Source organism: Spiroplasma endosymbiont of Tiphia femorata, from assembly GCF_964020225.1.
GTDB lineage: Bacteria > Bacillota_I > Bacilli_A > Mycoplasmatales > VBWQ01 > Spiroplasma_E.
In genome coordinates, this window is record NZ_OZ026544.1 from 173,014 (window position 1) to 288,356 (window position 115,343).

149 protein-coding genes (2 of these 149 only partly in view) are annotated in these 115,343 nt (G+C 22.7%); 43 read left to right on the forward strand and 106 right to left on the reverse strand.

Annotation, left to right across the window (positions count from 1 at the left end; genetic code table 4):
- The 16 genes from AACK83_RS01025 to AACK83_RS01100 form a co-directional block, all read left to right on the forward strand.
- A protein-coding gene (locus AACK83_RS01025; protein ID WP_338957566.1) for a hypothetical protein crosses the window boundary here: on the forward strand, positions 1-36 show its 3' end. It extends 129 nt beyond the left edge of the window; 36 of the gene's 165 nt are visible here — the last part of the coding sequence; its start codon lies beyond the left edge, outside the window; its stop codon occupies positions 34-36.
- A 2-nt stretch (positions 37-38) separates the two neighbouring features.
- Complete coding sequence (locus AACK83_RS01030; protein ID WP_338958816.1) at positions 39-434, forward strand: hypothetical protein; 396 nt, start codon at positions 39-41, stop codon at positions 432-434.
- Positions 435-466: 32 nt separating this feature from the next.
- On the forward strand, positions 467-760 hold the full coding sequence (locus AACK83_RS01035) for a hypothetical protein (RefSeq protein WP_338958818.1): 294 nt from the start codon (positions 467-469) through the stop codon (positions 758-760).
- Positions 761-763: 3 nt separating this feature from the next.
- Positions 764-925, forward strand: a complete 162-nt coding sequence (locus AACK83_RS01040; RefSeq protein ID WP_338957563.1) for a hypothetical protein — start codon at positions 764-766, stop codon at positions 923-925.
- A complete protein-coding gene (locus AACK83_RS01045; protein ID WP_338957562.1) occupies positions 925-1,149 on the forward strand; it encodes a hypothetical protein in 225 nt (74 codons plus the stop codon). The genes AACK83_RS01040 and AACK83_RS01045 overlap by 1 nt, the downstream gene beginning before the upstream one ends.
- Positions 1,149-1,292 (forward strand): hypothetical protein, encoded by a 144-nt coding sequence (locus AACK83_RS01050; RefSeq protein ID WP_338957559.1) that lies wholly within the window; start codon positions 1,149-1,151, stop codon positions 1,290-1,292. The genes AACK83_RS01045 and AACK83_RS01050 overlap by 1 nt, the downstream gene beginning before the upstream one ends.
- Positions 1,285-1,560 (forward strand): hypothetical protein, encoded by a 276-nt coding sequence (locus AACK83_RS01055; RefSeq protein WP_338958820.1) that lies wholly within the window; start codon positions 1,285-1,287, stop codon positions 1,558-1,560. The genes AACK83_RS01050 and AACK83_RS01055 overlap by 8 nt, the downstream gene beginning before the upstream one ends.
- Entirely contained in the window at positions 1,529-2,299 is a 771-nt protein-coding gene (locus tag AACK83_RS01060) for a hypothetical protein (protein ID WP_338958822.1), read from the forward strand. The genes AACK83_RS01055 and AACK83_RS01060 overlap by 32 nt, the downstream gene beginning before the upstream one ends.
- Before the next feature lie 15 nt (positions 2,300-2,314).
- Entirely contained in the window at positions 2,315-2,473 is a 159-nt protein-coding gene (locus AACK83_RS01065; protein ID WP_338958824.1) for a hypothetical protein, read from the forward strand.
- 242 nt (positions 2,474-2,715) lie between these two features.
- The gene (locus tag AACK83_RS01070) at positions 2,716-3,093 is read left to right on the forward strand and encodes a hypothetical protein (RefSeq protein ID WP_338957549.1); all 378 of its coding nucleotides are present in this window, start codon (positions 2,716-2,718) and stop codon (positions 3,091-3,093) included.
- A gap of 18 nt (positions 3,094-3,111) precedes the next feature.
- Positions 3,112-4,296 carry a hypothetical protein gene (locus AACK83_RS01075; protein ID WP_338958826.1) on the forward strand — a complete coding sequence of 395 codons (1,185 nt, stop codon included), beginning with the start codon at positions 3,112-3,114 and terminating at the stop codon, positions 4,294-4,296.
- Positions 4,297-4,307: 11 nt separating this feature from the next.
- Positions 4,308-6,005, forward strand: coding sequence for a hypothetical protein (locus AACK83_RS01080; RefSeq protein WP_338958828.1), 1,698 nt, complete (start codon positions 4,308-4,310; stop codon positions 6,003-6,005).
- 3 nt (positions 6,006-6,008) lie between these two features.
- Positions 6,009-7,895, forward strand: a complete 1,887-nt coding sequence (locus tag AACK83_RS01085) for a hypothetical protein (RefSeq protein ID WP_338958830.1) — start codon at positions 6,009-6,011, stop codon at positions 7,893-7,895.
- Positions 7,896-7,899: 4 nt separating this feature from the next.
- Positions 7,900-8,022 carry a hypothetical protein gene (locus AACK83_RS01090; protein ID WP_338957828.1) on the forward strand — a complete coding sequence of 41 codons (123 nt, stop codon included), beginning with the start codon at positions 7,900-7,902 and terminating at the stop codon, positions 8,020-8,022.
- 13 nt (positions 8,023-8,035) lie between these two features.
- Complete coding sequence (locus AACK83_RS01095; protein WP_338958832.1) at positions 8,036-9,274, forward strand: hypothetical protein; 1,239 nt, start codon at positions 8,036-8,038, stop codon at positions 9,272-9,274.
- The gene (locus AACK83_RS01100; protein WP_338958834.1) at positions 9,225-11,192 is read left to right on the forward strand and encodes a hypothetical protein; all 1,968 of its coding nucleotides are present in this window, start codon (positions 9,225-9,227) and stop codon (positions 11,190-11,192) included. The genes AACK83_RS01095 and AACK83_RS01100 overlap by 50 nt, the downstream gene beginning before the upstream one ends.
- A gap of 495 nt (positions 11,193-11,687) precedes the next feature.
- Here the strand turns inward: AACK83_RS01100 and AACK83_RS01105 are convergent, their stop codons facing one another.
- Positions 11,688-13,394: a hypothetical protein gene (locus AACK83_RS01105; RefSeq protein WP_338958836.1), complete on the reverse strand. Its 1,707-nt coding sequence runs from the start codon at positions 13,392-13,394 to the stop codon at positions 11,688-11,690.
- A 73-nt stretch (positions 13,395-13,467) separates the two neighbouring features.
- On the opposite strand from AACK83_RS01105, the gene AACK83_RS01110 reads away from it, so the two are divergent.
- A complete protein-coding gene (locus AACK83_RS01110; protein WP_338957526.1) occupies positions 13,468-14,628 on the forward strand; it encodes an Mbov_0401 family ICE element transposase-like protein in 1,161 nt (386 codons plus the stop codon).
- 507 nt (positions 14,629-15,135) lie between these two features.
- On the opposite strand, the gene AACK83_RS01115 is transcribed toward AACK83_RS01110, so the two are convergent.
- Positions 15,136-15,768: a hypothetical protein gene (locus AACK83_RS01115; protein WP_338958838.1), complete on the reverse strand. Its 633-nt coding sequence runs from the start codon at positions 15,766-15,768 to the stop codon at positions 15,136-15,138.
- A 140-nt stretch (positions 15,769-15,908) separates the two neighbouring features.
- On the opposite strand from AACK83_RS01115, the gene AACK83_RS01120 reads away from it, so the two are divergent.
- Positions 15,909-16,076, forward strand: coding sequence for a hypothetical protein (locus tag AACK83_RS01120; RefSeq protein ID WP_252319837.1), 168 nt, complete (start codon positions 15,909-15,911; stop codon positions 16,074-16,076).
- 62 nt (positions 16,077-16,138) lie between these two features.
- On the opposite strand, the gene AACK83_RS01125 is transcribed toward AACK83_RS01120, so the two are convergent.
- From AACK83_RS01125 to rsmG, 3 genes are all read right to left on the reverse strand, one after another.
- Entirely contained in the window at positions 16,139-16,954 is an 816-nt protein-coding gene (locus AACK83_RS01125; protein ID WP_338958841.1) for a ParB/RepB/Spo0J family partition protein, read from the reverse strand.
- Between the two features lie 63 nt (positions 16,955-17,017).
- Positions 17,018-17,782, reverse strand: a complete 765-nt coding sequence (locus AACK83_RS01130) for a ParA family protein (RefSeq protein ID WP_174480209.1) — start codon at positions 17,780-17,782, stop codon at positions 17,018-17,020.
- Between the two features lie 78 nt (positions 17,783-17,860).
- Positions 17,861-18,556, reverse strand: coding sequence for a 16S rRNA (guanine(527)-N(7))-methyltransferase RsmG (gene rsmG, locus AACK83_RS01135; RefSeq protein WP_338958846.1), 696 nt, complete (start codon positions 18,554-18,556; stop codon positions 17,861-17,863).
- A 356-nt stretch (positions 18,557-18,912) separates the two neighbouring features.
- Here rsmG and AACK83_RS01140 point away from each other — a divergent pair, with 356 nt between their 5' ends.
- A complete protein-coding gene (locus AACK83_RS01140; RefSeq protein ID WP_338958848.1) occupies positions 18,913-19,389 on the forward strand; it encodes a hypothetical protein in 477 nt (158 codons plus the stop codon).
- Positions 19,308-21,146 carry a hypothetical protein gene (locus tag AACK83_RS01145; RefSeq protein WP_338958850.1) on the forward strand — a complete coding sequence of 613 codons (1,839 nt, stop codon included), beginning with the start codon at positions 19,308-19,310 and terminating at the stop codon, positions 21,144-21,146. Before AACK83_RS01140 ends, AACK83_RS01145 begins: the two co-directional genes overlap by 82 nt.
- A gap of 181 nt (positions 21,147-21,327) precedes the next feature.
- Here the strand turns inward: AACK83_RS01145 and AACK83_RS01150 are convergent, their stop codons facing one another.
- From AACK83_RS01150 to AACK83_RS01170, 5 genes are all read right to left on the reverse strand, one after another.
- Complete coding sequence (locus AACK83_RS01150; RefSeq protein WP_338958852.1) at positions 21,328-21,531, reverse strand: hypothetical protein; 204 nt, start codon at positions 21,529-21,531, stop codon at positions 21,328-21,330.
- 139 nt (positions 21,532-21,670) lie between these two features.
- Entirely contained in the window at positions 21,671-22,585 is a 915-nt protein-coding gene (locus AACK83_RS01155; protein WP_338958854.1) for an ABC transporter permease subunit, read from the reverse strand.
- 2 nt (positions 22,586-22,587) lie between these two features.
- Complete coding sequence (locus tag AACK83_RS01160; RefSeq protein WP_338958857.1) at positions 22,588-23,706, reverse strand: ABC transporter permease subunit; 1,119 nt, start codon at positions 23,704-23,706, stop codon at positions 22,588-22,590.
- A gap of 87 nt (positions 23,707-23,793) precedes the next feature.
- The gene (locus tag AACK83_RS01165) at positions 23,794-25,488 is read right to left on the reverse strand and encodes an ATP-binding cassette domain-containing protein (RefSeq protein WP_338958860.1); all 1,695 of its coding nucleotides are present in this window, start codon (positions 25,486-25,488) and stop codon (positions 23,794-23,796) included.
- 2 nt (positions 25,489-25,490) lie between these two features.
- Positions 25,491-26,609, reverse strand: a complete 1,119-nt coding sequence (locus AACK83_RS01170) for a hypothetical protein (protein WP_338958863.1) — start codon at positions 26,607-26,609, stop codon at positions 25,491-25,493.
- A gap of 521 nt (positions 26,610-27,130) precedes the next feature.
- Between AACK83_RS01170 and AACK83_RS01175 the strand changes: the two genes are divergently transcribed.
- On the forward strand, positions 27,131-28,195 hold the full coding sequence (locus AACK83_RS01175) for a hypothetical protein (protein ID WP_338958865.1): 1,065 nt from the start codon (positions 27,131-27,133) through the stop codon (positions 28,193-28,195).
- 223 nt (positions 28,196-28,418) lie between these two features.
- On the opposite strand, the gene AACK83_RS01180 is transcribed toward AACK83_RS01175, so the two are convergent.
- The gene (locus AACK83_RS01180) at positions 28,419-29,540 is read right to left on the reverse strand and encodes an Mbov_0401 family ICE element transposase-like protein (protein ID WP_338956840.1); all 1,122 of its coding nucleotides are present in this window, start codon (positions 29,538-29,540) and stop codon (positions 28,419-28,421) included.
- Between the two features lie 298 nt (positions 29,541-29,838).
- Between AACK83_RS01180 and AACK83_RS01185 the strand changes: the two genes are divergently transcribed.
- Positions 29,839-30,138, forward strand: a complete 300-nt coding sequence (locus AACK83_RS01185) for a hypothetical protein (protein ID WP_338956837.1) — start codon at positions 29,839-29,841, stop codon at positions 30,136-30,138.
- A 59-nt stretch (positions 30,139-30,197) separates the two neighbouring features.
- Entirely contained in the window at positions 30,198-30,539 is a 342-nt protein-coding gene (locus AACK83_RS01190; protein ID WP_338956834.1) for a hypothetical protein, read from the forward strand.
- 130 nt (positions 30,540-30,669) lie between these two features.
- Here AACK83_RS01190 and AACK83_RS01195 read toward each other — a convergent pair whose 3' ends face one another.
- The 20 genes from AACK83_RS01195 to AACK83_RS01290 form a co-directional block, all read right to left on the reverse strand.
- On the reverse strand, positions 30,670-32,697 hold the full coding sequence (locus AACK83_RS01195; RefSeq protein ID WP_338958867.1) for a hypothetical protein: 2,028 nt from the start codon (positions 32,695-32,697) through the stop codon (positions 30,670-30,672).
- A gap of 113 nt (positions 32,698-32,810) precedes the next feature.
- Positions 32,811-33,281, reverse strand: coding sequence for a hypothetical protein (locus AACK83_RS01200; RefSeq protein WP_338958869.1), 471 nt, complete (start codon positions 33,279-33,281; stop codon positions 32,811-32,813).
- Positions 33,257-33,889, reverse strand: a complete 633-nt coding sequence (locus AACK83_RS01205) for a hypothetical protein (protein WP_338958872.1) — start codon at positions 33,887-33,889, stop codon at positions 33,257-33,259. The genes AACK83_RS01200 and AACK83_RS01205 overlap by 25 nt, the downstream gene beginning before the upstream one ends.
- A gap of 144 nt (positions 33,890-34,033) precedes the next feature.
- Entirely contained in the window at positions 34,034-36,622 is a 2,589-nt protein-coding gene (locus AACK83_RS01210; protein ID WP_338958874.1) for a hypothetical protein, read from the reverse strand.
- A gap of 3 nt (positions 36,623-36,625) precedes the next feature.
- Complete coding sequence (locus tag AACK83_RS01215; protein ID WP_338958876.1) at positions 36,626-38,323, reverse strand: hypothetical protein; 1,698 nt, start codon at positions 38,321-38,323, stop codon at positions 36,626-36,628.
- Between the two features lie 15 nt (positions 38,324-38,338).
- Positions 38,339-39,523, reverse strand: a complete 1,185-nt coding sequence (locus AACK83_RS01220; RefSeq protein WP_338958877.1) for a hypothetical protein — start codon at positions 39,521-39,523, stop codon at positions 38,339-38,341.
- An 18-nt stretch (positions 39,524-39,541) separates the two neighbouring features.
- Positions 39,542-39,919, reverse strand: a complete 378-nt coding sequence (locus AACK83_RS01225; protein WP_338958878.1) for a hypothetical protein — start codon at positions 39,917-39,919, stop codon at positions 39,542-39,544.
- A 16-nt stretch (positions 39,920-39,935) separates the two neighbouring features.
- Positions 39,936-40,127, reverse strand: a complete 192-nt coding sequence (locus AACK83_RS01230) for a hypothetical protein (RefSeq protein WP_338956818.1) — start codon at positions 40,125-40,127, stop codon at positions 39,936-39,938.
- 34 nt (positions 40,128-40,161) lie between these two features.
- On the reverse strand, positions 40,162-40,320 hold the full coding sequence (locus tag AACK83_RS01235) for a hypothetical protein (protein ID WP_281747961.1): 159 nt from the start codon (positions 40,318-40,320) through the stop codon (positions 40,162-40,164).
- A gap of 16 nt (positions 40,321-40,336) precedes the next feature.
- On the reverse strand, positions 40,337-41,158 hold the full coding sequence (locus tag AACK83_RS01240) for a hypothetical protein (protein ID WP_338958881.1): 822 nt from the start codon (positions 41,156-41,158) through the stop codon (positions 40,337-40,339).
- An 11-nt stretch (positions 41,159-41,169) separates the two neighbouring features.
- A complete protein-coding gene (locus AACK83_RS01245) occupies positions 41,170-41,406 on the reverse strand; it encodes a hypothetical protein (protein ID WP_338958883.1) in 237 nt (78 codons plus the stop codon).
- On the reverse strand, positions 41,406-41,540 hold the full coding sequence (locus AACK83_RS01250; RefSeq protein WP_338956809.1) for a hypothetical protein: 135 nt from the start codon (positions 41,538-41,540) through the stop codon (positions 41,406-41,408). Before AACK83_RS01250 ends, AACK83_RS01245 begins: the two co-directional genes overlap by 1 nt.
- Positions 41,541-41,684: 144 nt before the next feature.
- A complete protein-coding gene (locus tag AACK83_RS01255) occupies positions 41,685-41,840 on the reverse strand; it encodes a hypothetical protein (protein ID WP_338956806.1) in 156 nt (51 codons plus the stop codon).
- Positions 41,840-42,001, reverse strand: a complete 162-nt coding sequence (locus AACK83_RS01260) for a hypothetical protein (protein ID WP_338958885.1) — start codon at positions 41,999-42,001, stop codon at positions 41,840-41,842. Before AACK83_RS01260 ends, AACK83_RS01255 begins: the two co-directional genes overlap by 1 nt.
- Positions 42,002-42,004: 3 nt before the next feature.
- Positions 42,005-42,298, reverse strand: a complete 294-nt coding sequence (locus tag AACK83_RS01265) for a hypothetical protein (protein WP_338956800.1) — start codon at positions 42,296-42,298, stop codon at positions 42,005-42,007.
- A complete protein-coding gene (locus AACK83_RS01270; RefSeq protein WP_338958886.1) occupies positions 42,288-42,491 on the reverse strand; it encodes a hypothetical protein in 204 nt (67 codons plus the stop codon). Before AACK83_RS01270 ends, AACK83_RS01265 begins: the two co-directional genes overlap by 11 nt.
- An 80-nt stretch (positions 42,492-42,571) precedes the next feature.
- A complete protein-coding gene (locus AACK83_RS01275) occupies positions 42,572-42,763 on the reverse strand; it encodes a hypothetical protein (RefSeq protein ID WP_338958888.1) in 192 nt (63 codons plus the stop codon).
- Between the two features lie 8 nt (positions 42,764-42,771).
- Entirely contained in the window at positions 42,772-42,975 is a 204-nt protein-coding gene (locus tag AACK83_RS01280) for a hypothetical protein (protein ID WP_338956796.1), read from the reverse strand.
- A 134-nt stretch (positions 42,976-43,109) separates the two neighbouring features.
- On the reverse strand, positions 43,110-43,628 hold the full coding sequence (locus AACK83_RS01285; protein ID WP_338956794.1) for a hypothetical protein: 519 nt from the start codon (positions 43,626-43,628) through the stop codon (positions 43,110-43,112).
- Between the two features lie 12 nt (positions 43,629-43,640).
- Positions 43,641-43,772: a hypothetical protein gene (locus AACK83_RS01290; RefSeq protein ID WP_338956793.1), complete on the reverse strand. Its 132-nt coding sequence runs from the start codon at positions 43,770-43,772 to the stop codon at positions 43,641-43,643.
- A 1,001-nt stretch (positions 43,773-44,773) separates the two neighbouring features.
- On the opposite strand from AACK83_RS01290, the gene AACK83_RS01295 reads away from it, so the two are divergent.
- Positions 44,774-45,130: a hypothetical protein gene (locus AACK83_RS01295; protein WP_338958890.1), complete on the forward strand. Its 357-nt coding sequence runs from the start codon at positions 44,774-44,776 to the stop codon at positions 45,128-45,130.
- 406 nt (positions 45,131-45,536) lie between these two features.
- On the opposite strand, the gene AACK83_RS01300 is transcribed toward AACK83_RS01295, so the two are convergent.
- A complete protein-coding gene (locus AACK83_RS01300) occupies positions 45,537-46,697 on the reverse strand; it encodes an Mbov_0401 family ICE element transposase-like protein (RefSeq protein ID WP_338957526.1) in 1,161 nt (386 codons plus the stop codon).
- Between the two features lie 73 nt (positions 46,698-46,770).
- On the opposite strand from AACK83_RS01300, the gene AACK83_RS01305 reads away from it, so the two are divergent.
- The 3 genes from AACK83_RS01305 to AACK83_RS01315 all read left to right on the forward strand — a co-directional run bounded on the left by AACK83_RS01305 (position 46,771) and on the right by AACK83_RS01315 (position 48,907).
- Positions 46,771-48,477: a hypothetical protein gene (locus AACK83_RS01305; protein ID WP_338958892.1), complete on the forward strand. Its 1,707-nt coding sequence runs from the start codon at positions 46,771-46,773 to the stop codon at positions 48,475-48,477.
- Positions 48,478-48,627: 150 nt separating this feature from the next.
- Positions 48,628-48,810 (forward strand): hypothetical protein, encoded by a 183-nt coding sequence (locus AACK83_RS01310; protein WP_338957532.1) that lies wholly within the window; start codon positions 48,628-48,630, stop codon positions 48,808-48,810.
- Positions 48,764-48,907, forward strand: a complete 144-nt coding sequence (locus AACK83_RS01315; RefSeq protein ID WP_338957535.1) for a hypothetical protein — start codon at positions 48,764-48,766, stop codon at positions 48,905-48,907. The genes AACK83_RS01310 and AACK83_RS01315 overlap by 47 nt, the downstream gene beginning before the upstream one ends.
- Here the strand turns inward: AACK83_RS01315 and AACK83_RS01320 are convergent.
- The 23 genes from AACK83_RS01320 to AACK83_RS01430 form a co-directional block, all read right to left on the reverse strand.
- Positions 48,904-50,928 carry a hypothetical protein gene (locus AACK83_RS01320; RefSeq protein ID WP_338958895.1) on the reverse strand — a complete coding sequence of 675 codons (2,025 nt, stop codon included), beginning with the start codon at positions 50,926-50,928 and terminating at the stop codon, positions 48,904-48,906. The genes AACK83_RS01315 and AACK83_RS01320 overlap by 4 nt on opposite strands.
- A complete protein-coding gene (locus AACK83_RS01325) occupies positions 50,879-51,925 on the reverse strand; it encodes a hypothetical protein (RefSeq protein ID WP_338958898.1) in 1,047 nt (348 codons plus the stop codon). Before AACK83_RS01325 ends, AACK83_RS01320 begins: the two co-directional genes overlap by 50 nt.
- 125 nt (positions 51,926-52,050) lie before the next feature.
- Positions 52,051-53,337 (reverse strand): hypothetical protein, encoded by a 1,287-nt coding sequence (locus tag AACK83_RS01330; RefSeq protein WP_338958901.1) that lies wholly within the window; start codon positions 53,335-53,337, stop codon positions 52,051-52,053.
- Between the two features lie 3 nt (positions 53,338-53,340).
- Positions 53,341-55,038: a hypothetical protein gene (locus AACK83_RS01335; protein ID WP_338958904.1), complete on the reverse strand. Its 1,698-nt coding sequence runs from the start codon at positions 55,036-55,038 to the stop codon at positions 53,341-53,343.
- A gap of 11 nt (positions 55,039-55,049) precedes the next feature.
- The gene (locus tag AACK83_RS01340; protein WP_338958609.1) at positions 55,050-56,234 is read right to left on the reverse strand and encodes a hypothetical protein; all 1,185 of its coding nucleotides are present in this window, start codon (positions 56,232-56,234) and stop codon (positions 55,050-55,052) included.
- An 18-nt stretch (positions 56,235-56,252) separates the two neighbouring features.
- A complete protein-coding gene (locus AACK83_RS01345) occupies positions 56,253-56,630 on the reverse strand; it encodes a hypothetical protein (protein WP_338957549.1) in 378 nt (125 codons plus the stop codon).
- A 16-nt stretch (positions 56,631-56,646) separates the two neighbouring features.
- A complete protein-coding gene (locus AACK83_RS01350; protein WP_338957816.1) occupies positions 56,647-56,838 on the reverse strand; it encodes a hypothetical protein in 192 nt (63 codons plus the stop codon).
- Between the two features lie 34 nt (positions 56,839-56,872).
- Positions 56,873-57,031 (reverse strand): hypothetical protein, encoded by a 159-nt coding sequence (locus AACK83_RS01355; RefSeq protein WP_338957552.1) that lies wholly within the window; start codon positions 57,029-57,031, stop codon positions 56,873-56,875.
- 15 nt (positions 57,032-57,046) lie between these two features.
- Entirely contained in the window at positions 57,047-57,817 is a 771-nt protein-coding gene (locus AACK83_RS01360) for a hypothetical protein (protein WP_338958822.1), read from the reverse strand.
- Positions 57,786-58,061, reverse strand: coding sequence for a hypothetical protein (locus AACK83_RS01365; protein ID WP_338957557.1), 276 nt, complete (start codon positions 58,059-58,061; stop codon positions 57,786-57,788). Before AACK83_RS01365 ends, AACK83_RS01360 begins: the two co-directional genes overlap by 32 nt.
- Positions 58,054-58,197 (reverse strand): hypothetical protein, encoded by a 144-nt coding sequence (locus tag AACK83_RS01370; RefSeq protein WP_338957559.1) that lies wholly within the window; start codon positions 58,195-58,197, stop codon positions 58,054-58,056. Before AACK83_RS01370 ends, AACK83_RS01365 begins: the two co-directional genes overlap by 8 nt.
- Positions 58,197-58,709: a hypothetical protein gene (locus AACK83_RS01375; protein ID WP_338957560.1), complete on the reverse strand. Its 513-nt coding sequence runs from the start codon at positions 58,707-58,709 to the stop codon at positions 58,197-58,199. Before AACK83_RS01375 ends, AACK83_RS01370 begins: the two co-directional genes overlap by 1 nt.
- Positions 58,702-58,989 carry a hypothetical protein gene (locus AACK83_RS01380; RefSeq protein WP_338957561.1) on the reverse strand — a complete coding sequence of 96 codons (288 nt, stop codon included), beginning with the start codon at positions 58,987-58,989 and terminating at the stop codon, positions 58,702-58,704. The genes AACK83_RS01375 and AACK83_RS01380 overlap by 8 nt, the downstream gene beginning before the upstream one ends.
- Positions 58,989-59,213: a hypothetical protein gene (locus AACK83_RS01385; protein WP_338957562.1), complete on the reverse strand. Its 225-nt coding sequence runs from the start codon at positions 59,211-59,213 to the stop codon at positions 58,989-58,991. Before AACK83_RS01385 ends, AACK83_RS01380 begins: the two co-directional genes overlap by 1 nt.
- Complete coding sequence (locus AACK83_RS01390; RefSeq protein ID WP_338957563.1) at positions 59,213-59,374, reverse strand: hypothetical protein; 162 nt, start codon at positions 59,372-59,374, stop codon at positions 59,213-59,215. The genes AACK83_RS01385 and AACK83_RS01390 overlap by 1 nt, the downstream gene beginning before the upstream one ends.
- 3 nt (positions 59,375-59,377) lie before the next feature.
- Positions 59,378-59,671 carry a hypothetical protein gene (locus tag AACK83_RS01395; RefSeq protein WP_338957564.1) on the reverse strand — a complete coding sequence of 98 codons (294 nt, stop codon included), beginning with the start codon at positions 59,669-59,671 and terminating at the stop codon, positions 59,378-59,380.
- Positions 59,661-60,098, reverse strand: a complete 438-nt coding sequence (locus AACK83_RS01400) for a hypothetical protein (protein WP_338957565.1) — start codon at positions 60,096-60,098, stop codon at positions 59,661-59,663. The genes AACK83_RS01395 and AACK83_RS01400 overlap by 11 nt, the downstream gene beginning before the upstream one ends.
- Before the next feature lie 2 nt (positions 60,099-60,100).
- Entirely contained in the window at positions 60,101-60,265 is a 165-nt protein-coding gene (locus tag AACK83_RS01405) for a hypothetical protein (protein WP_338957566.1), read from the reverse strand.
- Positions 60,266-60,399: 134 nt separating this feature from the next.
- Positions 60,400-60,918 carry a hypothetical protein gene (locus tag AACK83_RS01410; protein ID WP_338958907.1) on the reverse strand — a complete coding sequence of 173 codons (519 nt, stop codon included), beginning with the start codon at positions 60,916-60,918 and terminating at the stop codon, positions 60,400-60,402.
- A 12-nt stretch (positions 60,919-60,930) separates the two neighbouring features.
- Positions 60,931-61,062, reverse strand: a complete 132-nt coding sequence (locus AACK83_RS01415; RefSeq protein WP_338958910.1) for a hypothetical protein — start codon at positions 61,060-61,062, stop codon at positions 60,931-60,933.
- Between the two features lie 508 nt (positions 61,063-61,570).
- Positions 61,571-62,011, reverse strand: coding sequence for a hypothetical protein (locus AACK83_RS01420; protein ID WP_338958912.1), 441 nt, complete (start codon positions 62,009-62,011; stop codon positions 61,571-61,573).
- A gap of 396 nt (positions 62,012-62,407) precedes the next feature.
- A complete protein-coding gene (locus tag AACK83_RS01425) occupies positions 62,408-64,015 on the reverse strand; it encodes a lipoprotein (protein WP_338958914.1) in 1,608 nt (535 codons plus the stop codon).
- A gap of 713 nt (positions 64,016-64,728) precedes the next feature.
- The gene (locus AACK83_RS01430; protein ID WP_338958915.1) at positions 64,729-64,950 is read right to left on the reverse strand and encodes a hypothetical protein; all 222 of its coding nucleotides are present in this window, start codon (positions 64,948-64,950) and stop codon (positions 64,729-64,731) included.
- A 175-nt stretch (positions 64,951-65,125) separates the two neighbouring features.
- Between AACK83_RS01430 and AACK83_RS01435 the strand changes: the two genes are divergently transcribed.
- Together AACK83_RS01435 and AACK83_RS01440 are read left to right on the forward strand one after the other, a co-directional pair.
- On the forward strand, positions 65,126-66,241 hold the full coding sequence (locus tag AACK83_RS01435) for a hypothetical protein (RefSeq protein WP_338958916.1): 1,116 nt from the start codon (positions 65,126-65,128) through the stop codon (positions 66,239-66,241).
- A gap of 19 nt (positions 66,242-66,260) precedes the next feature.
- The gene (locus AACK83_RS01440) at positions 66,261-67,175 is read left to right on the forward strand and encodes an ABC transporter ATP-binding protein (protein ID WP_252319855.1); all 915 of its coding nucleotides are present in this window, start codon (positions 66,261-66,263) and stop codon (positions 67,173-67,175) included.
- A 12-nt stretch (positions 67,176-67,187) separates the two neighbouring features.
- Here AACK83_RS01440 and AACK83_RS01445 read toward each other — a convergent pair whose 3' ends face one another.
- The 7 genes from AACK83_RS01445 to AACK83_RS01475 form a co-directional block, all read right to left on the reverse strand.
- Complete coding sequence (locus AACK83_RS01445) at positions 67,188-67,937, reverse strand: hypothetical protein (protein WP_338958919.1); 750 nt, start codon at positions 67,935-67,937, stop codon at positions 67,188-67,190.
- A 256-nt stretch (positions 67,938-68,193) separates the two neighbouring features.
- Complete coding sequence (gene mnmG / locus AACK83_RS01450) at positions 68,194-70,077, reverse strand: tRNA uridine-5-carboxymethylaminomethyl(34) synthesis enzyme MnmG (protein WP_338958921.1); 1,884 nt, start codon at positions 70,075-70,077, stop codon at positions 68,194-68,196.
- A gap of 285 nt (positions 70,078-70,362) precedes the next feature.
- Entirely contained in the window at positions 70,363-70,491 is a 129-nt protein-coding gene (locus tag AACK83_RS01455) for a hypothetical protein (protein WP_255495891.1), read from the reverse strand.
- A 160-nt stretch (positions 70,492-70,651) separates the two neighbouring features.
- Positions 70,652-71,440, reverse strand: coding sequence for an exonuclease domain-containing protein (locus AACK83_RS01460; protein WP_338958926.1), 789 nt, complete (start codon positions 71,438-71,440; stop codon positions 70,652-70,654).
- A 259-nt stretch (positions 71,441-71,699) separates the two neighbouring features.
- On the reverse strand, positions 71,700-72,479 hold the full coding sequence (locus AACK83_RS01465; RefSeq protein WP_338958929.1) for a hypothetical protein: 780 nt from the start codon (positions 72,477-72,479) through the stop codon (positions 71,700-71,702).
- 17 nt (positions 72,480-72,496) lie between these two features.
- The gene (locus AACK83_RS01470; RefSeq protein ID WP_338958931.1) at positions 72,497-73,117 is read right to left on the reverse strand and encodes a hypothetical protein; all 621 of its coding nucleotides are present in this window, start codon (positions 73,115-73,117) and stop codon (positions 72,497-72,499) included.
- A 256-nt stretch (positions 73,118-73,373) separates the two neighbouring features.
- The gene (locus AACK83_RS01475) at positions 73,374-74,534 is read right to left on the reverse strand and encodes an Mbov_0401 family ICE element transposase-like protein (protein ID WP_338958625.1); all 1,161 of its coding nucleotides are present in this window, start codon (positions 74,532-74,534) and stop codon (positions 73,374-73,376) included.
- 73 nt (positions 74,535-74,607) lie between these two features.
- Between AACK83_RS01475 and AACK83_RS01480 the strand changes: the two genes are divergently transcribed.
- From AACK83_RS01480 to AACK83_RS01490, 3 genes are all read left to right on the forward strand, one after another.
- Positions 74,608-76,314, forward strand: coding sequence for a hypothetical protein (locus tag AACK83_RS01480; protein ID WP_338958622.1), 1,707 nt, complete (start codon positions 74,608-74,610; stop codon positions 76,312-76,314).
- A 150-nt stretch (positions 76,315-76,464) separates the two neighbouring features.
- Entirely contained in the window at positions 76,465-76,647 is a 183-nt protein-coding gene (locus tag AACK83_RS01485; protein WP_338957532.1) for a hypothetical protein, read from the forward strand.
- Positions 76,601-76,744 carry a hypothetical protein gene (locus AACK83_RS01490; protein ID WP_338957535.1) on the forward strand — a complete coding sequence of 48 codons (144 nt, stop codon included), beginning with the start codon at positions 76,601-76,603 and terminating at the stop codon, positions 76,742-76,744. Before AACK83_RS01485 ends, AACK83_RS01490 begins: the two co-directional genes overlap by 47 nt.
- Here AACK83_RS01490 and AACK83_RS01495 read toward each other — a convergent pair.
- The 6 genes from AACK83_RS01495 to AACK83_RS01520 form a co-directional block, all read right to left on the reverse strand.
- Positions 76,741-78,765 (reverse strand): hypothetical protein, encoded by a 2,025-nt coding sequence (locus AACK83_RS01495; RefSeq protein WP_338958620.1) that lies wholly within the window; start codon positions 78,763-78,765, stop codon positions 76,741-76,743. The two genes, AACK83_RS01490 and AACK83_RS01495, sit on opposite strands and share 4 nt — an antisense overlap.
- Positions 78,716-79,954, reverse strand: a complete 1,239-nt coding sequence (locus AACK83_RS01500; RefSeq protein ID WP_338958617.1) for a hypothetical protein — start codon at positions 79,952-79,954, stop codon at positions 78,716-78,718. Before AACK83_RS01500 ends, AACK83_RS01495 begins: the two co-directional genes overlap by 50 nt.
- 13 nt (positions 79,955-79,967) lie before the next feature.
- Positions 79,968-80,090 (reverse strand): hypothetical protein, encoded by a 123-nt coding sequence (locus AACK83_RS01505; RefSeq protein WP_338957828.1) that lies wholly within the window; start codon positions 80,088-80,090, stop codon positions 79,968-79,970.
- 4 nt (positions 80,091-80,094) lie between these two features.
- A complete protein-coding gene (locus AACK83_RS01510; protein WP_338958614.1) occupies positions 80,095-81,987 on the reverse strand; it encodes a hypothetical protein in 1,893 nt (630 codons plus the stop codon).
- 3 nt (positions 81,988-81,990) lie between these two features.
- Positions 81,991-83,121 carry a hypothetical protein gene (locus AACK83_RS01515; protein ID WP_338958934.1) on the reverse strand — a complete coding sequence of 377 codons (1,131 nt, stop codon included), beginning with the start codon at positions 83,119-83,121 and terminating at the stop codon, positions 81,991-81,993.
- Positions 83,122-83,349: 228 nt separating this feature from the next.
- Positions 83,350-84,468 carry an Mbov_0401 family ICE element transposase-like protein gene (locus tag AACK83_RS01520; protein WP_338956980.1) on the reverse strand — a complete coding sequence of 373 codons (1,119 nt, stop codon included), beginning with the start codon at positions 84,466-84,468 and terminating at the stop codon, positions 83,350-83,352.
- A gap of 296 nt (positions 84,469-84,764) precedes the next feature.
- Between AACK83_RS01520 and AACK83_RS01525 the strand changes: the two genes are divergently transcribed.
- Positions 84,765-84,998, forward strand: a complete 234-nt coding sequence (locus AACK83_RS01525) for a hypothetical protein (RefSeq protein WP_338956981.1) — start codon at positions 84,765-84,767, stop codon at positions 84,996-84,998.
- An 87-nt stretch (positions 84,999-85,085) separates the two neighbouring features.
- Here AACK83_RS01525 and AACK83_RS01530 read toward each other — a convergent pair whose 3' ends face one another.
- The 37 genes from AACK83_RS01530 to AACK83_RS01710 all read right to left on the reverse strand — a co-directional run bounded on the left by AACK83_RS01530 (position 85,086) and on the right by AACK83_RS01710 (position 105,553).
- Positions 85,086-87,212, reverse strand: coding sequence for a hypothetical protein (locus AACK83_RS01530; protein ID WP_338957151.1), 2,127 nt, complete (start codon positions 87,210-87,212; stop codon positions 85,086-85,088).
- Positions 87,157-88,404, reverse strand: coding sequence for a hypothetical protein (locus AACK83_RS01535; RefSeq protein WP_338957148.1), 1,248 nt, complete (start codon positions 88,402-88,404; stop codon positions 87,157-87,159). The genes AACK83_RS01530 and AACK83_RS01535 overlap by 56 nt, the downstream gene beginning before the upstream one ends.
- Positions 88,405-88,422: 18 nt before the next feature.
- Positions 88,423-88,545 (reverse strand): hypothetical protein, encoded by a 123-nt coding sequence (locus AACK83_RS01540; protein WP_255495924.1) that lies wholly within the window; start codon positions 88,543-88,545, stop codon positions 88,423-88,425.
- Positions 88,546-88,814: 269 nt separating this feature from the next.
- Positions 88,815-90,902, reverse strand: coding sequence for a hypothetical protein (locus tag AACK83_RS01545; protein WP_338958937.1), 2,088 nt, complete (start codon positions 90,900-90,902; stop codon positions 88,815-88,817).
- A 3-nt stretch (positions 90,903-90,905) separates the two neighbouring features.
- The gene (locus AACK83_RS01550; RefSeq protein WP_338957146.1) at positions 90,906-92,603 is read right to left on the reverse strand and encodes a hypothetical protein; all 1,698 of its coding nucleotides are present in this window, start codon (positions 92,601-92,603) and stop codon (positions 90,906-90,908) included.
- 14 nt (positions 92,604-92,617) lie between these two features.
- Positions 92,618-93,799 carry a hypothetical protein gene (locus AACK83_RS01555; protein WP_338957176.1) on the reverse strand — a complete coding sequence of 394 codons (1,182 nt, stop codon included), beginning with the start codon at positions 93,797-93,799 and terminating at the stop codon, positions 92,618-92,620.
- A gap of 18 nt (positions 93,800-93,817) precedes the next feature.
- Positions 93,818-94,192 carry a hypothetical protein gene (locus AACK83_RS01560; protein WP_338957002.1) on the reverse strand — a complete coding sequence of 125 codons (375 nt, stop codon included), beginning with the start codon at positions 94,190-94,192 and terminating at the stop codon, positions 93,818-93,820.
- A gap of 17 nt (positions 94,193-94,209) precedes the next feature.
- On the reverse strand, positions 94,210-94,395 hold the full coding sequence (locus AACK83_RS01565) for a hypothetical protein (RefSeq protein WP_174480219.1): 186 nt from the start codon (positions 94,393-94,395) through the stop codon (positions 94,210-94,212).
- Positions 94,396-94,412: 17 nt separating this feature from the next.
- Entirely contained in the window at positions 94,413-94,601 is a 189-nt protein-coding gene (locus tag AACK83_RS01570; protein ID WP_338957011.1) for a hypothetical protein, read from the reverse strand.
- A 41-nt stretch (positions 94,602-94,642) separates the two neighbouring features.
- Positions 94,643-94,801, reverse strand: coding sequence for a hypothetical protein (locus AACK83_RS01575; RefSeq protein ID WP_338957013.1), 159 nt, complete (start codon positions 94,799-94,801; stop codon positions 94,643-94,645).
- Between the two features lie 15 nt (positions 94,802-94,816).
- Positions 94,817-95,626, reverse strand: coding sequence for a hypothetical protein (locus AACK83_RS01580; protein ID WP_338957014.1), 810 nt, complete (start codon positions 95,624-95,626; stop codon positions 94,817-94,819).
- Positions 95,613-95,813, reverse strand: coding sequence for a hypothetical protein (locus AACK83_RS01585; protein ID WP_338957016.1), 201 nt, complete (start codon positions 95,811-95,813; stop codon positions 95,613-95,615). The genes AACK83_RS01580 and AACK83_RS01585 overlap by 14 nt, the downstream gene beginning before the upstream one ends.
- 121 nt (positions 95,814-95,934) lie before the next feature.
- Positions 95,935-96,180, reverse strand: a complete 246-nt coding sequence (locus AACK83_RS01590) for a hypothetical protein (RefSeq protein ID WP_286640816.1) — start codon at positions 96,178-96,180, stop codon at positions 95,935-95,937.
- Positions 96,180-96,434: a hypothetical protein gene (locus AACK83_RS01595; protein ID WP_338956667.1), complete on the reverse strand. Its 255-nt coding sequence runs from the start codon at positions 96,432-96,434 to the stop codon at positions 96,180-96,182. Before AACK83_RS01595 ends, AACK83_RS01590 begins: the two co-directional genes overlap by 1 nt.
- Positions 96,435-96,655: 221 nt before the next feature.
- On the reverse strand, positions 96,656-96,799 hold the full coding sequence (locus AACK83_RS01600; protein ID WP_338957025.1) for a hypothetical protein: 144 nt from the start codon (positions 96,797-96,799) through the stop codon (positions 96,656-96,658).
- A 3-nt stretch (positions 96,800-96,802) separates the two neighbouring features.
- Positions 96,803-97,096, reverse strand: coding sequence for a hypothetical protein (locus tag AACK83_RS01605; RefSeq protein ID WP_338956663.1), 294 nt, complete (start codon positions 97,094-97,096; stop codon positions 96,803-96,805).
- Positions 97,086-97,523 carry a hypothetical protein gene (locus tag AACK83_RS01610; RefSeq protein ID WP_338957028.1) on the reverse strand — a complete coding sequence of 146 codons (438 nt, stop codon included), beginning with the start codon at positions 97,521-97,523 and terminating at the stop codon, positions 97,086-97,088. The genes AACK83_RS01605 and AACK83_RS01610 overlap by 11 nt, the downstream gene beginning before the upstream one ends.
- Before the next feature lie 3 nt (positions 97,524-97,526).
- On the reverse strand, positions 97,527-97,934 hold the full coding sequence (locus tag AACK83_RS01615) for a hypothetical protein (protein WP_338957031.1): 408 nt from the start codon (positions 97,932-97,934) through the stop codon (positions 97,527-97,529).
- A 16-nt stretch (positions 97,935-97,950) separates the two neighbouring features.
- Positions 97,951-98,103: a hypothetical protein gene (locus tag AACK83_RS01620; RefSeq protein WP_338957033.1), complete on the reverse strand. Its 153-nt coding sequence runs from the start codon at positions 98,101-98,103 to the stop codon at positions 97,951-97,953.
- A gap of 14 nt (positions 98,104-98,117) precedes the next feature.
- On the reverse strand, positions 98,118-98,261 hold the full coding sequence (locus AACK83_RS01625; protein ID WP_338957035.1) for a hypothetical protein: 144 nt from the start codon (positions 98,259-98,261) through the stop codon (positions 98,118-98,120).
- Positions 98,262-98,944: 683 nt separating this feature from the next.
- On the reverse strand, positions 98,945-99,529 hold the full coding sequence (locus tag AACK83_RS01630; RefSeq protein ID WP_338958939.1) for a hypothetical protein: 585 nt from the start codon (positions 99,527-99,529) through the stop codon (positions 98,945-98,947).
- Between the two features lie 11 nt (positions 99,530-99,540).
- A complete protein-coding gene (locus AACK83_RS01635; RefSeq protein ID WP_338958609.1) occupies positions 99,541-100,725 on the reverse strand; it encodes a hypothetical protein in 1,185 nt (394 codons plus the stop codon).
- Positions 100,726-100,743: 18 nt separating this feature from the next.
- Positions 100,744-101,121 carry a hypothetical protein gene (locus AACK83_RS01640; RefSeq protein ID WP_338957549.1) on the reverse strand — a complete coding sequence of 126 codons (378 nt, stop codon included), beginning with the start codon at positions 101,119-101,121 and terminating at the stop codon, positions 100,744-100,746.
- A 16-nt stretch (positions 101,122-101,137) separates the two neighbouring features.
- Complete coding sequence (locus AACK83_RS01645) at positions 101,138-101,329, reverse strand: hypothetical protein (protein ID WP_338957816.1); 192 nt, start codon at positions 101,327-101,329, stop codon at positions 101,138-101,140.
- Between the two features lie 34 nt (positions 101,330-101,363).
- Positions 101,364-101,522 carry a hypothetical protein gene (locus AACK83_RS01650; protein WP_338957552.1) on the reverse strand — a complete coding sequence of 53 codons (159 nt, stop codon included), beginning with the start codon at positions 101,520-101,522 and terminating at the stop codon, positions 101,364-101,366.
- Positions 101,523-101,537: 15 nt separating this feature from the next.
- On the reverse strand, positions 101,538-102,308 hold the full coding sequence (locus AACK83_RS01655) for a hypothetical protein (RefSeq protein WP_338958606.1): 771 nt from the start codon (positions 102,306-102,308) through the stop codon (positions 101,538-101,540).
- Positions 102,277-102,552, reverse strand: coding sequence for a hypothetical protein (locus AACK83_RS01660; protein WP_338958604.1), 276 nt, complete (start codon positions 102,550-102,552; stop codon positions 102,277-102,279). The genes AACK83_RS01655 and AACK83_RS01660 overlap by 32 nt, the downstream gene beginning before the upstream one ends.
- The gene (locus tag AACK83_RS01665; RefSeq protein ID WP_338957559.1) at positions 102,545-102,688 is read right to left on the reverse strand and encodes a hypothetical protein; all 144 of its coding nucleotides are present in this window, start codon (positions 102,686-102,688) and stop codon (positions 102,545-102,547) included. The genes AACK83_RS01660 and AACK83_RS01665 overlap by 8 nt, the downstream gene beginning before the upstream one ends.
- Complete coding sequence (locus AACK83_RS01670) at positions 102,688-103,200, reverse strand: hypothetical protein (RefSeq protein WP_338958942.1); 513 nt, start codon at positions 103,198-103,200, stop codon at positions 102,688-102,690. Before AACK83_RS01670 ends, AACK83_RS01665 begins: the two co-directional genes overlap by 1 nt.
- Positions 103,193-103,480 carry a hypothetical protein gene (locus AACK83_RS01675; RefSeq protein WP_338957561.1) on the reverse strand — a complete coding sequence of 96 codons (288 nt, stop codon included), beginning with the start codon at positions 103,478-103,480 and terminating at the stop codon, positions 103,193-103,195. Before AACK83_RS01675 ends, AACK83_RS01670 begins: the two co-directional genes overlap by 8 nt.
- A complete protein-coding gene (locus tag AACK83_RS01680; protein WP_338957562.1) occupies positions 103,480-103,704 on the reverse strand; it encodes a hypothetical protein in 225 nt (74 codons plus the stop codon). The genes AACK83_RS01675 and AACK83_RS01680 overlap by 1 nt, the downstream gene beginning before the upstream one ends.
- The gene (locus AACK83_RS01685) at positions 103,704-103,865 is read right to left on the reverse strand and encodes a hypothetical protein (protein ID WP_338957563.1); all 162 of its coding nucleotides are present in this window, start codon (positions 103,863-103,865) and stop codon (positions 103,704-103,706) included. The genes AACK83_RS01680 and AACK83_RS01685 overlap by 1 nt, the downstream gene beginning before the upstream one ends.
- A gap of 3 nt (positions 103,866-103,868) precedes the next feature.
- Positions 103,869-104,162: a hypothetical protein gene (locus tag AACK83_RS01690; protein WP_338958601.1), complete on the reverse strand. Its 294-nt coding sequence runs from the start codon at positions 104,160-104,162 to the stop codon at positions 103,869-103,871.
- Positions 104,152-104,589 carry a hypothetical protein gene (locus AACK83_RS01695; protein ID WP_338957565.1) on the reverse strand — a complete coding sequence of 146 codons (438 nt, stop codon included), beginning with the start codon at positions 104,587-104,589 and terminating at the stop codon, positions 104,152-104,154. The genes AACK83_RS01690 and AACK83_RS01695 overlap by 11 nt, the downstream gene beginning before the upstream one ends.
- A gap of 2 nt (positions 104,590-104,591) precedes the next feature.
- A complete protein-coding gene (locus AACK83_RS01700; protein ID WP_338957566.1) occupies positions 104,592-104,756 on the reverse strand; it encodes a hypothetical protein in 165 nt (54 codons plus the stop codon).
- A 134-nt stretch (positions 104,757-104,890) separates the two neighbouring features.
- On the reverse strand, positions 104,891-105,409 hold the full coding sequence (locus AACK83_RS01705) for a hypothetical protein (RefSeq protein WP_338958598.1): 519 nt from the start codon (positions 105,407-105,409) through the stop codon (positions 104,891-104,893).
- Positions 105,410-105,421: 12 nt separating this feature from the next.
- Positions 105,422-105,553: a hypothetical protein gene (locus AACK83_RS01710; RefSeq protein ID WP_338958596.1), complete on the reverse strand. Its 132-nt coding sequence runs from the start codon at positions 105,551-105,553 to the stop codon at positions 105,422-105,424.
- Between the two features lie 796 nt (positions 105,554-106,349).
- Here AACK83_RS01710 and AACK83_RS01715 point away from each other — a divergent pair.
- The 3 genes from AACK83_RS01715 (at position 106,350) to AACK83_RS01725 (ending at position 108,536) form a co-directional block, all read left to right on the forward strand.
- A complete protein-coding gene (locus AACK83_RS01715; protein WP_338958945.1) occupies positions 106,350-107,306 on the forward strand; it encodes an SGNH/GDSL hydrolase family protein in 957 nt (318 codons plus the stop codon).
- Between the two features lie 55 nt (positions 107,307-107,361).
- A complete protein-coding gene (locus AACK83_RS01720; protein WP_338958947.1) occupies positions 107,362-107,625 on the forward strand; it encodes a hypothetical protein in 264 nt (87 codons plus the stop codon).
- A gap of 98 nt (positions 107,626-107,723) precedes the next feature.
- A complete protein-coding gene (locus tag AACK83_RS01725) occupies positions 107,724-108,536 on the forward strand; it encodes a hypothetical protein (RefSeq protein ID WP_338958949.1) in 813 nt (270 codons plus the stop codon).
- 10 nt (positions 108,537-108,546) lie between these two features.
- Here AACK83_RS01725 and AACK83_RS01730 read toward each other — a convergent pair whose 3' ends face one another.
- The gene (locus AACK83_RS01730) at positions 108,547-108,777 is read right to left on the reverse strand and encodes a hypothetical protein (RefSeq protein ID WP_338958951.1); all 231 of its coding nucleotides are present in this window, start codon (positions 108,775-108,777) and stop codon (positions 108,547-108,549) included.
- Positions 108,778-109,025: 248 nt separating this feature from the next.
- On the opposite strand from AACK83_RS01730, the gene hprK reads away from it, so the two are divergent.
- From hprK to tyrS, 7 genes are all read left to right on the forward strand, one after another.
- A complete protein-coding gene (hprK, locus tag AACK83_RS01735; protein ID WP_338958953.1) occupies positions 109,026-109,973 on the forward strand; it encodes an HPr(Ser) kinase/phosphatase in 948 nt (315 codons plus the stop codon).
- Between the two features lie 32 nt (positions 109,974-110,005).
- Positions 110,006-111,217 (forward strand): prolipoprotein diacylglyceryl transferase, encoded by a 1,212-nt coding sequence (locus AACK83_RS01740; protein WP_338958956.1) that lies wholly within the window; start codon positions 110,006-110,008, stop codon positions 111,215-111,217.
- On the forward strand, positions 111,201-112,166 hold the full coding sequence (gene trxB, locus AACK83_RS01745; RefSeq protein WP_252319900.1) for a thioredoxin-disulfide reductase: 966 nt from the start codon (positions 111,201-111,203) through the stop codon (positions 112,164-112,166). Before AACK83_RS01740 ends, trxB begins: the two co-directional genes overlap by 17 nt.
- Positions 112,167-112,189: 23 nt before the next feature.
- Positions 112,190-113,137: a DNA-binding protein WhiA gene (gene whiA / locus AACK83_RS01750; protein WP_338958958.1), complete on the forward strand. Its 948-nt coding sequence runs from the start codon at positions 112,190-112,192 to the stop codon at positions 113,135-113,137.
- Positions 113,138-113,171: 34 nt separating this feature from the next.
- Positions 113,172-113,468 (forward strand): helix-turn-helix domain-containing protein, encoded by a 297-nt coding sequence (locus AACK83_RS01755; protein WP_252319896.1) that lies wholly within the window; start codon positions 113,172-113,174, stop codon positions 113,466-113,468.
- A 236-nt stretch (positions 113,469-113,704) separates the two neighbouring features.
- The gene (locus tag AACK83_RS01760) at positions 113,705-114,163 is read left to right on the forward strand and encodes a hypothetical protein (protein ID WP_338958961.1); all 459 of its coding nucleotides are present in this window, start codon (positions 113,705-113,707) and stop codon (positions 114,161-114,163) included.
- A gap of 8 nt (positions 114,164-114,171) precedes the next feature.
- Positions 114,172-115,343, forward strand: the 5' portion of a protein-coding gene (tyrS, locus tag AACK83_RS01765; protein ID WP_338958964.1) for a tyrosine--tRNA ligase. It continues 445 nt past the right edge of the window; only the first 1,172 of its 1,617 coding nucleotides appear in the window; the start codon lies at positions 114,172-114,174; its stop codon lies beyond the right edge, outside the window.

A 115,343-nucleotide genomic window follows, 5' to 3' on the forward strand; every position in this document is an offset into this window, starting at 1 on the left:
TTAAATCAAAAAATTAAAAATGGTGAATTTGATTAATAATGCAATATGACTTAATTATTGGGATTGACCCCGCTGGTATTGGTAATAATGGAATTGTTATATATTCAAATGAAACTAATAATATTGTTTTTAATGAAACATTTAATACATTAACTGTTTTATGAACTAAAAATATGTATAAAGAAAAATTTCAATTAATTAAAGAAAAATTTATTGATAAAAAAATATTAGTTATTGTAGAAAATTTCTTTTTAAGTTCAAAACAATTATTAACTAATCCATTAGCAACACCTAAAATTATTGGTGCATTAATGGTATTAGTAGAAGATATTATGAACTGAGATTATTTAGAAAATCATCCTAAAAATAAAACTAAAATAGAAAATTATAAAAGGAAATATAAAATTAACAAAACATGAACAAGATGCTTATAAGCATATTCAATATTATTTAAGGAATTATAAAAATGAAAGAGAAAGCAAATTATGTCAAATTAACAGTAAAACTAAGTAACACTATTGAAGCAAAATATTACGAAAAAGGTAATAAAGAATTATATTATAGTGTTCGTGGTCAATGAAATGGTTTAAACTATGTTACTTTAATTTTTAATAACCCAAAACTTTATAGATGCTGTATTTTATTAAACAAAAACGATGAAATTATTGTAACTGGTCAAATTTTTAATACTTTAAACATTCCTAAAAATCGTGTATTTTGTTCAATTAATGTTAAATGATTTAAAAAATGAAAAGAGTAAAAAATGATATGATGAGAAATTTTATTAATAGCACCAATATTAATAACAAGTATAACACTAATAATATTTTTAATATTTATTATTAAAGAATTAAAAAATGAATATAAAGTATTAAAAATATTAAGTGAAATTGCTAATCAAATTGAAAATAAGGAGAATAAATAATGAAATGTTTTCTTTGCATGCATGGAGAAATATATTCTCCAAAAACCTTGTATAAAATAAAAAAATTGAAAAAAATAATTTACCAAGATAGAGATATTGATAGTGAAGATTTTAAGAAAAGATATGAATATCTTTTAAAAAAATTAGGTGATGGTGATAATCAAATTATTTGAATAAATTTATTAATAAAGCAAGAAAGAAATAATAGAAAGGAGAATAAATAATGAATAAAGAAAAATTACTTAAATATATGAAAGATATAATTAAATGAACTAAAAAAATTAATTATACAAACTCTGATTTGGACAAAAATATTTTAAATTTATTAATTGAAAAAATAGAAAAAGGTGAATTTGATAATGATTAAATTAAAAGATTTATTTGGTCAAGATAAAATAGAAATATTTTCACCAAATCCCAAAGATTTAACAGATAGTAATGATATAAAAGCAATTATTTTATGAAAATATCCTAATGTTATTGCTGAATATTTAGTTGTTTCTCAACCACATGCAAATACTACTATTTTAGTTGGTGATAACGTTCACTATACAGGTTGAGTTGAAGTGTTTATTAAACCAAAAAATGAAGGAGTAAATGAAAATGCCAAATGACACGAATGTACAATCAAATAACTATACTTTATTAAAAATAATAAGAATTGGAATAAGTCCATTATCAGCAATGATTGGTACAAGTGCTTATTATGGTCAAATTATTGGTAATCCAGTATTAGGAAGTATTAATGCTTTATTATTTAGTAAAAAGTTAGGAATTGATATATGAAACTTAAATCAAATGCCAAGTACTAAAAAGAAAATATTAAATTCAAGTAAAAAAATATTATTAGGTTTAGGAACTATTGGTTTAATTAATTATGCAAAATTTACAAAAATCAATCCTAATCCTGAACCACCACCTTGATTAACAACTACTACCACAGAAACACCACCATGACCATTATTATTAACTAATGATAATAAACAACAAATGGATTGAGATACATATATTAGTTTAAGTACTTATGGTATATCAAATTTAATTGGTGGGTTAAGTGAATTAATACCTAATAGATTTGAAGTAATAAGAAAAATATGTAATATGGCAACTAGTGGATGTCTAATTTCAAGTGGTGTAGCTATGGGTATAAATAATGATTTTAATAATGCTTATGCAGTACCAACAATAGTTGCTGGTGCAAGTGAAATTATACATAATTTATTACCTATGGAAACTACAAATCATAATCAAGAAATGCAAGAAACATCATTTACAAATGAAACAAGAAGATTAATTAATAGTGATGCTATTAGTAATAATAGTGGAAGTAGTGATGTTTTATATGAAAGACCAACTACATATGATAGTTTATAAAGGAGATGATAACTAATGAATAAAGAAAAAATGATTGAATATTATAACAATGAAATTCAGACATATAAAGAAAGAATGGAACAATTAAATAAAGATATTTCTTTATTGGTAACTATTATAAGTAATTCAAAATCAATGATTGAAAGAATTAATAATGGTCAATTTGACGAATAATTAAAAATAAATAATTGAAAGGAAATAATTGAAAATGAAAGAATTTTTACATGAATTAATTATTATTGGAACAAGTGTAGGAACATTAATTTGTAGAGAATTAATTGTTTAATTTAAAAGATTTATTACAACTCCAAAACATATTAGAAGAAATAATAAAGTGATGAAACATCAAAAAAAATTAGCAAAACTTAATGAAAAAATTAATGGAAAAGAAAATAAATAATAAAGGTGTGATTTAAATGTTAGAAAATGAAACTAATGTTGAACAAAATACTGAACCTTTAACTGAAAATAATAATTTACAACAAGAGCAAGAAATTAAGATTGTTGAATTAGAAAATAAGTTAAATAAACTTAATCAAGAAATTAAAGAAAAAGAAATAATTAATATATTTAAAAAATATCAAGTTAAAAAAGAATTTTATGAATTTTTAAAATTTAAAACAAGTAATATAGAAAATTCAAAAATTGAAGAAACTATTAAAAAAATGATTAAAGAACAACCACTATTTAAAGAACCAATTAATACAGGTGGTAAACAAGAAACAATATTAACAAATCAAGAAACTTCAATAAAAAGTAGTTTATTAGATTATAAAAAGAAAAATAATTTATAAAAGAAAGGAAAATTTAAAATGCCAAATCCAGTGCCATTTAAACAAAATTTAGATAATACTACAAAATTAGTAGAAACACCTGAATTTATAGAATTTTATAAACAATCAAATAGTCCATGAGCAAGTTTTTTTCCAATTGAAATGGTTAATTCTACAAAAATTGAATTTATAGTTAAAAAACCAAAAGACCCAACATTCAAAATACTTCATTGAAATGATAAAAGTAAAGGATTAGAAGTTGGTTATGTTGATACTGATAAAATTATTAAAGAAATTACAAAAGAAGCTAGTACAGGAGAAATGATTGGTGAAGTTGATTTATTTGCAGATAATGGGCAAAATTTACTAGAAAGTATGCAATATGAAGTTGCTAATGATTTAGCAGATTATTTAGCAAATAATGATACAAATACAATTGCTAAATCTGCCAAAAAAGTAATCATTACTGATACAACACCAGTAGGATATTTAAAATCAATGTTATCAGCATGAAATACTTTATTTCAATTAAGAAATAGTAATAATTGTAAATTTTTTATAACAAATAGTCTTTATGATACTTTAGTTTATTTAGCAGATAATAAAGGTTTAATTACTGCTAATCAACTAGCACAACAATTAAGATTAAATGGAACAAATTTATATATTAAAGGTGTATTATGTCAAATTGTTATGGATGATTATATGACATTTAAAAATACTGAAAATAAAAATCAAATTATGAATTTTGTTTTAGCAACACCAAAAGCAATGAAAAGATATATGTTACAACAAACTAGTATATATGTTGAAGATATTAAAGATGGTAAAGTTCCAAAAAGATATTTAGTTGGTGGACAAGTAACAGGAGAATCTATTCCTTATATGTCAAACTCAGAAACAGAATCAAGATGAATGTTATGTGGTATTGTTAATAAAAAATATTTAAGTGAAGAAATTACAACATTAACAACTAATATTACTGCTGATACTACTAAAAAGAATAAATTATTAGATACAACAATTAAAAATACAACTGAACTAAATAATTTAAATCCAAATTTAACAACTCCAATTATTAATTATTTTAGTGATGCCCAAGGTCAAGTTGATGTAAGTAATCAAAACCAAAAAGCAGGAGATTTATATGTAGTAATCACTACTAATGACACTGATAAAAATTATCAAGGTTCAACAAATCCTATAAAAATAACTCTTAAATAAGGATAATTATTATGCCAATTGGTACAACTAGTACAGCAATACTTTTAAACATAAATAAACCAAAACATACTAGAACAAGTCAACAACAAGAACATAAAAGTTGATGATGAGAAATTTTAGAAATGATTGGTGTACAAGTAATAGCAGTAGCACTTGCTCCTTTTACTGGTGGATTAAGTGAAAGTTTAGCACTTGGTTTAGGTGCAAGTGATTTACTTGCTAGTATTAGTGCTGTTGGTGTAGAGTTTTTAACTGATTTTACTATTAATCAAGTTTATGATTATTTAAAAGGAAATGTTACACCATTAAATGCTTTTTTTAATATATTACCTGCATTTGCTGGACTTAATAGAATTAGTCGTGGTTATCGTACAACTAAATTTATTAGTTTAGCAGAAAAAACTAAAACATTAGAACAAATTGGTATTAAAAAAGCAAAAAATTTACAAGAAATCATTAGTCAAGTAAGTGAAAAACAATTTTTAACAGATAAAATTATTGGAAATAAACGTTATTTATTTAATTATAACCATGCTCCAAATCGCGAAACAATAATACAAAATTTAGGTTTTGTTGCTGAAAGACAATATAAAAATAATTTTGCAAAATTAGAAGTACAAGAATTAAAAAATTATTTATTATTACAAAATGAATTAATAAAGTTAAGTCCACAGTTAACTCCTAAATTTAAAATTAAAGATATTGATAAAGCAAACAATTTTTTACAAAAATATAATACTGATTTAAAAGAAGTATTAAAAATGAACCAACATGACTGATTAAATTTAGTTCATACAATACATGCAGAAAATAGATATAGAAAATCTTTAATTTTAGATTTACAAAAAATTCGTGCTAATGCAATTAAATTTAATTTTAAAAATAGTTCAATTCATAAATTAGTATTAAAAGCAAATCAAACTTTTAAATATTTTGATATTAAATTTTATTTTAAAAAAGGTTTAAATAAATTTTGAAAAGATACTTCATATTTTGAAAAAATAAGAATAAATATTTATAAATTACAAGAGAAATTCGAAAAATTAGAAAAACAAGCATTTGAAAAAATTAATAAATTAAAAGAAAAAACAATTGATGTATTTACAAGTGCTGAAAAGAAAGCAATTAAACATGCACAATTAATTCCATTAAATTCACCAGTATTTATGGCTTGTAAAATTCAACCTTTATCATTAGATAAATGTGGAATTACTATTTATCATCGTAATCCTAAATATAAACCAATTGTAGTTATTGATAGTATTATCAAAGCAGAAACTTTTGTTATTCAAATACATCCATTTCATTGATATAGATGATATAGCGGTTGATATATTGGATATGGAGTTAGTCAAAATAAATGATTAAAAAGTATTGCTTTTGCTCCACCAGTTGTACAACAAATGATTAAAGATAGTTTTAAAATTTATAGGCAAATATTAAGGACAATTAGAACTTATCATAAAGTAGTTAATGTTATTAATAATCCTATTGATAATGTCAATAAATCATTTAAAAGGGTGGGTTTAAAATTCTCAGTTAATACTGTATTTGGTACTGGATTGTTAAGACATTTAGAAAAATTTGCATATAATCAAGTTGTAAAAAAAGGAAAGAAAAAATTACAAAAAGAAATTATACATATATCACATAGAAAAACTAAATCAAAAACCAAACGTTATAAAAAAGCATTTTTTAAGGAATGATAAAATATGATTAATAAACTTTGAACTGGTGTCAGTTTAGAAAATTATAATAACTGATATCCATTAACTGGAACAATTACAGAAACACCACGACAATATATAAATACATGACCAAATGTTGATGATTGATTTAAAACATTTGCTATTCGTGCTCAAAATGATATTAATGCTTATCTTGATTTTATTTTATCTAAATTTCCTTTTGATAGTTTTAAAGATGAATTAATTAAAGAAACTTTAAGAGATATGGTTTATGTTATGGTTGAACATTGAGTATTTAATCGTACACCAATTGAATTTAATGTTGATGCTACTATTCAATTTAATAATGGTAATCAATTTAGTGCAAGTAGTACTCCTACGATTAATATTTGAGATTTAGCACCTAGTAGAATGAAAATATGAGCAAGATTAACAGAATTAAAACAAATATTTTCAAATTATAATAATGATGAAATAGATGTTGAAAAAATTGACTTAAAAGCATTTTATACTAGAAACCAAGTTAATGAATTAATTCAAGAACAAAAAGAATTTACATTATCAAAACAAATTAAATTATATGATGATACCATTAATGGTAATAAAAATGAAACATATAGGGGACCAGTTACAAATTTAATAAATAAAGGTTATGTTGCAACAGAATATGACTCAAAAACTGAAACTATGATTTTAGATTGACCTAATGAAATTGGAACATTACCACCTGATGTTTTACAAAACAATCCACAAATTGGTGATTATACACATGCACCAACTTGTGATTTTTCTGCTAAACAACAAAAACGAATTACTACAAATGAAAATGAAATTACCAAATTAAATAGTGAATTAATTAAAACAAACGAAAATATTAATGATGTTAAAAATAATTGATTTAATATTGAAACTAGTCCCTTATGAAAAAAAGTTGAAAATAATAATATAGAAATATTTAAATGATATTTTATTAAAATCAGTTATCAATATTCAACAGAAAATAACTTTATGAAATTTTATAAAGTAATTAAAATTTATTTAAATAATGTTTTTAACGAATTTGAATTGTTAAATGTTGATTCCATGACTTATGGAGAACAAATACAAAATAAAAATATTTTAAATATTGGAACTATTTACTATAACAATAAAAAGAAACAATTTAGTGGTGGTGGTAATTCTTATCCTGAACTTGGAAAAATTAATTTAATTGGTGATATAGAAGAAATATATCAATATCAAGGAATAGATACACCAACTGAATTTATAGCAGAAGAAAATACTGAACATGATTATTATACAAAACTAGAAACAAATCAATTATTAGATAAAAAACAAGATAAGTTAATTGCTGGTGAAAATATTAAAATTGATGAAAATAATAAAATTAGTGCTACTTGCGGGAAAACTGATTTAACTGATTATTATAAAAAAGAAGAAGTAGATAAAAAATTAGACAATAAAATGGATAAAGACCAATTCAAATATGCTTTTTCTATAAATACTATTGGTACTGAAATTCCTAATTTAGAAACTACTGATAAAACTGTTGCTGGTGCTATTAATGAAATTATCAAAAAACAACCACAACCAATTCCTCCAAGTAGTTCAATTTGAAAAGAAGTAGGAATAAGAGAAAAAAATAAATGAGATAATTGACAAATTACTTATGATTTTATAGTTAATAAAAGATATAAAGTTTATTATTCTTGAAATATATATAATAATGTTTTTGCAATTAAAGAATTTATTATAACTAATACAAAAATAGCAGGTGTACCAATAGAAGTTTTTAACAATAATACTAATGTCTTAGTTTTATCAGTACAACACTCAAAATTTATTACTATTTATTCTTTAAAAGGTAGCGATAAAGGTAATACATGAAAATTAGAAGAATTACAGGAATAAAATTATGATTTGAAAAATTATAAAAATTATTTTAAGTTTAATTGGAGTTTTATTATCTTCTGCTGTTGCTGGTTTAATTATATTTATTATAGTAAAAATTGTCTTAAAAATTAATCAAATATTTTAGAAAGGAGAAAAAAATGAAACCTTTTTGACCAAGAAAAGATAAAACAAATATTAATAATAATGAAGAAAAATCTAAATTAATTTTTTTAGAAAATAAAAGTACACACACTTCTATTTTAAGTTATTTTGGTTTTAATGATTTTAATCATGAGACTTATTTTACTGATTTTGTTGCTGAAAATAATGCTAATTTATATAATGCTCCATTGGATATTAATAATGAAACTATTAAACAATATTTAATTAAACAAGAATTTTATAGAAAGAATTGAAATTCTATTTTTAAATTAAGCAAATTAGGAATTAGTGGTTATTTAATTTATATTGCTAATGATGATTTATATTTTCAAGTAGTAGATATACAGCAAAGAATTTATGATATTACTGGTAAATTAATTCAATGTACTATTTTTTATGATAGTTATCAACAAAATGCACAAACAGTAAGATTATTTGAAGTTTATAAATTAAATAATGAACAAGTAACTATTAATCGTGCAATTTATAGTATTAGTGATAATAAAAAACAATTTCCTTTACCTTTTAAACAATATAGTAATAATCCTAATTTACAACAAGAACAAACATTAAATATCAATTATATTCCAATAGCAATTATGAGAAATAAAGCAAATGAGTTAGCAGATTGTAATAAAGTAATGGATAAAATTAAAGCATTAGATGTTATTTATGAACAAATTGTTTTAGATACTATTTTAAACTCACCAAAATTTATTTTTGACCAAACTTATGGTAATGCTAAATCTACAATGGATGAAGCCGTAAGAATATTAGTTACTAACAATTATATTTGAAAAACTACTGGTGATAATAATGAAAAAAGTGAAAATATCAATATGACAAGTAGTAATTTTAAAGGTAAAAATTTAACTGATATATACGATTGAAATGTTAATGAAATATTTAAACGTTGTGGTATTCATATACCAAGTCAAAAAAAATCTGCACAACAATCAGTTCCCGAAAGTACAGCAGTAAATATTTCAACTATTAATTATATTGAACAAAAATTATGACAATTTAATATTGATATTCTTAAATTTATTCAAATATTAGTACGTTTAGATAAAGATTTATTAAATAGTAAAACATTTAATATTAATGATGAACAAGAAATTAATAACTTAACAGTTAAATTAAAATTATTTAATCCCGAAAATAACCAATTAATAGGAGAAAACAATGGAAAACAACAACAAAGCACAAACGAAGTTTCCACAGAAACAAACTAAACTTAATCAAGCAGAAGTAGAAAATGATTATTTAATTGATAATATTCCTTATGATTTTACAAATATGATGGGTGCTACTAGTGACCCTGATATTAATAGAGCATATGATGAATTTAAAAAAAGAACAATTTATATTTATGAAATTGAACGTTTATTTAAAAATAATGAAAATAATAGTTTAAAATTTTCAGCAAATACTATTAAAATAGGTTTTATTGATATTGATAAAGTATTAACAACTACTGCTGTTGAAACATCTGATTTTACTATGCAATTAAATCAAAGAGCAAGTACTAATATTAATGATAATACTATTGAATATAGTATGACTGATATTAAAAACTTAATATTCCAAGAAATAAATTTATTAAATCAATTTAAATTATATGCTGTATCTATTAATGAACCTTTAACTGAAAATAATATTGATAATTTATATATCATTAATAATTATTCACAACCTTATCAAAATCCAAAAACAAGAAGTACTAAAAGTATTACTATTATTAAAATTAAAGATTTTAAAACAAGAGATGGTTATCCAATCATTATTAAATTACAAAAACCATTAGATAAAGACACAAAAGTAATTGGTTTAAAAATTAAATCACCCAGAAGCATGATTTTTGGCAATATAAAGGTACTTGGTGAAGTTGATAATATGGAAGTATACCCAAAGTTATTTGTCAAAGATAAGATAGCATTTCCGCTATTATCAATGCCTATTGAAACTCAACCAAAAGTTAGAATATTACAACAATGATTTAGTGAACAAATTTTACCTTGAAAATTAGCAAAACAATTTATAGGGCAAGAAAAATCAGTTTTAGATTTAATTGCTATTGGTGGTGGTAGAGAAACAAGAAAAGAAATTATTAATAATGCCAGAGTAACTAATGCTTGATTAGGTTATTTTATAAGTTCTCATGATTTTGGACAATGACCATTAAAAGAAAAACGAGAACTGAAAGATAAAGAAGTATGAAAAATTCATGATGCATTAGGTACAACATATACAAGTATTGCTACAAATGATGAATTTAAAGATGTTGAATTAGAAATAAAAGATAAACCACCAGTTGATAGTTTACAAAAAGTATTATTAGATATGCTAACTTATACATATAATTATAATAGAAACTTTGATGGTGCTATATATGAAAATGGAAATCCTAAAAATAAAATAGCAGAATTAAGACAAAAATTTGAAGGACAAAAACCCGATGATGTTATTACTAATTTATTCAAACAATGAAAATTAGATTATCCAAATTATATTAACTTAGAGCAAGTAAAAATATTTAAACAATTGATAATTATGTTATCACATAATATTTATTCAAATATGTCAATTAATAAAGGTTTAAATGATGATAATAAAATTTTATTACCATATTATTTCGAATTAAAATCAAATCCTATACATACAGATAGTGGTGAAGTTTGAAATTTTAAAGATGCAAAAGTAACATTAAAATCTGCATATTTTGATTTTATAGATATCAATAATATTAAATTAAAAAATATTGATATTAGTCAAAATGAATTATTTAAATTAGATGATAATCAATTTAATTGATTATCTATTACAAATGAATTAGAAACTAATAATATACCGTCACTAATCCCAGCAGATTGAACATTAGGTAATGGTGAATATGGAAAATATTTTACAAGAGTAGTTATTGATAAAAGTAAAATTGAAAATTCTTTAAATTTATATGGTTCAAATAAATTTCAGTTATTTTCAAAATTAGAATTTTATAAAGAAATTTCACAAATTGATAATAATAACGAATTTGAATTGCAAATTGAAAATCCGATTAATAACTTAAATCGAATTGAAATTAGTGGAATATTTGGTGCTGGTAATTATGATTTAATTTTAATTACTGATAAACAAGAAATAAACTTATAAAATATTAATTTATTTGATAAATATAATGAAAATATTTCTTATATAAATCTAGAAATTTAATTACTAAAATATCCAGTAGTATAATTTCCATCTCATTTTACGTCTTCTTTATTAGTAGGTTTTCATGCAAAATATAATTCTGTTTTATTGGGGCTTATTGCTTTATTTCATCATATAATACTTGTTCCATATATTGCTTTTCCATCTGGTGTTAAATAATATTTAAGTTTAGATTTTCATGGGTAAGCACCCTCCCATGATTAATCCTATTGTTCCGGTTGTAGCACCAGTTAGTGCTAATGCTAATGTTATTTTACTTAAATTTGTTTTTATTCATGTTTTCATATTAAATTACTCCTTTTTTCCTTGATTTTACTTTTAAATTGTACTATTTTTGATTATTTTTACAAGTATGCTTTTAAAAGCAAAATAACGCCTAAATTAAAGGTGTTTATTTTTTGATACCTATACTATTAATTGTATTGCGCTTATTTATTATATTGCAAATGTGAAGATACTTTTTTTTACAGTAGCATTATTTTTACCCCTAATTACATTTTTATATGGATACAGTGAATAAAACAAAGCATCATATGGGTCTTGATACATATTTTTGTCAGGAATATTAGTTTTTGTTTCATCATAACGTAATTCTTCTAAACATTGAGTTGTTTTTGGTAAATCATCTTTATTTGCATAAAAATTTCCATAACTCATAATATTTCTCATTCAAACCACTCTATTAGTTAATCATGCTTCTTGATTTAAATTTGAAGCATGTTTAATAGCAGTTTGTGTTATTAGAATAGTATTATGTTCATCGATTAATTTTTGATTTAATCAATCAATGGCAGTTCGTGCTTTATCATCATAAAAATAAATTGCTTGTTCAAAATTTTCAAAATTATCCATTAATCCTAAAATTTCATTAACATAAGCATTAATTTTTTCATTTTCATTTATAAAGTCATTTGGTGTAACTACTAATTCACAAATAATATAAGCATCATAATAACCAGTATTATTATATTCTTTAAAACCAACTACCATAAATACAGTATGGTCTTTTGGTCCCGTAGCTCAATCAATACCAACACTATAAAAATCAAATTTATACATTTCTTTTTCTTGATTATAAAATTGTTTTAAATCATATGATTGTCAATATTTTACTGTTTTTTGAAATGGGAAAATTGTTGCATCGCTATCTAAAAATTCAAAACCATAATAAACAGTATTATATTCATCTGGATTACTTTTTTCCATTTCTAATAATGTTCTTTGTTGAATGTCAGGTAATTTATTTCAAAATGGTTGAATAGTAAATCTTAAAACAAATAAACCTAAACCACTAAACATATCTTTATTTTCATAATAAACTTTACCAACTTTTTTAAGATTTTTCATGACTTCATCATTTAATGGTAAAAATGGTGTACAGTATTTTAAATAAAATGGATGATATTTATCATAAGGATTACATGTAAAAGTAATGAAAAAACTTTTATAAAAATAACGAGTAATCTTTTGTCCAAAGGTAGAACTATATATATTTTTATCAATAAATGTTCAACTTCACTCTTTAATAGGTTTATTTGATACTTTAATACGATTACTTCTAAACATAGAGTTTTGTAAACGTTCATATCGATATGTTAATTGTTTTTCAGTTAATGTTTCTTTTTCTTCTGCCATAATAATTTCATCTGTTCTTGAACCTAAAAAACTTGACCCACCTGCTTCTTTTCCAAAAATCTTATTACCATTAGCATAACCAATAAAGTCAATTTGTTGATTACTTGGAAAGATAATACATCCCCCATCCTTAGTAATTTTTCATTTAATGCCATGTGGATTATTAGGTAATAAATTAATATTATATGTATCTAATAAAACTTGACAAACATTCATTAAAGCACCAATTGTAGTTTTACTATGAGTATTTTCATATCTTCTTACTTCTTGAACATTACTATCTCTAAAATTACAACATATAAATAAATCAAATGCTAAACAGTTTCAAGTTTTTCTTGTTCCACGTGCTGTTGGAACAAAACGATAAAAACAATTAGTAGTAAAATATTCTGCTCATTCATCACCAACAAATTCTTTAAAAATATCTCAACTAAAACCATAATTATTATCACTAAAATTAAGATTATATTTTTTATTTAATTGTCCATAACTACTAATAAAAGCCATATTTACTCCTTATTTTTTAAAAAAAATTAAACTTAAATTATTAACAAACAAAAATTAGAAAGGAACATTAAAAATGTTTATATTACCATTCGCAAATCATTTTGATTGAGACAAACATGATTTTAATCAAGATGAATTAAGTTTAAAACAAACAGAAGAATTATTTGCAAAAATAGATGATTATTTATGAAGTATATGTGATAAATCTGAATATAAATCATATAGATTTAGACAACGAAAATTAAAAGCAAAAAAAGGTTTATTAACTTATAAACGACGTATTTGTACACATTATAACACAAAAACACAAAAAATGGAGTACGTATCATTATTAGATAATTATCTTGGTGTTAAAAAATATAGTAAACTTGCACCTAACGTTATTAAACAAATTTTAAAATATTTTGCTGATGGTAAAAAGTATCGTGATGTTTGTGATACTTTTATTGAAGATTTAATAAGTAATAGTACAGTTTGTAGAACATATCAAAAATTTGAATTACCAAAAGCAAATATTCCCAAAATACCATTACAACCAAATCAAAATTTATATGTAAATATTGATGATGGTCATCGAAAATTTAAGTTTAATGAAAAACACAATACTAAAAATTGTAAAAAATGTTCGATGAGATTAATAGTAATGTGTACTGGTAAAAAGAAAAATGGAAAATTAATTAATAAAAGAGCTGTATGTAAAATAAGAGTTTCAAAAACAGAAATTGGTGCTGAAAAAACCGCAAAATTAATAGAAAAATATGGTAATTTATTTTTTGAAAACTTTGACCAAGCAAATTTAATAGTTTGTGGAGATAGTGCAAAATGAATTAGAAAAACTGCTACAATTTTAAATGCTAAATTTATTTTAGATAAATTTCATGCTTTTCATGTTTTATTTCTTGGTATAATGGCAGGAAGAAGAAAAAATCAAATTGCTAAATTACACTATCAAAATGCAATAAATTTATTTGCCAAAGGTCAATATTATGAATTAATTGATTTTTTACAATCATTAACTTTACAATATAAAAAATTAAAAGTTGGTTATTTTATTAATGCAAAAGATGGTGTATTAAACCAAGCATTAGTTGAAAATATTGGTTGCTTTACTGAAACTAATATTAAACAAATTTTAAAGCATATGATTGGTGATAGAACTTATAACATTGATATGTATACAAAAATGGTTAATTTTAAATGTTATCAAATAAATACAATTATCCAGTTATTATAAATTAAAACTTAAATTTAAAAAATAAATAAAAATAAAATAAAACTTATTAAAGAAAACTTTAATAAGAATTTTTGAGTTATAAAAGTAAGTATTATTGTTGACTAATATTTTTGAAGTGTTAAGATTAACTTACAATTGCATATTGAAGTCTAAATTATTCTCGTCTAAACTTATAATTTAAAGACAAATTTGAATATTATTGACAACATCGGTATGCTCCCTTATTTTTTATTAAATTTAATATTAATATAATAATTTCATTATTGTTATTTCAAATATTTAAAACAAAAAATACCAACTTGATCTGAAAATCAAGGTGGTATGTTATAACCTTTTAAATTTTAAAATTAAATAATATTAAAAGAAATTAACTTTTAATATTTAGGATTATACATATTTTTAAAAAAAATACAATTAAAAACTATTTCAATATCTTTAATATTTAATTTGATTACTAATTTTAGTATAATTAGTTTTTTTAATTTATTTATATTAATGCTATTACAATTAAATAGCAGTAAATGATCTCAATAATTCAGAAGTAGATAAACTAGTATCTAAGCATATACCACTATCGATAATATCTTGTTTAGAAAATGCTTTTTGACTATTGGAAATAGATACAGTTTCTTCTTTATTTAAACAGCTATTTTCTGAAGTCATTATTTTACTTTCATTTTCAATATCTTCTTCATCAGTATCTTCTCAGTTATCAACAAGAAAATAACGTGGAGGAAGTTCATCTAATATTTCATGTATACTATTTAAATCTTCTGCCTTTTTAAGTAACTTAGCAATTTCAATAACTTTAGTAGTTTCATCATTTATATTCATTTTTTCATTAAACAAATCAGTTAAATCCAATACATTGTCTTCAGAAATTTGTTCTTTTTCTAATCAATTATTAATTTTTTGATTAAATAATTTAGTTAAAATTACTGCATCTTCCTCAGAAATATTAAACTTTTTTAATCAATCATTATTTTTTTCATTAAATAACTCGGTTAAAATTGCTACATCTTCTTCAAAAATTTTTCTTTTTTTAAACAAACAATTAATCATTTTTACTCAATCAATTTCATCTTTATATTTTCTAAAAATAATACGTTTAAATAACGTATTCTTATCTTTTTCTGGCATATTTAATTTTCCTTTCAATGTTAAAATAAATTATTTTAAATAACATTATAACATCAAATATAATGATAAAAACTTTTACAATAGTATATAATTATAAATAAGTAAGGCTTAAAAATAAATATAACTTTTAGGAGGAAAATATGGAAAAGAAACTTTTAACTTATCCTCATGATATATCAAAAAAGTTATTAATCATACTAGGTATAAGTAAAATTGCAATTGGTTTGTCTATCTTATTTGTTTTTATTACAAACTTAATTATCTATACTAATTCAGGATTAATATTTCCTTTTAGAGAAATATCATAAAATAAATTTACAAGATAAAAAATGAGTATAAATGTTTTAAAACATTTATACTCATTTTAAATTTATATTAATTTTAAAAATTCTAAAATTCGATTTAATTCTTTATGATTACTATAATTGATGATTAGTTGTTTTTTATTGATTTTTACTTTAGTATATAAAGTTCTTGATAAAGTATTTTCTAATGCTACTAAATGAAGATCTGACTTTTTATTAACATTTTGTTTTTGATTTAAACTTAATTGTTGCATCTTAATAACATCTTCAACCTTACGAACACTCCATTGTTCACTATATGCCCTTTTAGCAATAGTTACCATTAAATTAAGATTAGTGCCTAAACTTAATAACGGTTTAACATGACCCATTGTTAATTCATTGCGTTGAAGCATTTGTAAAATCTCTACTGGCAATTGCAAAATTCGTAAAGTATTAGCAATGTGACTACGTGATTTATTAACTTTTTGTGAGAGTTGTTCTTGAGTTCATTTCATTTTACTAATTAAAGTTTGATATGCCTGTGCTTCTTCAAAAGCATTCAAATCAACACGTTGAATATTTTCAATCAAAGCAAATTCCATTAATTGTTGATCTGTTACTTCAATAGTTACTGCAGAGATCTCTGTTAGACCTGCTAATTTTGCAGCTTTAGTTCTACGCTCACCAGCAACTAATTGAAAAACACCATCTGTTATCGTTTTTTTAACAATAATTGGTTGAATTAAACCGTGAATTTTAATTGAATCACTTAGTTCTTTAATTTCTTGTTCATTAAATACTACACGCGGTTGATATGGATTAGGAATAATTTTTGCAAGAGAAATAGTTTGTGAAAAAGTTTTAGCAATTTCTGGTGAACTTTCAATGTTAGTTATCAAATCATTTAAACCTTCACCAAAAATTGATGCTAAGCCTTTAGCAGAAATACGATTTTTTTATCATTAGACATTATTTAACACCTCATTCACTAAACTTTGATAAGCAATAGCACCACTGCAACGTGGCCGATAACTAAAAATATTTTTACCATGACTTGGTGCTTCACTTAGAGTTACATTTCTTGGAATATAATTTTTATAAACTTTTTCTCTAAAATTTTTTTGAATTTCTTTGATAACTTCAACAGAAGAAGTTGTTCTAATATTAACCATAGTTAATAAAATCCCTTCAATTTCTAAATTGGGATTAAATAATTGTTGTACTAAACGAATAGTAGATAATAATTGTACCAAACCACCTAATGCATAAAACTCAGCTTGCAATGGAATAATAACTGAATTAGCTGAAGCTAAAGCATTACGATTAACTAATCCTAAACTAGGTGGACAGTCAATAATAATAAAATCATATACTTCCTTTACGGGTTCTAATTTTTCTAATAAAATATTTCTTTTATTACGAGATTGCTCTAATAAAAATATTTCGGCTCCCGCCAAAGAAATGGTTGATGGTAATAAATCTACTCCTTGACAAACTTCAGTTTTAATTACTTTTTCCAATGGAACATCATGTACTAAAACATCATATATATCTTGTTCAACTTTATCAGCAGCAAAACCCATTGAAATAGTAGCACTACCTTGTGGATCCAAATCAATAAGTAACACTTTTTTATTTTTTATACCTAAACCTGCAGCAAGATTAGTAGCAGTAGTTGTTTTTCCAACTCCACCTTTTTGATTAGCAATTGCAATAATTTTGCCCATAATAATTACCTTTCTAAATTAATAGACTAATATTTTATCCTACTAATTAAGTTTAACACTAATTTTAATTAATATTATTTACAAAGGTTTACTTTTAATTTGTTGATAAGGTCTTGGATATTTTAAAGCACATAATTTATATTTTTGAAAATGAAGGATTGTTCTTTGACCATAGTTGTTTGGTAATTGAACAGTAAATTGATTAATTAACTTTGCACCCATTGTGTTAATACTATTTTGTGCCAACGCAAGTTCTTCTTCAACTTTAAGACCCTTATAAGCAATAAATAATCCTTCAACTTTAACTAATCCTAAACATAATTCACTTAAAATATTTAGCGGTGCTAATGCTCTTGCTGTTACAATATCAAATGTTTCACGATATTGATGAGCAAATGTTTCTGCTCTTTGATTAATTATATAAACGTTTTCTAAGTTTAGTTCAGTAATTACTGTTTTTAGAAATTGACATTTCTTTGTATTTGATTCAATAATAGTTAATTGTAATTTGGGAAAACAAATTTTTAAAATTATTCCTGGTATACCAGCACCACTACCAACATCACAAATATTTTGATCCTCCAAAATGATATTATTACTAATTAAAAGAGAATCATAGAAATGTTTATAATAAACTTCCATTTCTTCAATGATCGTTGTTAAGTTATATTTTTTATTTTTAGCAATTAAAATTTTATAATACTGACTTAATTGTTGTTCCATTATTGGGGTTAAAGTTAAATTAGTTAAACCTATAGCTCAATTTTTATTCATTGTTTACTCCTAAATCAATCATTTAATAAAATACTTTATTTAAAGTAGACTATAAATATAATGCTTTAAATAATTAAATTATATTTAATTATATTTTTATATTTAATTATAATGTTTTTTTAGTATATGTTTGAAATTTTATCACATAACTACTATCCTTCAAAATTAAATATTACTAAAAATAATTTAAAACCTTTAAAATATCATTTTCGTTGTATTTTCTTTAAACTCAAATATAATTAACACATATAATAAGAATTATTAAAAAATTATAAAAGTTTTTTAACTCATTGCTTAATTTAAAGTAAATGAGTTTTTATGTTTTAATTTATATCATTGAAAGGAAAAATAAAAAAATGAAAATTTTACTTAATTTTTCAAACGAACTAACAAAATCTATTAATAATAATTCATTAAACCTAATCAGTATACAAATTAATAATTGAACAAATCCTATCCAAGAACATAAAAACAAACTTGAAGAAATATATCAAAATTTTCTAAAATCACAAGAATTATCAAAGGTTTTATTTAATAAATCAATAAATACATATAAACCACATTTCATAAATAAAATGAAAAGAGAAGTACTATTTATTAAAATAAATGAAGAAAAAAAAGATATAAATCTACAAAATATAAATAAATTAACTACACATGAAATTGAAATACTCACAAAAAAAGAATTACAGAGATTGACAACTGAAGAAATAGTAATTTTAACACCAAGACAAATACAAGCATTTACAGAATGACAAATTACTTGATTCACCATTGAACAAATCCAAATATTGACAAAATTACAAATTCAATCATTGACAAAAAACAAATAGAATCATTTACTACTTTACAAATTTCTTGATTCACCAAAAAACAAATATCATGATTCACAAACTTACAAATTACTTGACTTAGAAAAAAACAAATAGCATCATTTACAGAAATACAAATAAAAGCATTAACCAAAAAACAAATACCAGCACTCACAAGCGAACAAGCAGCAGCACTTACTGTTTGACAAATCACTTGATTTACTAAAAAACAAATACCACAATTTACAGAAACGCATATAGCAGTATTCACAAAAGATAAGATTTCTTGATTTACTAAAAAACAAATACAAGCATTCACAATCAAACAAATTGAAATATTTACTAAAGAACAAATACAAGCACTAACACCAAAGCAAATACCCTCATTAACTATTTTACAAATTAGTTGATTTACAATTGAACAAATACAAGCACTAACACCAAGACAAAATAGAGTATTTACAGAAAAACAAATCCAAGCACTCACAAAAGAACAAATACAATCATTTGCACCAGAACAAATACAAGAGTTTCCAATTAAATACATAAATGGAATAATTTCAAAACAAATACAATGATTCATAATTGAACAAATACAATCATTTACCAAAAAACAAATACAAGTTTTTACAGAAAAACAAATTCAATCCTTTACCAAAGAACAAATACCAGCATTTACAGTCTCGCAAATACAATCTTTTACAGAAAATCAAATAGCGTCATTTAAAACTTCACAAACTATTATCTTAACATCAAGACAAATCCAAGCTTTCACAACACAACAAATCCAATGATTTACAAATTCACAAATTTATTATTTAAAAATCTCACAAGTACAAGCTTTGACAACCAAACAAATAAGTTCACTTAACTACAATAAAATTATAATGTTTACATCACAATGAACTAAGAAATTCAAAGTTTCACAAATCCAAGCTTTCACAACACAACAAATTCAATGAATTGATTATGAACAAATACCAGAATTTACCAAAGAACAAATACAAATATTTACAAATCAACAAATACAAGCACTAACACCAAAGCAAATACCCTCATTAACTATTTTACAAATTAGTTGATTTACAATTGAACAAATACAAGCACTAACACCAAGACAAAATAGAGTATTTACAGAAAAACAAATCCAAGCACTCACAAAAGAACAAATACAATCATTTGCACCAGAACAAATACAAGAGTTTCCAATTAAATACATAAATGGAATAATTTCAAAACAAATACAATGATTCATAATTGAACAAATACAATCATTTACCAAAAAACAAATACAAGTTTTTACAGAAAAACAAATTCAATCCTTTACCAAAGAACAAATACCAGCATTTACAATTGAACAAATACCATATTTCACAACAAAACAAATCTCAGCACTAATTATTTCAAAAAAAATATATGCACTTACAATTGAACAAATACAAGCACTCACAAAAGAACAAATACAAGCACTAACATCAGAACAAATAGAAGGATTGACAAGAGAACAAATTAGTTGACTTACAAATCAACAAATAGAAGCACTCACAAAAGAACAAATACCCGCATTAAGTCCAAGAAAAATGGAAGCATTAAGTCCAGAAAAAAGAAAAATATTAAAATTATTAATTAATAAATATCAAAATCAAGAACAAAAAACCAAATCTAAAAAAGATTTAACAAAAAAAATTTACCAACAAGAAGCACAAAAAAACAAAGTCTTAGTGGTGGAAATCAAGAATATAAAGAATCTATATTATTACAAAATGTGAAACCATTAAATTCACACCTTAAATGATCAAAATCTTTGCATGAAGAAATAACAAAATATGAAACCCAAGTTCCAAATATAACAACTAATAAATTTATTAATAAATACTAGTAATTAACAATCTTTTTTTAAAAAATTATTATACAAATTATAAAAAATATTTTCTTAAAAAATAAATGCTTTAATCTAATTTACATTACTATACATTTATTTTTTTTAGATTTAAAACTTATTACTTCATCATCATTAATTTTTTGATAGTTAATATTAGAAATTTTATTAATTATTTTTTTCTCATTATTTTTAAATGTTTTTCTTTTTTTTAATATTTTTTCTAAACTGTCATTGTTCTGTTCAATCAATTTCTCAAAACTGTCATTTAAGTTTTTTACCATAATTTAAAATTCCCCTTTTTCATTGCTTAATAAATTTATTATACAGAATAAAAATAAAAACTGAATTTATTAAAAAACATTTAAAACATTATATTTATTAAACCTGATAAAGGTTTTAAAATATTGCTAGCATATAATTTTATTGTCATTTTCTACCTGCTTTAACATAAGGTTGCGCTCAACTTTTTACCAATTCTGTATTAGGACGAAAAATCATTAATGATACTAATGCTATTAAATATGGAAACATTCCTCATAATCAACTTGGAATATTATTACTAATAACTATAAATGTTTGTGAAGCATTAATATACTGATATAAAAAAGAAAAAATAAAACAAATAATAGAAGTTAAAAAAAATCTACTATGTGCCATCATTCATAAAGCAATTGCTAAAAATCCAATACCAGCAAAATTATTACTATAAATAAAAGTACTTGGAAGTACATAAACAAATAAAGCACCCGAAAAACAAGCTAAAGAACTAGAAAATAGCGAAATATAAAATCGAGAACGACGAACATGAATATAATTTAAAGCCACTGCAGTTGGATTCTCACCAATTCCTCTAATGTATAATCCAAGCTTAGTTAAAAACAAAATAGCTGCAAAAATATAAATTGCTAAAAAGGTTACCAAAATTGCAATTCAAGAAAATTGATAAATATAAATACTTGCTAATGAATAATTTATTTCTCCAGTAAATGTTAATGGTAAAATTACTGCTAATCCATAACCAAAGTAATTAATAACCATTGATACTAAAAATTGATTTGTTCTAAACAATAAGGTTGCTAAACTATGAATTAAACCAAATACAATTCCGATGATAATAGTTATAAAAAATGCCAAAATTGCAACTCCACCACCAAAATTATTTTTTAATTGTGAAACAATTATACAATATGTAGCAGCACCAGTACACATAATACCATCAAAACCAAAATTAACAATTCCTGCTCTAGTATTTAAAATTCCACCTGTACATAACAATAATAATGGACAAGCAAATAATAATGTATTAACTAAAATTGTTGAAAATGAGAGTAACATAATTATTTTTTTCTCCTTTTCCTTTTAAATATTTTCTTTTTTTTAAAAATTTTTGAAGATTTTGATTCAACATTAACAATTTTAACATTTTGTTGTTCATCCTTAATTAATTCTTTTTTTCATATTAGCTTCTTTTTTAGTCTTATTAAATATTCTTTAATAGCAATAGAATGAGTTAAGTAATGCCAAATAAAAGGATAAATACCAATAATGTAAATGGTTATTGATAATACTATTATTGCAATTTCTGGATTTTTCAAATACATAAAAGCATTATTTTCAATAGGACTAATAAATAAACTCATAAAAAATGATGAAAATAAAATAACTCCTGGTGTATATCCCGCTAAAGCAGCTACTACTATCCCATAAAATCCTTCTTGAATTGGAGCAGAAAGCGAAGGTAAATTATTATTAACTCCTAAAAAATAAAGATAACCAGCAATTCCTGCTATCGCTCCTGAAATTGGTAAAATTATTAAACCCTGATATTGAGGATTTAATCTGGCATATTTTGCAGCAACGGGATTTTTAGCAATTGCGTTTAATTTAAAACCAAGAGTGCGATTATTAAAAATAATAATTGCGATTAATAAGACAATAATAGCAATAATAATACCAGCAGAAAATAAATTACTAATGCTAAAAGGTCCACTAATTAATGAAAATCTAATATTAGTAATTTGCGTTGGAATGTTTAAGTTATGATAAACATTACTGGCTATTAAACCTTTATATCCTTCTCAAGCAATAAAATTAAATAAAATAGTGCTAATAATTTCATGAATTTTAAAATAAGTTTTTAAAATTGCAATAATTAAACCGGCTAAACCACCAATTAAAACTGCAATTAATAAAAGAAAAGGAGTAATTCATTGACTATGACCACCACTCTTATAAATAGCTACTGCCAATACATATGTTACCATAGCACTAAATAACATTTGACCACTAACTCCAAAGTTATAAATACGATACTTAAAAGTAATAGCTACTGCTAATCCTGTTAATATTAATATACTATATGTTTCAATTAAATTACTAAAACTTACTAAATTAGTTAAAGGATTAATAAAAATAGTTTTCCAAAATGATAATGGATTAACTTGTAAACATAGCATTAATAAACTAACAAAAAATAGAGTTATTAGTAATAATAATGTACCCACTAATCAAAAATTTCATTTTTTAATATTTTCCAACATCTTTTAACCCAACCTTGACCTAATATTTTCCATTTTTTTATTAATTCAACTAGTAATTTTGACAAATGGTCTTTTCAAATAATTAATTGTTCTAATTATTTTTTTCTTTTTCAAACTTCACTTTGTTTGTGGTAATTGATACATTTTATCAGTTTTAACAATTATTTCATTTGTAATAGGATAATCATGTCATAGTGCTGGATTGTTCATTATTTCAACTTTAACATCTTTATTTTCCAATTTACAAACAAATTGTTTGTGATAAATAACTGCTACTCGTTGACACAATAATTGTAATAAGTACGGATCAGTATCAATAATTAAAATGCTTGAGCCACTTTCGCGTAACTCTATTATCTTTTTAATAATTAATAATGAAGAATTTTCATCTAAATCAGAAAATGGATTAGATAAAATTAATAATTGTGGTTGCTCTTCAATACTTCTTGCTAATACAAATTTCTGCATTTCTCCTTTTGATAATTTATTAATTTTAATAAAAATATTATTATCGTTAAATATTTGATATTTTTTAATAATTTCTCGTACCTTTTTATTAACAACGGCTGTTTTGACAACTCCGGATTTAGTTACATATTTTTCTTTATTATAATTTCAAAAGGTAAAATTTTCAAATAAAGTGGCATCAGGAATTATAGCAGTATTACTATAATGTCCAGATATTCAATCAATTCCTAAATTACTAATTTCTTGCGGTTTAAAATAAGTTATTTCTTGTTCTTGAAAAAAAATGCGTCCTGTTTGCGTTTTAATCATACGTACTATACTTTCAAGTAAAACCTCGCTATAAAGGTTTTCATAATCATAAATACCATATATTTCACCAGGGCGAATTGCAAATTCAATTTTATGAAAATTTGAAATATTAGGTTTATTCAAAGAAAGATTATCAATATAAAGCATTGGTACTGAATTTATCGATTTTGGCTTTTTATAATTAAAAATCTTACCTCAATAATTAGTTGTAAATAATTTAGTATTTTCTTCTAATTTCATTACTTTTGTTTTACCAATATTTAAGTTTTCAATTCAAGATACTCGGTTAGCAACCATTTTAGCAAATTCTTCATCTCTAGTTGTGAAAAGGACCGTTATTTCTTCATTACGAAATGTTTTAAAAATCATTCAAAACTCTACTTTTTGACTATCAGATAAACCAACAGTTGGTTCATCTAACAATAATATTTTAGGTTCTTTGAATAAAGCACGAAGCAAAGATAATTTTTTTAATTCTTCAATCGCAAGTGTTGATACTCTCTTATTTAAATTAAGCTTAATTTTATATTTTTCCATTAAATTATTAATTTTAAATTCAGCTTCTTTTCAATTAGGAAAAATTTTGGCAATAGTTGGTTCATTACCAAGTATAATATTTTGTTTAACAGTAAGATTGTCTAAGAAAAAATCTTCTTGACCAGCATAAGCCATTCTAAAATAAAGCATTTCACTAGGATCACGAGGAAAATAACATCCTTTTCTTAAACTATTAATAACAATTTTTCCTTTAGAAGGTTGTTCAAAACCAGCAAGCATTCTAATTAACGTTGATTTACCAACGCTATTATTACCAACAATGGCATGAATTTCTTGTGTTATTTCTAAATTAACATTTTCAAATATAACACGAGTATCATAATATTTACTAATTTTTTGTAACTTCAATATTGTTTTTTCCATAATTATATATCTCCATACTGATTAGTAAAATCAATGTTATTAACACCATAAGTTTGGATTTTACTTTCTGAAGCACTAGGTATAATTTTAAAATTAGGATTAATTTCTTCGTTAAATGTCTCATCAAAAATTTCCAAACCAGGCATAAAACCAAAAGCTAAATAATTAATATCATCATAAACATAATCATTATTATTAATGACATTAGATCCAATAAAACTAATAGTTTTACTATAAGTTGGACGGGAAGATATTAACCTAGCAGTATAAGCAATAATACTGTTATATCAATAATTAGTATTAATAATAAAATTAACACCATGTGTTTCATATAATGATTGGGCAATCTGACCAACACCGGCAACACTATCAGCACTATAAATATTACTTGTTACAAAACTATCATGAGGATTAGCATAAATAATTTTATATGTAATTTTTGGATTATCAATACCATTAATTATCTCAGCAAATTGATTCAAAATAGTTTGATCATAATCAATACCAATATTATTAATAATACCAATTCTAACTATCAATTTACCGTTGTCATCAACATCAAAGTTATATTTTTTATTTATTATTCCATCCTGAACATTTTGTTGAAAATGTTCAGCAATTTTACTGCCATAATTTAAATGGCTACTAGTTACGTTATCAGTATTATATCTAATATCATAAATATTATTAGTGACTTTAACCGTATCAGCAATAATATTATTAAAAAAATAAAATTTAACATTCTGAAATTGTTGTAATACTCTAATTAAGTTTTTAGTAGAATAACTACTAGTTTCACTATGATGTGGAATATACTTTTGAAAACTAGGATTTAAAATATAAACTTTTTTGATATTATATGTAGATAAAAAGTTCCTCAACATTAATGCATAATAATTATCATCTTGAGAACTAAACAATGTTACTACATGATCTTTACCATAAAAAGTTTGTAACTTTTGATAAACAAGTCGGTCATAAATGTTTTGATTTTGTGCTTGTTGATAACTTGTTATTAATAAAACTGTTGGTTGTAAATTCCAAGTACAAGCATAAATACTACTACTAATAGTAGTTATTGTTGGCAAAATTATAGTGAATAATAGAAAACGTCGAAACATAAAAACCACCTACTAATAATACTTATTTATAATTATACAAGAAATCTTAGTTTAATATCAAACAATCAATTTATTGCAAATTAATTAAACGGTTTATTAAAAAAATAATAAAGAATATAGATAAAAAGGATTTATGACAATTAATTTTATTAATAGTAATATTTGGTTTGTTATTATTTTCAAAGTTATTTTCTTTTGTTATTCCTAAAATGTAATGATGAGGAATTTTAATTTTATTTTTAGTCGCATTTACGTTCTTATTTATATCTTTTGCTAGATCATTTATTTGAAATTCTAATTTTTGAATGATTTTAAAAAACAAAAAAAATAAATTATTTACTATTAACTTTGACTTATTTATATAAATTTTACATACTTTATATTTATTTTTAATAATAAATTAATTAATTGTAAAATACATAAAATTTGATAATATACAATTATTATTAGTATACATAAGTTTTAACCAATTACTTTTATAGGAAAGTAAATGGATTTTTTTGTTAAAAGGAGGTATTAAAATGGCAAACAAAAATAAATCAGAAATATTTCAAAAAATAACAGCACAAAAAGAAATGAAAGATATTTTAAACCAATCAAATTCTACATTTAAAAATAAAAAAGGAAGAAAAAAAGAAAGACATGGTGGGTTAACATTTAAATTTAATAAAATTAATAACACTAATAATCAATTAACAGATGTAATAATTAATGATAACCCATCAAAAAGTCATATAGAAAATCCAGAGACAGTTTCTATTATTTTAACAGAGAGTGAAAATATGCAAGAAACAGCTAATGAATTAGAAGAAATAAGTAGTCTTTATGCAAAATCAGTAAAAGAATCATTAGATAAATCAAAAAAAATTAAAGAACTAACAAAAGAAAATCAGCAACTTAAAAATAAAATTGAGTCATTAGAACAAGAAAAACAAAAAAATATTAACTTCGACAATTTTAAATATAATGCTGTAACAATCTTAGATGAATATAAAGATATTTTAGATTTAAAAAATCAGTTGCAAGATCAAAAAAAAGAATTACAAGAACTTAAACAACAACAAAAAAATATAAAAAAAGAAATTTTAGAAAAAAGAAAAATAATTGAAGAAAACGAAAAATTAAAAAATAATAGTCCAAAAGAAAATAAAAATATTACAAGAAAACAAATTAGAGAACAAAATATTTGAAAAAGAGAAAAGATTAAATTAGAAGCAGAAATAGATGAAAAAGAAAAAATTTTAGAACAAGAATCTATACCACTAAATTCATTAAGTAAGGGATTGCCTGTTTCTTATACAGTCGGATTAAATGAAGATATTAAAAATAAAAATATAGAAATTAATAAAAAAGAAAAAGAAATTGAAAAATTAAATGATAAAATAAATAAAACTACATCTTTAAATGAAAAAAGAAAATTTGATGATCAAATTTTAACACTCGAAGAAGAAATAAAAAATATTAAAAATAAAGACTTAAAAAAAATAAAAAACATCCATGAAGAAATTTTACCAATCAATAATAAAATTTATTTTATAACAACTTTTTTTTCTTCGGGAGATTATCAAAAATCCGGAATAAATTAAATCGTTGTAGTCTTATTATAAATTTAGACAAGAAATAATTTGGATTTTTATGAAATTGTAAATTTATCTTACTACTAATTTAAAAATATTACAATTAAAATACTCAATTTTATAAATTATAAAAACATTTTAATAATTTAATTAACATAAATATATAACAAAAATTCTTATTAACTTTTAATTTAATAAGTTTTTTTAATTTTTTATTTTAAAATAAGTAAAATTATGTTTTTAAATTTATTTGATTACATTTAAAAATAACCATTTTTATATAAATAAAAATACTATATGTTCTATTAACAATCATTTCTTTTAAAACATGTCAAATATTTGTTTCAGTAAAACAACCAATATTTCATTTTGCACCTTGATTAACAATACCTTTTTTATTATTTTTAAAATATTGTTTTTTTAACTTTTTATGATTATCTAATTCTTTATATAAATAATCAATTAATTGTTCATATTGACCATTATTAATGAAATCTTTACAATTATTATATTCACTTCAATATTTTCCTTTATTTCCCGCCATTATACCAAGATATAATGTTCTAATTAAATGGAATTTATCTAAAACAAACTCAGCACCAAGATAATCTGCTACATCTTTAATTCATCCAGCACTATCTCCACAAATAATTATTTTTGCTTGTTCAACATTTTCATAAAATTTTTGACAATGTTCTTTAACAAATTCAGCAGTTTTTTTAACTCCAATTGCTGTTCTTGTTGGTCTAATAATTGCTTTTACTCTTTTATTTTGTACTTTATGATTAATATTATCTGTATATGTTGTTATTAATCTCATAGAGTGTTTTATACCTTTACGTTTAAAATCTCAAAACTTTCGATGTCCATCATCAATTGCTACAAAAATAGGTTGATTTTTTTCTAATTTTACTTTTACTGGATTTGCTTCAATTACTTCTAAATTTTTAAAAACTCTATGAACAGTACTAACACTAATACCTGCTTTTTTACAAATAGCACAAATATCATGATATCTTTTTCCATCAGCAAAATATTCAATAATAGTTTGTTCAACATCTTCACCAATTCTTTTATATTTAGGTAATTCTAGTCATTCATCAACTAAACAAACACGAACTCATTTTTGTAATTTTTCATCAAAATATTCATAAATTCTTCTTTTATAAGTTACTAATCCATACATTATTTTTCTTGTTCGATATTGATAATCAACAATTTTATATTTCTTTTTATCTCTTGTATTTTTTATTCTTCAATCTCATTTTTCTCATTTTTTTGTTATATGTTCTAAAACTAATTTATCAATTTTTGCACTTTGTTCTCTAAAATTTCATTTATAATTAAAATTCACATTTACTTCTCCTAACTATTTTAAAAAAATCTAAATTTATTGTAAATATATTTAAAAAATTAATTTACTTAATTATTATATAAATATATAAGTGTAATTTTAAATAAAATAAAAATTATTTAAAAAACCACTTTCATATTTAAAATATAACAAACAATTTCAATATAATTAATAGTATAGGTATCACAAAATAAACACCTTTAATTTAGGCATTATTTTGAGTTTAAAAGCATACTTGTAAAAATAATCAAAAATAGTACAATTTATAAGTAAAATCAAGGAAAAAAGGAGTAATTAAATGAGCAAAATAAATAAATGTTTAATAATAAATTGTAATAAAAGAAAAGAATTTTTTAATAAAAAATATGATATTTTTTGTAATGAGCATAATATTAAATTTACAGATTTTATTGGTAATCAATGAATTCCAAATGCAACAATAGAAAAATGAAGAAAATATCCAAAATTACATACAGAATTTGTTAATTTAAAAGCAGCAGAGTTTATTCACCAAGAAAATAAAAAAATAAATCCCAAAGTTAGTTTTAGTCAAACAGGAAAAGAAATTTTAAAAAGGGAGAATTTAAATGCAAAATAGTAAAGGAAAATCATTAAAAGTTGTAACTAATTTAAAATCTTTAAAAAAGATTTTGAAAAATGAATGTTGTTTGTCAAAGTAAAAATTGTAATAACAAATGAAGTAATATTGTTTTATTAGAATTAAAATCAACAACATTTAGTCTTTTTCTTTGTGAAAATCATGCAATTAATTTAGAACATGAATTATTACCAAAATGATTAAAAACTTCTGAAAAATTAAGAAAAAATAAAAAGGAGAAATTTATTATGAAAACATGAATAAAAGCAAATTTAAGTAAAATAACATTAGCATTAGCACTAACTGGTGCTACAACTGGAACAATAGGATTAATCATGGGGGGCTGCTTACCCATGAAAATAACAAATTTAATTCTTATGAAAAACCAGACCATACAGTAGTATTATGTAATGCTCCAATATGAGTTAATATGTATAATGGTTCTTATTATTCTTTATACTGCTCAAATAAAAAGTTACATGATGTAGATATTAAATGAAATGGAAAATATTGAAAAGGTTACTTTGATAATTAAACTTCTAAATTTATATAAGAAATATTTTCGTTATATTTATCAAATAAATTAATATTTTTTAAGTCTATTTCTTCTTTATCTGTTATTAAAATTAAATTATAATTACCAGCACCAAATATCCCACTAATTTCAATCCGATTTAAATTATTAATCGGATTTTCAATTTGTAATTCAAATTCATTATTATTATCAATTTTTATAATTTCTTTATAAAATTCTAATTTAGAAAATAATTGAGATTTATTTGAACCATATAAATTTAAAGCATTTTTAATTTTATTTTTATCAATAATTGCTCTTGTAAAATATTTACCATATTCTCCATTACCTAGTGTTCAATCTGCTGGAATTAATGATGGAATATTATTACTTTCTAATTCATTTGTAATAGATAATCAATTAAATTGATTATCATCTAGTTTAAATAATTCATTTTGACTAATATCATTATTTTTTAGTTTAATGTTATTTATATCTGTAAAATCAAAATATGCTGATTTTAAAATCACTTTTGCATTTTTAAATTGTCAAATATCTTCCTTAGTAGGATGTATTGGATTTGATTTTAATTCAAAATAATAAGGTAACAATATTTTATTATCATCATTTAAACCTTTATTAATTGACATACTTGAATAAATATTATTTGATAACATAATAATTAGTTGTTTAAATATTTTCACTTGCTCTAAATTAATATAATTAGGATAATCTAATTTTCATTGCTTAAATAAATTAGTTATTACTTCATCGGGTTTTTGATTTTCAAACTTTCCTCTTAACATGTCCATTTTATTTGGTGATTTTGTTGGGTCTAATGATGCTCCATCAAAATTACGATTATAATTATATGTGTAACTTAACATGTCTAATAATAGTTGTTGTAAACTATCAATTGGTGGTTTATCATTTATTTCTAGTTCAACATCATGAAATTTATTAGTTGTAGAAATAAATAAATTATAGTTACCTGCTAAAAATCATGACTCTAATTTTGTATCTTTTAATTCTAGTTCATCAGATAATGGTCATACTTTTGAATTTTTAGTAACATCATAACCAATTTTAGCATTAGTTACTCTTGCATTATTAATAATTTCTTTTCTTGTTTCACTTCCACCACCAATAGTAATTAAATCTAAAACTGATTTTTCTTGTTCTATAAATTGTTTTGCTAAATGTCAAGGTAATATTTGTTCACTAAATCATTGTTGTAATATTCTAACTTTTGGTTGAGTTTCAATAGGCATTGATAATAGGGGAAATGCTATCTTATCTTTAACAAATAATTTTGGGTATACTTCCATATTGTCAACTTCACCAAGTACCTTTATATTATCGAAAATCATGCTTCTAGGGGCTTTAATTTTTAAACCGATAACTTTTGTATCTTTATCTAATGGTTTTTGTAATTTAATAATAATGGGATAACCATCTCTTGTTTTAAAATCTTTAATTTTAATAATAGTAATACTTTTAGTACTTCTTGTTTTTGGATTTTGATAAGGTTGTGAATAATTATTAATTATATATAAGTTATCAATATTATTTTCAGTTAATGGTTCATTAATAGATACTGCATATAACTTAAATTGATTTAATAAATTTATTTCTTGAAATATTAAATTTTTAATATCAGTCATACTATATTCAATAGTATTATCATTAATATTTGTGCTAGCTCTTTGATTTAATTGCATAGTAAAGTCTGATGTTTCAACTGCAATAGTTTTTAATACTTTATCAATATCAATAAAACCTATTTTAATAGTATTTGCTGAAAATCTTAAACTATTATTTTCATTATTTTTAAATAAACGTTCAATTTCATAAATATATATAGTTCTTTTTTTAAATTCATCGTATGCTCTATTAATATCTGGGTCACTAGTAGCACTCATCATATTAGTAAAATCATAAGGAATATTATCAATTAAATAATCATTTTCTACTTCTGCCTGATTAAGTTTAGTTTGTTTCTGTTTCTGTGGAAACTTCGTTTGTGGTTTGTTGTTGTTTTCCATTGTTCTCTCCTATTAATTGGTTATTTTCGGGATTAAATAATTTTAATTTAACTGTTAAGTTATTAATTTCTTGTTCATCATTAATATTAAAGGTTTTACTATTTAATAAGTCTTTATCAACACACTAATATTTGAATAAATTTAAGAATATCAATATTAAATTGTCATAATTTTTGTTCAATATAATTAATAGTTGAAATATTTACAGCTGTACTTTCGGGAACTGATTGTTGTGCAGATTTCTTTTGACTTGGTATATGAATACCACAACGTTTAAATATTTCATTAACATTTCAATCGTATATATCAGTTAAATTTTTACCTTTAAAATTACTATTTGTCATATTGATATTTTCGTTTTGTTCATTATTATCTCCACCACTTTTAAATATATAGTTTTTAGTAACTAATGTTCTTACTGCTTCTTCTAATGTTGATTGAACATTACCATAAGTTTGACTAAATATAAATTTAGGTGAATTTAAAATGGTATCTAAAACAATTTGTTCATAAATAACATCTAATGCTTTAATTTTATCCATTACTTTATCACAATCTGCTAACTCATTTGCTTTATTTCGCATAATTGATATTGTGGTATATAATTAATATTTAATGTTTGTTCTTGTAATAGATTAGGATTATTAATAAATGATTTAAAATCTAATGGAAATTGTTTTTTATTATCACTAATACTATAAATTGAGCGATTAATTATTACTTGTTCATTATTTAATGTATAAATTTCAAATAATCTTACAGTTTGTGCATTTTGTTGATAACTATCATAAAAAATAGTACATTGAATTAATTTACCACCAATATCATAAACTCTTTGTTGTATATCTACTACTTGAAAATATAAATCATCATTAGCAATATAAATTAAATAACCACTAATTCCTAATTTGCTTAATTTAAAAATAGAATTTCAATTTTTTCTATAAAATTCTTGCTGAATTAAGTATTTTTTAATAGTTTCATTATTAATATCTAATGGAGCATTATATAAATTAGCATTATTTTCTGCTACAAAATCAGTGAAATAAGTTTCATGATTAAAATCATTAAAACCAAAATAATTTAAAATTGAAGCATGAGTACTTTTATTTTTATTATTTAAAAATTTTACTTTTTCATTTTGATTATCACTAATATTACTTTTATCTTTTCTAAAAAATTTACCTAACATAATATTCACCACCTTTCTTAAAATATTTGATTAATTTTTAATATGATTTTTACAATGATAAATATAATTAAACCTGCTGTTGCTGATGATAAAATTACTCCTATTAAACCTAAAATAATTTTTATAATTTTAAAAAAAATAATATTACTCCTGTAATTCTTCTAATTTTCATACATTACCTTTTAAATTACCTTTTCCAGTATAAATAGTAATCCATTTTGCATGTTGAACTGATAAAATTACTATATTAGCACTATCATTAAAGGTTTGTATTTGTACACCAGCAATTTTTTTATCAGTTATAATAAATTCTTGAATAGTATAAACTGGATTATATATACTTCAAGAATAATAAACTCTATAATGTTTATTCTCTTGAAAATCATAAGTAATTTGTCAATTATCTCATTTATTTTTTTCTCTTGTTCCTACTTCTTTTCATTGTGGAATATTTGGTGTTGGATTATTTTTTAATTCAATATCTCATTCATTTTCTCTAATTTCATTAGTTTCTAAACTATATGAATTAATTTTAATAGGTTTTTCTATATCAATTTTTTCAGGTGAAATAATATTTAATGTTTTACTATTAATTTGATAAACATTATCATCTGCTTGTTCTAATACTTCAAAATTAATAATTGCTCCACCATTACCACCATTTAAAGTTAAAGTTCAATTTGTATTATCAAAATTAATATTTAATGTAGCATCACTATTACCAATTTTTCCCGAAGCAATTCTTCAATTACCAGTACCCGTTACTCTTGGTGATTTAAAAAATATAACTTGTTGATAACCTTGGTCTAATGGTTTTTCATTTGCAACTTCTCATGTTACAAATATTCGATAAATATATTGATATAATGGTGCATATGTAATTTTTCATGTTTTATCATCAATTCTATTACCTATTACTTTTCATTTAATAATTTTAAAATCTGCTAATTTTTTATCTATCTCAGTTTTATTATAATAATCAGATAAATTAGGTATTTTTTCTTTTAATTCATTAATAGCACCACCAATAGTTTTATTAGTAGTTTCTAAATTAGGAATTTTTTGACTTACAGCATTTATTTGAAATGCTACTGGAAACTTTTTTTCTGTATCTTCTAATTTTTTATCTACTTCTGTTTTTATGTAATAATTATCTAAATTAGGTATTTTATCATCTATATATTTCTTATTTGGAATATCTAAATCATCAGTTATAACTGGATTATTTCTATAAATTAAAGTTTTACCACCAACATTAGTTTTAATAACTTCATTAACTAATCTTGTAGTATTCTCTTTATCATCTTTATTATTAAATATTCTATTTTCAGCAACTGAACTACCACCAGAAGCACTAATTTTATTATTTTCATCAATAGTTATATTAGTACCAGCAATTAATTTATTTTGTTTTTTATCTAATAAATTATTAGTTTCTAGTTTTGTATAATAATCACGTTCAGTACCTTCTTCTGTTATAAATTCAGTTGGTATTCCAGTTCCTTGATATTGATATACTTCAATTTGATTAATTACATTTGTATTAAATTCTATTGTTGGAGGAGTAGGAGAAACTTCGAATAAAATTTTTTTTGTACTATAATCATAAAATAAAGTTACGCTTCTAGTAGCATCTGCTACTGTTGTCATTTCTTCTCATGATATTATTTGAATGATTGATTTTGTATTATAACTTTCATTGTTATTTAATAAAAATTTTATTTCTTTTTTAAGAGTATTAACTATTTTTTTATCATTTTTATCTTGTAAATCAATTACTCAAAGAATTATAGTTCATTTATCTAAATAAAAATCATCATTATTAATTTTCTTTCATAATGGACTAGTTTCAATATTAAATCAATTATTTTTAATATCATCAATACTTTCATTAGTTTTAGTTAATTCATCATTCAATTTAGTTATATTATTTTCATTTGTAGTAATTCGTTTTTGTTGTTTAGCAGAAAAATCACAAGTTGGTGCATGTGTATAATCACCAATTTGTGGATTATTTTGTAATGCTTCTGGTGGTAATGTTCCAATTTCATCTGGTCAATCTAAAATCATTGTTTCAGTTTCTTTATCATAATCTGTTGCAACATAACCTTTATTAACAAATTTACTAACAGGACCTCTATATATTTCATTTTCATTATCATCAACTAAATCATCATATAATTTAATTTGTTTTGATAATGTAAATTCTTTTTGTTGTTCAATTAATTCATCAACTTGATTTCTAGTATAAAATGCTTTTAAGTCAATTTTTTCAATATCTATTTCATCATCATTATAACTTGAAAATATTTGTTTTAATTCTGTTAATCTTGCTCATATTTTCATTCTACTAGGTGCTAAATCTCAAACATTAATCGTAGGAGTACTACTTGCACTAAATTGACTACCATTATTAAATTGAATAGTAGCATCAACATTAAATTCAATTGGTGTACGATTAAATACTCAATGTTCAACCATTACATAAACCATATCTCTTAATGTTTCTTTAATTAATTCATCTTTAAAACTATCAAAAGGAAATTTAGATAAAATAAAATCAAGATAAGCATTAATATCATTTTGAGCACGAATAGCAAAAGTTTTAAATCAATCATTAACATTAGGTCATGTTTGTATGTATTGCTGTGGCGTTTCTGTAATTTTTCCAGTTAATGGATATCAGTTATTATAATTTTCAAGACTGACATCAGTTCAAAGTTTATTAATCATAATTTATCATTCCTTAAAAAATGCTTGTTTATAATGATGAGTATGTTTTTTTGTTTTTTTATGTGTTATATGCTCAATTTCTTTTTGCAACTTTTTCTTACCCTTTTCTACAACTTGACTATATGCAAATTTTTTTAAATGATGTAATAGTCCAGTGCCAAATAAAGTATTAACTGAAAATTTTAAACCAACACTTTTAAATGATTTATTAATATTTTCAATAGGGTTATTAATAACATTTACTACTTTATGATAAGTTCTTATTATTCTAAATATTTCTCTATATACTTTAAAACTATCTCTAATTACTTGTTGTACCACTGGTGGAGCAAATGCTATTGCTTTTAATCATTTATTACGATTAATACCATAACCAATGTATCAACCACTATATCAACGATATCAATGAAATGGATGTATTTGAGTAACAAAAGTTTTTGCTTTAAGAATACTATCAACAACTGTAATTGGTTTATATTTAGGATTGCGATGATAAATAGTAATTGCACATTTATCTAATGACAAAGGTTGAATTTTACAACCCATAAATACTGGTGAATTTAATGGAATTAATTGTGCATGTTTAATTGCTCTTTTTTCTGCACTAGTAAATAAATCAGTTGCTTTTTCTTTTAATTTATTAATTTTTTCAAATGCTTGTTTTTCTAACTTTTCAAATTTTTCTTGTAATTTATATATACTTTCTCTTATTTTTTCAAAATATGGTGTATCTTTTCAAAATTTATTTAAACCTTTTTTTAAATAAAATCTAATATCAAAATATTTAAAACTTTGATTTGCTTTTAAAACAAGTTGATGAATAACATTATTTTTAAAATTAAATTTAATAGAATTAGCACGAATTTTTTGTAAATCTAAAATTAAAGTTTTTCCATATCTATTTTCTGAATGTATTGTATGAACTAAATTTAATCAATCATGTTGGTTCATAGATAGTACTTTTTTTAAATCAGTATTAAATTTTTTTAAAAAGTTATTTGCTTTTTCAATATCTTTAATTTTAAATTTAGGAGTTAATTGTGGACTTAATTTTATTAATGTATTTTGTAATAATAAATAATCTTTTAATTCTTGTGCTTCTAATTTTTGAAAATTATTTTTATATTGTCTTTCAGCAACATAACCTAAATCTCGTAATACTGTTTCACGATTAGGAGTAAAACTATAATTCATTAAATAACGTTTATTACCAATAATTTTATCTGTTAAAATTTCTTTTCCACTTACTTGACTAATAACTTCTTGTAAATTTTTGGCTTCTTTAATACCAACTTGTTTTAATGTTTTAGTTTCTTGTGCTAGTTTAATAAATTTAGTAGTACGATAACCACGACTAATTTTATTAAGTCCAGCAAATGCAGGTAATAAATTTAAGAAAGTATTTAATTTTGTTACATTTCCTTTTAAATAATCATAAACTTGATTAATAGTAAAATCAGTTGTAGCATAAATACCAAAATTAATAGTACTTGCAATAAAATCACTTGCACCTAATCCAAGGGCTACACTTTCACTTAATCCACCAGTAAAAGGAGCAAGTGCTACTGCAATTACTTGTACACCAATCATTTCTAAAATTTCTCATCAAAAACTTTTATTTTCTTGTTGGTTACTTGTTCTAGTATGTTTTGGTTTATTTATGTTTAAAAGTATTGCTGTACTAGTTGTACCAATTGGCATGGCATTTAATTTCCTTTATTTAAGAGTTATTTTAATTGGATTTGTTGTTCCTTTATAATTTAAATCATTAACATTTGCAGTAATAGTTATATATAAATCACCTGCTTTTTGTTTTTGATTACTTACATTAGTTTTACCTTGTGCATCACTAAAATATTTAATAGTTGGATTTGTTAAATTAGGATTTAATGATTTAAGTTCATTAGTACTTTTTATTTGTGTATTTAATTCACTATTATTGTTATTAACATTTGCAGTAATATCAGTTGTTAAATTTGTAATTTTAGTTTTTAAATCAGTTTTCTCTGCTTTAATAATTCCGCATAACATTCATCTTGATGTTGTTTCATTATTGGAAATATAAGGTATTGATTCTCCAACAACTTCACCAGCAACTTTATATGCTCTTCCTGCTTTATCATCTTTAATAAAGTCTACATAAATAATTGTTCTTTCTAACATGTATCTTTTCATTGCTCTTGGTGTTGCTAAAACAAAAGTCATTAGTTGTTGTTCATTTTTATCATTAGTAAAAATCATATAGTCATCAAGAACGATTTCACATAATACACCTTTTACATATAAATTATTTCCATTTAAACGTAATTGTTGCGCTAACTGATTATCGGTGATTAAACCTTTATTATCTGCTAAATAAACTAAACTATCATAAAGACCATTAGTAATAAAAAATTTACTATTTGCAATGTTTCTAAATTGAAACAAAGTATTTCAAGCAGATAACATTGATTTTAAATATCCTATTGGCGTTGTATCTTCAATATCTATTTTAGTAGCAGATTTTGCAATTGCTTGTGTATCATCAATTGCTAATTTATCTGCTAAATCATTTGCAACTTCATATTGCATGCTATCTAATAAATTTTGTCCATTATTTGCATTTAAATCTACATCTGCAATAATTTCTCCTGCAAGATATTTTTTAGTTATTTTTTTACTAATTTTATCTGTATCAACATATGGTAATTCATATCTTTTACTTTTATCATCTCAAGCAATAATTTTTATTTCCGGTTTTTTTGGTTTTTTAACAATAAACTCAATATTTACTGAATCAACAATTTCAGTAGGGAAAAAGTTTGCCCATGGACTATTTGAAATTTTAAAAAACTCTATAAATTCTGGTGCTTCTACTAATCTCTCTGTATTATCTAAATTTTGATTAAATGGTACTGACATTTTATTTCTTCCTTTCGTTTATAAATAATTTTTCTTTTTATAATTAATTAAAAAATTTTCTTTATCATTTGTTTTATTATTAATAATTATTTGTTTATTGCCACCTGTATTAATTGTTTCTTTAAATACTGGTTGTTCTTTAATTATTTTTTTAATAGTTTCTTCAATTTTTGAATTTTCTAAATTATTAGTTTTAAATTTTAAAAATTCATAAAATTCTTTTTTAACTTGATATTTTTTAAATATATTAATTATTTCTTTTTCTTTAATTTCTTGATTAAGTTTATTTAACTTATTTTCTAATTCAACAATCTTAATTTCTTGCTCTTGTTGTAAATTATTATTTTCAGTTAAAGGTTCAGTATTTTGTTCAACATTAGTTTCATTTTCTAACATTTAAATCACACCTTTATTATTTATTTTCTTTTCCATTAATTTTTTCATTAAGTTTTGCTAATTTTTTTTGATGTTTCATCACTTTATTATTTCTTCTAATATGTTTTGGAGTTGTGATAAATCTTTTTAATAAAACAATAATTTCTCTGCAAATTAATGTTCCAACACTTGTTCCAATAATTATTAATTCATGTAAAAATTCTTTCATTTCAATATTTTCCTTTCAATTATTTATTTTTTAATTATTCATCAAATTGACCACCATTAATTCTTTCAATCATAGATTTTGAATTACTTATAATGCTTACTAATAAGGCAATTTCTTTATTTAATTGTTCCATTCTCTCTTTATATGTCTGAATTTCATTATTATAATATTCAAGTAATTTTTCTTTATTCATAAATTATTCACCTCCTTTATAAACTCATGTGATTATAATCTCAATTTAGTGAAGCATTATCATGATTTAATGGAACTTCGCTCATATTATCACTACCATATTGACTAGTTGTTTCACTATTAATTGTGAATCTATTATCATTAATAAGATTTGCAGTTTCATTTGTAAATGAAGTTTCTTGCATTTCAGTATCATGATTAATTTCAATAGGTAATAAATTATGGATTATTTCACTTGCACCAGCAATTATGGTAGGTACTGCATAAGCATTATTAAAATCATTATTTATACCCATTGCTACACCACTTGAAATCAAACATCCACCAGTTGCCATATTACAAATCTTTCTTATTGTTTCAAATTTATTAGGTATTAACTCAGTTAATCCACTAATAAGATTTGATATACCATAAGCATTTAAACTAATATATGTATCTCAATCCATTAATGACTGATTTTCTTGTTTATTTAATAGTAATCATGGAGGACTCTCAGTTGTAGTTGTAGTAGTTATTGGCATTGGTGTTGTTGGAATAATTGGAGTAATATTATTCTTTGTTCATTTACTATAATTTGCTAATCCAATTGTTCCTAAACCTAATAATATTTTTTTACTACTATTAATTAATTTAGTTTTAGTATTTGGTCTTTGATTTAAATTTCAAATATCTAAACCTAATTTTTTACCAAATAATAAACTATTAATTGAACCTAATACTGGATTTGCAATCACTTGACCATAATAAGCACTTGTACCAATCATTGCACAAATTGGACTTATTCCAATTCTAATTAATTTAGTTAAAGTATAATTTGATTGATTTTCTATACTTGGCATTTTATTTTCCTTTAATTTTCTAATTTTTTAATTGTTACTTTAATTCAACCTTGATAAAAATCATTATCACCAACTATTAATGCAACATTACTTTCTGGGTCAGAAACAATTATGTGTTTTGATTTAACATTTGGATATTGTCTTAAAATAATTGCTCTAATATCATTACTTGTATGAATTGCTTTTGGAAATGGTGATAATATTTCAATTTCATCTTTATTTTCAAACAAAGTAGGTAATATTATCATTAGTCAAATTCACCTCTTTCAAGTCTTATAATTCAGTTTTCTAACTCATAAAGTTTGGATGAATATTCTATTAATGAATTATTTAATAAATCTATTCTTTCTTTCATAGAAATAATTAATTTTTCTTTATTCATAATTTAACTTTTCTTTTCTAACTCTTTTATTTTGTTTTTGTTTACAAAAGTTATTACATTTATGTGCATAAAATCTACCATAACCACATTTATTATTCTTTATTACTTTTAATAAAATTAGGAATTTTTAATTCATTTTTATTATTACTCATTATCAAATTCTCCATTTCTTATTAATTCAAGTAATTTCATAATTCTTTCTGGTTTATCATTTTCATAAGAATAATCACAACAATCACAATGATGTACATTAATATTTCATTCCTCTTCAATATAATCAATTAATTTTTGTTTAATCATTATTTTTTCTCCTTATTTTTAATTTGATTAGCAATTTCACTTAATATTTTTAATACTTTATATTCATTTTTTAATTCTTTAATAATAAATATTAAAATTATTATTAGTGTTATAGATGTTATTAATATTGGTATTATCAATAAAATTTTTCATAATATCATTTTTTACTCTTTTCATTTTTTAAATCATTTAACATTGATTGAACAAAATGCACGATTTTTAGGAATGTTTAAAGTGTTAAAGATTTGACCAGTTACTAAAATTTCATCATTTTTGTTTAATAAAATACAGCGTCTATAAAGTTTTGGGTTATTAAAAATTAAAGTAACATAATTTAATCCATTTCATTGACCACGAACACTATAATATAATTCCTTATTACCTTTTTCGTAATATTTTGCTTCAATAGTGTTACTCAGTTTTACTTTTAATTTGACATAATTTTCTTTATCTTTCATTTTTAGAATTCCTTAAATAATTATCAAAAATCAATATTTTCTTATGATTTTTTAAATAATATTGAATATGCTTATAAGCATCTTGTTCATGTTTTGTTAATTTTATATTTCCTTTATAATCTGTTATTTTATTTTTATTTTTTGGGTGATTTTCGAAATAATCTCAGTTAAAAACATCTTGAACTAATACCATTAATGCACCAATAATTTTAGGTGTTGATAATGGATTAGTTAATAATTGTTTTGAACTTAAAAAGAAATTTTCTACAATAACTAATATTTTTTATCAATAAATTTTTCTTTAATTAATTGCAATTTTTCTTTATACATATTTTTAGTTCATAAAACAGTTAATGTATTAAATGTTTCATTAAAAACAATATTATTAGTTTCACTTGAATATATAACCATTCCATTATTACCAATTCCAGCAGGGTCAATTCCAATAATTAAGTCATATTGCATTAATTAAGTTAACCTCTAATAACCGTTTTAATAATTTCTAAATCACAATTACATCAACAATATTTACATTCTTCAATAAATTCTTTATGACCACAAACTAAATTATCTTTTTTTAAATCATCAATCAGTTTAATTAGCCCTATTTTAAATTCAATATCATCACTGTCTGGTATGCAAATCGTTTCTCTTTTAGTTAAATATTCTTTATCCATATTTATACCTCCTAATTAACTTAATATTTAAAATACAGTCATAACAAATTGCTTTACTATTTTTATCTCTTAAAAAATATTTTCTTGTTTTTATATCATTAGTATTAAAGAATAAATAATCTAATTTATTTTGTTTACATGTTCAACAAAAATACTTTTTCATTATGATTTGAAATTTCCTTATAAGAAGTAACTATATAATTAATTGCTAAATCATTATGCTTATATGGATTATTTATTTTAAAACCTTTTCTGTTTTCTTCTCACGTAATGTTATATTTAAAACAAGGATTAGTAATTTTAGTTTTGTTATCAGTTATTTCACCCATAAATCAACTATTATGCTGTTCATAAAATGTTAATGGTTCAAGTTTTATATCATTAAGATAATATTCTTTTGGAGTAATTGGTTTATTAACAGTTATTTTTTGGTCTTTAATATATGGTTCTAATAATTTTATTAATTCATTACCACTTAATTCTCTTTTAATATTTTCTAAATTAAAAACTCAATATGTGTAACTGTTATCAACAATAAAAGAATTATTTTTAATCATTCATTTTGGAAGTGATAATTTATATTCAACATAATCAATAAGAATAGATTGTGGTTTATCTTTAACAATTTGTTCTTTTTTAAATTCTATTTGCATAATAATCCTTTCCTAATATGTTCTGTTGCTTCTAGCATAAAGAACATATATTTTGATATTTAGATTATTAATACTACTACTATTCGTTTTATTCATTCCATGAAAACTGGGCTCAAAAATAAATTGTGAAATTTTAAAAAACATTGAGGCATTCGATTCAATATTTATTTAATTTGTGTTTAGCAAATTAATATTTTAATTGAACCGGTCCCGCTCAATTTTTTTTACAAGTTTGAAATTTATTTTCTCGCCCAAAAAAATTTTTTAAAAAAAATAAAAAATAAAACCAACACTTGCTCACTGGGGAGTGGCAAGGTTGGTTAAATAAAGAATAGAATTAATACAATGGGTCCCTACAACAGGTCTATATATACTAGTTTCCAATTCGCTCCCACCCCAAGAATTACCATTAATGGTTAGTATATTTTATTAGGTATCACTCCACTTTTTATTTATCCATGCAAGTCCACATGCTAGCTACTATTTTTAACAACTGTGTTGTAGTTCACTTTTTTAGTTCCCTAACACGTGTTGATAATAGTGCTAAAGATTGTTATTAAAAATTTTAAAATTTTACAATTACAAAAAAAGACAAGATTATTTCTTGTCTTTTTCCTTGTTGATAATTTTAATTTAACTTACAAAATGTATATTTTATTTTTTTTAAATACGTCGAATATAAAATATAAATTTAATGTTTTAAGAAAAGAGAGTAATTTTGTCTAATTTTCATTATTTTTCAAATAATTCATTTTTGGAAATAAGTTACTAATATGATAATAAATTATTTCGTAACTTCAACATATTGATAATTCTATTACTGAAAAAATAATGCATTTCCAAGAACTTACAAATGGTGATATACAAGTTATTAATCAAATAAAAAACTATGAAAATATTAATAAATATAAAAAAGATACAGTAATAATTGAGAACATTTCACCAATAAATAATAATACTAATTGTCAATTTATATCAATTAAAGATTTTCTAAACAATCAAAAAAATGTAAAAATAAAGCCATCTTTAATATCAAGATGTACATGACTTGTCTTCAAATTAATTTCTACGATTGTTTCGGAAATACCAATTATAAATCGTATTTTTGGATTGATATTTAAGCCTTTTTCATGAATATTTTCAAATTGAACAAAAAAAATGAATCATGATTTTCTAACCAAATATGTGAAAATGAGCAAGAAAAAGAAAAAAACAAAAAAGAACGTGAAACAATAATTAAAAAATTAAAAAGTGATAAATTGGAAACTAGATTAGAAACACAATATGAATTATTCAAACAAGAATTAAATAATAAAAAAAATAAAAAAGCAAATGACTTAATAAATGATGAAATATTAAATCAAAACTCAAATAACATTTCTGAAAATCAAAATATTAAAAACTTTGATTCATCTACTAAAATTTCAATAAATTACCAAAACCAACAATCTTCAATCAATGCAAATCACAATTGAAATAAAGTAAAATCTGTATTAATATAATCAATTAGTGAACTAACAATTTTTTAATAATATAAATTTAATTAAGGAATAAAATCTTAATAATATTTTTTTAAAAAAAGAAATTTTTTATTATTTTTTATACATTTTTATTTTAAAAATATATACTTTTATTGGATATTTTTATAATAAAAAAAATATTCAAAAACAAATAAAGGAGATTATAAGGGAGCGTACCGATGTTGTCAATAATATTCAAATTTGTCTTTAAATTATAAGTTTAGACGAGAATAATTTAGACTTCAATATGCAATTGTAAGTTAATCTTAACACTTCAAAAATATTAGTCAACAATAATACTTACTTTTATAACTCAAAAATTCTTATTAAAGTTTTCTTTAATAAGTTTTATTTTATTTTTATTTATTTTTTAAATTTAAGTTTTAATTTATAATAACTGGATAATTGTATTTATTTGATAACATTTAAAATTAACCATTTTTGTATACATATCAATGTTATAAGTTCTATCACCAATCATATGCTTTAAAATTTGTTTAATATTAGTTTCAGTAAAGCAACCAATATTTTCAACTAATGCTTGGTTTAATACACCATCTTTTGCATTAATAAAATAACCAACTTTTAATTTTTTATATTGTAAAGTTAATGATTGTAAAAAATCAATTAATTCATAATATTGACCTTTGGCAAATAAATTTATTGCATTTTGATAGTGTAATTTAGCAATTTGATTTTTTCTTCTTCCTGCCATTATACCAAGAAATAAAACATGAAAAGCATGAAATTTATCTAAAATAAATTTAGCATTTAAAATTGTAGCAGTTTTTCTAATTCATTTTGCACTATCTCCACAAACTATTAAATTTGCTTGGTCAAAGTTTTCAAAAAATAAATTACCATATTTTTCTATTAATTTTGCGGTTTTTTCAGCACCAATTTCTGTTTTTGAAACTCTTATTTTACATACAGCTCTTTTATTAATTAATTTTCCATTTTTCTTTTTACCAGTACACATTACTATTAATCTCATCGAACATTTTTTACAATTTTTAGTATTGTGTTTTTCATTAAACTTAAATTTTCGATGACCATCATCAATATTTACATATAAATTTTGATTTGGTTGTAATGGTATTTTGGGAATATTTGCTTTTGGTAATTCAAATTTTTGATATGTTCTACAAACTGTACTATTACTTATTAAATCTTCAATAAAAGTATCACAAACATCACGATACTTTTTACCATCAGCAAAATATTTTAAAATTTGTTTAATAACGTTAGGTGCAAGTTTACTATATTTTTTAACACCAAGATAATTATCTAATAATGATACGTACTCCATTTTTTGTGTTTTTGTGTTATAATGTGTACAAATACGTCGTTTATAAGTTAATAAACCTTTTTTTGCTTTTAATTTTCGTTGTCTAAATCTATATGATTTATATTCAGATTTATCACATATACTTCATAAATAATCATCTATTTTTGCAAATAATTCTTCTGTTTGTTTTAAACTTAATTCATCTTGATTAAAATCATGTTTGTCTCAATCAAAATGATTTGCGAATGGTAATATAAACATTTTTAATGTTCCTTTCTAATTTTTGTTTGTTAATAATTTAAGTTTAATTTTTTTTAAAAAATAAGGAGTAAATATGGCTTTTATTAGTAGTTATGGACAATTAAATAAAAAATATAATCTTAATTTTAGTGATAATAATTATGGTTTTAGTTGAGATATTTTTAAAGAATTTGTTGGTGATGAATGAGCAGAATATTTTACTACTAATTGTTTTTATCGTTTTGTTCCAACAGCACGTGGAACAAGAAAAACTTGAAACTGTTTAGCATTTGATTTATTTATATGTTGTAATTTTAGAGATAGTAGTGTTCAAGAAGTAAGAAGATATGAAAATACTCATAGTGAAACTACAATTGGTGCTTTAATGAATGTTTGTCAAGTTTTATTAGATACATATAATATTAATTTATTACCTAATAATCCACATGGCATTAAATGAAAAATTACTAAGGATGGGGGATGTATTATCTTTCCAAGTAATCAACAAATTGACTTTATTGGTTATGCTAATGGTAATAAGATTTTTGGAAAAGAAGCAGGTGGGTCAAGTTTTTTAGGTTCAAGAACAGATGAAATTATTATGGCAGAAGAAAAAGAAACATTAACTGAAAAACAATTAACATATCGATATGAACGTTTACAAAACTCTATGTTTAGAAGTAATCGTATTAAAGTATCAAATAAACCTATTAAAGAGTGAAGTTGAACATTTATTGATAAAAATATATATAGTTCTACCTTTGGACAAAAGATTACTCGTTATTTTTATAAAAGTTTTTTCATTACTTTTACATGTAATCCTTATGATAAATATCATCCATTTTATTTAAAATACTGTACACCATTTTTACCATTAAATGATGAAGTCATGAAAAATCTTAAAAAAGTTGGTAAAGTTTATTATGAAAATAAAGATATGTTTAGTGGTTTAGGTTTATTTGTTTTAAGATTTACTATTCAACCATTTTGAAATAAATTACCTGACATTCAACAAAGAACATTATTAGAAATGGAAAAAAGTAATCCAGATGAATATAATACTGTTTATTATGGTTTTGAATTTTTAGATAGCGATGCAACAATTTTCCCATTTCAAAAAACAGTAAAATATTGACAATCATATGATTTAAAACAATTTTATAATCAAAAAAAAGAAATGTATAAATTTGATTTTTATAGTGTTGGTATTGATTGAGCTACGGGACCAAAAGACCATACTGTATTTATGGTAGTTGGTTTTAAAGAATATAATAATACTGGTTATTATGATGCTTATATTATTTGTGAATTAGTAGTTACTCCAAATGATTTTATAAATGAAAATGAAAAAATTAATGCTTATGTTAATGAAATTTTAGGATTAATGGATAATTTTGAAAATTTTGAACAAGCAATTTATTTTTATGATGATAAAGCAAGAACAGCAATGGATTGATTAAATCAAAAATTAATTGATGAACACAATACTATTTTAATAACACAAACCGCTATTAAACATGCTTCAAATTTAAATCAAGAAGCCGGATTAACTAATAGAGTAGTTTGAATGAGAAATATTATGAGTTATGGAAACTTTTATGCAAATAAAGATGATTTACCAAAAACAACTCAATGTTTAGAAGAATTACGTTATGACCAAACCAAAACTAACATTCCTGACAAAAATATGTATCAAGACCCTTATGATGCATTATTTTATGCATTATATCCATATAAAAATGTAATTAGGGGTAAAAATAATGCTACTGTAAAAAAAAGTATCTTCACATTTGCAATATAATAAATAAGCGCAATACAATTAATAGTATAGGTATCAAAAAATAAACACCTTTAATTTAGGCGTTATTTTGCTTTTAAAAGCATACTTGTAAAAATAATCAAAAATAGTACAATTTAAAAGTAAAATCAAGGAAAAAAGGAGATATTTATTATGAAAACATGAATAAAAACAAATTTTCAAAAAATATCATTATCATTTGCTGTAATAACTGGTGTTACCGGTTTAATCTTAGGAATAGTTTCATATAATAAAAATAATCAATTAACATATTTTTATGATTACGACCATGAAGCACACTGGGGGGGCAACTATTTGAGCAAGACCAGTAAGTAATAAACATAAAATTACTCTTTACTGAGCATCAAATAAATTAACTGATGATGCAGTAAAATGAGATGGTATTTATCCAGATGGATATTTTGATAATTAAATTTCTAAATTTATATAAGAAATATTTTCATTATATTTATCAAATAAATTAATATTATTTAAATTTATTTCTTGTTTATTTGTTACTAAAATTAAATCATAATTACCAGCACCAAATAGTCCGCTAACTTCAATTCGATTTAAGTTATTAATTGGATTTTCAATTTGTAATTCAAATTCACTATTATTGTCAATTTGTAAAACTTCTTTATAAAATTCTAATTTAGAAAATAATTGTGATTTATTTGAACCATATAAATTTAAAGCATTTTCGGTTTTATTTTTATTAATAATTAATCTTGTAAAATATTTTCCATATTCACCATTACCTAATGTTCAATCTGCCGGAATTAATGATGGTATATTATTGCTTTCTAATTCATTAGTTATGGATAGTCAGTTAAATTGATTATCATCTAATTTCAATAATTCATTTTGACTAATGTCATTGTTTTTTAGTTTAATGTTATTGATATCTGTAAAATCAAAATATGCAGATTTTAATACTACTTTTATATCTTTAAATTCTCAAATCTTATCAGGTGTAGAATGTATAGGATTTGATTTTAATTCAAAATAATAAGGTAATAATAATTTATAGTCATCATTTAAACCGTTATTAATAGACATGGTTGAATAAATATTTTTTGATAGCATTATAACTATTTGTTTTAATATTTTAACTTGTGGTAAATTTGTATAGTTAGGATAATCTAATTCTCATTGTTTAAATAAATTAGTAATAATTTCATTTGGTTTTTGTCCTTCAAACTTAGCACGAATTTTATCTAAATCATTCATTTCTTTTAAAACATTACTTAATGATGCACCATCAAAGTTTCTATTATAAGTATATGTATAAGTTAACATATCTAATAATACTTTTTGTAAACTATCAATTGGTGGTCTATCTTTTATTTCTAGTTCAACATCATGAAATTTATTTGTTGTAGAAATAAATAAATTATAGTCACTTACTAAAAATCATGACTCTAATTTTTTATCTTTTAATTCTAGTTCATCAGATAATGGTCATACTTTTGAATTTTTAGAAACATCATAACCAATTTTAGCATTAGTTACTCTTGCATTATTAATAATTTCTTTTCTTGTTTCTCTACCACCACCAATAGCAATTAAATCTAAAACTGATTTTTCTTGTCCTATAAATTGTTTTGCTAAATTTCAAGGTAATATTTGTTCACTAAATCATTGTTGTAATATTCTAACTTTTGGTTGAGTTTCAATAGGCATTGATAATAGCGGAAATGCTATCTTATCTTTGACAAATAACTTTGGGTATACCTCCATATTGTCGACTTCACCAAGTACCTTTATATTGCCAAAAATCATGCTTCTAGGTGCTTTAATTTTTAAACCAATAACTTTGGTGTCTTTATCTAGTGGTTTTTGTAATTTAATAATAATTGGATAACCATCTCTTGTTTTAAAGTCTTTAATTTTAATAATAGTAATACTTTTAGTACTTCTAGTTTTTGGATTTTGATAAGGTTCTGAATAATTATTAATAATATATAAATTATCAATATTATTTTCAGTTAATGGTTCATTTATACTAACTGCATATAACTTAAATTGATTTAATAAATTTATTTCTTGAAATATTAAATTTTTAATATCAGTCATACTATATTCAATTGTATTGTCATTAATATTAGTACTTGCTCTTTGATTTAATTGCATAGTAAAATCAGATGTTTCAACAGCAGTAGTTTTTAATACTTTATCAATATCAATAAAACCTATTTTAATAGTATTTGCTGAAAATCTTAAACTATTATTTTCATTATTTTTAAATAAACGTTCAATTTCATAAATATAAATTTTTCTTTTTTTAAATTCATCGTATGCTCTATTAATATCAGGGTCACTAGTAGCACTCATCATATTAGTAAAATCATAAGGAATATTATCAATTAAATAATCATTTTCTATTTCTGCTTGATTAAGTTTAGTTTGTTTCTGTGGAAACTTCGTTTGTGGTTTGTTGTTGTTTTCCATTGTTTTCTCCTATTAATTGGTTATTTTCTGGATTAAATAATTTTAATTTAACTGTTAAGTTATTAATTTCTTGTTCATCATTAATATTAAATGTTTTACTATTTAATAAATCTTTATCTAAACGTACTAATATTTGAATAAATTTAAGAATATCAATATTAAATTGTCATAATTTTTGTTCAATATAATTAATAGTTGAAATATTTACCGCTGTACTTTCGGGAACCGATTGTTGTGCTGATTTCTTTTGACTTGGTATATGAATACCACAACGTTTAAATATTTCATTAATATTTCAATCATATATATCAGTTAAATTTTTACCTTTAAAATTACTACTTGTCATATTAATATTTTCACTTTTTTCATTATTATCACCAGTAGTTTTTCAAATATAGTTGTTAGTAACTAATGTTCTTACGGCTTCATCCATTGTAGATTTAGCATTACCATAAGTTTGGTCAAAAATAAACTTTGGTGAATTTAAAATAGTATCTAAAACAATTTGTTCATAAATAACATCTAATGCTTTAATTTTATCCATTACTTTATTACAATCTGCTAACTCATTTGCTTTATTTCTCATAATTGCTATTGGAATATAATTAATATTTAATGTTTGTTCTTGTTCTAAATTAGGATTATTACTATATTCTTTAAAAGGTAAAGGAAATTGTTTTTTATTATCACTAATACTATAAATTGCACGATTAATAGTTACTTGTTCATTATTTAATTTATAAACTTCAAATAATCTTACTGTTTGTGCATTTTGTTGATAACTATCATAAAAAATAGTACATTGAATTAATTTACCAGTAATATCATAAATTCTTTGCTGTATATCTACTACTTGAAAATATAAATCATCATTAGCAATATAAATTAAATAACCACTAATTCCTAATTTGCTTAATTTAAAAATAGAATTTCAATTCTTTCTATAAAATTCTTGTTTAATTAAATATTGTTTAATAGTTTCATTATTAATATCCAATGGAGCATTATATAAATTAGCATTATTTTCAGCAACAAAATCAGTAAAATAAGTCTCATGATTAAAATCATTAAAACCAAAATAACTTAAAATAGAAGTGTGTGTACTTTTATTTTCTAAAAAAATTAATTTAGATTTTTCTTCATTATTATTATATTTTCTTCTGCTATAAATTCAGTTGGTGTATCTATTCCTTGATATTGATATATTTCTTCTATATCACCAATTAAATTAATTTTTCCAAGTTCAGGATAAGAATTACCACCACCACTAAATTGTTTCTTTTTATTGTTATAGTAAATAGTTCCAATATTTAAAATATTTTTATTTTGTATTTGTTCTCCATAAGTCATGGAATCAACATTTAACAATTCAAATTCGTTAAAAACATTATTTAAATAAATTTTAATTACTTTATAAAATTTCATAAAGTTATTTTCTGTTGAATATTGATAACTGATTTTAATAAAATATCATTTAAATATTTCTATATTATTATTTTCAACTTTTTTTCATAAGGGACTAGTTTCAATATTAAATCAATTATTTTTAACATCATTAATATTTTCGTTTGTTTTAATTAATTTACTATTTAATTTGGTAATTTCATTTTCATTTGTAGTAATTCGTTTTTGTTGTTTAGCAGAAAAATCACAAGTTGGTGCATGTGTATAATCACCAATTTGTGGATTGTTTTGTAAAACATCAGGTGGTAATGTTCCAATTTCATTAGGTCAATCTAAAATCATAGTTTCAGTTTTTGAGTCATATTCTGTTGCAACATAACCTTTATTTATTAAATTTGTAACTGGTCCCCTATATGTTTCATTTTTATTACCATTAATGGTATCATCATATAATTTTATTTGCTTTGATAATGTAAATTCTTTTTGTTCTTGAATTAATTCATTAACTTGGTTTCTAGTATAAAATGCTTTTAAGTCAATTTTTTCAACATCTATTTCATCATTATTATAATTTGAAAATATTTGTTTTAATTCTGTTAATCTTGCTCATATTTTCATTCTACTAGGTGCTAAATCTCAAATATTAATCGTAGGAGTACTACTTGCACTAAATTGATTACCATTATTAAATTGAATAGTAGCATCAACATTAAATTCAATTGGTGTACGATTAAATACTCAATGTTCAACCATAACATAAACCATATCTCTTAAAGTTTCTTTAATTAATTCATCTTTAAAACTATCAAAAGGAAATTTAGATAAAATAAAATCAAGATAAGCATTAATATCATTTTGAGCACGAATAGCAAATGTTTTAAATCAATCATCAACATTTGGTCATGTATTTATATATTGTCGTGGTGTTTCTGTAATTGTTCCAGTTAATGGATATCAGTTATTATAATTTTCTAAACTGACACCAGTTCAAAGTTTATTAATCATATTTTATCATTCCTTAAAAAATGCTTTTTTATAACGTTTGGTTTTTGATTTAGTTTTTCTATGTGATATATGTATAATTTCTTTTTGTAATTTTTTCTTTCCTTTTTTTACAACTTGATTATATGCAAATTTTTCTAAATGTCTTAACAATCCAGTACCAAATACAGTATTAACTGAGAATTTTAAACCCACCCTTTTAAATGATTTATTGACATTATCAATAGGATTATTAATAACATTAACTACTTTATGATAAGTTCTAATTGTCCTTAATATTTGCCTATAAATTTTAAAACTATCTTTAATCATTTGTTGTACAACTGGTGGAGCAAAAGCAATACTTTTTAATCATTTATTTTGACTAACTCCATATCCAATATATCAACCGCTATATCATCTATATCAATGAAATGGATGTATTTGAATAACAAAAGTTTCTGCTTTGATAATACTATCAATAACTACAATTGGTTTATATTTAGGATTACGATGATAAATAGTAATTCCACATTTATCTAATGATAAAGGTTGAATTTTACAAGCCATAAATACTGGTGAATTTAATGGAATTAATTGTGCATGTTTAATTGCTTTCTTTTCAGCACTTGTAAATACATCAATTGTTTTTTCTTTTAATTTATTAATTTTTTCAAATGCTTGTTTTTCTAATTTTTCGAATTTCTCTTGTAATTTATAAATATTTATTCTTATTTTTTCAAAATATGAAGTATCTTTTCAAAATTTATTTAAACCTTTTTTAAAATAAAATTTAATATCAAAATATTTAAAAGTTTGATTTGCTTTTAATACTAATTTATGAATTGAACTATTTTTAAAATTAAATTTAATTGCATTAGCACGAATTTTTTGTAAATCTAAAATTAAAGATTTTCCATATCTATTTTCTGCATGTATTGTATGAACTAAATTTAATCAGTCATGTTGGTTCATTTTTAATACTTCTTTTAAATCAGTATTATATTTTTGTAAAAAATTGTTTGCTTTATCAATATCTTTAATTTTAAATTTAGGAGTTAACTGTGGACTTAACTTTATTAATTCATTTTGTAATAATAAATAATTTTTTAATTCTTGTACTTCTAATTTTGCAAAATTATTTTTATATTGTCTTTCAGCAACAAAACCTAAATTTTGTATTATTGTTTCGCGATTTGGAGCATGGTTATAATTAAATAAATAACGTTTATTTCCAATAATTTTATCTGTTAAAAATTGTTTTTCACTTACTTGACTAATGATTTCTTGTAAATTTTTTGCTTTTTTAATACCAATTTGTTCTAATGTTTTAGTTTTTTCTGCTAAACTAATAAATTTAGTTGTACGATAACCACGACTAATTCTATTAAGTCCAGCAAATGCAGGTAATATATTAAAAAAAGTATTTAATGGTGTAACATTTCCTTTTAAATAATCATAAACTTGATTAATAGTAAAATCAGTTAAAAACTCTACACCAACAGCACTAATACTAGCAAGTAAATCACTTGCACCTAAACCAAGTGCTAAACTTTCACTTAATCCACCAGTAAAAGGAGCAAGTGCTACTGCTATTACTTGTACACCAATCATTTTTAAAATTTCTCATCATCAACTTTTATGTTCTTGTTGTTGACTTGTTCTAGTATGTTTTGGTTTATTTATGTTTAAAAGTATTGCTGTACTAGTTGTACCAATTGGCATAATAATTATCCTTATTTAAGAGTTATTTTTATAGGATTTGTTGAACCTTGATAATTTTTATCAGTGTCATTAGTAGTGATTACTACATATAAATCTCCTGCTTTTTGGTTTTGATTACTTACATCAACTTGACCTTGGGCATCACTAAAATAATTAATAATTGGAGTTGTTAAATTTGGATTTAAATTATTTAGTTCAGTTGTATTTTTAATTGTTGTATCTAATAATTTATTCTTTTTAGTAGTATCAGCAGTAATATTAGTTGTTAATGTTGTAATTTCTTCACTTAAATATTTTTTATTAACAATACCACATAACATTCATCTTGATTCTGTTTCTGAGTTTGACATATAAGGAATAGATTCTCCTGTTACTTGTCCACCAACTAAATATCTTTTTGGAACTTTACCATCTTTAATATCTTCAACATATATACTAGTTTGTTGTAACATATATCTTTTCATTGCTTTTGGTGTTGCTAAAACAAAATTCATAATTTGATTTTTATTTTCAGTATTTTTAAATGTCATATAATCATCCATAACAATTTGACATAATACACCTTTAATATATAAATTTGTTCCATTTAATCTTAATTGTTGTGCTAGTTGATTATCAGTAATTAAACCTTTATTATCTGCTAAATAAACTAAAGTATCATAAAGACTATTTGTTATAAAAAATTTACAATTATTACTATTTCTTAATTGAAATAAAGTATTTCATGCTGATAACATTGATTTTAAATATCCTACTGGTGTTGTATCAGTAATGATTACTTTTTTGGCAGATTTAGCAATTGTATTTGTATCATTATTTGCTAAATAATCTGCTAAATCATTAGCAACTTCATATTGCATACTTTCTAGTAAATTTTGCCCATTATCTGCAAATAAATCAACTTCACCAATCATTTCTCCTGTACTAGCTTCTTTTGTAATTTCTTTAATAATTTTATCAGTATCAACATAACCAACTTCTAATCCTTTACTTTTATCATTTCAATGAAGTATTTTGAATGTTGGGTCTTTTGGTTTTTTAACTATAAATTCAATTTTTGTAGAATTAACCATTTCAATTGGAAAAAAACTTGCTCATGGACTATTTGATTGTTTATAAAATTCTATAAATTCAGGTGTTTCTACTAATTTTGTAGTATTATCTAAATTTTGTTTAAATGGCACTGGATTTGGCATTTTAAATTTTCCTTTCTTTTATAAATTATTTTTCTTTTTATAATCTAATAAACTACTTTTTATTGAAGTTTCTTGATTTGTTAATATTGTTTCTTGTTTACCACCTGTATTAATTGGTTCTTTAAATAGTGGTTGTTCTTTAATCATTTTTTTAATAGTTTCTTCAATTTTTGAATTTTCTATATTACTTGTTTTAAATTTTAAAAATTCATAAAATTCTTTTTTAACTTGATATTTTTTAAATATATTAATTATTTCTTTTTCTTTAATTTCTTGATTAAGTTTATTTAACTTATTTTCTAATTCAACAATCTTAATTTCTTGCTCTTGTTGTAAATTATTATTTTCAGTTAAAGGTTCAGTATTTTGTTCAACATTAGTTTCATTTTCTAACATTTAAATCACACCTTTATTATTTATTTTCTTTTCCATTAATTTTTTCATTAAGTTTTGCTAATTTTTTTTGATGTTTCATCACTTTATTATTTCTTCTAATATGTTTTGGAGTTGTAATAAATCTTTTAAATCAAACAATTAATTCTCTACAAATTAATGTTCCTACACTTGTTCCAATAATAATTAATTCATGTAAAAATTCTTTCATTTTCAATTATTTCCTTTCAATTATTTATTTTTAATTATTCGTCAAATTGACCATTATTAATTCTTTCAATCATTGATTTTGAATTACTTATAATAGTTACCAATAAAGATATTTCTTTATTTAATTGTTCCATTCTTTCTTTATATGTCTGAATTTCATTGTTATAATATTCAATCAATTTTTCTTTATTCATTAGTTATCATCTCCTTTATAAACTATCATATGTAGTTGGTCTTTCATATAAAACATCACTACTTCCACTATTATTACTAATAGCATCACTATTAATTAATCTTCTTGTTTCATTTGTAAATGATGTTTCTTGCATTTCTTGATTATGGTTTGTAGTTTCCATAGGTAATAAATTATGTATAATTTCACTTGCACCAGCAACTATTGTTGGTACTGCATAAGCATTATTAAAATCATTATTTATACCCATAGCTACACCACTTGAAATTAGACATCCACTAGTTGCCATATTACATATTTTTCTTATTACTTCAAATCTATTAGGTATTAATTCACTTAACCCACCAATTAGATTTGATATACCATAAGTACTTAAACTAATATATGTATCTCAATCCATTTGTTGTTTATTATCATTAGTTAATAATAATGGTCATGGTGGTGTTTCTGTGGTAGTAGTTGTTAATCAAGGTGGTGGTTCAGGATTAGGATTGATTTTTGTAAATTTTGCATAATTAATTAAACCAATAGTTCCTAAACCTAATAATATTTTTTTACTTGAATTTAATATTTTCTTTTTAGTACTTGGCATTTGATTTAAGTTTCATATATCAATTCCTAACTTTTTACTAAATAATAAAGCATTAATACTTCCTAATACTGGATTACCAATAATTTGACCATAATAAGCACTTGTACCAATCATTGCTGATAATGGACTTATTCCAATTCTTATTATTTTTAATAAAGTATAGTTATTTGATTGTACATTCGTGTCATTTGGCATTTTCATTTACTCCTTCATTTTTTGGTTTAATAAACACTTCAACTCAACCTGTATAGTGAACGTTATCACCAACTAAAATAGCAGTATTTGCATGTGGTTGAGAAACAACTAAATATTCAGCAATAACATTAGGATATTTTCATAAAATAATTGCTTTTATATCATTACTATCTGTTAAATCTTTGGGATTTGGTGAAAATATTTCTATTTTATCTTGACCAAATAAATCTGTTAATTTAGTCATTATCAAATTCACCTTTTTCTATTTTTTCAATTAATAAATTTAAAATATTTTTGTCCAAATCAGAGTTTGTATAATTAATTTTTTTAGTTCATTTAATTATATCTTTCATATATTTAAGTAATTTTTCTTTATTCATTATTTATTCTCCTTATTTAAATAATATCAACCAATTAATAAACTATCTGCTTCATCATGATTTGATATTTTTATATTTCAATTATTTTCTTTAATAATTTCTTCAGCAACATATATACTTAGTTCTTTATCTCAAGGTCTTAATCAAAAAATAGGTGGGTCATAACGTTCATATCATTTCTTTCATTCACTTGGACTTATTAACATATCTTTTGTTAATAATTTATTAAATTGTCCTGCAATAAAACCACGTAAATGTTCTTGAGTTTCATAACCAATACCATTTTTTGAATTAAAAGTACCACGTTCAATAATTAAATCCAATTCATTATCATTAACTTTTATATCTCAATAAAATTTTCTTTGTCCATCATATTCTTTTAAATTATAACTTTTAACAAATATTGGTTTTCAATTTCAAAAATCATATTTATCATGTAAATAAACTTTTTTTCATAAAGTAAATCCAGTATTTTTAATACTTGGGTCAATTGAAAGTAAATAATTAGTCATTATCAAATCACCGGTCTTTAATTCTGGTTTTAATTGGTTTATAAACTTCTTCATAATATCCGTTTAAGCGATATGTGTTTTTAAGATATTGCATAAATCTTTCTTTATTAATACAATTTTTATGTCTTGATTTATTAATTTCATCAACTTTATTTCTATGTTCTTTATCACCTTGATAACAATGTTCACATACATTTTCTCAGCAGTTTTTTTCACAAGTAAATAAATCATGTTTTTTATCACATACACAACAATCTTCACAACATACTTCTTTATTCATTATTTATTCTCCTTTCTATTATTTCTTTCTTGCTTTATTAATAAATTTATTCAAATAATTTGATTATCACCATCACCTAATTTTTTTAAAAGATATTCATATCTTTTCTTAAAATCTTCACTATCAATATCTCTATCTTGGTAAATTATTTTTTTCAATTTTTTTATTTTATACAAGGTTTTTGGAGAATATATTTCTCCATGCATGCAAAGAAAACATTTCATTATTTATTCTCCTTATTTTCAATTTGATTAGCAATTTCACTTAATATTTTTAATACTTTATATTCATTTTTTAATTCTTTAATAATAAATATTAAAAATATTATTAGTGTTATACTTGTTATTAATATTGGTGCTATTAATAAAATTTCTCATCATATCATTTTTTACTCTTTTCATTTTTTAAATCATTTAACATTAATTGAACAAAATACACGATTTTTAGGAATGTTTAAAGTATTAAAAATTTGACCAGTTACAATAATTTCATCGTTTTTGTTTAATAAAATACATCGGTTATAAAATTTTGGATTATTAAAAATTAAAGTAACATAGTTTAAACCATTTCATTGACCACGAACACTATAATATAATTCTTTATTACCTTTTTCGTAATATTTTGCTTCAATAGTGTTACTTAGTTTTACTGTTAATTTGACATAATTGGCTTTATCTTTCATTTTTATAATTCCTTAAATAGTATTGAATGTGTTTATATGCATCTTGTTCATGTTTTGTTAATTTTATATTTCCTTTATAATTTGTTATTTTATTTTTATTTTTTGGTTGGTTTTCTAGATAATCTCAGTTGAAAACATCTTGTACTAATACCATTAATGAACCAATAATTTTAGGAGTTGCTAATGGATTAGTTAATAATTGTTTTGAACTTAAAAAGAAATTTTCTACAATAACTAATATTTTGTTTTCAAAAAATTGTTCTTTGATTATTGATAATATTCTTTTATAACGATTTTTACTTTCAAAAACATGTGTTGTGTTGAATGTTTCTGTATAAATAATCCTATTTGTTTCATTTGAATATATAACAATTCCATTATTACCAATACCAGCGGGGTCAATCCCAATAATTAAGTCATATTGCATTATTAATCAAATTCACCATTTTTAATTTTTTGATTTAATTGAGATATAAGATTTAATCTTCCATTAAAACAACTTTTTCAAAGTTTAGTTACTTTTTCATCGTCTCTCATTTCTTTATTTCATTCTCATTCATCTTTAAGATATTCAAGTATTTTTTCTTTATTCATATTTATACCTCCTACTTAACCTAATATTTAAAATACAGTCATAACAAATTGCTTTACTATTTTTATCTCTTAAAAAATATTTTCTTGTTTTTATATCATTAGTATTAAAGAATAAATAATCTAATTTATTTTGTTTACATGTTCAACAAAAATACTTTTTCATTATGAGTTGAAATTTCCTTATAAGAAGTAACTATATAATTAATTGGTAAATCATCATGTTTATATGGATTATTTATTTTAAAACCTTTTCTGTTTTCTTCTCACGTAATGTTATATTTAAAACAAGGATTAGTAATTTTAGTTTTGTTATCTGTTATTTCACCCATAAATCAACTATTATGCTGTTCATAAAATGTTAATTGTTCAAGTTTTATATCATTAAGATAATATTCTTTTGGAGCAGTTGGTTTATTAACAGTTATTTTTTGGTCTTTAATATATGGTTCTAATAACTTTATTAATTCATTACCACTTAATTCTTTTTTAATATTTTCTAAATTAAAAACTCAATATGTGTAACTGTTATCAACAATAAAAGAATTATTTTTAATCATTCATTTTGGAAGAGATAATTTATATTCAACATAATCAATAAGAATAGATTGTGATTTATCTTTAACAATTTGTTCTTTTTTAAATTCTATTTGCATAATAATCCTTTCCTAATATGTTCTGTTGCTTCTAGCATAAAGAACATATATTTTTATTCTTAGATTATTAATAATACTACTATTTGTTTTATTCATTCCAGCAATTCTGGGCTCAAAAATAAATTGTGAAATTTTAAAAAACATTAAGGCATTCGATTCAATATTTATTTAATTTGCGTTTAGCAAATTAATATTTTAATTGAACCGGTCCCGCTCAATTTTTTTTACAAGTTTGAAATTTATTTTCTCGCCCAAAAATTTTTCAAAAAAAATAAAAAATAAAACCAACACTTGCTCACTTGGTAGTGGCAAGGTTGGTTAAATAAAGAATAATAGTTGGTCCCCACTCCGGGTCTATATATACTAGTTTCCAATTCGCTCCCACCCCAAGAATTACCATTTCTGGTTAGTATATTTTATTAGGTATCACTCCACTTTTTATTTATCCATGCAAGTCCACATGCTAGCTACTATTTTTAACAACTGTGTTGTAGTTCACTTTTTTAGTTCCCTAACACGTGTTGATAATAGTGCTAAAGACGGTTATTAAAAATTTTAAAATTTTACAATTACAAAAAAAGACAAGAATTTTATTCTCGTCTTTTGTCATTTATTTTTTAATTTAATAGTTTAAAAAAGAAAGGAGTTATTTTTAAAAATTTTTATTTATCGACATCTTCGGTACGCTCCCGAAAATTGAAGAAATTATTAATGGTCTAGCATCTTTATCTATTATAGTAACTTCCTGTAAAAATCCCTCATTATCATAACCACTGTTGAAATTATTTTGATGCTCATTATTATTTCTTTTTATTAACCAGTCATTAATTGCAACTCCACATCTAAGTCCTGTTATAGCTCCTAATAAGAAAAGTCCTATACCGACACTATTGACATTACTAGCATCATTGTTTTTTAATAAACCATATATTGCACCAACACCGAAGCCCATTGTTGAAAGTAATGATGATGATAACATTGTAATACAACAACAACCAAATTCTTTTTGTCAACAACTTGTACTTGTGCTTGTCATATTTTCTTCTAATAAATGTGTTGGTTCATTTCTTGATTGTTCTGTTGAATTATTCATAAATCTTACTACTCCTTTTATTTTACTTAGTCAATTTTATTTGATAATTAATTGTTTTTAAATTTAAAAAATTAATAAATGTGTTGTGTTACCAACATATTAATTATAGTTAATATAGTTAATACTTTTTATATAATTTTTATTTTATAAATAAGATTTTCAATTTTTTTGATTTTCATTATTGATAATTTATCATCCCTTAAATTTGAACATATTTACGATTTTTATTTTTGTTCATCATAAATGCAATCTATTCTAAATTTTAAAAATTAAAATCAAAAAAGATTTCATTTTAAAAAAATATTTAATATATAAAATTAGTAATTTTTCAATTAAAAAACTACTAATTTTTGTATTATCTATCTTTAAGGTTTAATAATTTTTTTAAATTATATATTAATTTCAAACATTATTATCATCACCTTCTATTACCGCATAAGTTGGAGCAAAAGAATACGCTAAAGATAAAACATAACCATTAAAATACATTCAAATATCAACGGTACCTAAAGACAAATTATCTATAATATATTTATTATTTTTTAATTTAGATTTTAATTGCGTGTTTTGTCATCTAAGACCTTTTTGCCCTAATTCATGACAATTAATTAATTCTAGTGAATCATTATTTTGAAAAAAACCATTCTTTTTTGCTAAATCAGTAGTTTTATCTTGTAAATATCTTAAAGTATCACTAAAATTATTATTTTCGTAAGCTTTAAAATCATTTTTATTCATTTTCATTGTAAAGTTACCTTCAAACTTACTGATAGTAAGGCGATTGTTTCAAATACCATCTTTAGAACAAAATTTGGCTAATTTATCAGCAGTACTATTAATTCGATTTTGTGTTGACATAGTATCACGGATGACAACAGGAATTTTAATAGGGTTTAATGTTAAATTATGATATGTTCAACTATTAATTTCAAATTCTCCGAACAAACTTACTTTATCTAGATCTGAAGTAATTTTGCTTCTATATTTTCAACTTTCAAATTTGTTTTCAAAGGTTTGTGCATATGAATTAGCTTTATTAGTAAAAATTGATTTAACATCAGAACCTGATTGATTTAAAAATACTTTTTGTGCCATACTTTGAAAATCATTTTGTTTTTCTTTAGTAACACTTCAATTATTATTATTATTATTTGGCAATTGATAATTATGAAATTTCGTTTGATCACGAGCAATAAATTTAGCTCCCAATTTTGTTTTTATCTTTTCTAAAATGTTTTCTTTTAACTCATTACTATTTCATCATTTTGAAATATTTCATTTTAAATCTAAAGTAGTTTCAACAGTATAATCTTTTAAATTATCTTCAATTTTGCTTGCTACTTTTTCAATTACGCCTTCAGTATTAGCATTTTGATTAATAAAGTTTATATCAAAAAAATCTATACTTAATTCACGATCTAATGTATTACCATCAAAATCCTTTCATTTTAAATCAAATTTTAAACTTGATTTTAAAAGATTTCAAGATTCAATGTGATACTTTTCTTTATTATAATCATCCATCCCAAAAGCATTATTATTTTTTCATTCATTAAATTCAACTTTAGTAATTTTTGATTTATCAGTATTTAACTTTAAAATTTCATTAATATTAATACCAGAAAATAATGACTTTAAGTTAGAATCCTTACGTAGTTCAGCACCAAAATTACTAATGTTTTCTTTAATTATGTCATAAAAATGTTTAGTTAAATCTTGATTAGTAATTTCTTGGTTATCAATAATTTTATTAATTTCAGTTAATAGTTCTTGTCCAGAACTACCAAAGTTATCTGGTCTTAAAATATTTTTTTTGTCTTTTATTAGTTCACCAAATAAACTATTAATTTTTTCTTCTGCTATTTTTAATAAATTAGTATCACTTTGTTCTTTACCATGCTCTTCTGGTATTGGTTCATCATTATTTCCACCACAAGCAATAATATTTGTAGTAGCAGTAGTACTTAAAATTATTGCCCCCAAAATACTTAATAATTTTTTCATAATTTATACCCCCTTAAATAAATCTTTTTATATATTTAAATATATTCAATACAACTATTATTGAAATTAGTAATAAAAAATGATTATTTTTTGTTTTAAAACATAATATTATTAAAATCAAACTTGGATAAAATATGTTTTTAATTTAATAAATTAAAGACATATTTAAATTGTTGAATTGAATATATTTACTTCATTTTATATTATTCTAAAATTGTTTTTTATATTATGTTTTAAAATTTTATAATAAACACCAATAGTATAATATTTAGTGATTTTTTATAAGTTTTTTTATGTTTTTACTTATTTTATTTTTAAAATAATAACTAGTTTTAAAATTTAACATTTACTGTATTTAATACTATTAAAACAAGATTTATTATATAAAACATAGTAAAATTCTACTAAGAAATGTTTCATATTATGCTTAATATTGATTATATAATTGCTAGTATATATTGTTGTTTCTAAATTAATAAAATTGTTTTTTTAAATAAAAATATTATAAACTAATACATTGAGAGGTTATTTAAGAGAGGTATGGTTGAAAAAGCAAATTTAGGTAAATTATTAGAGTTTATTTTTATTAAGGTTTATTATTCTTTTATTACAGTTTTTTTATTTATTTTATCAATATTTATATCTTTAACAATAGTGATTGTTTTTTTTACTTTGAAATTAAGTTCAAATACTTTTTTCATTATTTTTCAATATTATATTATGATTTTGTATAGCATTTTTCTTTTTATTTTTGCTTTAATGAATTCTATTAAGTTATTTGGTACACAATTTGAAGATAATTCTTTTCTTCTAATACTAACAAGGCCATATTCAAGAAAAGTAATTATCCTTTCACAATATTTCGTGTTATTTTTATCTTCATTATTTTTTATAGTATCTAATATTATTACTTTATTAGTTTTTGGAGGCATCATAGGGGTAATTCTAAAAATAATATATATTAAATTTTATATTTTAATTATTTTAAAATTATTTCTTTTTTTACTTTTTTTCTCAATTTTAGTAACTAATGGATCGGTAGCTATGTTAGCGTTTTTTTCATCAGAAAAGGTTTTTTTAATATTTGTTATTTTTTGTAGTTTATTCCTTTTGGGTGGTTTACCTTCTTCTTTGATATTAAATAAAACAGAAAATTTACCAATTTCTTTTAAAGAAGGTGTTGGACCTTATTTGGTTAAACAAATTAAAGAAGCAATGTTATTTAATAAATATTATAAAATGGAATTAATTCGTTATCCTAATTTAACTAAAGATATTGCTGATTTTTATAATAGTTTAACAATTGATGAATTACAAGATATTAATAAAAAAGAAGTTATTAGTAAAAGACAAGATTTTTATAAAAAAGAAGGATTTCTTTTAAATAGTTCATTTAATAGTGGTGAAATGGAAGGTAAAATTGATGTTTGAAATGGACATAATGATTTTAATGGCAAAACAGTTAAAATAGTTTTAGTTTTTAATAAATACTTTATTAATTTAAAAGAATTAAAACAAAAGATTCAAGAATCTAATAAAGATACTCAAAAAGATTTATTTCAATTATATGAAGATTATAATAATGAATTTGAAATTAATAATTTTTGTTATTTACAAAAATCAAAAATACCTGATTTGTTAGAATATGATCTTGCTAAATCTTATGTTGAGGAAGGTAGTAATAAAAAAACATTAACTAGTGATGATTGAACAAGAGCTTTTAAAGATGGTGGATATTATGTTAAATTTAGCAGTCCATTACGTAACCAATATGATAATCTTTTTTTTAATCCAATTTATATTTTATTAAGAACTGTGGAAGATTACATTTATAATCAAATATGAATTTATTATCAAGTTAAATCAGAAAAAGTTTTAAATGATGAAAATTTTATTGCATTTAAAAATAATATGAATTTATATACTTTGATTAACTATTTTAATTTTATTGAGCACTGAAACCAAATGTGAACAAATTATATGGGATGTTATGGTAATTTTTGATTTAAACCATTAGCTTTATCAAGTATTGATTTTAATGTTCAAAAAAATACTTTATTTAGTTATCCTGATTTTACTTTTCATTTAAATAGCGAATATAAAATTGATGTTAATAATACTACAAGCATACAAAATAATTTGATTGTTAGTTTATTTTACGGTGTATTGTGTATTGTTTTATTTTTCTTATCATTTTGTTTTTTCTTAAAAAAGAATATTGGATAAGTTAGTTAGGAGAGTATTTATGTCAACAAATGATAAAAATAAAATTTTAATTAATGTTCAAAACTATAGTAAAAAATTTAAGAAATTTCACATGAATAATATTAGCTTTACTGTATTTGAAGGAACTATTCATGCTTTAGTTGGCCGTTCAGGAAGTGGTAAATCAGTACTGTTAAAATCAATTATTGGTGCTATTCCAAAAAGTAATTACGAAGGATTAATTACCATTAATGGCTATAAAGCGGGAACAACTTTTTCAAAAAATAGTTTAGGTTATTCTTTGAATATAGAAAATTTTCCTCAAGGATTAAGTGCTTATAATTTTTTGAAATTTTTAGGTAAAACAACAATAATTTCAGAAAGTAAATTACTAATAAATTTAGAAAGATTATTAAAAAATTTTGGTTTATGAGAATCACGTAATAAATCTTTAAATTCATTTTCTTCAGGAATGAAAAATAGAATTATGTTAATTGTTGCCCTAGCACATGATCCAAACCTAGTTATTTTAGATGAACCAGGAGCTAATTTAGATTCAGAATCAAGAAAATTTTTTACTTCTGTTTTACAAGATTTAAAAAAAGAAGGAAAAACTATTTTATTAACAACTCATATGATTGATGAAACAAAAGATATTATTGATAATTGTACTATTATTGAATATGGTAAATTAATTTATACTGGACCAATTGATAAATTTGGGGTTGGTAAAATTTTTGTTTTAAAAACAAGCAATAATCTTGTAGCATCATCACTTTTAAGTTTATATAATTTTCAATTTAAATATAATAAAGATACTGATAGTATTTTAATTAAATTAATTGATAAAAATTATATATCACAACTTAATTTTATTTTAAGTGAAAAGAAAATTGTTATATATGATTTACATGAAAAAGAATTAGATTTATTTTTTATCAATTCATTTTTTTAATTTATTTTTATTTTATAAATAAGATTTTCAAATTTTTTGATTTTCACTTAAAACATGTGCAGCAGGAGGATATTCATCAGCTAATTTGTTGATTGCATTTACCATTACTTCTTTTTGATAATTATTATTAAATTGTAATTCTTGTTTTGTTTTTTTAGTTTTTTGATATCATTTTTGATTATATATTTTCCTTTTTGCTTTTACCTCGGATTTTTGCTCATATTTTTGCTTTCTTGCCTTCACTTCTGGCCTTTGAGCATATTCTTTCATTTTTTCTTTATTTTTTTGATATCACTCTTGATCATATTTTCTTTTTCTTGCCTTCACTTCAGGTCTTTGAGCATATTCTTGTTTTTTTGCTTTTACTTCGGGTTTTTGAGCATATTTTTTTCTTCTTACTTTGGTTTTGAAACTTTGATCATATTTTCGTTTTTTATCTTTATTTTTTTGATATCACTCTTGATCATATTTTCTCCTTCTTGCCTTCACTTCTGGCTTTTGAGCATATTCTTGTTTTTTTGCTTTTACCTCAGATTTTTGTTCATATTTTTGCTTTCTTGCCTTCACTTCAGGCCTTTGAGCATATTCTTTCATTTTTTCTTTATTTTTTTGATATCACTCTTGATCATATTTTTGCTTTTTTGCTTTTACTTCAGGTTTTTGCTCATATTCTCGTTTTTTATCTTTATTTTTTTGATATCACTCTTGATCATATTTTCTTTTTCTTGCCTTCACTTCAGGTCTTTGAGCATATTCTTTCATTTTTGCTTTCACTTCAGGTCTTTGTTGATATTCTTGTATTTTTTTTTATTTTTTTGATATCACTTTTTCTTATACTCTTTTTGTTTTTCATTATTCATAAATTTATCACCTCTTAAATTTGTGTCATATTTACAATTTTTATTACTGTTTAATTTCTTTTGATCATCATAAATCAAAATCTTCTTTGAACTTTAAAATGCAAGTAAAATATTTAATATATAAAATTAGCGATCTTAATTAAAAGATCGCTAATTTATTAAATATTTAAATTTGGATATTTGCGTTTTAAAAAAAATAATAAAACTTGAATATCAGCAGGACTAACACCAGAAATTCTTGTAGCATGACCAATTGTTAATGGTCTAACGCGCTTTAATTTTTCTCTAGCTTCACCAGTAATACTTTCTACTAAATCATAATCAATATCACTAGGAATTTGTTTTTTTTCTAAACTATTAGTTTGTTGCGCCATTTTTAGTTGCTGATTAATATACCCTGAATATTTAATTGTAATTTCTAATTCCATTAATTCATGATATTGTAAATCATTTATTAAAGGTAACTGTGAAGTAAACATTGATAATTTGACACCTGGGCGTTTTAATAATTCATAAGCAATAATATGATTATCGGGAATTGGACCTAAATTATTATTAATAATATACTTAGCAACTTCTGAATTGGGACTAACTTTAATGGTTTTTAATTTTTCAACAATATTGGACATTAATGTTTGTTGAATATTAAATTGTGATCAACGTTGTTCACTAACTAAGCCAACTTGATAACCATACTTAATTAATCTTGTTTGAGCATTATCATTTCGTAATAATAAACGATGTTCAGCTAAAGAAGTTAATAAACGATAAGGTTCAACTGTTCCTTTTGTTACTAAATCATCAATTAAAACTCCGATATATGCTTCATCACGCTTTAAAATTAATGGTCTTTCTTTTTTTATTTTTAAATGGGCATTAATTCCGGCTATTAAACCTTGACACGCTGCTTCTTCATAACCACTAGTACCATTAATTTGACCAGCACTAAATAAGTTTTTAATTAATTTAGTTTCCAATGTTGGTCATAATTGTGTTGGTTCAAAAGCATCATATTCAATAGCATATGCTCATTTTAATACTTCACAATTTTCTAAACCAGGTAACGTTCTCAACATTTTATCTTGCACATCAATTGGCAATGATGTTGAAAAACCTTGGACATAAATTGAATCCAAAGCAAGTGATTCTGGCTCTAAGAAAATTTGATGACGAGGCTTATCAGCAAAACGTACTACCTTATCCTCAATACTTGGACAATAACGTGGTCCAGTACCTTGTGCTTCACCATTATACATTGGTGATTTATCTAAATTATTATTAATAATGGTATGAGTTTTATCATTTGTATAAAGTAAATAACAAGGTAATTGTTTTGCTAATGGTAAAAAATTTTTAGTTTCATGTGAAAATGCTAAAGGTAAATCACTACCTAGTTCAATATTAGTTTTGTCAAAATCAATACTATTTTTTTTAATACGAGGTGGTGTTCCTGTTTTTAAACGTATCATATTAAAGCCTACAATTTTTAATTGTTCAGAAATACCATTACTTGTTCTTTGACCATCTGGTCCTTCTGATTTCTTATTATGACCTTGTAAAGTTAAAGCTGTCATATAAGTACCAGTAGTTAAAATCACAATTTCACTTGTAATTTTTTCGCCATTCTCTAAAATAACACCCTTAGCAGTGTTTTCTTCAATTATTAATGATTGTACCATAACTTCTAAAATTGTTAAATTTTCTTGTTTATTTATTGCATTTTGCATATATTGTGAATAAGCAATTTTATCAGATTGAGCACGAATAGCTCAAACTGCTGGACCACGTGAATGATTTAATAGTTTCATTTGCAAAGCAGTAGCATCTGCTGCTTTAGCCATTTCGCCACCAAGTGCATCAATTTCACGAACCACAACTCCTTTGGCGGGTCCACCAATAGAAGGATTACATGGCATTAATGCAATTTTAGTTTTATCAAGAGTAATAATAGCAGTTTTATGACCTGCTCGTGCAGAAGATAATGCCGCTTCAACACCAGCATGACCCGCACCAATTACAATAATTTCATAGTCATATTTCATTGATTTCACCTCCATTTCATAAAATATTACATATCAAAATTAATGACATCAAAAATAAGAAATTTTATTTTTAATTTCTTTAGTAATGTTATCATAAACAAGCAAAATATTCATGTACTTTTTAGACTTTTATTAAATAAAAATTGAATTTTAGTTAATAATCTTCTCGATTATAATTCATTATATTTTATACAAGATATAAATATTATTTAAAGAATTAGTGCTGCACTTAAAAATAGCAACTGTTTTAACTAGTAATCATTAATACTAATTTAAAACCAGTAATTACTTACTTTTAAGTATTTTATTTATTAGCACAAGATGTGTTTTTATTGAAAAGACACTTTTGTCATTAACATTAGTGACTGTATCCAATGGTGATAAAACATATGCAACATCTATTTCTTTTTCCATAACTGTAACCTCTTTTGTATACAATTTGACTTAAATAATTTATCTTAATATCCCTACATAAGTATAATTATAATGTTAATTTTTAAATTTGCAAATTTTTATTTACTATACCTTTAAACTTAAAAAGTATTTTTATATATAAAAATACATCTTATATTAATTAAGATAAAGAATCACCAAATAATCTCCCCATTTTAATATTAAGATTATTACATAAAGTTTTTAAATGGTAATGTTCACTGAAATGTATATTAATTAATTTATGTAAAGTGGTAACATCTGCCAATGGATCATGATGATCAAATTTAATTTGATTACTATGAGCAAGAGCACTTAAACGGTTATTAGGATAATCATATGTTCTTCTAAATAACTTAACTGAACAAATGTAAAAAAAATTAGAGCACTCTAAATCATAATGATTTATTAATGATCTTAAGATATTAATGTTAAAGTTAGCATGATGAGCAATAACAACAGTATTTTCAGTAAAAAAAGTAACAATGTCTACTCATAATTCTTTAAAATTTGACATTAAAGATACGCTTTCATTTGTAATTCCATGAACATGAGAAAAAGTAAATTCTTCAGGATGTGGTTTAATTAACGAACTATAAGTTTTGACAATTTTACCTTGTGTTACTTTTATCATAATTAATTGACAAGCACTTGTTTTATTCGAATTTGCAATTTCAAAATCAATAAAAACATAATTAGTATTATCAATCCCTCAATCATGAACACTAAATTTTTTCTTACTATTTAATTTTAATTGCTTTCTTTTTAATAACATTTTTTTAGCAAAAAGATTTTTACTATCTTTACTTTTATACTGTTTAAAAGGTGTAATTATTTCTTGTTTTCCTTCTATATTAACTTCTGATTCAGAGTTATCATCTGTTTCAAAATCATCATTTGTCTTCTTGAATTTTACACTTTTAAAAAACATATTAATGGCAATAGCACCTTTCTATCTAAATTTTCATAAATTAATATTAGTTATTCCTTTGATAAATTATAACATTGATAAGTTAGAGTAACTATATTTTTACTTATAAAACTTCATTTTTTACAAAATTCATTTATTAATTATCATTCTTTAACAACTAACTTAATATAATTTTTAAAAATAATATTATGAATAAAATATTATATTGTTGACAATAAAAAAGATTGCAACTGCAATCTTTTTTTAAATAAGAAAAATATTATAATGAAAATGAAGTTGAAGAATTATTTTTAGTAATTAACGGTTCACTATCATTTACTTCATTTTGAAAATTATTAATTTTTTTTAACTTTTTAGCTATTTTAACTTGTTTATTAAGTTCTTTTTCTTCTAATCTTTGATTTTTTGCTTTTAAATTTTTTAGCTTATTTTCTGCTTCTTGCAGTTTATCTTCTCTTTTTTTAATTTTATCTTTACTTTTTACAATTTTATCACTAAGTGTTCCTAATAATGGACTATTTTTTTTATTAAGTTTTCTTTGACGTTGCGCATCTTTAAGATTCATTCGTACTAGTTTATCTTTTTGCAGTTTAGTTATTACCTTATAAATCTTGACACTTATTGCAGCAGCAATTGCTCCTCCAATAACTATTGGTACAGCATAAAGTAAAAAGTCTAATCCTTCAAATAAATCACTAAAAAATGATTCTATCCCTTGTCAACCTTTTTCAAAAAAATTTCCTACGTCTTTTGTAAAATCCTCAAATCCTTTTGAAATATCTTCTCAAATGCCACTAATATCTGAACCAATATCATCTACACCTTTACCAATTTCTTCTAATCCTTTACCAATATCATTTCCAATATCTTCTATACCTGAACCAATGTCTGATATAATATCTTCCAGTCCTTTACCAATATCTGAACCAATATTATCTACACCCGAGCCAATATCTGATATAACACCTTCTACACCTTTACCAATATCATTTCCAATATTTTCTATTCCTTTGGCAATATCATCTAATCATCCAAACATAATTTTTCTACCTTTCTTTAACCTAAACTTGGTCTTAATGTTGTTTTATCACTATTATTTATATTTGTTTCTAAACTATTAGCACCTAATACTATACTATTATTAAACTGATTAATATTGGGATTTAATTCAGACAATGGTTCTCTATTAGATTTATTATTTAGTTTTTCTAAATGATCATCTAACATTTTTAATTCAATTTTTAATTTTTTGTTTTCTACTTCTTTTTCAAGCAGTCCCACTTCAAATGTTTTTCTTTCATAATCATATTGTGCTTTTTGACTTGCTAATTTTGATTTGAAACATTCCATTTGTTCTTCTTTAAATATTTCATTTTTTTGTTTACTTTCTTTTTTTGCTTTATTAGTTTCTAGTTTTCTATCAACAATAGAAGTGACAACAGCAGCTGATGCTGTTGCTGCTAATGCTCCTACTACAGGAGTACCTGCTAATAATAATCCTCCACCAACTGCAACAGATCCTATAATAGGCATATTTTTTTTAAGTTGTTTTTTAACATTATTTTTAATTTTCTTTGGTGATGGTATTCCACTAGACTTCTTTGCTTTTTCATTATCATTAATTTCTAATTCAGATGATGAAGACACATTTGAATTCAATCTTTTAAAATCGGGCATTTTTATTTCTCTCTTTCTAATCTATAAAATATTTTGGGAGCATACCGATGTTGTCAATAATATTCAAATTTGTCTTTAAATTATAAGTTTAGACGAGAATAATTTAGACTTCAATATGCAATTGTAAGTTAATCTTAACACTTCAAAAATATTAGTCAACAATAATACTTACTTTTATAACTCAAAAATTCTTATTAAAGTTTTCTTTAATAAGTTTTATTTTATTTTTATTTATTTTTTAAATTTAAGTTTTAATTTATAATAACTGGATAATTGTATTTATTTGATAACATTTAAAATTAACCATTTTTGTATACATATCAATGTTATAAGTTCTATCACCAATCATATGCTTTAAAATTTGTTTAATATTAGTTTCAGTAAAGCAACCAATATTTTCAACTAATGCTTGGTTTAATACACCATCTTTTGCATTAATAAAATAACCAACTTTTAATTTTTTATATTGTAAAGTTAATAATTGTAAAAAATCAATTAATTCATAATATTGACCTTTGGCAAATAAATTTATTGCATTTTGATAGTGTAATTTAGCAATTTGATTTTTTCTTCTTCCTGCCATTATACCAAGAAATAAAACATGAAAAGCATGAAATTTATCTAAAATAAATTTAGCATTTAAAATTGTAGCAGTTTTTCTAATTCATTTTGCACTATCTCCACAAACTATTAAATTTGCTTGGTCAAAGTTTTCAAAAAATAAATTACCATATTTTTCTATTAATTTTGCGGTTTTTTCAGCACCAATTTCTGTTTTTGAAACTCTTATTTTACATACAGCTCTTTTATTAATTAATTTTCCATTTTTCTTTTTACCAGTACACATTACTATTAATCTCATCGAACATTTTTTACAATTTTTAGTATTGTGTTTTTCATTAAACTTAAATTTTCGATGACCATCATCAATATTTACATATAAATTTTGATTTGGTTGTAATGGTATTTTGGGAATATTTGCTTTTGGTAATTCAAATTTTTGATATGTTCTACAAACTGTACTATTACTTATTAAATCTTCAATAAAAGTATCACAAACATCACGATACTTTTTACCATCAGCAAAATATTTTAAAATTTGTTTAATAACGTTAGGTGCAAGTTTACTATATTTTTTAACACCAAGATAATTATCTAATAATGATACGTACTCCATTTTTTGTGTTTTTGTGTTATAATGTGTACAAATACGTCGTTTATAAGTTAATAAACCTTTTTTTGCTTTTAATTTTCGTTGTCTAAATCTATATGATTTATATTCAGATTTATCACATATACTTCATAAATAATCATCTATTTTTGCAAATAATTCTTCTGTTTGTTTTAAACTTAATTCATCTTGATTAAAATCATGTTTGTCTCAATCAAAATGATTTGCGAATGGTAATATAAACATTTTTAATGTTCCTTTCTAATTTTTGTTTGTTAATAATTTAAGTTTAATTTTTTTTAAAAAATAAGGAGTAAATATGGCTTTTATTAGTAGTTATGGACAATTAAATAAAAAATATAATCTTAATTTTAGTGATAATAATTATGGTTTTAGTTGAGATATTTTTAAAGAATTTGTTGGTGATGAATGAGCAGAATATTTTACTACTAATTGTTTTTATCGTTTTGTTCCAACAGCACGTGGAACAAGAAAAACTTGAAACTGTTTAGCATTTGATTTATTTATATGTTGTAATTTTAGAGATAGTAGTGTTCAAGAAGTAAGAAGATATGAAAATACTCATAGTGAAACTACAATTGGTGCTTTAATGAATGTTTGTCAAGTTTTATTAGATACATATAATATTAATTTATTACCTAATAATCCACATGGCATTAAATGAAAAATTACTAAGGATGGGGGATGTATTATCTTTCCAAGTAATCAACAAATTGACTTTATTGGTTATGCTAATGGTAATAAGATTTTTGGAAAAGAAGCAGGTGGGTCAAGTTTTTTAGGTTCAAGAACAGATGAAATTATTATGGCAGAAGAAAAAGAAACATTAACTGAAAAACAATTAACATATCGATATGAACGTTTACAAAACTCTATGTTTAGAAGTAATCGTATTAAAGTATCAAATAAACCTATTAAAGAGTGAAGTTGAACATTTATTGATAAAAATATATATAGTTCTACCTTTGGACAAAAGATTACTCGTTATTTTTATAAAAGTTTTTTCATTACTTTTACATGTAATCCTTATGATAAATATCATCCATTTTATTTAAAATACTGTACACCATTTTTACCATTAAATGATGAAGTCATGAAAAATCTTAAAAAAGTTGGTAAAGTTTATTATGAAAATAAAGATATGTTTAGTGGTTTAGGTTTATTTGTTTTAAGATTTACTATTCAACCATTTTGAAATAAATTACCTGACATTCAACAAAGAACATTATTAGAAATGGAAAAAAGTAATCCAGATGAATATAATACTGTTTATTATGGTTTTGAATTTTTAGATAGCGATGCAACAATTTTCCCATTTCAAAAAACAGTAAAATATTGACAATCATATGATTTAAAACAATTTTATAATCAAGAAAAAGAAATGTATAAATTTGATTTTTATAGTGTTGGTATTGATTGAGCTACGGGACCAAAAGACCATACTGTATTTATGGTAGTTGGTTTTAAAGAATATAATAATACTGGTTATTATGATGCTTATATTATTTGTGAATTAGTAGTTACTCCAAATGATTTTATAAATGAAAATGAAAAAATTAATGCTTATGTTAATGAAATTTTAGGATTAATGGATAATTTTGAAAATTTTGAACAAGCAATTTATTTTTATGATGATAAAGCAAGAACAGCAATGGATTGATTAAATCAAAAATTAATTGATGAACACAATACTATTTTAATAACACAAACCGCTATTAAACATGCTTCAAATTTAAATCAAGAAGCCGGATTAACTAATAGAGTAGTTTGAATGAGAAATATTATGAGTTATGGAAACTTTTATGCAAATAAAGATGATTTACCAAAAACAACTCAATGTTTAGAAGAATTACGTTATGACCAAACCAAAACTAACATTCCTGACAAAAATATGTATCAAGACCCTTATGATGCATTATTTTATGCATTATATCCATATAAAAATGTAATTAGGGGTAAAAATAATGCTACTGTAAAAAAAAGTATCTTCACATTTGCAATATAATAAATAAGTGCAATACAATTAATAGTATACGTATCAAAAAATAAACACCTTTAATTTAGGCGTTATTTTGCTTTTAAAAGCATACTTGTAAAAATAATCAAAAATAGTACAATTTAAAAGTAAAATCAAGGAAAAAAGGAGATATTTATTATGAAAACATGAATAAAAACAAATTTTCAAAAAATATCATTATCATTTGCTGTAATAACTGGTGTTACCGGTTTAATCTTAGGAATAGTTTCATATAATAAAAATAATCAATTAACATATTTTTATGATTACGACCATGAAGCACACTGGGGGGGCAACTATTTGAGCAAGACCAGTAAGTAATAAACATAAAATTACTCTTTACTGAGCATCAAATAAATTAACTGATGATGCAGTAAAATGAGATGGTATTTATCCAGATGGATATTTTGATAATTAAATTTCTAAATTTATATAAGAAATATTTTCATTATATTTATCAAATAAATTAATATTATTTAAATTTATTTCTTGTTTATTTGTTACTAAAATTAAATCATAATTACCAGCACCAAATAGTCCGCTAACTTCAATTCGATTTAAGTTATTAATTGGATTTTCAATTTGTAATTCAAATTCACTATTATTGTCAATTTGTAAAACTTCTTTATAAAATTCTAATTTAGAAAATAATTGTGATTTATTTGAACCATATAAATTTAAAGCATTTTCGGTTTTATTTTTATTAATAATTAATCTTGTAAAATATTTTCCATATTCACCATTACCTAATGTTCAATCTGCCGGAATTAATGATGGTATATTATTGCTTTCTAATTCATTAGTTATGGATAGTCAGTTAAATTGATTATCATCTAATTTCAATAATTCATTTTGACTAATGTCATTGTTTTTTAGTTTAATGTTATTGATATCTGTAAAATCAAAATATGCAGATTTTAATACTACTTTTATATCTTTAAATTCTCAAATCTTATCAGGTGTAGAATGTATAGGATTTGATTTTAATTCAAAATAATAAGGTAATAATAATTTATAGTCATCATTTAAACCGTTATTAATAGACATGGTTGAATAAATATTTTTTGATAGCATTATAACTATTTGTTTTAATATTTTAACTTGTGGTAAATTTGTATAGTTAGGATAATCTAATTCTCATTGTTTAAATAAATTAGTAATAACTTCATTTGGTTTTTGTCCTTCAAACTTAGCACGAATTTTATCTAAATCATTCATTTCTTTTAAAACATTACTTAATGATGCACCATCAAAGTTTCTATTATAAGTATATGTATAAGTTAACATATCTAATAATACTTTTTGTAAACTATCAATTGGTGGTCTATCTTTTATTTCTAGTTCAACATCATGAAATTTATTTGTTGTAGAAATAAATAAATTATAGTCACTTACTAAAAATCATGACTCTAATTTTTTATCTTTTAATTCTAGTTCATCAGATAATGGTCATACTTTTGAATTTTTAGAAACATCATAACCAATTTTAGCATTAGTTACTCTTGCATTATTAATAATTTCTTTTCTTGTTTCTCTACCACCACCAATAGCAATTAAATCTAAAACTGATTTTTCTTGTCCTATAAATTGTTTTGCTAAATTTCAAGGTAATATTTGTTCACTAAATCATTGTTGTAATATTCTAACTTTTGGTTGAGTTTCAATAGGCATTGATAATAGCGGAAATGCTATCTTATCTTTGACAAATAACTTTGTGTATACCTCCATATTGTCGACTTCACCAAGTACCTTTATATTGCCAAAAATCATGCTTCTAGGTGCTTTAATTTTTAAACCAATAACTTTGGTGTCTTTATCTAGTGGTTTTTGTAATTTAATAATAATTGGATAACCATCTCTTGTTTTAAAGTCTTTAATTTTAATAATAGTAATACTTTTAGTACTTCTAGTTTTTGGATTTTGATAAGGTTCTGAATAATTATTAATAATATATAAATTATCAATATTATTTTCAGTTAATGGTTCATTTATACTAACTGCATATAACTTAAATTGATTTAATAAATTTATTTCTTGAAATATTAAATTTTTAATATCAGTCATACTATATTCAATTGTATTGTCATTAATATTAGTACTTGCTCTTTGATTTAATTGCATAGTAAAATCAGATGTTTCAACAGCAGTAGTTTTTAATACTTTATCAATATCAATAAAACCTATTTTAATAGTATTTGCTGAAAATCTTAAACTATTATTTTCATTATTTTTAAATAAACGTTCAATTTCATAAATATAAATTTTTCTTTTTTTAAATTCATCGTATGCTCTATTAATATCAGGGTCACTAGTAGCACTCATCATATTAGTAAAATCATAAGGAATATTATCAATTAAATAATCATTTTCTATTTCTGCTTGATTAAGTTTAGTTTGTTTCTGTGGAAACTTCGTTTGTGGTTTGTTGTTGTTTTCCATTGTTTTCTCCTATTAATTGGTTATTTTCTGGATTAAATAATTTTAATTTAACTGTTAAGTTATTAATTTCTTGTTCATCATTAATATTAAATGTTTTACTATTTAATAAATCTTTATCTAAACGTACTAATATTTGAATAAATTTAAGAATATCAATATTAAATTGTCATAATTTTTGTTCAATATAATTAATAGTTGAAATATTTACCGCTGTACTTTCGGGAACCGATTGTTGTGCTGATTTCTTTTGACTTGGTATATGAATACCACAACGTTTAAATATTTCATTAATATTTCAATCATATATATCAGTTAAATTTTTACCTTTAAAATTACTACTTGTCATATTAATATTTTCACTTTTTTCATTATTATCACCAGTAGTTTTTCAAATATAGTTGTTAGTAACTAATGTTCTTACGGCTTCATCCATTGTAGATTTAGCATTACCATAAGTTTGGTCAAAAATAAACTTTGGTGAATTTAAAATAGTATCTAAAACAATTTGTTCATAAATAACATCTAATGCTTTAATTTTATCCATTACTTTATTACAATCTGCTAACTCATTTGCTTTATTTCTCATAATTGCTATTGGAATATAATTAATATTTAATGTTTGTTCTTGTTCTAAATTAGGATTATTACTATATTCTTTAAAAGGTAAAGGAAATTGTTTTTTATTATCACTAATACTATAAATTGCACGATTAATAGTTACTTGTTCATTATTTAATTTATAAACTTCAAATAATCTTACTGTTTGTGCATTTTGTTGATAACTATCATAAAAAATAGTACATTGAATTAATTTACCAGTAATATCATAAATTCTTTGCTGTATATCTACTACTTGAAAATATAAATCATCATTAGCAATATAAATTAAATAACCACTAATTCCTAATTTGCTTAATTTAAAAATAGAATTTCAATTCTTTCTATAAAATTCTTGTTTAATTAAATATTGTTTAATAGTTTCATTATTAATATCCAATGGAGCATTATATAAATTAGCATTATTTTCAGCAACAAAATCAGTAAAATAAGTCTCATGATTAAAATCATTAAAACCAAAATAACTTAAAATAGAAGTGTGTGTACTTTTATTTTCTAAAAAAATTAATTTAGATTTTTCTTCATTATTATTAATATTTGTTTTATCTTTTCTTGGTCAAAAAGGTTTCATTTTTTTCTCCTTTCTAAAATATTTGATTAATTTTTAAGACAATTTTTACTATAATAAATATAATTAAACCAGCAACAGCAGAAGATAATAAAACTCCAATTAAACTTAAAATAATTTTTATAATTTTTCAAATCATAATTTTATTCCTGTAATTCTTCTAATTTTCATGTATTACCTTTATCGCTACCTTTTAAAGAATAAATAGTAATAAATTTTGAGTGTTGTACTGATAAAACTAAGACATTAGTATTATTGTTAAAAACTTCTATTGGTACACCTGCTATTTTTGTATTAGTTATAATAAATTCTTTAATTGCAAAAACATTATTATATATATTTCAAGAATAATAAACTTTATATCTTTTATTAACTATAAAATCATAAGTAATTTGTCAATTATCTCATTTATTTTTTTCTCTTATTCCTACTTCTTTTCAAATTGAACTACTTGGAGGAATTGGAATTGGTTGTGGTTGTTTTTTGATAATTTCATTAATAGCACCAGCAACAGTTTTATCAGTAGTTTCTAAATTAGGAATTTCAGTACCAATAGTATTTATAGAAAAAGCATATTTGAATTGGTCTTTATCCATTTTATTGTCTAATTTTTTATCTACTTCTTCTTTTTTATAATAATCAGTTAAATCAGTTTTCCCGCAAGTAGCACTAATTTTATTATTTTCATCAATTTTAATATTTTCACCAGCAATTAACTTATCTTGTTTTTTATCTAATAATTGATTTGTTTCTAGTTTTGTATAATAATCATGTTCAGTATTTTCTTCTGCTATAAATTCAGTTGGTGTATCTATTCCTTGATATTGATATATTTCTTCTATATCACCAATTAAATTAATTTTTCCACGTTCAGGATAAGAATTACCGCCACCACTAAATTCTTTCTTTTTATTGTTATAGTAAATCGTTCCGGTATTTAAAATTCTTTTATTTTGGATTTGTTCACTATACGTCATGGAATCAACATTTAGCAATTCAAATTCATTAAAAACATTATTTAAATAAATTTTAATTACTTTATAAAATTTCATAAAGTTATTTTCTGTTGAATATTGATAACTGATTTTAATAAAATATCATTTAAATATTTCTATATTATTATTTTCAACTTTTTTTCATAAGGGACTAGTTTCAATATTAAATCAATTATTTTTAACATCATTAATATTTTCGTTTGTTTTAATTAATTCACTATTTAATTTGGTAATTTCATTTTCATTTGTAGTAATTCGTTTTTGTTGTTTAGCAGAAAAATCACAAGTTGGTGCATGTGTATAATCACCAATTTGTGGATTGTTTTGTAAAACATCAGGTGGTAATGTTCCAATTTCATTAGGTCAATCTAAAATCATAGTTTCAGTTTTTGAGTCATATTCTGTTGCAACATAACCTTTATTTATTAAATTTGTAACTGGTCCCCTATATGTTTCATTTTTATTACCATTAATGGTATCATCATATAATTTTATTTGCTTTGATAATGTAAATTCTTTTTGTTCTTGAATTAATTCATTAACTTGGTTTCTAGTATAAAATGCTTTTAAGTCAATTTTTTCAACATCTATTTCATCATTATTATAATTTGAAAATATTTGTTTTAATTCTGTTAATCTTGCTCATATTTTCATTCTACTAGGTGCTAAATCTCAAATATTAATCGTAGGAGTACTACTTGCACTAAATTGATTACCATTATTAAATTGAATAGTAGCATCAACATTAAATTCAATTGGTGTACGATTAAATACTCAATGTTCAACCATAACATAAACCATATCTCTTAAAGTTTCTTTAATTAATTCATCTTTAAAACTATCAAAAGGAAATTTAGATAAAATAAAATCAAGATAAGCATTAATATCATTTTGAGCACGAATAGCAAATGTTTTAAATCAATCATCAACATTTGGTCATGTATTTATATATTGTCGTGGTGTTTCTGTAATTGTTCCAGTTAATGGATATCAGTTATTATAATTTTCTAAACTGACACCAGTTCAAAGTTTATTAATCATATTTTATCATTCCTTAAAAAATGCTTTTTTATAACGTTTGGTTTTTGATTTAGTTTTTCTATGTGATATATGTATAATTTCTTTTTGTAATTTTTTCTTTCCTTTTTTTACAACTTGATTATATGCAAATTTTTCTAAATGTCTTAACAATCCAGTACCAAATACAGTATTAACTGAGAATTTTAAACCAACCCTTTTAAATGATTTATTGACATTATCAATAGGATTATTAATAACATTAACTACTTTATGATAAGTTCTAATTGTCCTTAATATTTGCCTATAAATTTTAAAACTATCTTTAATCATTTGTTGTACAACTGGTGGAGCAAAAGCAATACTTTTTAATCATTTATTTTGACTAACTCCATATCCAATATATCAACCGCTATATCATCTATATCAATGAAATGGATGTATTTGAATAACAAAAGTTTCTGCTTTGATAATACTATCAATAACTACAATTGGTTTATATTTAGGATTACGATGATAAATAGTAATTCCACATTTATCTAATGATAAAGGTTGAATTTTACAAGCCATAAATACTGGTGAATTTAATGGAATTAATTGTGCATGTTTAATTGCTTTCTTTTCAGCACTTGTAAATACATCAATTGTTTTTTCTTTTAATTTATTAATTTTTTCAAATGCTTGTTTTTCTAATTTTTCGAATTTCTCTTGTAATTTATAAATATTTATTCTTATTTTTTCAAAATATGAAGTATCTTTTCAAAATTTATTTAAACCTTTTTTAAAATAAAATTTAATATCAAAATATTTAAAAGTTTGATTTGCTTTTAATACTAATTTATGAATTGAACTATTTTTAAAATTAAATTTAATTGCATTAGCACGAATTTTTTGTAAATCTAAAATTAAAGATTTTCCATATCTATTTTCTGCATGTATTGTATGAACTAAATTTAATCAGTCATGTTGGTTCATTTTTAATACTTCTTTTAAATCAGTATTATATTTTTGTAAAAAATTGTTTGCTTTATCAATATCTTTAATTTTAAATTTAGGAGTTAACTGTGGACTTAACTTTATTAATTCATTTTGTAATAATAAATAATTTTTTAATTCTTGTACTTCTAATTTTGCAAAATTATTTTGGGATGGTAACAAAAACGGAGGATATAATTACTTTTTAAACATTTCTTTTAAATTATAGACAAGAAATAATTGTAATTATATGCAATTGTAAGTAAATATTACTACTAAATTAAATTAATTTCAATTAAAATACAAATATTAAAAAATCAATAAGAAAATTTAATATAAATACACAACAAAAATTCTTATTAACTTTTAATTAATAAGTTTTTAATATTTTAATAAAAATAAAAATTTTGATTATGTTTTAGAATTGACAAGATTACACTTAAAAATAACCATTTTAATATAAATATCTATGCTATATGTTCTATTACCAAGCATTTCTTTTAAAATATATCAAATATTACTTTCAGCAAAAGTACCAATATTTCATTTTGCACCTTGATTTTCAATTCCTTGTTTATTATTTTTAAAATATTGTTTTTTTAATTTTTTATGATTTTTTAATATTTCATTCATATACTTTATTAATTCATCATATTGACCATTTTCAATAAAGTTTCTACAAGTATTATATTCTTCAAAATATTTTCCTTTGTTTCCAGCAATAATTCCTACATACAACTTTTTAACTAAATGGAATTTATCTAAAACAAATTGTGCATCTAAATAATTAGCAACATCTTTAATTCATTCTGCACTATCACCACAAATAATGATTTTTGCTTGGTCAAAATTTTCAAAAAATCTATTTCCTTGTTCTAAAATAAATTCAGCAGTTTTTTGAACTCCAATTTTAGTTTTTGTTGGTCTTATTATTACATCTACTCTTTTATTAACTAATTTATGATTAACATTATCTGTACAAAATAACACTAAACGCATTGAATATTTACCAGAATTTCGTTTAAATTTTCAAAACTTTCGATGTCCATCATCAATACTAATATAAATAAATTGATTTGGTTCTAATTTTATTTTAGGAACATCTAATTTACTAACTTGATATTCTTGAAATAATCTACTAATACTTGTTGTGCTAAATTTTGTTTGTTTCATAGTATGTAAAATGTCAATATACCTTTTTCCATCTGCAAAATGTTCAATAACATTATTTTTGATATCCTGACAAGTCCTTTTGTATTTAGGTAATTGCAATTTTTCATCTAATAAACAAATAGGAACTCATTTTTTTAATTGTTCATCATAATATTTATAATCACGACATTTATAAGTAACAAGACCATTGATAGTATTTCTAGTTCTTGTTTTAATTTTAACGGGGATATATTTTCTATCTCTTTCTTTTAAGATTCTTCAATCTGTTTTTTCTCATTGATTTTTTACATCATCTCTAAATGATTGATACATTCTTTTTGTTGCTTCTTTTAAAGTTCATAAATAATTAAAACTCATATTTTTTCTCCTAACTTTTTTTAAATTTTAAATTTATTGTAAATATATTTAAAAAATTAATTTACTTTTTTATTATAAACATATATAAGTGTAATTTAAAATTAAATCAAAACTTTTTAAAAAACGACTTTCATATTTAAAATATAATAAACAATTTCAATATAATTAATAGTATAGGTATCATAAAATAAACGCCTTTAATTTAGGCGTTATTTTGCATTTAAAAGCATACTTGTAAAAATAATGAAAAATAGTACAATTTAGAAATAAAATTAAGAAAAAAGGAGTAATTAAACATGAATGAACAAAATTCTGAATTACATTATGCTAAAAATATAGCAAAACAAAGAAAAACACAAAGGAATATATTTATTGGTATATCTACATTTATGACTGTATTATTTATTATTTCAGCAACAGCATTAGGTCTTGCTTGTAAAGACGGAAGACAAAAATTAAGTTTTTATTTAAAACCCGACCATACAGCAGTCTGGGGGGGCAACTATATGAGAACATCGTTATGACCATAATATAATTTCATTATATTTTGCAAATAAAAAAGGTGATAAAACAGATATCAAATGAGATGGTACTTATCCTAATGGATATTTTAATAATTAAATTTCAATATTAATATAAGATAATGTTTCATCATTTGAATTAAATAATTGAATATTATTAATATTTATGGTTTTACTTTCTGTTTCTAGCAGAATATCATAATTACCAATACCAAAAATTCCGGAAATTTCTAGTTTATGTAAATTAGAAATTTCTTTTTCTATATTGAATTTAATTTCATTACTAAAATAATCTTTTTGCACGAAATTAAATCAATCTCAACTTGAAAAATATTGTTTTTGACTATTAAATAATTTTAATAACTCTAAAACGTTATTAATTATACTTTTAACCATATATTTACCATATTCACCATTATTTAAACTAATATCTTGTGGTAATAATGAAGGTATGTTATTACTTTCTAGATTATTAGTTAATGATAATCAATTAAATTGGTTATTACTTAGTTTAAATCATTCATTTTGACTAATATTCTTATTTTTAACTTTAATATTATTAGGGTCAGTAAAATCAAAATACTCAGATTTTAAAACAACATAAACATTATCAAAACTTCATCTATCATGACTTGATTTTCTTGTTGGTTTTGATTTTAATTCAAAGTAATAAGGTAATAATAATTTATAGTCATCATCTAAACCTTTATTAATTGATAAATAAGAAAGTATACAATTTGATAACATCATAATTACTTGTTTAAAAATTTTTACTTTTGAATTATTAATAAAATTAGGATTGTCTAATTTTCATTGTTCAAATAAATTATTAATTACATCATGTGGTTTTTGATTTTCAAACTCATTTCTTAATTTTGTAATATCAGGTGTTTCTTTAACATCTGGATTTGCATCATATTTTGGGTCATAACCTTTAAAATTTGCTTGATAATTATAAGTATAACCTAACATATCCATTAATAATTTTCCCAATGTTGTAGTTGGTTTAATTTTATCGTAAGTTAAAACTACACTATCAATTTCATTGATTTTTCAATGTGTTTGTGCAGTTGCTTGTCCTTCTGCAACTTTAATAGTTCACTTTTTATTTTCTAATAATCTAGGACAGTTAGGACCACATGAAGTATCAGTATCTGCTGAAATATAACTACTTTCATCATTTTTTGAAAAAATAAAATTCATTTCTTTTTGAATATTAGTTTGTTGGTTTTTTTCATTAGTAACGATTGTTTCAACATTTTTTAATTCAATTTTTTTAACGTGTTTAAATTCTTGTGATGGTGGATTAGGTATAATTTCACCAATATCTAAATATTCTAAAATAGAATTTTGATTAATGAAATTTTTAGCAATATTTCACTCTAAAATTTGGTCACTAAATCATTGTTGTAAAATATTAACTTTTGGTTGAGTTTGAATTGGTAAAGCATATAATGGAAATAATTGGTTATCATCAGCAATTAATAAATTTGGTGATACTTTTAATCCATCAATTTCACCATTTACTTTTATATTGCCAAATAACATTGTTTTAGGAAATTTTAAAGTTATACTTTTAACCTTGGTATCTTTGTCTAATGGTTTTTGTAATTTAATAATAATTGGATAACCATCTCTTGTTTTAAAATCTTTAATTTTAATAATAGTAATACTTTTAGTACTTCTTGTTTTTGGATTTTGATAAGGTTGTGAATAGTTATTAATGATATATAAATTATCAATATTATTTTCAGTTAATGGTTCATTAATAGATACTGCATATAACTTAAATTGATTTAATAAATTTATTTCTTGAAATATTAAATTTTTAATATCAGTCATACTATATTCAATTGTATTATCATTAATATTAGTACTTGCTCTTTGATTTAATTGCATAGTAAAGTCTGATGTTTCAGCAGCAGTAGTTTTTAATACTTTATCAATATCAATAAAACCTATTTTAATAGTATTTGCTGAAAATCTTAAACTATTATTTTCATTATTTTTAAATAAACGCTCAATTTCATAAATATAAATTGTTCTTTTTTTAAATTCATCGTATGCTCTATTAATATCTGGGTCACTAGTAGCACCCATCATATTAGTAAAATCATATGGAATATTATCAATTAAATAATCATTTTCTACTTCTGCTTGATTAAGTTTAGTTTGCTTCTGTTTCTGTGGAAACTTCGTTTGTGGTTTGTTGTTGTTTTCCATTGTTATCTCCTATTAATTGGTTATTTTCGGGATTAAATAATTTTAATTTAACTGTTAAATTATTAATTTCTTGTTCATCATTAATATTAAATGTTTTACTATTTAATAAATCTTTATCAATTTTCACTAATATTTGAATAAATTTAAGAATATCAATATTAAATTGTCATAATTTTTGTTCAATATAATTAATAGTTGAAATATTAACTGCTGTACTTTCGGGAACTGATTGTTGTGCAGATTTCTTTTGACTTGGTATATGAATACCACAACGTTTAAATATTTCATTAACATTTCAATCATATATATCAGTTAAATTTTTACCTTTAAAATTACTATTTGTCATATTGATATTTTCGTTTTGTTCATTATTATCTCCACCACTTTTAAATATGTAGTTTTTAGTAACCAAAGTTCTTACTGCTTCTTCTAATGCTGATTGAACATTACCATAAGTTTGACTAAATATAAATTTAGGTGAGTTTAAAATAGTATCTAAAACAATTTGTTCATAAATAACATCTAATGCTTTAATTTTATCCATTACTTTATCACAATCTGCTTGTTCATTTGCTTTATTTCTCATAATTGCTATTGGTATATAGTTAATGTTTAATGTTTGTTCTTGTGATAAATTAGGATTATTAATGTATGATTTAAAATCTAATGGAAATTGTTTTTTATTATCACTAATACTATAAATTGCACGATTAATTGTTACTTGTTCATTATTTAATGTATAAACTTCGAATAATCTTACAGTTTGTGCATTTTGTTGATAACTATCATAAAAAATAGTACATTCAATTAATTTACCAGTAATATCATAAACTCTTTGTTGTATATCAACTACTTGAAAATATAAATTATCATTTGCAATATAAATTAAATAACCACTAATTCCTAATTTACTTAATTTAAAAATAGAATTTCAATTTTTTCTATAAAATTCTTGTTGAATTAAATATTGTTTAATGGTTTCATTATTAATTTCTAATGGAGCATTATATAAATTAGCATTATTTTCTGCTACAAAATCAGTAAAATAAGTTTCATGGTTAAAATCATTAAAACCAAAATAATTTAAAATAGAAGCATGTGTACTTTTATTTTTATTAGTTAAAAATTTTAATTTTTCACTTTGATTATCATTAATATTATTTTTTTCTTTTCTTTTAAATAAACTTAGCATAATATTCACCACCTTTCTTTAAAATATTTGATTAATTTTTAATATAATTTTTACAATAATGAATATAATTAAACCAGCAGTTGCTGATGATAGAATTACTCCAATTAAACCTAAAATAATTTTTATAATTTTAAAAAACATAATATTATTCCTGTAATTCTTCTAATTTTCATACATTACCTTTTAAATTACCTTTTCCACTATAAATAGTAATCAATTTAGCATGTTGAACTGATAAAATTACTATATTAACACTATCATTAAAGGTTTGTATTGGTACACCAGCAATTTTGTTATCCGTTATAATAAATTCTTGAATAGTATAAACTGGATTATATATACTTCAAGAATAATAAACTCTATAATGTTTATTAACTATAAAATCATAAGTAATTTGTCAATTATCTCATTTATTTTTTTTCTCTTGTTCCTACATCTTTTCATTGTTGATTATTTGGACTTGGTGTTGGATTATCTGGTAATTCAATATCTCAACAATTTTCTTCAACTTCATTTGTTTCTAAACTTTTTGAATTAATTTTTATTTTTGGTGTAACATCAACTTTAATTGTATTTTGTAATTCTTCTAATGAAAGAATAGCACCATAATTAATATCTCCACCTTTTAAATATAAACTACAATTAAAACTACTTTCTCTAACAGTTAAAGTTAATATTACATCTTCATCTTTAATTTTAAATTTTGCAAGTAAATAATCTCCACCTAAATAATTACCAGTTTTAAATTCTACTTTATGATTTATATTTGCTTGATTTACTGGTAATTCATCTAATGTTATAATTACTCTATATACAGTATTAAAATTAATTTCAAACGTATCTCATTCACGATTATTTTTACTTTTACTTATTACTTTTCATATTTCTTTATCTTGTTTTTTATCAATATTTGCTTTATTTTCATTAATAGCACCAGCAACAGTTTTATTAATAGTTTCTAAATTAGGGATTTCTTGACTTACAGCATTCAATTGAAATGCAATAGGGAATTGTGACTTTACATCTTCTAATTTTTTATCAATTTCTGGTTTTGTATAATATTTAGTTGGGTCAACTCCACCACCACTATCTTTAATTCATTGTTTAATAAATTTAGTTGGTGGAATATCTAAATCACCCGTAAATAAACCAGTTCCTAATTCTCTATATTGTAAAACTTTATAAGTAATATCTTCTTTAATTAAAGATAATTTATCTTGTTTTTTATCTAATAAATTATTAGTTTCTAGTTTTGTATAATAATCACGTTCAGTATTTTCTTCTGCTATAAATTCAGTTGGTGTTCCAGTACCTTGATATTGATATATATTATGAATTATTGGTGTATACTTTTTTGTGCTATTAGCAACAATAAATTTTATTAAATTATCATCATATAATAACATTACTTTGTCAATATTAACATCAATTTTTTCAATTATTATTTGTCTATTTTCTATTTGATGATTAGTAATTCTTATATTAGATTTAGTTAATTTATTATTACTTATAATAAGTTGTTTACTATCGATAAAATAATATGTTCAATCAATAATATATCATATATCTGTTTTAATATTTTCATTTTTAACTTTTTTTCATAAAGGACTAGTTTCAATATTAAATCAATTATTTTTAATATCATCAATATTTTGTTTATTAATATCAACTTTATTTTCTAATAATTTAATACTATTTTCATTAGTAGTAATTCTTTTTTGTTGTTTAGCAGAAAAGTCAGCAGTCGCAGCATGAGTAAAATCACCAATTTGTGGATTATTTTGTAATGCTTCTGGTGGTAATGTACCAATTTCATCAGGTCAATCTAAAATCATTGTTTCAGTTTTTGGGTCATAATCAGTTGCAACATAACCTTTATTTATAAAGTTTGTAACACGACCCCTATATATCTCATTTTCGTTATCATTAACTAAATCATCATATAATTTTATTTGTTTTGATAATGTAAATTCTTTTTGTTCTTTAATTAATTCATCAACTTGATTTCTAGTATAAAATACTTTTAAGTCAATTTTTTCAATATCTATTTCATCTTGATTATAATTTGAAAATACTTGTTTTAATTCTGTTAATCTTGCTCATATTTTCATTCTACTTGGTGCTAAATCTCAAACATTAATTGTAGGAATACTACTTGCATTAAATGATGTACCATTATTGAATTGAATAGTAGCATCAACATTAAATTCAATTGGTGTACGATTAAATACTCAATGTTCAACCATTACATAAACCATATCTCTTAAAGTTTCTTTAATTAATTCATCTTTAAAACTATCAAAAGGAAATTTAGATAAAATAAAATCAAGATAAGCATTAATATCATTTTGAGCGCGAATAGCAAAAGTTGTAAATCAGTCTTTTACATTAGGTCATGTATTTATATATTGCGGTGGAGTTTCTGTAATTTTTCCAGTTAATGGATATCAGTTATTATAATTTTCAAGACTGACATCAGTTCAAAGTTTATTAATCATAATTTATCATTCCTTAAAAAATGCTTTTTTATAATGTTTAGTTTTTGTTTTAGTTTTCCTATGTGATATATGGATAATTTCTTTTTGTAATTTTTTCTTACCTTTTTCTACAACTTGACTATATGCAAATTTTTCTAAATGATGTAATAGTCCAGTACCAAATAAAGTATTAACTGAAAATTTTAAACCAACACTTTTAAATGATTTATTAATATTTTCAATAGGATTATTAATAACATTTACTACTTTATGATAAGTTCTAATAGTTCTAAATATTTCTCTATATACTTTAAAACTATCTCTAATTACTTGTTGCACCACTGGTGGAGCAAATGCTATTGCTTTTAATCATTTATTACGATTAACACCATAACCAATGTATCAACCACTATATCAACGATATCAATGAAATGGATGTATTTGAGTAACAAAAGTTTTTGCTTTAAGAATACTATCAACAACTGTAATTGGTTTATACTTAGGATTACGATGATAAATAGTAATTGCACATTTGTCTAATGATAAAGGTTGAATTTTACAACCCATAAATACTGGTGAATTTAGTGGAATTAATTGTGCATGTTTAATTGCTCTTTTTTCTGCACTAGTAAATAAATCTGTTGCTTTTTCTTTTAATTTATTAATTTTTTCAAATGCTTGTTTTTCTAATTTTTCAAATTTTTCTTGTAATTTATATATACTTTCTCGTAATTTTTCAAAATATGGTGTATCTTTTCAAAATTTATTTAAACCTTTTTTTAAATAAAATCTAATATCAAAATACTTAAAAATTTTATTTGCATTTAAAACAATTTTATGAATTGAACTATTTTTAAAATTAAATTTAATAGCATTAGCACGAATTTTTTGTAAATCTAAAATTAAAGTTTTTCCATATCTATTCTCTGTATGTATTGTATGAACTAAATTTAATCAATCATGTTGGTTCATTTTTAATACTTCTTTTAATTCAGTATTATATTTTTTTAAAAAGTTATTTGCTTTTTCAATATCTTTAATTTTAAACTTTGGAGTTAATTGTGGACTTAATTTTATTAATGTATTTTGTAATGATAAATATTCTTTTATTTGTTGTGATTTTAAAGATTTAAAATTATTTTTAAATTGTTTTTCAGCAACATAACCTAAATTTTGTGTTATTGTTTCACGATTAGGTGCCAAACTATAATTAAATAAATAACGTTTATTACCAATGATTTTATCTGTTAAAATTTCTTTTCCACTTACTTGACTAATAATTTCTTGTAAATTTTTTGCTTCTTTAACACCAATTTGTTCTAATGTTTTAGTTTTTTGTGCTAATTTAATAAATTTAGTTGTACGATAACCACGACTAATTTTATTCAGTCCAGCAAATGCAGGTAATATATTAAAAAAAGTATTTAATGGTGTTACATTTCCTTTTAAATAATCATAAACTTGATTAATAGTAAAATCAGTTGTAGCATAAATACCAAAATTAATAGTACTTGCAATAAAATCACTTGCACCTAATCCAAGTGCTATACTTTCACTTAAACCACCAGTAAAAGGAGCAAGTGCTACTGCTATTACTTGTACACCAATCATTTCTAAAATTTCTCATCAAAAACTTTTATTTTCTTGTTGGTTACTTGTTCTAGTATGTTTTGGTTTATTTATGTTTAAAAGTATTGCTGTACTAGTTGTACCAATTGGCATGATATTAATTTCCTTTATTTAAGAGTTATTTTAATTGGATTTGTTGTTCCTTTATAATTTAAGTCATTAATATTTGCAGTAATAGTTATATATAAGTCACCTGCTTTTTGTTTTTGATTACTTACATTAGTTTTTCCTTGTGCATCACTAAAATATTTAATAGTTGGATTTGTTAAATTTGGATTTAATGATTTAAGTTCATTAGTACTTTTTATTTCTGTATTTAATTCATTGTTATTGTTATTACCATTTGCAGTAATATCAGTTGTTAAATTTGTAATCTTAGTTTTTAAATCATTTTTATCATTATTAACAATTGCACATAACATTCAGCGTGAAGTTGTTTCTTCATCTGTTATATAGGGTATTGATTCACCAGTTACTTCTCCACCAACTAAATATCTTCTTCCAACTTTACCATCAGCAATATCTTGAACATATACAACTGTATTTTGTAACATATATCTTTTCATTGCTCTTGGTGTTGCTAAAACAAAAGACATAATTTTAGTTTCATTATTATCAGTAAATGTCATATAATCATCCATTACAATTTGACATAGTACACCTTTAATATATAAATCATTTCCATTTAATCTTAATTGTTGAGCAATCTGATTATCAGTAATTAATCCTTTATTATTAGCTAAATAAACAATACTATCATAAAGATTATTAGTAATAAAAAAACGACAATTATTACTATTTCTTAGTTGAAATAAAGTATTTCAAGCATCTAACATTGATTTTAAATATCCTACTGGTGATTTATCAGTAATGTCTATTTTAGTTGCATATTTTGCAATTACATTTGTATCATTATTTGCTAAATAATCTGCTAAGTCATTAGCAACTTCATATTGCATTGTATTTAATAAATTTTGTCCATTTTCAGCATTTAAATCAACATTAGCAATTATTTCACCCGCAACTGCTTCTTCTTTAATTTCTTTTAAAATTTTAATAGTTTCAGCATAACTAACATCTAATCCTTTGCTTTTATCATTTCATTTTAATACTTTAATTTCTGAATTTTTTGGTTTTTTAACTATAAATTCAATTTTTGTTGAATTAACCATTTCGATAGGAAAAAAACTTGCTCATGGTGAATTTGATTGTTTATAAAATTCTATAAACTCTGGTGCTTCTACTAATTTTTCGGTATTATCTAAATTTTTATTGAATTGTATTGCCATTTTTTGATTTCCTTTCTGTTATAAATTATTATTTTTTTTATAATCCAATAATGTACTTTTTATTGAACTTGGTTGATTTGTTATTATTGTTTGTGGTTTGCCACCTGTATTAATTGTTTCTTTAAATACTGGTTGTTCTTTAATGATTTTTTTAATAGTTTCTTCAATTTTTGAATTTTCTAAATTATTAGTTTTAAATTTTAAAAAATCATAAAATTCACTTTTAACTTGATATTTTTTAAATATATTAATTATTTCTTTTTCTTTAATTTCTTGATTAAGTTTATTTAACTTATTTTCTGCTTCATTAACTTTATTTTCTATTTCTTGTTGAGCATTATTTTCAGTTAAAGGTTCAGTTGTTTGTTGAACATTATTTTCATTTTCTAACATTTAACATTCTCCTAATCTTATCCCAATAATCAATCTTTAACTAATTGTGGCATTTCACTTATTAGTTTTTTATAATCATTAACAGCATTTTCTAATGTATTGATATCAGAAAATTTAAAACAATTATCAATATGTAAATCAAAATCTCTATCAATACTGATATCTTGTTTTCTATATTTTTCATTAAATTCAATTTTTGTCATATTATTTTTCTCCTTTATTATTTATTTTCTTTATTAATCTTTTCATTTAATTTTGCTAATTTTTTTTGATGTTTGATAATTTTGTTATTTGCTCTAACATGTTTTGGAGTTGTAATAAATCGTTTTAATAAAACAATAATTTCTCTGCAAATTAATATACCAGTGCTTATTCCAATTGTTTCAAGTGCTTTTAAAAATTCTTTCATTTTTATATTTTCCTTTCAATTTTTTATTTTTTTATTTTTGATTATTCATCAAATTCACCTTTATTAATTTTTTCAATCATATATTTTGTGTCTATTAAAATATTTTTAGCTATACCTTCATTCAGTCGTATTTCTTGTAAATCTTTTTCATGTTGTTTTAATTTATCATTGTAATATTCAAGTAATTTTTCTTTATTCATTATTTTTCACCTCCTTTATAAACTCATGTGATTATAATCTCAATTTAATGAAGCATTATCATTATTTAATAGTGCTTCGCTTATATTACCACTACCATATTGACTTGATGTTTCACTATTAATAGTAAATCTATTATCATTTATTAATCTTGCAGTTTCATTTGTAAATGAAGTTTCTTGCATTTCTCTATTATGATTTGTTTCTATTGGAAGTAAATTATGGATAATTTCACTTACACCAGCAATTATGGTAGGTACTGCATAAGAATTATTAAAATCATTATTAATACCCATAGCAACATCACTTGATATTAAACATCCACCAGTTGCCATATTACAAATTTTTCTTATTGCTTCAAATTTATTAGGTATTAATTCTAGAATTCCACTAATAAGATTTGATATACCATAAGCATTTAAACTAATATATGTATCTCAATCCATTAATGACTGATTTTCTTGTTTATTTAATAGTAATCATGGAGGACCTTCTGTTGTAGTTGTAGTAGTTATTGGAGTTGGTGTTGTTGGAATAATAGGATTAATATTATTTTCTGTTCATTTACTATAATTTGCTAAACCAATTGTTCCTAAACCTAAAATAATTTTTTTAGAACTATTAATTAATTTAGTTTTTGTATTTGGTCTTTGATTTAAATTTCATATATCTAAACCTAATTTTTTACCAAATAATAAACTATTAATTGAACCTAATATTGGATTTGCAATTACTTGACCATAATAAGCACTTGTACCAATCATTGCACAAATAGGACTTATACCAGTTCTAATTAATTTAGTTAAAGTATAATTATTTGTTTCCATTTTTTTCTCCTTGTATTTCTAATTGTAATAATTTTTCTAAAACATAATTATTTTTATCAAATTCTCTAATAAGTCATTTTTTTGTTTCTTTTCTATTATTAGTACAAAGAATTAATCTTTCTATCATATTAATTAATTCTTTTTTATCTGCTCTATCAAAAATTACTTTTAAAATTTCATCTAACATAATTTATTCTCCTTTATTTGTTTTTATCAGTTCTCTTATAACATCTAATAAGGAATCTACTACATAAGAATTTAATTCAAATTCATAATTTCTAATTTTAATTTTTTCCTTTTGCATTTGTTTATTCTCCTTTAATTTCTAATTTTTTAACTGTTACTTTAATTCAACCTTGATAAACATCATTATCACCAACTATTAATGCAACATTACTTTCGGGGTCAGAAACAATTATGTGTTTTGATTTAACATTTGGATATTGTCTTAAAATAATTGCTCTAATATCATTACTTGTATGAATTGCTTTTGGAAATGGTGATAATATTTCAATTTCATCTTTATTTTCAAACAAAGTAGGTAATATTATCATTAATGAAGTTCTCCATTTTCTATAAACTCAATTAATTTATAATAAGCAGTAAGTTTACCTGCTTCTTTTAATGAATCACATAAACAAATACTAATTTGCTTATTCAATCAGATAATTAATTTTTCATTATATTTATTAATTACTTTTTGTTTAAACTCTTCTCTTAATTTTTCTATATTATATAAATGTTCTTCAGTTATTTCTTTATTACGTTTTTTATTATATTCATTAATAATTTCTTGGTCTTTATTCACTATCTATTTCTCCTTATTTTTATTTAAATTATTAACTATTATTTCTAAACATGTCATACATCAATTTTTACTTAATCAGATTCTTTTATTACATTTTTTACATTTATTCATTATTAAATTCACCATTAATTATTTTTTACAATAAAATATCAAGTATCAAATCTATTTCTGTACCGTTATAGAATTTTTGTTGTTTTTTAATATAATTAATTAATTTTTCTTTATTCATTATTTAGTTCTTTCATTAAATTTTTATGTTTTTCAATGATTTCATTATGTTTTTTTAGTTCTTCTTTATAACTATCACTTTCAATAATTTTTAAAGTTTCTTTTATTTTTTTCATGTATCATTCATCAAAATTCATTATTTATTCCTTTCATTTTTTAAATCATTTAACATTAATTGAACAAAATGCACGATTTTTAGGAATATTTAAAGTATTAAAGATTTGACCAGTTACTATAATTTCATCATTTTTGTTTAATAAAATACATCGTTTATAAAATTTTGGGTTATTAAAAATTAAAGTAACATAGTTTAATCCATTTCATTGACCACGAACAGTATAATATAATTGTTTATTACCTTTTTCATGATATTTTACTTCAATAGTATTACTAAGTTTTACTGTTAATTTAACGTAATTTTCTTTATTTTTCATTTTTATAATTCCTTAAATAATATTGAATATGTTTATAAGCATCTTGTTCATGTTTTGTAAATTTTATATTTCCTTTATAATCTTCTATTTTATTTTTGTTTTTTGGTTCATTTTCATGATAATCTCAGTTCATAACATCTTGTACTAATATCATTAAAGCACCAATAACTTTTGGTGTTGCTAATGGATTAGTTAATAACTGTTTTGAACTTAAAAAGAAATTTTCTACAATAACTAATATTTTTTTATTTTTAAATTGTTTTTTAATTAATTTAAAATATTCTTTATATATATTTTTACTTTCTAAAACTGTTTTTGCTTTAAATGTTTCATTAAAAATAATATTATTAGTTTCATTTGAGTATATAACAATTCCATTATTACCAATACCAGCAGGGTCAATACCAATGATTAATTCGTATTGCATTTATTAATCATCTCTACATCAATCACAAACATATCCATATGATTTTGTATAATCTAAATGTTTTTCAATATCATAATTATCTTCATATTTTTTAGTATTATGTTGTTCTGCTTCTAATTCTGTTTTAAAGTGATAAAGCATATTGATTTTGTTATCTTCATATAATTCATTACATTCAACACATCTTTTTCTTCTTTTTTTAGTTTTATTCATAATCAAAATATCCTTTTCAATTATTTTTGCTGTTTGTTTAAGGTATTTAGGTAGTTTGTGATAACAACTGTCACATATTAAATAAGGTATTGGTCAATTTTTATATTTAATAGTTTTAGTAGAATTATTAATACAATCTTTTCAAACTTTATTTTTACAAATTCTTAATTCACATTTTTTATTTTCATTAATATTCATAATTTTATTTATTTCTTTAATTTTTACTTACAGTAATTAATAAAATTATTAATCCAATTAAAGTTGAAATTAAAGTAATAATTATTTTTATTTTTAATCACTTTTTTTGATGTTCTTTTGCTATTTTGATTTTTTGTTCTATTAATTCTTTCTTTTCTTTTTCTTCCATTTTTACTTTCTTTTCTAATATATTCTGTTGCTTGTAGCATAAAGAATATATATTTTTATTTTTATATTATTAATACTATTAGTTTTATTCATTCCAGAAATTCTGGGCTCAAAAATAAATTGTGAAATTTTAAAAAGAAATCGAGGCATTCGATTCAATATTTATTTAATTTGTGTTAAACAAATTAATATTTTAATTGAACCGGCACCGCTCAATTTTTTTTACAAGTTTGAAATTTATTTTTTCGCCCAAAAAAATTTTCAAAAAAAATAAAACCAACGCTTGCTCACTGGGGGGTGGCAAGGTTGGTTAAATAAAGAATAGAATTAATATAGTAGGTTCCCTAGTAGGTCTATATATACTAGTTTCCAATTCGCTCCCACCCCAAGAATTACCATTACTGGTTAGTATATTTTATTAGGTATCACTCCACTTTTTATTTATCCATGCAAGTCCACATGTTTTGGCCACTATTTTTAACAACTGTGTTGTAGTTCACTGTTTTAATTCCCTAACACGTGTTGATAATAGTGTTAAAGAGGGTTATTAATTATTAACTTTCTCCTACTTGGTCACTGCGTGTAGTAGATATTTAAAGGGTGTTAATAATAAAAATTTTAAAATTTTACAATTACAAAAAAAGACAAGATTATTTCTTGTCTTTTTCCTTTGAGAATAATTTTTATTTTATCTTATAAAATCTATATTTTTTAAAATACGTCGAATATAAATTTAAGGGTAAAAGAGAATTTAATTTGTCTATCATCATTTTGAAATGGTAATATTCAAAAGAATTTATTTATCTAGTAATTTATCTTCCTACGTTTTTGGGAACCTCCCATTATTTATATTGTCTTTCAGCAACAAAACCTAAATTTTGTATTATTGTTTCGCGATTTGGAGCATGGTTATAATTAAATAAATAACGTTTATTTCCAATAATTTTATCTGTTAAAAATTGTTTTTCACTTACTTGACTAATGATTTCTTGTAAATTTTTTGCTTTTTTAATACCAATTTGTTCTAATGTTTTAGTTTTTTCTGCTAAACTAATAAATTTAGTTGTACGATAACCACGACTAATTCTATTAAGTCCAGCAAATGCAGGTAATATATTAAAAAAAGTATTTAATGGTGTAACATTTCCTTTTAAATAATCATAAACTTGATTAATAGTAAAATCAGTTAAAAACTCTACACCAACAGCACTAATACTAGCAAGTAAATCACTTGCACCTAAACCAAGTGCTAAACTTTCACTTAATCCACCAGTAAAAGGAGCAAGTGCTACTGCTATTACTTGTACACCAATCATTTCTAAAATTTCTCATCATCAACTTTTATGTTCTTGTTGTTGACTTGTTCTAGTATGTTTTGGTTTATTTATGTTTAAAAGTATTGCTGTACTAGTTGTACCAATTGGCATAATAATTATCCTTATTTAAGAGTTATTTTTATAGGATTTGTTGAACCTTGATAATTTTTATCAGTGTCATTAGTAGTGATTACTACATATAAATCTCCTGCTTTTTGGTTTTGATTACTTACATCAACTTGACCTTGGGCATCACTAAAATAATTAATAATTGGAGTTGTTAAATTTGGATTTAAATTATTTAGTTCAGTTGTATTTTTAATTGTTGTATCTAATAATTTATTCTTTTTAGTAGTATCAGCAGTAATATTAGTTGTTAATGTTGTAATTTCTTCACTTAAATATTTTTTATTAACAATACCACATAACATTCATCTTGATTCTGTTTCTGAGTTTGACATATAAGGAATAGATTCTCCTGTTACTTGTCCACCAACTAAATATCTTTTTGGAACTTTACCATCTTTAATATCTTCAACATATATACTAGTTTGTTGTAACATATATCTTTTCATTGCTTTTGGTGTTGCTAAAACAAAATTCATAATTTGATTTTTATTTTCAGTATTTTTAAATGTCATATAATCATCCATAACAATTTGACATAATACACCTTTAATATATAAATTTGTTCCATTTAATCTTAATTGTTGTGCTAGTTGATTATCAGTAATTAAACCTTTATTATCTGCTAAATAAACTAAAGTATCATAAAGACTATTTGTTATAAAAAATTTACAATTATTACTATTTCTTAATTGAAATAAAGTATTTCATGCTGATAACATTGATTTTAAATATCCTACTGGTGTTGTATCAGTAATGATTACTTTTTTGGCAGATTTAGCAATTGTATTTGTATCATTATTTGCTAAATAATCTGCTAAATCATTAGCAACTTCATATTGCATACTTTCTAGTAAATTTTGCCCATTATCTGCAAATAAATCAACTTCACCAATCATTTCTCCTGTACTAGCTTCTTTTGTAATTTCTTTAATAATTTTATCAGTATCAACATAACCAACTTCTAATCCTTTACTTTTATCATTTCAATGAAGTATTTTGAATGTTGGGTCTTTTGGTTTTTTAACTATAAATTCAATTTTTGTAGAATTAACCATTTCAATTGGAAAAAAACTTGCTCATGGACTATTTGATTGTTTATAAAATTCTATAAATTCAGGTGTTTCTACTAATTTTGTAGTATTATCTAAATTTTGTTTAAATGGCACTGGATTTGGCATTTTAAATTTTCCTTTCTTTTATAAATTATTTTTCTTTTTATAATCTAATAAACTACTTTTTATTGAAGTTTCTTGATTTGTTAATATTGTTTCTTGTTTACCACCTGTATTAATTGGTTCTTTAAATAGTGGTTGTTCTTTAATCATTTTTTTAATAGTTTCTTCAATTTTTGAATTTTCTATATTACTTGTTTTAAATTTTAAAAATTCATAAAATTCTTTTTTAACTTGATATTTTTTAAATATATTAATTATTTCTTTTTCTTTAATTTCTTGATTAAGTTTATTTAACTTATTTTCTAATTCAACAATCTTAATTTCTTGCTCTTGTTGTAAATTATTATTTTCAGTTAAAGGTTCAGTATTTTGTTCAACATTAGTTTCATTTTCTAACATTTAAATCACACCTTTATTATTTATTTTCTTTTCCATTAATTTTTTCATTAAGTTTTGCTAATTTTTTTTGATGTTTCATCACTTTATTATTTCTTCTAATATGTTTTGGAGTTGTAATAAATCTTTTAAATCAAACAATTAATTCTCTACAAATTAATGTTCCTACACTTGTTCCAATAATAATTAATTCATGTAAAAATTCTTTCATTTTCAATTATTTCCTTTCAATTATTTATTTTTAATTATTCGTCAAATTGACCATTATTAATTCTTTCAATCATTGATTTTGAATTACTTATAATAGTTACCAATAAAGATATTTCTTTATTTAATTGTTCCATTCTTTCTTTATATGTCTGAATTTCATTGTTATAATATTCAATCAATTTTTCTTTATTCATTAGTTATCATCTCCTTTATAAACTATCATATGTAGTTGATCTTTCATATAAAACATCACTACTTCCACTATTATTACTAATAGCATCACTATTAATTAATCTTCTTGTTTCATTTGTAAATGATGTTTCTTGCATTTCTTGATTATGATTTGTAGTTTCCATAGGTAATAAATTATGTATAATTTCACTTGCACCAGCAACTATTGTTGGTACTGCATAAGCATTATTAAAATCATTATTTATACCCATAGCTACACCACTTGAAATTAGACATCCACTAGTTGCCATATTACATATTTTTCTTATTACTTCAAATCTATTAGGTATTAATTCACTTAACCCACCAATTAGATTTGATATACCATAAGTACTTAAACTAATATATGTATCTCAATCCATTTGTTGTTTATTATCATTAGTTAATAATAATGGTCATGGTGGTGTTTCTGTGGTAGTAGTTGTTAATCAAGGTGGTGGTTCAGGATTAGGATTGATTTTTGTAAATTTTGCATAATTAATTAAACCAATAGTTCCTAAACCTAATAATATTTTTTTACTTGAATTTAATATTTTCTTTTTAGTACTTGGCATTTGATTTAAGTTTCATATATCAATTCCTAACTTTTTACTAAATAATAAAGCATTAATACTTCCTAATACTGGATTACCAATAATTTGACCATAATAAGCACTTGTACCAATCATTGCTGATAATGGACTTATTCCAATTCTTATTATTTTTAATAAAGTATAGTTATTTGATTGTACATTCGTGTCATTTGGCATTTTCATTTACTCCTTCATTTTTTGGTTTAATAAACACTTCAACTCAACCTGTATAGTGAACGTTATCACCAACTAAAATAGCAGTATTTGCATGTAGTTGAGAAACAACTAAATATTCAGCAATAACATTAGGATATTTTCATAAAATAATTGCTTTTATATCATTACTATCTGTTAAATCTTTGGGATTTGGTGAAAATATTTCTATTTTATCTTGACCAAATAAATCTGTTAATTTAGTCATTATCAAATTCACCTTTTTCTATTTTTTCAATTAATAAATTTAAAATATTTTTGTCCAAATCAGAGTTTGTATAATTAATTTTTTTAGTTCATTTAATTATATCTTTCATATATTTAAGTAATTTTTCTTTATTCATTATTTATTCTCCTTATTTAAATAATATCAACCAATTAATAAACTATCTGCTTCATCATGATTTGATATTTTTATATTTCAATTATTTTCTTTAATAATTTCTTCAGCAACATATATACTTAGTTCTTTATCTCAAGGTCTTAATCAAAAAATAGGTGGGTCATAACGTTCATATCATTTCTTTCATTCACTTGGACTTATTAACATATCTTTTGTTAATAATTTATTAAATTGTCCTACAATAAAACCACGTAAATGTTCTTGAGTTTCATAACCAATACCATTTTTTGAATTAAAAGTACCACGTTCAATAATTAAATCCAATTCATTATCATTAACTTTTATATCTCAATAAAATTTTCTTTGTCCATCATATTCTTTTAAATTATAACTTTTAACAAATATTGGTTTTCAATTTCAAAAATCATATTTATCATGTAAATAAACTTTTTTTCATAAAGTAAATCCAGTATTTTTAATACTTGGGTCAATTGAAAGTAAATAATTAGTCATTATCAAATCACCGGTCTTTAATTCTGGTTTTAATTGGTTTATAAACTTCTTCATAATATCCGTTTAAGCGATATGTGTTTTTAAGATATTGCATAAATCTTTCTTTATTAATACAATTTTTATGTCTTGATTTATTAATTTCATCAACTTTATTTCTATGTTCTTTATCACCTTGATAACAATGTTCACATACATTTTCTCAGCAGTTTTTTTCACAAGTAAATAAATCATGTTTTTTATCACATACACAACAATCTTCACAACATACTTCTTTATTCATTATTTATTCTCCTTTCTATTATTTCTTTCTTGCTTTATTAATAAATTTATTCAAATAATTTGATTATCACCATCACCTAATTTTTTTAAAAGATATTCATATCTTTTCTTAAAATCTTCACTATCAATATCTCTATCTTGGTAAATTATTTTTTTCAATTTTTTTATTTTATACAAGGTTTTTGGAGAATATATTTCTCCATGCATGCAAAGAAAACATTTCATTATTTATTCTCCTTATTTTCAATTTGATTAGCAATTTCACTTAATATTTTTAATACTTTATATTCATTTTTTAATTCTTTAATAATAAATATTAAAAATATTATTAGTGTTATACTTGTTATTAATATTGGTGCTATTAATAAAATTTCTCATCATATCATTTTTTACTCTTTTCATTTTTTAAATCATTTAACATTAATTGAACAAAATACACGATTTTTAGGAATGTTTAAAGTATTAAAAATTTGACCAGTTACAATAATTTCATCGTTTTTGTTTAATAAAATACATCGGTTATAAAATTTTGGATTATTAAAAATTAAAGTAACATAGTTTAAACCATTTCATTGACCACGAACACTATAATATAATTCTTTATTACTTTTTTCGTAATATTTTGCTTCAATAGTGTTACTTAGTTTTACTGTTAATTTGACATAATTGGCTTTATCTTTCATTTTTATAATTCCTTAAATAGTATTGAATGTGTTTATATGCATCTTGTTCATGTTTTGTTAATTTTATATTTCCTTTATAATTTGTTATTTTATTTTTATTTTTTGGTTGGTTTTCTAGATAATCTCAGTTGAAAACATCTTGTACTAATACCATTAATGAACCAATAATTTTAGGAGTTGCTAATGGATTAGTTAATAATTGTTTTGAACTTAAAAAGAAATTTTCTACAATAACTAATATTTTGTTTTCAAAAAATTGTTCTTTGATTATTGATAATATTCTTTTATAACGATTTTTACTTTCAAAAACATGTGTTGTGTTGAATGTTTCTGTATAAATAATCCTATTTGTTTCATTTGAATATATAACAATTCCATTATTACCAATACCAGCGGGGTCAATCCCAATAATTAAGTCATATTGCATTATTAATCAAATTCACCATTTTTAATTTTTTGATTTAATTGAGATATAAGATTTAATCTTCCATTAAAACAACTTTTTCAAAGTTTAGTTACTTTTTCATCGTCTCTCATTTCTTTATTTCATTCTCATTCATCTTTAAGATATTCAAGTATTTTTTCTTTATTCATATTTATACCTCCTACTTAACCTAATATTTAAAATACAGTCATAACAAATTGCTTTACTATTTTTATCTCTTAAAAAATATTTTCTTGTTTTTATATCATTAGTATTAAAGAATAAATAATCTAATTTATTTTGTTTACATGTTCAACAAAAATACTTTTTCATTATGAGTTGAAATTTCCTTATAAGAAGTAACTATATAATTAATTGGTAAATCATCATGTTTATATGGATTATTTATTTTAAAACCTTTTCTGTTTTCTTCTCACGTAATGTTATATTTAAAACAAGGATTAGTAATTTTAGTTTTGTTATCTGTTATTTCACCCATAAATCAACTATTATGCTGTTCATAAAATGTTAATTGTTCAAGTTTTATATCATTAAGATAATATTCTTTTGGAGCAGTTGGTTTATTAACAGTTATTTTTTGGTCTTTAATATATGGTTCTAATAACTTTATTAATTCATTACCACTTAATTCTTTTTTAATATTTTCTAAATTAAAAACTCAATATGTGTAACTGTTATCAACAATAAAAGAATTATTTTTAATCATTCATTTTGGAAGAGATAATTTATATTCAACATAATCAATAAGAATAGATTGTGGTTTATCTTTAACAATTTGTTCTTTTTTAAATTCTATTTGCATAATAATCCTTTCCTAATATGTTCTGTTGCTTCTAGCATAAAGAACATATATTTTTATTCTTAGATTATTAATAATACTACTATTTGTTTTATTCAGTCCAGCAATTCTGGGCTCAAAAATAAATTGTGAAATTTTAAAAAACATTGAGGCATTCGATTCAATATTTATTTAATTTGCGTTTAGCAAATTAATATTTTAATTGAACCGGTCCCGCTCAATTTTTTTTACAAGTTTGAAATTTATTTTCTCGCCCAAAAATTTTTCAAAAAAAAATAAAAAATAAAACCAACACTTGCTCACTTGGTAGTGGCAAGGTTGGTTAAATAAAGAATAATAGTTGGTCCCCACTCCGGGTCTATATATACTAGTTTCCAATTCGCTCCCACCCCAAGAATTACCATTTCTGGTTAGTATATTTTATTAGGTATCACTCCACTTTTTATTTATCCATGCAAGTCCACATGCTAGCTACTATTTTTAACAACTGTGTTGTAGTTCACTTTTTTAGTTCCCTAACACGTGTTGATAATAGTGTTAAAGAAGATTATTAATTATTAACTTTCTCCTACTTGGTCACTGCGTGTAGTAGATATTTAAAGGGTGCTAATAATAAAAAATTTTAAAATTTTACAATTACAAAAAAAGACAAGATTATTTCTTGTCTTTTTCCTTGTTGATAATTTTAATTTAACTTATAAAATGTATATTTTATTTTTTTTAAATACGTCGAATATAAAATATAAATTTAATGTTTTAAGAAAAGAGAGTAATTTTGTCTAATTTTAATGATTTTTAAAATAATTCATCTGGAAATAAGTTAATTATCTAGTAATTCATCTTCTTACTTTTTTGGGAACCTCCCATTATTTTGTACTATGACAAGCTAAATCAATTATGTTAAGATATTTTCAGTTTAAGTTTATTGTTAGAAGGAGAAGTCATGAATGATAATGAAAAAATAAAAGGTAATTTTTATGTTCTAGGAGATAGTTTATCAGACACAGGAGCATTAGTAAGTGGTTTTACAGCTCTTTTTAAGCATTTAAAAATACCTAAAATAGTTAAAATGTTACCACCATTTTATAAAAATTCTTTTTCTAATGGTCCTGTGGCAGCACAAATTATTGCCGATTATTTGCATATAAATTTAACTTCTGCTTGAAGATTTGACCTTTTTTTATTTGCTGATGAGCAAATTGGTAATAATTATGCAGTTAGTGGAGCTTTAGCTAGTAGAAAAAAAGAATTAACAGTAGAAAGTTTTGTTATTAATCATTTTGATATTATTCATCAAGTAGATGCTTTAATTAGTCAGCATCATATTAATAGCAATGATATAATTTTAGTAGAGTTTGGTGGTAATGATATTTTATATGCTTTTAAACAATCATTATTAAACGACCAAGAAGAAATTATTAATAAAGCAGTTGAGTTAATAAAAAATGCTTTAACTAAATTGATAAATAAGGGTGCTCAACGTATTTTATTATGTAATGTTCCTAATATGAGTATTATCCCTTTATTTAAAAATAAAGAAAAAGATAAGGAACGTATTTTAAATTTAACTACTAATTTTAATAAAATGTTAGATAGTGTTATTGAAGAATTAAATAAAAATAAAAAAAATATTATTAAATATGATATGTTTGCAGCGATAACAAATGCTATTAATAAGTTTAAAAGTTTGAATATTAATAACAATATTATTGATGCAGCAGTTACTACTGATTTTAGTGAAATAATTAATAATGGTATTATTGTTCCTCATTTCAATGAAGGTGTTAATGAAGAAAATATTAATAATTATTTCTTTTTTGATAGCATTCACCCTAATAAATGAGCACATAATATTATGGCTCAAGAATTAATTAAATTAATAAATGATAATAAGAATTAATTAGAAATATTTATTTATAAGAGTTATAATTTTGTTATAAAGGAAAAAAATAAATATGAAAAAAGAATGAGTTAAATTAATTAAAGTAGACTTTATGCATGGTGTTGAAGAACCTTGATGTAATAACAAAGGTGTTGCAATATTACCATTTATAATTAAAGATGATGGTAGTCGTTATTTTATGCAAACATGTGAGAGTAATCCTTTATTTAATAAAAATAAGTTGGGTAAATATAGTTCAATTACTGGTGGAGTGGAAAATAATAATCCTTTGGAAACAGTTTATAATGAAATGAGAGAAGAAACTGGTTTTTTTTAACAAAAGATACACCTATTTACTTTTTAGGTACTCATTATGCTTCAAAAATAAGCACTAAAGTATGATATTATTATGCAATTGATTTAACTGCACTTAATTTGGATATTAATGATAAATATTATGGTGTTGGTGATGGAACAATAGGAGAAAATAGTTTATATAGTAAATTTATTCCTGAAACAGAATTACGGTTTTCAAACGATTCTTTTTCTCTGACAATTTATGGTAAGTTATTCAATTCTATAAGTCACAATTGTTTTAAAAACATTAATTTTAAAACATTATTATTAAACAATTATTGCGATTCAAAAGCAGAAATATTTAATTCTGCAACTAATAATAATTTGAAGAGAAATATTTTTATTTCGGGTATAGCTAATAATTATGAAGAATTTGGTACTATAAAGAAAAGTAAAAAATTTGTATTTGATTTATCAAATTTCTTATGTAAAGAAAATAAGAAAATAATAAATGCATTTGGAATCGGCGTTGGTGATGAAATAGTAAGTGGTGCTGTTAAGTATGCTAAAGAAAATAGTATTGTTTTGGATAAAATTCTTGATGTATGACCATTTCCGCAACAACTTAAAAAAGGTTGACCAGAATATCGTAATCAGTTAATAGATAAAGCAGACATTGTACTATTTATTTTTGGTAATAAAATGGATGAAAATAATAATATTGTTTTATCAAAAGGTGTATTAAATGAATTTGAAATTGCTAGAAATAAAAATAAAATAATAATTCCTATAGCTTCAACTGGTTATGCTGCTAAAGAAATATTTATAAAAATAGAAAATGATATAAAAAATTTTAAATATTTAAAAGATTATTTACATGTTCTTAAGAATGAAAAAAATGCTGCAAAGATAGTTAAAACTATTATTCAAATTTTAGATAATATTAACTAGTAATATTTATTTATATTTTATTTCTTGATGGTAATTGTGGAGGCGTACCACTTCCAATTGGACTTAGTTGTCCTAAATAATTAATAAAATGATAATCTCATTTTTCAGAAACTAAATCACCAGTATTTTTTTCATTTTTATTTTTATCAATAGTTTCATAAATATGATTTAAATTTTGATTGATAGATGATGAGATAATATTTTTTAATACTAATTCAAAAGGAATATAGTTGCTATTCATAAAAAGTTAACACCAATTTCTAATATTTTAATTTTTAACAATTTTTAAAAAATTATATCATAATAATTTTATTTGATAATGAAATGTTTAATAATTTTTTATTATATTATTCAATAGTTTTTTTAATGTTTTTAGAAACTTATGTATATTTTTTGTTAATAATAAACTTTCTGTTGATATATTATATATAATTATATTATGTTTAAAATTAATCAAAAATTTTAATTATAAAAGGTAGGAAATTAAGTATGGAAAACCTTAGTGTTGGCGAAATAATAACAAAATTTAATTTAACAATTTTATATATTAATCCCAAAATTCCAATTGAAAAAAGAATTATTACTAATATTGGTACTAATCGTGGTGGTTTAGAGTTAACAGGATTTAAAACTAAACAAATCTCACGTAGTCGTCGTATAATTTTATTAAGCAGTAAAGAAAGCGAATATATTTCTTCTTTACCAAAAACAGAATTTAAGAACCATTTTAGTAATATTTTAGAAGATCATATTCCTGCTATTTTTGTAACACCTAATTTTAAATTTAAAAAAGAATTATGTGACTGTGCTAAAGCGATTAATTCAACAGTTCCAATTATTGAAGTATTATTTTTTACTTCTGAATTTGCAGCAACAGTTTCTACGTATATTGTTGAACGTTTATCTGAATCTAAACGTTTACATGGTACTCTAGTAAATATTTTTGGTTATGGTGTCCTAATTACAGGTGAAAGTGGTATTGGTAAATCAGAAACAACATTAGATTTATTACGTAATGGGCACTTATTTGTTGGCGATGATAGTATTGATATTTTAAAAGTCAACAATAAAATTGTAGGAAAAGTTAATCCGATTATTAAAAATTTAATTGAAATTAGAGGAATAGGTATCCTAGATATTACCAAAATGTATGGATATCATGGTATAATGCATGAGAGTCAAGTAAATTTAATTATTAATTTAATTAGAATTGAAAATGATGGTTGAACTAAAGTTGATCGACTTGGTGATCATAATAACTTTGATGTTTTTTTTGAAATTAAAGTGCCTAAAATAATTATTCCTGTTAGTCCAGGAAGAAATTTAGCTGATTTAATTGAAGCAGCAGTTATTAGTTTAAAGTTAAAAGATGAAGGTCAAGACGCTACTGCTAGTTTTCAAAAACAAATAATTAGAAATTTAACAAAAAAGAAATAATTTAATTATTAAATTATCAAAAAGGAAAAAATATGATTAATGATGATGGATACAATAGTTTAATTACCGATATTCCGGGAACGGGAATTCATATTTATTCAGTATTAATGGCAATAGGTTTTTTAACTGCTGTCATTGCTTCATGAATAAAATTATATCGTCGTAATATTCCAACTAAAACTTTAGAATGAGGAACATTAGTTATTGCATTAGCAGGATTAATAGGAGCAAGAGCATGATATGTTCTTAATAATACTAGCACAATTGAAAATGCACTTGATGTAGTTGCCGTTTGAAGAGGTGGTATGGCAATTGAAGGAGGCGTTACAGTTGGAATGATAGTAGGGTTCTTTATTTTTTATCGTACTTCAAAACAGTTACAAATTTCAATGTGAGTTTTTATTGATTGTATTGTTCCAAATATTTTATTAGGTCAAGCGATTGGTAGATGAGGTAATTTTTTTAATCAAGAATTACTAGGAACTGATGTTGGTCATCCTTTCAGTTGATTACCAACATGAATAAATAATCATTTACATTATGGTTTTAATAGCGATAATCGAGATCCTGTTGCTGTTTATCGTCAACCTTTATTTTTATATGAGTCATTATCTTCATTATCTTCATTATTTGGTTGATTCTTTTTAACGTTTTTTGTACCAAAAACAGGACAAATATTTAGTAAAAAACCATGAAAATTAGATTCTTCGCAATTTATTTCGCCTTTAAAGACTAATCCAATTGTTGGAAAAGATTTTTTAAAACCTTGAACGGTTATTAAAAAAATTCATGGATATCGTAAATTTAAATATGAAAGTTGAAAACAAGCATATTTTGATTTTACACCCAATAAGAATAGTGTTAAAAGTGTTGAAAAAATACCTTGAAAAGATGTTAAAACACATTCAAAAGTTAAATCAAAGATAAAAAAATGATATTTAAAGATTAAATATAATATGCAACCACATTCTAAATCTTTAAATACTATGTATAATCCTAATAATTATCGAGTAACGTATGCAGGAGTATCAGGTAGTTTATACTTTGTCTTTTATGGTATTATTAGAATGATTTTAGAACCACTTCGTGATAATAGAGACATTATGAAAATAGCCAATGTTTCAACTTCAATGATAGTTTCTGGAATGTGAATTATTTTAGGTGTTATTTTAGTAATATTTGCACAAATTATTGCACCATCAAGATTTCGTAAAGGAGAATGATTATATGAAAAATCATACTAATAAAGAAAATAAATATGATTATGATTTAGTAGTTATTGGTGGTGGTCCAGCAGGAATGACAGCTGCTATTTATGCACAAAGAGCAAATCTTAAAACTGTGATTATTGAAAAATATATTGTTGGTGGAAAAATGATTAAAACTTCTGAAATTGAAAATTATCCAGGTTATGATTATATTTTAGGGCCTGAATTATCAGAAAAAATGCAAAAGCAAGTTGAGAAACTACAAGTTGAATTTGTTACTGATGAGGTTATTAAAATTACAGATAGTGAAAATCATAAAATTAAAACAGTCCTTTTAAGTAGTGGTGATGTTCTTATTGCTAAAGGAGTAATTATAGCTACTGGTTCATTAGAACGTAAAATTGGTGTTCCTGGTGAAGAAGAATATGCTAATCGTGGTGTTTCTTATTGTGCTGTTTGTGATGGTGCTTTATTTAAGAATAAAATTATTAGTGTAGTTGGCGGTGGTTATGCTGCTTGTGAAGAATCTTTATATTTAACAAGATTTACTAATAAAGTTAATCTTATTCATCGTCGTGATCAATTTCGTGCTGATGATAAAACCGTTAATAAAGTTAAAAATAATGAAAATATTAATTTAATAACTGATCATGTTGTATTAAAAGTATTAGGTACTGAGGATAAGAAAAAAGTAGGTAAATTAGAAATTCAAAATATTAAAACTAAGGAAATTAGTGAAATTACTACTGATGCCTTATTTCCTTATATTGGTTCTGATCCTGTTACAAAATTTGTTAAAGATTTAGATATTTGTGATAGCAATGGTTATATTATAGTTAATGATAAGTGTCAAACTAAAATCCCAGGATTATATGCAGCTGGTGATGTAATTGCTAAAAATTTAAGACAAATAGTAACTGCTGTTAACGATGGAGCGATTGCAGCACAATATTTAATAAATTTTATTGATAATTTTAATGAATAAAGTGTACAATTGAGGTGATAGTAATGATATCATTTACAACAAGTGTAAAAGATGAAATCTGTCAAAAAAGTTTTAAAAATTGTTGTCAGAAATCTTTGCTATCAGCATATTCGCTTATTAATGGTAAGATTACAAATTCAGATAAAATAAATAATGAGATTATTATTCATAGTTTTCATAACAAAACCACTAGGTTAATATATAAATTTTTAAAAAATCAATATAAAGATGTAAAATTGATAGTTATGGTGGATGTTTTAAATAAATTTGAGCGTCCAAAGGTGTATAATATTCGTATTAATAATAAAATTGATTTTATTATTAATGATTTAATGCTTCAAGATAAATATCTTTTTATTGAGAAAGAAGCTATGCACCAGCATATAATAAAAGAGCATTGTATAAGAGCGTATATCGCAGGAATCTTCCTTGTAGTTGGCAGTATCAATTCTCCTTCAACACCTAACTACCATTTGGAATTACAATTTCATAATGATATGTTGGCTAAAAAAATTAAAAATATTTTATTACAAATTTTTAAATTAAACTTTAAAACAATAAAACGTCGTAATAAAACGGTGCTTTATCTAAAAAAATCTAATGTAATTTCTGACTTTTTAAAAATAATTGATTGTCCACAAGCAGTTTTCGCTTTTGAAGATAAACGCATTTCACGAGAATTATTTAATAATATTAATCGTTTTAATAATATTGATATTTCTAATCAACAAAAAATTTTAAATGCTGGAGACCAGCAAGTTATAATGATTTCTGTTTTAAAGGATAAAAAACTTTTCAAAGCGTTGTCATTAAAAGCTCAAATTATTTCAAATTTAAGATTAAAAAATCCTGAAGCATCACTTTCAGAATTGGGTGAACTTTACTATCAAGAAACTGGTTTTGTCATTACTAAGTCTGGGGTTAATCATTTAATTCGCGAAATTAAGAAAAAGTATCAAGAAACATTGTAAGTTAATAATAAAAAGTATAAGAGGAGGCCATACAATGAAAAAGAAAGAAATTTTAAGCAAAGGTCGTCAAGATTTATTGAATGCTTTTGGAAAACGAATGAAAACTTTACGTAATCAAAAAGGTAGAAAATTTTCACAAGAGAAACTTGGAGAAGCAAGCGGCCTACATCGTAATTATATTTCTGATGCTGAAAGAGGAACAAGAAACGTATCTTTAGTTGCAATCTTAAAAATAATTAATGGGTTGGATTCATCTATTAGTGAGTTTTTTGCTGTAGGGTTTGATAATATTGATACTTCAAATTTATATGACACATTTAGTGTTGAATAAAATCAATTTAATACACTTTTAGTAGTACTTTATAAATAAGTACTACTTTTTTATTATTTTATTTTTTATTAAAAATAAATTTGAGAAAAGTATTAGTACTTTTTATAAAATTAATTGATATTCACTAGTAATTTTTTTATCTTAATGAAGATTATGAAAATTATTCACTTTATATTAGGAATAATTAATCATTAAAATGTTATAATTTAATTATTGATTATCATTAAGGAGTTATTATGACAATAGAAAATACAGAAGTTGAAATTGAAAATGTTACTACTAATGTTGATAATGCTAAAAAAGAACCTTATCAGTTAAGTAGTATTATTTCACCTATATTTGGTCTTAATCATCAAAAAATAACTACGATTCCAATTAATATTAAAAAAGCTGATAGCAGTTCTAGCACTATTGAGCAATATGTTGATAAAAAAACTAAAGAAAATATTTTTCGTGAAAAAGAAGTAGCGTATAATAATTCTAGTAATCTTGATAATACTAGAATTGCACAAATTAAAAAAAATAGAGAACAACAACAAATATATGATAGTTTACCATCGCGCTATCTAGAATTTCGCGATAAAATATTTAAAGAAACTACATCTATTAATTACAATAATGCAAGTAATAATAACGATACAGTTATTACAACTATTGATTTGTTAGTTGATGATATTTTAGATGAAAATAAATAGGAGATGCTATGAATAATATAATAAAATCCAATATTATTGACGAATTAAAATGACGTAATATCTTAAAAGATATTAGTAGCATAGATAAAGTAATTAATGCAGGAAAATTAGGAAAAGGAATATATTGTGGTTTTGATCCAAGTAATGATTCATTACATTTGGGTAATTTACTACAAATTATTTTATTGCATCGTTTTGCTATATTTGGTTTTCAACCAATTGCTGTTATTGGTGGTACAACGGCAATGATTGGTGATCCAAGTGGTAAAAATAAAGAACGTAATTTATTAGATGAAAATGTGTTACAAACTAATGTTAGAAAAATAAAAGAGCAGTTAGTGACATTATTAAGTTATGAAAATATTGATAATTTAACATCATTAGAATTAATTAAAACATGTAATTTATTAAATGATAAAGAATATGAAACATTAGAGATGATTATTAAAAGTATTAATCCAAATAATCAATATCAACAGACTTTAAGTAGTATTTTAAAAACATTGCCCTTACCTTGAGAAGAATTAGGATTATCAGCATCATTACTAAAAACTTTATATGAAATTTGTAATTTTGATCAAAAGTGAATTACTATGAAAAGTGATTTAAATAATCTTTCCTTTAAACAATTGTTAAATTATTGTGATAGTTATGTAGAAACTTGAATTACATTTTTAAAATTACCATTGGGAACATTAAACAATAAAATTAAACCAATTAAAATTATTAATAATCAAACATGATTAGGCCCACTAACAATTACAACTTTTTTGCGTGATATTGGTAAGCATTTTAATGTTAATCAAATGTTAGGCAAAGAAATGATTGCTAATCGTTTAAATTCTGGAATTTCTTATACTGAATTTTCTTATATGGTATTACAAGCGTATGATTTTTATCATTTATATGAAAAAGAGCAATGTTATATTCAATCTGGTGGTAGTGATCAATGAGGAAATATTACTTCCGGTTTAGATTTAATTAGAAAACAAAAAGGTGATGAACATCATGCTGCCGGTATTACTATTAATTTATTAACTAAATCTAATGGTGAAAAATTTGGTAAAAGCGAAAAAGGTGCTATATTTTTAAATAGTGAAAAAACTTCGCCTTATGAGTTATATCAATTTTTATTTAATCAAGAAGATAAAGATTTGCCTACTTTTTTTAATTCTTTAAC